Raw genomic sequence first — 114543 nt, 5'->3', positions numbered from 1 at the left:
CCGGGGTCAGACGGTCTCCGGCACCCGCAGGTGCGCCAGCACCAGCTCGTACTCGGCGACGTCGGTGATGGCCACGTTCGTCCGCGTGGCGAACTCGTCGCGCAGGGCGCGGGCCTGCTCGCGGGCGGCCTCCATCGCCGCGCGGCTCTCGAACGTCACCGCGGAGACACCCATCCCCTCGGCGCGGCTGACCAGGACGCTCATGCTGCAGAAGCCCCGGTACTCCTCCTCCATCCGGGGCACGTAGACCATCCGGTAGGCGTCGATGGTGCTGTCCATCTGATCCGGCTCCCCGCGGATCCAGGTGACCCGGGTCCAGGCACCCTCGGGTGCCTCGTGCGCCCGGTGCAGGACCGCGATCTCCCACTCGCGCACCTCGGGCTGCCCACCGAAGATCTGCCCGGCGCGTTCCCGCGAGGACCGGACGCCCTCGGCGCTGGCGTGCATCGCGTCGGCGTCCCGCCACGCGGTCGTCACGATGCAGCGGCCGGACGCCCGGTCGGCGAGCATCGACAGACCGATGCAGCCGTCCATCCCCCGGACCAGCGGCATCACCTCGTCCCGGACGTAGGAGATCCCCTCGTCCATGGCCTGGGGGTTGCCCTGGATGGTGGTCGAACGGGCGTACATGCCACCACTCCTCTCCGGGAACGGTCTCCGCCGGGACGGCGGTCCCGGCGGAGTCGGCGGTGCCCCTGCGGCATCGCCGCGCCGCCCAGCGTCCTCGCGGTCCGCGGGCGAGGGAAGGGCCCTCCGCCGCGCCGGCCGCCCACCGGCCGTTCCGACGCTCCCTCCGGCGGGCCGCGCCTCTCGTCCGAGGGGTGCGGCCGGCCGGCGCGTGCGGTCGCGGTGCGGATCCGAGCGCGGCGGGTCAGGAGCGAGGCGGGCGCTCCAGCTCGCTGCCCGGCCCCATCAGGTCCGCCGGGCACACCGCCACCGGCACCCCGGCCCCGGGGGGCCGCGGTGGCTGGGTCTCGAGCACGACCCCATCCTGACCTGCGGGTACGACGGTTCCCGGGCGTCCCGGGGGACACCTCACCCGCCGTCGCAGACCAGCCCCCGCCGCAGCGCCGTCAGGTTCTCCCGCATCAGGCCCAGGTAGTCCTGGTCCTCGGCGACCCGTTCCACCGGGTGCAGCACGTCGGTCGCCACCCCGAGGTCCCCGGCGAGTGCCGCCGCCGTCGCCGAGGAGGCGGCGGCGTCGAAGAAGACCGTCCGCACCCCGGTCTCCTGCACGGTCTCGGCCACGTCCCGCAGCCGGGCCGGGGTGGGCTCGACGGCCGGGTCGATGCCGGCGATCCCCACCTGCCGCACGGCGTGGCGCTCGGCCAGGTAGCCGTACGCCTCGTGCCCGGTCACCAGCGTGGCGCCCCGGCAGGGGGCCAGCGCGGTCGCGTACTCCTGGTCGAGGTCGGTCAGGGTCGCCTCGACCTCGGCGACGCGGGCCTCGACGTCGTCCGCTCCTGCGGCGTCGAGCTCGGCCAGCGCGGCACCGACGTCCCGCGCGACGGCGGCGAGCCGGAGCGGGTCGAGCCAGAAGTGCGGGTCGCCCGCGAGGTCCGCCACCGGGGTGGCGTCCACCAGTCGTCCGGGAGGCTGCTGGTCGAGCGCCGCGTCGACGCCCGGCTGCAGGCCGCCGGAGAGGTGGACGACGAGGTCGGCCTCCGTCAGTGCGACGACCTGGGCGGGCGTCGGCTCGAACCCGTGCGTGTCACCGCCGGGCGGGACGAGGCCGGTGACGGCCACCCCCGGTCCCGCGACCTGCTCGGCGACCCACCGCAGCGGGTAGGAGGTCGCGACGACGTCGACCGGACCGTCCGCGTCCCGCGCAGCCGGACCGGTGCAACCGGCCAGGGCGGCCGTGGCGAGCACGCAGACGACGGCGCGGGCGCGGCGCGCGGTCACTCGGCGTCGTCCCCCTCGTGCGCGGCCTCGTCGGAGCCCGCCCCCGCCTCGGCGTCGCCGGAGACGCCGCGGAGCTCGTTCGGCGTCACCTCCAGCGGCGCGCTCTTCCACACCGCGCCGCCCTCGACGTCCACGGCGTGGACCTGCTTGCTGGCGGGCTCGGTCACGTAGGCCATGCCGTCGACCACGACGACCTGGGGGTGCGGGTCCTGCCAGTCCTCGGACTCCTCCCAGGGGGCGGTGACCGGGATGGAGCGGGTGATCGCGCCGCTGACCGGGTCGACGACCTGCAGCCCGCCGTCGTGGGTCAGGACCAGGCCCTCACCGTCCGGGCCGCGGTCGAACGAGCGGTACCAGTAGGGCGACGGCAGGTCGACCAGGCTCATCTGCGCGGTCGTGGTGTCGATCAGCGCGATCGTCCGGGAGCGGTCCTCCGCACTCCGCTCGTAGTCGCCGAGCACGATCGGGGAGTCCTCGGTGCCGAACTGGTTGCCGATGCGCCCGTACGCGTCCGGGCTGTCGATCTTGGTGAGCTGGCCGTTCGCGTACAGGACCGCGCCGTCCTCGCAGCCGATGACGACGGCCTCGCCGGCGGCGACGGTCTCGCCGTGCACGTTCGGGCAGTCGTCGCGGGCGGCGACCTCCTGGCCGTCGGCGTCCAGGACCCGGACGCCGGAGCGCTCGTCCTCGGTGCCGTCGGAGACGAGCATGCGGCCGTCCTCCAGCTCGACGGCGACGCCGTGGTGCGCCGCGGGCGTGCTGAACTCGCGGAGCTCGCGGTCGGGGTCGGCGACCTCGGCGCTGTCGAACGCGGTGACGTCCCCGGTGCCGTCGTCGAAGAGCACCGTGCGGCCGGCGTGCGTCACGACGTGGCCGGGCTCCTCGGCCGGGAACACGAGGTCGGTGAGCTCCGGCCCGGCCGTGTAGTAGTGCGCGTGGTCGCCGTGCGGCTCGGCCCAGGCGCCGGCGTCGAGCACTCGGAAGCCCCCCTGGGTGGAGACCAGCAGGTGCCGGCCGTCCCCTGCCGGGTTGAGCCGGCTGAAGCCGGGCAGCGGCTCGTCGGCGAGCACCTCGAGGGTCGTCGCGTCGAGGACCTGGACGCCGCCGTCGTAGGTGATCGCCAGCCGGGGGGCGTTGGCGCCGACCTCGAGCGCGGAGGCGTCCTCGGCCTCGTGCCCGTCGCCGGTCGACGAGGGGCTCGTCGGGGCCGGGGCTGCGGACTCCGCGGTGTCCCCGGACGCGCACCCGGTCGCCACCGCCAGCGGGAGGACGGCGGCGACCAGGGACACGCGGCGGGGGACGGGGGAGGGGAGGCGGTTCACGGGAGCTCCTCGGTCGGGGACGGATCGCCCCGACGTTAGCAACAACGACAATCATTCTCAGTAAGCGGGCTGGTCGTCGTCCGCGAGGCCGGGGAACATGCACGGGTGACCAGCGCGACCGACCGACACGGGCACACCCACCGCCTCGACCTCGCCGACGCCACGGTGCGGGAGTGGGACGCCACCGTGGTCGCGGCCGACCCCGAGCAGGGGATCGTCCTCGACCGCAGCGCCTTCTACCCCGGCGGTGGCGGGCAACCGCCGGACGAGGGCGTGCTGCTGTGGGGCGGCGTCCGCACCCGGATCGCGGGCACCCGCAAGGGCGACGAGCTCTACCTCGTCCCGGTGGAGGGGGACCCGCTCCCGCCGCCCGGCACGGCGGTGCGCGGCGCGCTGGACGACGAGCGGCGCACCCAGCTGATGCGGACCCACTCCGGCCTGCACGTGCTCACCGGCGTGGTGTTCCGCGACTTCGGCGCGCTGGTGACCGGCGGCAACATGGAGCCGCTGACCGCGCGGATGGACTTCGACCTCGCCGAGGTGCCGCCGGACTTCAAGGACCGGGTCGCCGAGGCGGTCAACGCCGAGATCGCCGCCGACCGGCCCATCGAGGTGAGGACGCTGCCGCGCGAGGAGGCCTTCGCGATCCCGGACGTCATCCGCACGGCCACCAACCTGCTGCCCCCCGACATCGAGGTCGTGCGGATCGTCGACATCGTCGGGCTGGACACCCAGGCCGACGGCGGCACGCACGTGGCGAGCACGTCGATGGTCGGCCGGGTCGAGGTCACCAAGATGGAGAACAAGGGCCGCGGCTTCCGGCGGCTGCGCGTCCGGATCGTCTGACGCTCACGCGTCCAGGGCGGCCCACTCCGCCGTCTGCCGGCCCAGGGCGACGGCGTGGGTCAGCCGCAGGCTGCCGCTGAGCCACACCAGGACGTCGTGCAGCCGCAGCCGGCTCAGCGGGACACCGCCGGTGCCGACGAGCAGCCGGGACACCGTCGCCTCCAGGGCGGCGAAGGCGTCGGCCGCGCCGACCAGCTCGCGGTGCACGACCGCCTCGATCCCGCTGTCGCCCTCCTCGAGGTGGGGGAGCAGCTGGCGGCGGGTGGTCGCGTCGACCAGCGGGAAGAGCTCCGGACGGCGGTGGTGCAGGGCCGCGACCAGGTGGGCGCGCTGCGGCCCGGCCACCCGTTCCCCGATCGCGCGGAGGGCGGCGCCCACCGTGCCGGGCTCGCCCAGGACCGACAGCTCGTCGGTGGGCAGCTCCCAGAACGCCCGGCCGGCGGCGCGCTCGGTCGCCTCGTCGGCGAGCGGGGAGACGTCGTCCATCGCGGTGCGGACCGCGGCCCACCCCGCCGGGTCGAGCCGCCCGTGCAGGCCCTCGGCGGTCAGGACGTCGTCGTCCCCGAGCGGGCCCGTCCCCCGCGGCCGGCGGTCGAAGCGCTCGTAGGCGAACGCCGGGACGCTCACCCACCGGCCCTCGGGTCGGCCGATGGAGCGGAACCACAGCGGCCGGCGGCCGCGGGCGTAGCCGAGCACGGCCGCCACCGCGGTCTCGGCGGGGAGGGGGTCGGGGCCGGCGCTCGGCAGGCGGAGGGGAGGACTCCCGTCGGGCACCACCCCAGCCTGCTGGACGCGGACCGGTCGCACAGCGTGGCGCGCGGGCGGTCGGCGGGTTCCCTACCGTGGGGAGCGCGCCCGCTGTCGCTCCCCCGACGGAAGGAGCGTCCGTGCTCCCGTCCTCCGCCCGCCGGCGCGCCACCCTCGGCGCCGGGGTCCTCGTCCTCGCCGCCCTCCCGGCCGCCCGGGCGGTCGCCGCCGACTGCGCGGCCCAGCCGACCGCCGAGATCGGGGAGGTGCAGGGCGCGGGTGGGGCCACGCCGCTGGCCGGGCAGCAGGTCACCGTCCGCGGCGTCGTCGTCGCCGACCTGCCCGGCTTCTCCGGCTTCTCCGTGCAGGACCCGGACGGGGACGGGGACGAGGCCACCTCCGACGGGGTCTTCGTGTACAGCCCGGTGCCGGTGGCCCTGGGCGACACCGTCGCGGTCACCGGGGAGGCGCAGGAGTTCAACGGCCAGACGCAGGTGAACGCCCCGGCCGACGTCACCGTCTGCGCCTCCGGGACCGCCCTCCCCGCCCCCGCGGCCCTCGACCTGCCCGCCGACGACACGACCCGCGAGCGCCTCGAGGGGATGCTCGTCGAGCCGGCCGACGTGCTGACGGTGAGCGACGTGTTCGACCTGGTCGGCTTCGGCGAGCTGACCCTGTCCGAGGGCGGCGTGCTCGTGCAGCCCACCGAGGTGGCCCGGCCCGGCCCGGCCGCGCAGGCGGTGGCCCTCTACGACGCACGGCGCGCCGTCGTCCTGGACGACGGGACGAGCGCGCGGGTCGGCGTCACGACCCGCCCGTACCTCTCCCCGGCGACGCCGGTGCGGGTGGGCGACGAGGTCGCCTTCACCGAGCCGGTCGTCCTGGGCTGGGGCTTCGGCTCGTGGCGGCTGCAGCCCGCCGACGGCACCGCGGCCGGCGTCTTCGCCGCGCAGGACACCCGCCCGGGCGCGCCGGACGACGTCGGCGGCGACCTGCGCATCGGCGCGTTCAACGTGCTCAACTACTTCCTCACCCGCACCGGCCCCGACGCCCGCGGAGCGCGCACCGACGCGGAGTTCGAGGAGCAGGCGGCCAAGGTCGTCGCGGCCATCGACGGCCTCGGCGCCGACGTGGTGGCCCTGCTGGAGGTCGAGGACACCGACTCGACCGGCTTCAGCCCCGGCGACGCGGACCGCGCGCTGGCCGACCTCACCGGGCGGCTCACCGAGCACACCGGCGAGGAGTGGGCGTACGTGCCCCTGCCGGCCGAGCTGTACGGGGTCGAGCGGGATGCCATCCGCAACGCGATCGTCCACCGCACCGCCGCGGTCGTGCCGGTCGGCGACCCGGTCGGGCTGGTCGACGAGGCGGTGTGGGGCAACGCCCGCGAGCCGGTCGCGCAGGCGTTCGCGGCGGGCGGCGAGGTGGTCACCGTCGTCGCCAACCACTTCAAGTCCAAGGGTTCCGCGGAGGGGGCGACCGGTGACAACGCCGACACCGGCGACGGCCAGGGCGCGTGGAACGGCGACCGGGTGCGGCAGGCCCGCTCGCTGGCCGGTCTCGTCGAGGACCTCGCCGCGACCGACCCGGACGTCGTGGTCCTCGGCGACCTCAACGCGTACACCCAGGAGGACCCGGTCGAGGCGCTGCGCGCGGCCGGCCTCACCGAGCTCGGCGAGCGGTTCGACCCGGGGCGGTACAGCTACGTGTTCGACGGCCGGTCCGGCTCGCTGGACCACGCGCTGGCCACGCCGTCCCTCACCGCGCGGGTGACCGGGCTGGCGCACTGGAACGTCAACGCCGTCGAGTCGTCGGCCTACCAGTACGACGGCGACCCCGCCCTCTACGCGCCGGACCCGTACCGCTCCAGCGACCACGACCCGCTGGTGCTCGGCGTCGACCTCGGTGCCGGGGGCCTGGCGGCAGGTGGCGGACCGCCCGGCACCGCGCCGGACTGCTAGCCGAGCAGGACCTGCCGCATGACCTCGTGCAGGTGGGTGTTCGGGTAGCGCCCCGCGAGCTGCTCGCTGCCCGGTCCCTCGGCGGTCACCGGCGTCGGCGCCCCGGTGTGCCCGTCGGTGCTCCACCGCAGCACGAAGGTGTCCTGGCTCCCGGCCACGGGGAAGGGGCCGTCGTCCTCGTCGGGCCCGGCGGGGGCGGTGCCGCCGATCTCGACGCCGAGCCCGCCGGTCTCGTGGTCGCCGGTCACGACCAGCAGGGTGTCGGGGTGCGCGGCGACGTGGTCCCGGGCCACCTGCACCGCGTCGTCCAGCGCGCGCATCGCCGCGAGCAACCCGGCTCCGGCGTTCTCGTGGCTTGCGGAGTCCACGCCCTCCTCCTCGACGAGCAGGAAGAAGCCGTCCGGGTCGGCGGAGAGCCGGTCCAACGCGGTGGCGGTCATCTGCGCCAGGGACACGTCGGCCGGCTCGCCGTACAGCTCCTCGTCGGCGAACAGGCCGAGCAGCCGGTCGCCGTCCGCCGCCGCGAGCCCCGCCGCGTCGGTCACCGCGGTGTACCCCCGCTGCCCGGCCACGCCCAGCAGGTCGCGCGACCGCCAGTGGGCCGCCCCGCCGCCGAGGACCACCGAGGGCCCGGTGTCCTGCAGGTACTGCCGGGCGATGTCCTCCTGCGCGTCGCGGTCGGGGACGCTGCTGAAGAACGCCGCCGGGGTGGCGTCGGTGACCTGGGAGGTGGTCACCAGCCCGGTCGCCAGGCCGGCCGCTCCCGCCTCGGTCCCGAGCGGGGTGAGCGGGCGGCCGTCGCGGTCGACGCTGATCGCGCCGTTGCGGGTCGTCACGCCGGTGGCCCAGGCCGTGGCCGCCGCCGCGGAGTCGGTCACGTCGGTCTCGGCGGGGTCGGGGTCGGTCGTCTGCTCCCCGGCCACTGGCAGGGAGTCCATGGCCAGCCGGCCCCCGGCGCCCTCCTGGTCCAGGCGGCCCGCCTCGCGGTGGGCGGCGGCCATGCCGTCACCGACGACCAGGACCACGCTGCGCGGCGGAGCCCCGCCCTCCGGTGCCGTCGAGGCGGACGGGTCGGCCTCGGGCGGGGCGGCCTCCCGTGGGGCGCCGGTGCAGGCGGCCAGGACGAGCGCGGTCAGGACGACGGCGGCCCGGCCGCGCCGGGTGGTCACCGGTGGCCGATGCCGCCCGGTCCGTGGTCGGCGGGGACCGTCTCGTCCTCCGGCGGCGGCCCGGGCGGGGTGCCGTCGCCGAACGGGGACCCGCCCAGCTCCTCGCGGCCGTGGGGGGTCAGCCAGTTCGCGGTGTCCGGCCCCTGCGGGACGATCTGGGTCGGGTTGATGTCGGCGTGGACGACGTAGTAGTGCTCCTTGATCTGCGGGAAGTCGATCGTGTCGCCGAACCCCGGGGTCTGGAACAGGTCGCGCGCGTAGGCCCACAGCACCGGCATCTCCGACAGCTTCTGCCGGTTGCACTTGAAGTGGCCGTGGTAGACGGCGTCGAACCGGGCCAGCGTGGTGAACAGCCGGACGTCGGCCTCGGTGATCGTCCCGCCCATCAGGTAGCGGCGGCCCGACAGGCGCTCGGTCAGCCAGTCCAGCGCGGTGAACAGCCGGTCGTAGGCCTCGTCGTAGGCCTCCTGCGACCCGGCGAAGCCGCAGCGGTACACCCCGTTGTTGACCTCGGTGTAGACCCGCGTCATGACGTCGTCCATCTCGTCGCGCAGGTGCTCCGGGTAGAGGTCCGGGGCGCCGTCGCGGTGGTACGCCGTCCACTCGGTGGAGAGGTCGAGCGTCATCTGCGCGAAGTCGTTGGTGACGGCCTGCCCGGTGGGGACGTCGACGATGGTCGGCACCGTGATGCCGCGGTCGTAGTCGGGGAAGCGGGCGAGGAACGCCTCCTGCAGCCGCTCGTAGCCCAGCACCGGGTCGCGGCCGCCGGGGTCGAGGTCGAAGGTCCAGCTGCGCTCGTCGTGGGTCGGCCCGCACATGCCCATCGAGATGGCCTTCTCCAGGCCCAGCAGGCGGCGCACGATGACCGCCCGGTTGGCCCACGGGCAGGCGCGCGCCACCACCAGCCGGTAGCGGTCGGGTTCGACCGGCCAGCCGCCGGAGCCGTCGGCGGTGATCCGGTCGGGGATGTAGGTCGAGTCCCGGTTGTACTCGCCGCCGGTGACGTAGCCCGATCCGCTCTGCTCCTCGCTCACGGTGCCCAGCTTGATCGACGCGGCGGCCGTCCGCGCGTCAGAGGCGAGTGAGGGTCGCCTCGTCGGGCTGCCCGCCGAAGAACCGCTCGAGGACCTCGCCGAAGACGGCGGCCTCCGGCTCGGCACGGGCGAACAGGGTCATCGACGAGCGCAGCTTGAGCGCGTCCACCGGCCCGAGCACCCGGACGGCGTCGGTGGTGCCCAGGTCCAGCAGCGCCTGCGCGCACTCGACCAGCCGCGGGCCCAGCACCGGGTGGTCGAGGTAGGCCTGGGCCTCGGGCAGCCCGGAGATCGCGTAGTGCTGCGCGGCCGGGCTGCGGCCCAGGCCCGCGACCTGCGGGAAGACGAACCACATCCAGTGGCTGCGCTTGGCGCCCGCCCGCAGCTCGGCCAGCGCCTGCTCGTAGGTCCCGCCCGCCTGCGCCTGCACGAAACGGTCGAGGTCGAAGGGGTCGCTCACGCGAGCTGCGGTGTCCACCGCGGGGCCGGGTCAACCACCGCGGTGTCACCGCCGTGCCGGCCTGCCGATGAGGTGTCCGTGAGCATCGAGGGGAGCCGTGCCCGCCGCGCACGGGAACGGGGACGGCGTCGGCTCGGAGCGGCCCTGCTGGTCGGGGCGGTGCTGGGGACGACGGTCGCCTGCGGCGCGGACACACCCACGGAGGCGCGGGCCGCCACGGGCTCGCCCACCGCGACGACGCCCCCGCCGCCTCCGCCCGTGCTGTGGCCGCTGACCGGGCTGGACGGCGCGGGTGCCGACGTCGACCGGCCCGCGCTCGCGGTCAAGGTGGAGAACTCCGTCGACGCCCGACCGCAGACCGGCCTCAACGCCGCCGACATGGTGTGGGAGGAGGTCGTCGAGGGCGGCATCAGCCGCTACGTCGCCGTGTACCACTCCACCCTGCCGCCGGCGATCGGCCCCGTGCGCTCGGTGCGCCCGATGGACCCGGCCATCGCCGCGCCCCTCCACGGGCTGCTGGCCTTCTCCGGCGGCCAGGCGCCCTTCGTCGAGGCCACCCGCGCGGCCGGCCTGCAGGTGGTGGACCCCGGGACCGGTGCCGGGTTCTCCCGGGTGAGCGACCGCGTCGCGCCGCACAACACCTACGTCGACCCGACCGCGCTCCTCGGCCAGGCCGACGCCGCCCACCAGGTCCCGCCGCCGCCGCAGTTCGAGGTGGCCACGGGCCAGGAGCAGCCGACCGCGCTGACCGACGGCGCCCCGGCGGCCGCCCTGGACCTCACCCTGTCCCGGATCAGCACGCCGGGCTGGACCTGGAGCCAGCCGGACAACGCCTGGCTGCGCGACGAGGACGGCACGCCGGCGGTCGAGGCCGACGGCACCCCGCTGCGAGCGGTCAACGTCGTCGTCCTGCGGGTCGACGTCGTGGACACCCAGTACAAGGACAGCGCCCGCAACCCCGTGCCGGAGACGGTCATGGTCGGCGGGGGAGAGGCCCTGGTCGCCACCGGCGGGCGCACCGTGCCCGTCACCTGGTCGAAGGCATCCGCCGACGAGCCCGTGCGGCTCACCGGCCCCGGCGGCCAGCCGGTCCGGCTCGCGCCCGGCAGCACCTGGGTCGAGCTGGTGCCCAACGCGACGGGCTCGGTCACCCTCAGCTGACGGGCGCGCGAGCCGACCGGGGACGCCGGCGGCCGGTGGTTCCCCCGCGGGTGCTCGTGCACTGCATGCCTTCTGCACGCAGAGCACGAGCACCCGCGGGTACCCGGTCGGTCCCGTCGGGCCGTGCTCGGGCCATGCCGGCGGTGGGGGACTCCGGGGAAGCTCGTGCTCTGCGTCCTCCGCGCAGGCAGAGCACGAGCACGCGCGGGTACCCGGTCGGTCCCCGCCAGGCCCGTGCCCGGGGCGGCGCCGGGCGCTACGCCGCCGGTTCGGCGGGGACCTCGGCGGGCGGGCGGGGACGGGCGAGCGCGCCGGCCAGGAAGCCCAGCATCGTGCGGGTGAGCAGCTTGCGCGAGTCCGCGTGCCGGAAGACGTGCCCCTCGCCCTTCAGCTCCAGGTACTCCACCGGACGGTCCAGCGCGCGCAGCGCGGCCACGACCTGGTGCGCCTCGCCGATCGGCACGTTGGTGTCGTGCTCGCCGTGGACGACCAGCAGCGGGACGTCGATCCGGTGGGCCGAGGCCAGTGGCGAGATGTCCTCGAGCAGGGGGCGGTCGCGCTCGGGGTGGCCGTACTTGCTGACCGCCGCCGCGGCGATCCACGGCTCGCTGTCCCGGTAGAAGGAGAGCAGGTCGGACATGCCGCAGACGTCGACCCCCGCGGCGAACACCCCCGGCGAGAAGGCCAGCGAGGTGAGGGTGAGGTAACCGCCGTAGGAGCGGCCCGTCACCGCGATCCGCCCCGGGTCGGCGATGCCGGCCTCGACGAGGTGGTCGACCGCGGCGAGGACGTCGGCGAACGCGTCGTACCGGAGGTGCACGTCGTCGGCGTGCACGAACTCCCGGCCGAAGCCCGACGAGCCGCGGATGTTGGGCGCGAAGACGGTGATCCCGGCGGCGGCCAGCGCCTGGTGCTGCGGCGAGAAGGTGGGCCGCTCCTGGTCCTCGGGACCGCCGTGCAGGTACAGCGCGACCGGTCCGGAGGACTTCAGCCGGCTCGGCGCCCGGTACAGCCAGCCGGTCAGCGGCAGCCCGTCCCGGCCGGGAAAGGTCTCCAGCGTCGGGACGACCAGCCGCCGCCGGGGCAGGGGCGGAGCCGAGGTGACGCGGGTCCAGGCGTGCGTGGTCGTGTCCAGGTGCCACAGCTCCCGCGGGCGGGTGGGCCCCTGCACACCGAGGACCACGCTGGAGCCGTCGCGGCTGAGCACCGGGTCGGCGGCGACCAGGCCGGGCAGGCCGGTGATCGGGGTGCGCCCGCCCGTGGCGGTGTCCATCAGCTCGAGCTCGCTGCGGCCGGCGACGTTCCAGACCAGCAGGAGCAGCGTCCCGGCGTCGTCGGCGTCGATGTCCTCCAGCTCGGCGTCGTCGCGGGCCGCCAGCGTGCGCGGTTCCCCGCGCCAGCCGTTGGGCCCGAACGGCAGCCCGATCAGCTGGCGGCGCGGGAGACCGACGTCCGAGGCGAGGTAGACGTAGACCGGGCCGCGGTGGTCCTCCGGCGCGGGGCGGATGAGCGCCACCTCGGTGGACCCGGTCGCGCCGTGGGGCAGGGCGCTGAAGTCCTCGTCGGTCAGCCGGTCGACCACGGAGACGTACTGCTGCCCGCGCTGGCCGTCGCGGATGACGATGAACCGCTCCTCCAGCGAGACGTCCAGCACGTGGATCAGGTCGCCCTCGGCCAGGGGGTCCAGCCGGCCGGTCGCCGGGTCGGCCAGGTACGCCCGGGTCGGCGCCCCGGGCGTGGCGCCGGGGAAGGTGACGACGAAGCGGTGCCCGCTGCGGGTCCAGGGGCCCAGCTCCGCGTGGGTCTCGGAGTCCCCGGCCACGCGGCGGGCGTCGGTGCCGTCCGGGCGCACCACCCAGACCGCCGTCCGGACGCCGCCGTCGGTGGCCACCTCGCAGGTGAGCCAGCCGCTGTCGGCCGCCCACCGGACGGAGACGACCGGGTCGTCGGAGAGCCGGATGTGCCGCGCCGGCGGGATCGGGCCGTCGAGGACGACCTCCTGGATCCACACCTGCGGCGTCCCGGAGCGGTCGCTGATGAAGGCGACGCAGCGGCCGTCGGGGGTCATGTTGGGACCCCAGCTGCCCCACGCGTCGACGAGGTCGTCGGCGAGGGCGGCCGCGGTCTCGACGGTCGCCCGGTCCACGTCGCCCTGGGTCGTCGTCACCGTGCCTGGTCCTCCACGTTCTGCAGCCACATCCCTGGCAGCGCCCGCTGCTCCAGCGGACCGAGGCCGGGCGTCGTGCGGATGACGTCCGGCCCGCGCAGCATGCGCTCCACCCCGCCCGGCCGGAACCGGCCACGCCGATCGGTCACCGGGCCGGGGGCGCCGCGCGCCCGGCGTCCACGGTACGGGCTGCCGGGTGTCGGTCCCCCGGCACGGGGACCTGCTCCGTGCGCGGCGGCACCGGGCGTCCACGTCCCGGTGGGAAACCGCTGGTCGCGGCGTCGTCGTCCTGCCAGGCTGCCGCGGTGAGCAGGGGATGGGTGGCGTACGGACCGGCGGCCCCGGAGGGCCCCGCGCCGGTCGACGACCGGCCGCTGGAGCTGGCCGACCTGGGCAAGCTGGCGCGCCGCGGCGTCCGGGCGGTGACCCGGGCGGCGCGGGCCGACGACCGGGTCACCCTCGCCTCCCTGCTCGGCGACCACCTCGGTGACGCCGCCGGCGGGGACGTCGCCGAGGAGACCTGGCCCGCGTACGAGCACGTCAACGTGCAGGCGGGGCTGGACGCCTGGCTGGCCGCGAGCGGGCGCACCAGCGAGCTGGTCGGCATCGTCAACTTCCGGCACCGGCCCTTCGGCCTGGCCGAGCTGCTGGCCATGGCCGGCCAGCCGGCCGACCCGTTCGGTCCGCGGCCGGGCAACGCCGCCACGGTCAACCTGCCCTGCGGCCCGGACGGCGAGACCCGGCCGTGCCTGCGGTGCGCGGTGCACCTGGTCAGCGAGGACGGCGTCCGGACGGCGGTGCTCGTGCGCGCCGCCGAACCCGAGACCGGCATCGACCGGGTCTCGGTGCAGGCGCTGTCCACCGACCCGGACGCCGCGCGGGCCGCCGTCCGCGGCATCCGGGCGGCCGCCCAGCGGGAGAACGTCTTCCGCGGTCAGGTGCTCTCCTTCGACCAGGAGGTGTTCGGGCACGGTCAGACGCTGCTGCGGTTCTCCCGCCGGCCGCGGCTGGAGCCCGGGCAGCTGGTGCTCGGTGCGGACACCCTGGCCGGCATCGAGCGGCAGGTCGTCGACGTGGCCCGGCACAAGGAGCGGCTGCTCGGCGCGGGGCAGCACCTCAAGCGCGGGCTGCTGCTCTACGGCCCGCCCGGGGTCGGCAAGACCCACACCGTGCGGTACCTGATGGGCCGGCTCCCGGGCACGACCGTCGTCCAGCTGACCGGCAGCGCGATGCACCTGGTCGCCGAGGCGTGCTCGGTGGCCCGGTCGCTGCAGCCGGCGATGGTCGTGGTCGAGGACGTCGACCTGATCGCCGAGGACCGCGGCATGCACCCCGGCCAGCACCCGCTGCTGTTCCAGCTGCTCAACGAGATGGACGGCCTCGCCGAGGACGCCGACGTCGTCTTCCTGCTCACCACCAACCGCGCCGACCTCCTCGAGCCCGCCCTGGCCGCGCGCCCCGGCCGGGTCGACCAGGCCGTCGAGCTGACCCTGCCCGACCGCGACGCCCGCCGCGCGCTGTTCGACCTCTACCGCGGCGACCTCCCGATGGACGTCTCGGGCCTGGACGAGGTCCTCGACCGGACCGACGGCGTCACGGCGTCCTTCCTCAAGGAGCTGATCCGCCGGGCCGCGCTGTTCGCCGCCGAGCGGAGCGGGGACGGCGACCTCGCCGTCTCCGCCGCCGACCTGGCCGCGGCGCTGGACGAGCTGCTGGGCACCCGCAACGCGATGACCCGCACCCTGCTCGGCGCCGGCCGCGCCGTGTGACGGCGCCGCGGACCGGGACGCACGACCCTGTTGGCCCGGGCGTGTCGCGGGACGAGAATGTTCCGTCTCGGTTCCCCGGAGAGTGGGAGTGAGCCCGTGCCCGACTGGATCACCGGTGTCGCAGCGATCGCCGCCCTGCTGGTCAGCGCCATCACCGCGCTCACGCAGTACCGACTCGGACTCGAGCAGAAGGTGCTCGAGTCCCGTCAGATCGAGCTGGACGCGCACCGGGCGGCGGGTGCGGCTCCGTCGGGGGTCGATGCCGCGATCCGGTGGCGGGAGCAGGTCCTCGCGCTGCACGACCGGGGGCTCAGCCCGGAGGAGATCCGCTGGATCCTGTGCTGCGCGGACGGGGGTGCGAGCGACGAGGAGCGGAACGGGATCGTCGACGAGGTCGTCGGCAACGTGCCCCGCGTGCCGCCGGCGGGGATGGTGCCGGCCCCGACCTGCAGCGAGCACCGCCGGCTGCCGCGACCCGAGGGCCGGATGCGGGCTCTGGGGCACCAACCCCACCCGTTCGACGTCGGGCCCTCGCAGTGGCGGACGCCGGACGTCCACTCGGCGTAGGGGCCACCCCGCCGCCGGGTACCCGGAGGAGTCGTGCGCTGCGTGCGCCGGGCGTCGGCTGGGCGACGGCTCCCGGGCGGAGTGGTCCCCGGGGGAGTCGTGCTCTGCGTGCGTCGGGTACGCAGAGCACGAGCATCCGCGGAGCGACCTCAGCGGCGGCCCGCATAGAGCCGCACCGGTGCGGCCCAGCTGCGCGGCACCTCGGTCACCTCGGACAGCCCGGCGTCGCGGAGGAGGTCCAGCAGCTCGGCCGGCTGCCACGGGTGGCCGCCGCTGCGCACCGTGCGCAGGTCGGTGAGCAGCTGCCCGAGCCGGTCCGGCCCGCCGGCGAACGTGCCCGGCAGCAGCCAGCCGCCGGGGCGCAGCGCCCGGCAGGCCGCGCGCAGCACCTCGGGGACGGCGTCGCGCCGGAGGAACGGCATCGGCAGCCACACCACGTCGAAGGTGGCGTCCTCGTCGAGGGCCGCGGCGTCCTGCAGGCGCAGGTCGATCCGCTCGGTGAGCCCGGCGTCGGCGCGGTTGACCTTGGCCAGGTCCAGCGCCGGCTCAAAGACGTCGATGCCGGTGACCTGCAGGGCCGGGTACGCCTGGGCCAGCGCGATCGCCAGCCAGCCGGTGCCGGTGCCGACGTCGAGCAGCGTCGCGCCGGGGCGGGCGAGGGCTTCGGCGAGGCCGGGCAGCACCGGCTCGGCGGCGCGGACGGCGCCGGCGATGCCCATCGACAGCCGGCCGATGCTCTGCAGCAGCTGCTCGTCGACCCGGTCCCAGCCGCCGGCCCGCCCGGGGTCGTCGACCAGGTCGGCCGCCTGCCGCAGCCACGTGCGGGCCAGCCCCACCACCGGCAGCGCGGTCGCGGAGGTCACCCCGTTCCCGCCGAGGAGCTCGGCGGCGACGTCGGCGAGCACGGACCGCACCGCCGGGTCGGCCGGCAGGCCCTCGGTCTCGATGCGGACGTGGGCGGCGAGGGCGGCCAGCGCGTCGGTGGCCACGCCGAGCTCCACCGCCCGGGTCATCAGTGCGTCTGCAGCCATGGCCCGACCTCCGCGGTGGCCCCCGTTGACGGGGACGTGCCGGCCCAGCCTCCCGCCGTTCCCACGCAGGCACAACGTCCTTCGGCCCTGGTCGCGCCCCCCTCGGTGCCCGGACCCTGGGGACCTCTTCCCCCATCGAGGAGGCCGTCATGAGCCGCAGGGACATCGAGGCACTGAACGACGCGTTCGTGCAGGGCTGGGAGAAGGGCGACGCCGCGATGATCGCGTCGGTCTACGCGCCCGACGCCCGGCTCCTGCCACCGGGGGCGCCGGCGGTGTCCGGCACCGCCGCGATCGCCGACTTCTGGAAGTCGATGCTCGACCAGGGCGTCGACGGCGGGTCGCTGACCACGGTCCTGCTCGAGGAGCGCGACGACCTCGCCGTCGAGGAGGGCGAGTACCAGGTGAAGGCGGGCGGCTCGGTCGTCGACGCCGGCAAGTACGTCGTCGTCCACCGGCGGCAGCCCGACGGCTCCTGGCGTCTGTGGCGGGACATCTTCAACTCCGACCAGCCGCCGACCGGCTGACCCCGGCGGTCAGCGGGCGAGCACCGCGGGACGCCGGTCGGCCCACGGCAGCGCCTCCTCGAGCAGCGCGGCGAGCCCGAGCAGCGTCTCCTCGCCGGCGTACCGGCCGACCAGCTGGACCCCGACCGGCCACCCCTCGGGGGACGGCCGCCCGGGCACCGACACCGCGGGGGTCCCCGTGACGTTGGCCAGCGCGGTGAACGGCGCGAAGGCGAAGATCCGGTCGTACCAGCCGCGGGCGTCGAGTGTCGGGTCGTCCGCGTCCAGGTGGCCGATGGCCGTGTTCGGCGCGGCGGTCGTCGGGGTGAGCCAGGCGTCGTAGCCGGTGAGGAACCGTGCGAGCGTGCGCGTGGTCGCGTTGAAGACCCGGTCGACCGCGTACAGGTCCAGCGCGGTGAGGGTGGCGCCGTACTCGGCGCAGGCCAGCGTCGTGTGCTCGAGGACCTCGGTCGACAGCTCGACGCCCAGCGCCCCGGCCGCGCCGTACGCGCCGTCGGCCAGGAAGCTGCACCAGGCCTTGAGGTTGGCGTCGTCGAACGCGGCAACATCGACCTGCGGCGCGGCCTCCTCGACGGCGTGACCGGCGGCCTCCAGTGCCTCGGCCGCGGCCCGCACCGCGTCGACGCAGGCGGCGTCCACCGGCGCCCCGTTGGGTGCGGCGGTGCTCATCGCGATGCGCAGCGACCCGGCGGGCGGGCGTGCGGCGGCCAGGAAGGTGGTCGCCGGAGCGGGGAGCAGGTACCGGTCGCCGGGTTCGGACCCGGCGACGGCGTCGAGCAGCCCGGCCGCGTCGCGCACGGTGCGCGTGACCGCGAACTCGATGCCCAGGCCCAGCAGCGGGTCGGCGTAGTCGGGTGCGACGGAGACCCGCCCGCGGCTGGGCTTGAGGCCGACCAGCCCGGAGGCGGCGGCCGGGATGCGGATGGACCCGCCGCCGTCGTTGGCGTGCGCCACCGGCAGGGCCCGGGCGGCGACGAGCGCGGCCGACCCGCCGCTGGAGCCGCCGGGGGAGCGGGTGGTGTCCCACGGGTTGCGGGTCGGGCCGTTGGCGACCGACTCGGTGCTGGCGTTGAACCCGAACTCCGGCGTCGCGGTGAGGCCCACGGCGGCGAGGCCGGCGGCGCGGAACCGGCGCATCAGCGCGGTGTCGTACGGGTACGGGACGCCGGGTCCGAGCATCCGGCAGCCGGCCCGCTGGGGGATGCCCTCGGCGTGCAGCACGAGGTCCTTGATGGCGAACGGGACGCCGGCGAACGGGCCGTCCTCCGCTGCGTCGAGCGGCTTCTCGAACAGCTCCCCCACGAGGGCGTTGAGCTCGCCGTTCACCGACTCGACCGCGCGCTGCGCCGTCGCGTGCACCTCGGCGGCGGAGACCTGGCCGCTCCGGACCAGCTCCGCGAGCCCGGTGGCGTCGTGATCGGTGTACTCGGAGACCTCCACGGTCGCCCTCCTCGTATCGCGGCGGGCCCCTCTGCCCGCGCCCGGGCCGATGCTGGCACCGACGCGGCCGGCGGCACAGGTCCTCCGCCGTCGGTGGCCGGCCGCGCGACCGGGGCCGCGGCGGGAGGTGTTCTGCGGGGCTCCCGTCACGCCACCTCGCGGGCCAGCCGCTCGATGGGCTCGGACCAGGCCGCCGGCGCCGTCCAGACGAAGCTGTGCGCGCCGGGCACGGTCGCCAACCGGCCGTCGGGGGCGAGCTCGCTCAGCTCGCGGGCCCAGTCGACCGTGCAGATGCGGTCCTGGTCCCCGTGGAGCACCAGCACGGGGACCGGCACCTGCGGGACGACGTCCTCGAGGGCGTCGGCCAGGTGGACCCGGAGCGCGTGCCGCACCCGGCGCAGGCCGGCCCGCTGACGTTCGGGTGTGTGCTGCTCGTCGAGGCTCTTCGGCTCGAACGCGGAGTTGCGGCGCCAGGCCAGCAGGATCCGGCGGGTGCTGCGGAACCGCGGGTCCATCGTCGGGCTGGCCAGGACCAGTGCACCGACGGCCTGCGGACGGCGGACCGCGACCCGGGCCGCCACCTGGGTGCCGCTGGAGTGCCCGACCAGCACCACCCGGTCGAGGCCGCTGGCGTCCAGCCACTGCACGACGGTGTCGGCGAACTGCGGGACGTCCATCGGGTGCGGCGGCTCCCCGCTGCCGGAGAAGCCGGGGAGTTCGACCAGGTGCGCGCGGGTCCACCTGCCGAGCTCGCACAGGGCCGGCTGGAGGTAGTTGGCCACCGCCAGGCCCGGGACGACGACCACCTCGGGGACCCCCACGCGCGGCGTCCCCACGACCCGGCTGCGCACGACGCCCCAGGTCGTGGGCTGGGACGACAGGGTGACGTCGGGCGGCACGGAGGCCGGCATGGCCCGACGCTAGCAACGCGTGCCGGTGCGCGGGGGCGGCGTTGCTGGTTGACTGCGGCGCGAGCCCAGGCGTTGGGGTCGACCCGAGGGGGGATCGCCGTGGCGACGACCGTCGCGACCACGTCCAAGCAGTCGATGGCGAGGGCGCTCGGCGCCGCGGGCGCGGCCTTCGGGCTCGCGAGCGTCCTCGCGCCGCGGGCGGTGGCCCGGTCCTACGGCGTACCGGTCACGCCGGCCGGCCTGCAGCTGCAGCGGCTGTTCGGCAGCCGGGCGCTGGCCGTCGCCCTCCTGGCGCTGACGGCGCGCACCGACGAGGAGGTCGACCGCGGCCTGGCCGTGGTGGCCGCCACGAACGCGCTCGACGTGCTGACCGCGCTGGGTGCGGCCCGCGGGGCCGGGCGGGCCACCTCGGTGCGGGCGATCGGCAGCTCGCTGGCCTACGGCGCGGCCGCGCTGGCGATCCGCTCGATGCGGGACTGACCGCCCCTTCGGTCGGTCGCCGCGTCCGGCGTCCTCGGGCCCAGCGCCCGACACCGTCCCGGACCGGCGAACCGATCCGGGACGGTGCGTGGCGGAGGCCTACCGACGGGGGATGTCGGCGACGAGCTCCTCGGCGGCCTTGCACGCCGCGAGCTGGTGGTCCTCGACCTCCCGCCGTCCGTACATGTTCTGCACGAGGGGGAGGAACGGGTCCGCGATGGGCTCGACGCCGGCCAGTGCCGCGATCGTCACGGCTCCGCAGACGGCGACGTAGTGGATGCTGTAGCCGCCTTCCTGGACCATGACCAGCTTCCCGGAGCAGATCTCCTCGGCTGCTTCCTTGACCCGCTCGGTCAGCGTCCGGAAGCCCTCGGCCGAGACCATCGTGCGGGACAGCGGGTCCAGGATGCTGGGGTCGAAGCCGCAGGCCACGAGGATGAGGTCCGGCGCGAACGCACGCAGGGCCGGGACGACGACGGAGTCCATCGCCTGCACGTAGCCGCCGTCCCCCGTCCCGGGCGGGAGCGGGATGTTGAGGTTGGTGTTGACCCCGGCTCCGCCGCCCCGCTCGCTGGTGAACCCCTGGTCAGTGGGGTACACGCGGTCCTGGTGGAGCGAGATGGTGAGGACGCTCGGGTCCTCCCAGAAGATCGACTGGGTGCCGTTCCCGTGGTGCACGTCCCAGTCGACGATGGCGATGCGCTCCACGCCGAGCACCTCACGAGCGTGCGTGGCCGCGATCGCGATGTTGTTGAAGACGCAGAACCCCATCCCCCGCTCGGCGATCGCGTGGTGACCGCACGGGTTGACCAGTGCGAAGCCGTTGTCGACGGTGCCGTCCACGACGGCGTCGACCATGGCGATCGCGCCACCGGCAGCCAGCGCCGCGATCTCGTAGCCGCCCTTGCCGAACGGGGAGATGCCGTCGCCGGCGTCGCCGCCCTTGGGCAGCTGGCTCTCCGCGACGATCCGGTCGTGGTGCTCGGCCGTGTGCACCCGCAGGATCTCCTCGCGGGTGGCCGGGCGCGGCGGGACCCGCCGCAGGTGCTCGAGGAGGCCGCTGACCTCCACCAGCTCGTTCATCCGCCGCTTGTTGTCCGCGTGGGCGAAGTGGTGGCCGACCGGCTGCAGCCCGGCCGCCGGGTCGGCGGGGGCAAGTGACCCGCTGCCGGTGTCGTTCCAGCCGTACAGCGGATGCCACAGGTAACCCGTTGTCATGGTGTCCTCTCGTTCGTCGCGGGACGCGCTGCCTCGGGTGAGGACAGCGCGGTCCGCGGTACCGGTCCGGAGTGGGGCGGACCGGGGGTTCGGGGGGTGTGCGCGTGTGTGCAGCGCGGGCCGTCGGCCGGCCGCGGGTGTCCTCGTCAGCGCCGGAGCGCGGCGGCTCCGGCGAGGGCGAGCTGGGCGGTGACCAGCACCAGCCCGAGCCACATCAGCGGCCCGGCGGGATGGTGGTGTCCCGCCTCGGCGAGCATCTGCCCGTGCAGGGCGAGCATCGCGGCGTCCACCGCGGCGGTCAGGCCCCACACCGAACCGCTCGGTGACCGCCACAGGTGCCACGCGCAGGGCAGGCAGACCGCCGCCATGGCGACCATCGCCAGGGACCCCAGCGACGAGCCGTCGAGCAGCAGCAGGTGCACCACCAGCGAGGCCAGCGCGAGCCCCGCCGCTCCCCGTCCGAGCCCGGGAGCCCGGACGGGGGCGACGACGACCGTCGTCACGAGCAGGAGCCGGGCTCGGCGGCGCAGTGGGACGAGGCCGACTTCGGCGTCCCCAGGGCGGGGTTGCGGTCGAAGAAGCCGACCGGCTTGAGGGTGAAGCCGGAGTAGTCGGTCGGCATCACCGGCCAGTCCTCGGGGCGCGGGAAGTGGGTCAGCCCGAAGGTGTGCCACAGGACCACGTCGGTGTCCTCGATCGGGGCGTCGTCCGCGACGAACGCGGGCAGGCCCCCGTCTCCGGGGTGCTGGTTGACGAAGTCGCCGGCCGGGTACCGCTCGGCCGGGTCGTAGGCGGTGACCCACAGGCTCTTGGTCGAGAAGTTCGCCCGCTTGTTGATCGACGAGGAGTCGTCGGCCAGCAGGACGGGGGAGTTCTCCGGGTGGAGCGCGTAGCCCACCGGCTGGCCGAGCCGGTTGGTCTTGCCCGGGTTCACGACGTGCCAGGTCCGCCCGACGGTGGCGTCGGTGACCCGGGCCGCCTGGGCCTCGGTGGTCAGCGGCGTCATGGAGCGGGTGAACGCGTTGCCGTACGGGTTGCGCGCGCTCACCGGCTCCCGGACGGCGTCCACCTCGTAGACGGTGTTCGCCACGCCGTCCACCGCCATGTCCAGCCGCGCGGAGAACAGGTGCTGGTGGAACGGCGCGCCCAGGCCCGGGGCGATCTCGGTGGCGTAGGGGTGCTCGTCGCCGCGGTAGGAGGACGTGAAGACGATGCCGGTCGCCTTGGACTCCAGCTGGATGGTGCCGTCGAGGTAGAGGTACCAGTAGAAGCCGTAGTCGTAGTTGCCGATGGTGGTGAAGAAGCTGATCACCAGGCGCCGCGACCGCCGGGTCTCCACCATGCCGTTGAACATGTCGGTGTGCTTCCAGCCGACGCCGTAGTCCTCCTCGTGGAGGCAGATGGCGTTGCGGATGGTGCGCGGGGCGCCGTCCTCGTCGGCGATGGTGGCGTCGAAGTAGTGGATCTCGCCGAGGCAGTCGCAGCCCAGCTCCAGCGAGTTCGTGTACCGGGCGAAGAGGTACTCGCCGGTGTCGAAGTAGTTCTGCCAGAACCGCACCGGTGAGGGGTCGGCGTAGGGCACCACCATCTCGGCGATGGAGGCCCGGTGGACCACCGAGCGCCCGTCGATGGACAGCTGGTTGAGCACCAGTCCCTCACGGGCGTCGAACCCGACGCGGAACTCCCAGCCGGCCCAGCGCACGACGTCGTCCTCGACGGTGAAGCTCGGCCCCTCGGGCTGGGTGATCTCGATCGGCGTGAGGTCGCGCACCGGCGAGGGGTGCACGTCGGGGGTCAGGTCGGCCCGCTCGGCCGGGACGGGGAGGTCGTAGTGGTCCTGGACGTCGGTGGCCACGCCGCGGGTGACGTCGACGAACGCGACGACGCCGTCCACCGGGTGCGCCCACGGCAGGTCGGTCGGGTCGGCCTGGTGGAAGCCGAGCACGCGGACGATGCGGTGGCCGTACTCGTCCTCGAAGTAGGAGCCGGCCGACAGCGGCACCGACCGGACGTTCGCGACGTCCAGCCCTCGCTTGGCCATGGCGGCGACCCAGCGCTCGTCGGCGGCCAGGATCGGCTCGATCGCCTCGAACTCGGCGTCGAGGATCGGCACCTGTCCGTCGGCGAGCGCGTCGATGACCGCGACCCGGAGGACCTCGCCGCCGGTGAGGGAGACGGTCAGGTCGCTGCCGTTGCCGGTGGCGCGGTCGAGCAGCAGCACGCGGACGCGCCGCTCGACCGGGTCGCCGGGGGACCAGTCCAGGACGACGGACTTGTGCGGCTCCTCCAGCCCGACGTAGACGAACTTCGTCTGCTCGCCGACCAGGCCGGCCTCGCGGACGATCTCGCTCGCCGCGGTGATCTCCTCCGCGGTGAGCCGGGCCAGCGGGTGCGTGGCCGTGGTGACGGGGGCGGTGATGGTCACGGTTCTCCTCGGTTGGGTGGTGCGGTTCAGTCGGAGAGGGCGGCGGCGCCGGGGCGGGCCTTGGCGAGCACCGGCCCGGCGAGCAGGGCGGCGAGCAGCAGGACGCCGGCGCCGACGCCGAGCGCGGTGGAGCCGCCCATGAGCAGCGGCAGGTTCTGGACGAGGACGACGAGGACGGCGGCCAGCCCGAGGAAGCCCAGCGACGGGGCGATCAGCGTCTGCCAGGGCCGGGTGTCGACCTTGGTGCGGCGGAAGAAGACCAGCACCGCCGCGCAGGTGAGCAGCATCAGGCCGACGATGCCGACGGTCGCGATCCCCGAGAGCCAGGTGAAGACCTCGAGCACCGGGTCCAGCCCGGCGATCGCGCAGATCGCCATGAGGACGACGCTGACCACGGTCTGGGTGAGCGACGCCGAGCTCGGGGAGGCGTGCCGGGTGTGGGCGTTGCCGAGCCCGCTGTGCAGCACGCCGGTGTTGCCCAGGTTGAAGTAGTAGCGGGCCAGCACGTTGTGGAAGCTCAGCGCGCAGGCGAACAGGCTGGTGACGAGCAGGACGTTGAGGACGTCCGCCGCGATCGTGCCCAGGTGGAGCTCGGTGGTCTCGACCACCATCGAGCCCGGGTCGGCGGCGGCCCGCTCCAGGGCGGCGGTGTCGCCCCAGGCGCTGACCACCACCCAGCTGGAGACGGCGTAGAAGACGCCGATGATCGCCAGCGACAGGTAGGTGGCCCGCGGGATCGTCTTCTCGGGCTCGCGGGCCTCGTCGCGGAAGACCGCCGTCGCCTCGAAGCCGATGAACCCGGCGATGGCGAACATCAGGCCGAGCGCCGGCGAGCCGGAGGTGATCTGCGACAGGTCGACGATCCCGCTGGAGAGCCCCTCGTCGCCGCCGCCCCGGGCCACGACCGCGACGTCGAGGACGACGACGATCGCCACCTCGGCGACCAGCAGCAGGCCGAGCACCTTGCTGGACAGGTCGATGTGCCGGTAGCCCAGGACGCCGATCGCGGCGATGACGACCATCGTCCAGACCCACCAGGGCGGGGAGGCGATGCCGTAGCGGCCCAGCAGGTCGCCGATCGCCTGGCCGATGAAGCCGAAGACGGCGCCCTGGATGGTGACGTAGGTGAGCAGGGCGAGCATCGCCGCACCCAGGCCGGTGCCGCGGCCCAGCCCGCGGGAGACGTAGCTGTAGAAGGCGCCGGCCTGCGGCACGTGCGGGGTCATGGCCACGAAGCCGACGGCGAAGAACAGCAGGATCACCGCGCTGATCGCGTAGCTGGCGGGGTAGCCCGCGCCGTTGCCGGCGACGATGCCGATCGGCACCGAGCCGGCGATGACGGTGAGCGGGGCCGCGGCCGCCACGACCATGAAGATGATCGCGCCGACGCCCAGCGAGCCGGACAGGCTGCGGGCGACGGACTCGGGGACGCGCGGTTGGGCCTCGGCTGCCGGGGGCAGTCCCGAGGCGGGCGGGTCGGAGATGGCCATCGGTTCTCCAGGGGCGGGTGGCACCCGGTCGGCGCCGTTCGTCCGACGACCCTCGCCGCGCCGGTTTGCCCCCGCGTTCCTGCCACCTGACGTTTCGCGGCGTGCCGAGTGGCGGCCGCGACGGCGTCTTTCTCATTCGGGGTGCGGATCCGGGTGTCGCGGCCTGTAACACCCCTGCAACCGGTGGCTGCCTACGCTCCGGCGGTTTCCCCCCGTGCACCCCGGAGGCCGCGCCATGCCCCTCGCGATCCTGGCCCGGGTCTCGCCCGTCGCCGGGCTGCGCCGCCGGCGGCTGTCGTTCCTCGAGGTGCTGGCGCAGTCGGTGAGTGCGCTGGCCCCCTCGGCGGCGATGGTGACCGTGCCCTCGCTGGTGCTGGTGCAGAGCGGTGCGGCCACCCTGCCCGCCCTCGGCGCCGCCACCGCGCTGGTGCTGCTCGTCGGCTGGTGCGTGTCGCTGTTCGCCCAGCGGATGGCCGCCGTCGGCGGGGTCTACAGCTACACGGCCAAGGGGCTCGGGCCCTCGGGGGCGCTGCTCGGCGGGTGGTCGTTGGCCATCGGCTACGCGGCGGTGTCGATGTCGGCGCTGGTGGGCGCTGCGCTGTACCTGGCAGCGCTGCTCGGGCTGCCCGCGTCGTCGGTGGCGCCGCTCGTGCTGCTGCTCGGTGGGCTGGCCGGCTGGTGCACGGTGCGCGGCATCCAGCTCTCGGCGCGGCTGGCACTGGTGCTGGAGGTCGTGTCGATCGCCCTGGTGCTCGTCGTCCTCGGGGTGCTGCTGGCCGCGTCGCCGTCGTCCGGGCCCGGGTCCGCGGCCCCCGTCGTGGACGGCGCCGTCGGCTGGGGCGGGATCGCGATCGGCGTGGTCCTCGGGGTCACCGGTTTCATGGGCTTCGAGAGCGCCGGGACCCTCGGCGTCGAGGCGCAGCGGCCGCTGGTGTCGGTGCCGCGTGCGGTCCGCTGGACGCCGGCCGTGGCGGGTGCCCTGTTCCTGGTCGCGGCGGTCGCGCAGGTCGTGCTGCTCCGGCGCTCGCCACTCGACGTGCTGCTCGGCCCGGTGCCGGTGGCGGAGATGGCCGACCCGGTGGGCTGGGTCGTCCGCCTGCTGGACGTCGGCATCGCGGCGTCGTTCTTCGCCTGCGTGACGGGGTCGACCAACGCCCTGGCGCGGGTGCTGTTCTCCATGGGGCGGGAGGGCGTGCTGCCCCGTGCACTCGGCCGCACCCACGCCCGCTTCGGCACACCGCACGTCGCGCTGCTCGCCGTCCTGCCGGTGCTCGTGGCGGTGCCGGTGGTGCTGCTGCTGGCCGGTGCCGCGGGCCGGGACGTGCTCGCCGGCACCCTCACCGTCTCCGCCTTCGGCTACGTCCTGGCCTACGTGCTGGTGTCACTGGCCGCGCCGCTGTTCCTCTCGCGGATCGGCGAGCTGACCCGCGGACCGCTGGTGGGCGGACTGCTCGCGGCCGGCCTGTGGCTGGTCGTGCTGGTCGTGGCGCTGAGCGGGACGTCGCTGGCCGGCGGGCGTGCGCTGACCGTCGTGTACCTCGGGCTGCTGGCCGTCGGCGTGGCCTGGTGGCTGTGGCTGCGGGCCCGCCGGCCGGCACAGCTGGCGGCGGTCGGCGTCTACGACGAGCCGACGGTGGACAGCGTGCTCCCCGGGTCGCTGTGACCGCTGAGGGACTGTCCGGCCGCCAGCCGAAGGCGGTGCAGAACGCGCTGGCGGTGCTGGAGGCGGTGGCGTCGGCCGGGGCGGGGGTGACCGCCCAGGAGGTGGCGACCTCCCTCGGGATGCCGCCCGCGACGGTGTACCGGCTGCTCAACCTGCTGGTCGGCGAGGAGTACATCGTCCGGCTGCCCGACCTGCGCGGGTTCGCCCTGGGCCGGAAGGTGGCCGGGCTGGCCGGGGCGATCGCGCCGGTGCGGGTGCCGTCGGCGGCACGTGCGGTGGTGGCGGGGCTGCGCGACCGGGTGCGGGCCGGGGTGCACCTGGTGCTCTACACGGCGACGTCCCTGCGGGTGGCCGACGAGGACCCGGACCTCCCGCTCGCCTCGGTCCTCCTGGTGGAGCGGCACCTGCACGCCACGGCGGCCGGCCGGCTGCTGCTGGCCGAGCAGCCGGAGTGGCGCGAGCTGCTGGCGCCGTCCCGGCTGCTGCGGGTGACGCCGTCGACGGTGGCTGCTGCGGACGCGCTCGACGCCTGCCTGTCCGACGTCCGCCGCCAGGGCTGGGCCGGTCAGGCGGGGGAGCTGCACGAGGGGACGGCGTGCCTCGCCGCGCCCGTGCGGTCGGCCGACGGGGAGCTGGTCGCCGGAGTGGTGGTGACGTCGGTGCGTGGGACGGTTCCGGCGGAGCACCTGCCGGCCGCGGTCGCGTGTGCCGCGGAACTCGCGCCGCTGCTGGCGTGAGAGACCGGCCGGCCGGGCGTTGCCCGGGGCATCTCCGCCGGGTGGTCGGCGGGGGCACCTTCCTCCCCGGATCCTCGTGCTCTGCCTACCTCTCGCATGCAGTGCACGATCGTCCGCGGGGCACCGTCCCTCGCTGGACGCTCGTGCTCTGCCCACGCCTCGCATGCAGAGCACGAGCGTCCGCAGGGGCAGGGTCCCGCCCGGACCTTCGTGCTCTGCGTACCCGGGGCATGCAGAGCTCGAGCGTCGGAGGAGGACAGGTGCTGCCCCGGGCGACCGGGCCCGGTCAGACGGTCTCGGGCACCCGCAGGTGGGCGATGGCGAGGTCCATCTCGGCGACGTCGACGATCTTGGCGCCCATGGCCCGGGCGAACTGCTCGCGCAGCGACCGTGCGTGCCGGCGCACCAGACCCAGGGCCTCGCGGCTCTCGAAGCTGGTGACGCTCACCGTCCGGCCCTGCTTCCGGTCGACCAGCATGCTCAGGCTGCAGAAGCCGGGCAGCTCCTGGAGCTTGGGCATCAGGTTGCTCCGGTAGGCCTCGAGCAGGTCGTCCACGTGGTTGTTCGGGATGCGGGCCCAGGTGACCTGCGCGCCGGCGCCGTCTCCGGACGGGCGGTCGCGGTGGAGGATCGCGATCTCCCACTGGGCGACGTCGGCGTGGGAGCCGCCGAGCACCTGCAGGAGGCGCTCCTGGACGGTGCGGTCCTCGTCGGCGGTGGCGCGCATGGCCCGCTCGTCGGCCCACGCCGTCGCGACGACGCAGCGGCCGCCGTCGTGGTCGGCGAGCACGGAGAGGCCGACGCAGCCCTCGGTCTGAGAGACGCGGGGCAGCACCTCGTCGCGCAGGTAGGTGACGCCGTCGGAGATGGTGTCGGGGTTGCCTCGGATGCTGGTGGATCGCGCGTACAAGCGGTCGCTCCTCCCGGTGTGGCGGCGCCCCTGGGGCCCTGTGATGGCGCTCACCTTCCCGCCCACCGTTCGGAGCGGCAAGCCGTCAGGCGGTGCCCTCCGCGACGATCAGGTCCGCGACCGCCTGGGGACGGGTCGAGCAGTCGTCGTCCGAGGCCGGCTGGTCGGCGGCGAGGCCGGTCAGGCCGAGGTCCTCGACCGGCTTGAACCCGCGGGCCTCGATGTGCCGCGGCACCCGGTTCTGCGCGTTGATGACGTGCGAGCGGGACAGCCAGCCCAGCCCGTCCTCGACGTCGAAGTCCAGTCCGCCGCCGGGAGCGCGGCGGACGTGGCCGGGGGAGGGCAGCAGGCCGACGATCTGCACGGCCTGGGCGACCGGGAGCTCCTGCGGCGGGGTGTCGAAGTAGTACCAGCTGGCGGCGCAGACGCCGTAGAGGGCCGGCCCGAACTGGGCGTAGTTGACGTAGAGCTCGAGGATCCGGCGGGTGTCGAGCAGGTAGGCGACCTCCATGGACAGGCCCGCCTCGACCGCCTTGCGCCAGGCGCTCATCTCCTGGTTGAGGAACAGGTTCTTCGCGACCTGCTGAGGGATGGTCGAACCCGACGGGTCCTCCTCGCCGGCGAGGTGGGCCTGCGCGCGGGCCATCAGCTCGTCCCACTCGAAGGCGCCGGAGCGGTAGGGGAGCTGGGCGTCCTCGTGCGCGACGACCGCGGCGAGGAAGTTGCGCGAGACGTGCTCGATCGGGACCGACTGCTGGACCACGTCGCCGGGGTTGGCGGCCATGAAGGCGGTGGTCGGCGGGTCGATCCAGCGCAGCGACAGGATCAGCAGCGCCTGGACGACGGCGACGACGGCGAGCACGCGGGTGATGCGCCGGACGAGCCCCCGCCCTCGCCAGGGCCCCCGCCCGCGCCAGGGCGCCCGCCCCCGCCGGGGCTCACGATCGAGGCGCTCGGGCCGGCTGCTCGGCTCCGGCACGACGCGCTGCCACGGCCGGCGCCGCGGGCGCTCGGTCTCGGGCGCCGGGGCGTACGGGCCGGGGACCGCGGCGTCGTCCCCGGGGTACCGGGGGTCGGGCATCCACGGGTCGTCGGGGACCCAGCTCGGCTGCGAGCTGCGGATGCGGCGGAAACGTGCGGTGGGCCGGCGGTCCGGCGGGACGTGGGCCATGGGCCTGGAGAACTCCCTGGTCGACGAACCGTCATCGTACGACTACAGACGGTCGTGCCGGGGTGACACCGCTGACTTCCGGGCCGGCGTGCGGTCTGACCCTGCATGCGAATGACGCAGCTGGACCTCGGTCCGCAGGCGGAGGTCGTCAAGCGGGTGGTCGTCGGCATCCGCGACGACCAGCTCGGCGCGCCGACGCCCTGCGACATCCCGGTGGCCGCCGTCCTCGACCACCTGGCGGGCCTGACCCTGGCGTTCCGGATGGCGGCGGAGAAGACGCCGCTGCCGGGCGCTCCGGAGCCGTCCGCGGACGACCTGGCGCCGGACTGGCGCACGCGGATCCCCGCGCAGCTCGACGAGCTGGTGGCCGCGTGGCGCCGTCCGCAGGCCTGGGAGGGGACCGCCGAGGCGGGCGGGGTCACCATGCCGGCGCACGTCGCGGCGGCCGTGGCGCTCGACGAGGTGCTGGTGCACGGCTGGGACCTCGCCGTCGCCACCGGCCAGGACTACGCGGCCGACCCGTCGTCGGTGGAGGCGGCCACGGGCTTCGCCGAGCAGGTCGCGGCCGGTCCGGTGCAGCCGGGGTTGTTCGGCCCGCCGGTGCCCGTGCCGGACGACGCCTCTCCGCTGCACCGGCTGCTCGGCTTCACCGGCCGCGACTCGGACTGGCGCCCGACGGCCTAGGGCGGGACGTCGTCCTCTTCAGGTGTGCCCGCCCCGGTGGGAGCCTGCTCGCACCGTGACCACGGCAGGGTCGCGCGAGTGGCCCTCCCGGGACGGAGGAGGCACCCGATGGGCCAGATGTACGTGCAGCGCTTCGTCTACCGCGACGGCGTCAGCAAGGCAGAGATCGACGCGGCGTGGGCCGAGGGGTTCCGGTCGTTCGCGAAGTCCGGCAACTGGGGCGGGGTGGAGCGCGGAGTGACGCACCACAGGACCTGGGGCACCAGTTGGGGTGGCTACATCCTCGTCGAGGTGGACGACCCCGAGGCGTTCGTCGCGTACCAGACGCACCACCTGCAGAACTACGGGCACGCGGTCCACATCACGTTCGAGCCGGTGTACGACATGGACGAGGTGTTCGCGAGCACGGTCGCCGCCGCGCGGTGACCCGGCTCAGAACCCGAGGTCGGCGGCGAGGTGTGACTCGGGGACGTGGACGACGGCGTCGAACGCGTCGACCACCGGCGTGACGAGGTGGTCGGCGTCCAGGCGGATGCGGTCGGGGCCGGAGCCGTCGCCGCGGGCGGGGCGCAGGTCGGCGAGCGCGAGGCCGGCACCGGCGAGGGCCGCCTCGATGCTGCCGGGCTCGGGCGGGCCGAGGGCGGTGTCCTCGACCCGGAAGCCGTCGGGGCCGACGTCCGCGTCGGGGTACAACGCCGCCGTCCGCCCGCCGCCGCTGGTCAGCGCGACGGCGACGTAGTCCGCGCCGAGCGCCTGGTCCAGGTGCAGGCCCATCGGCAGCACCTGGAGCTCGCCGCCGTAGACGACCGGGGTGCGCTGGATGTGCGCGTTGTGCGCCATGAGGACGACGCGGTCGCCGGGGCCGAGACGGTCGAGCCACCAGCCGACGGTGGCGGCCATGTACCGCTCGCGCGAGGTCCCGGCCGCGGGCAGCCCGGTCCCGGCGACGGCGCCGGCGATCGCGCGCAGCTGGCAGTCGGCGGCGCGGGCACCCTCCAGCCGCCACCGGGCCACGTCGTACGCGGCTCGCCCGCCGACATCGACGTAGGTCGGGGTGAGGGCGTCGAGGCGGTCGGCCAGCCGGCTGACGGCGGCGGTCAGCGCGTCCTGCCGGGCCGGGGCCAGCTCGAGGTAGGCCGGAGCCGCCTGGGCCTGGGTCCGTCCGGCGATGCCGGTGGCGATCTCGACGGCGGGGTCGAGCAGCCGGCGGGCGTCGGGGTCCACCGCGTCGAGGTACTCGGCGAGCGGGTGCAGCGAGGGCAGCAGGGAGCCGGCCGCGGAGGGGACGTCGATCCCGGCGAACCGCGCCGCGGGAGCGTGCCTGCGGAGCCAGTGGAACATCGCGCGCACCTCGGCGGGCCGCGCCGTGCCGGCGGGGATGCACTCCTCGGCGAGTGCGGGCAGCTCGTCGTCCGGACGGTCGCCCTGCACCCAGTCTTCGAGGGCGAACCCCTCGCTGAACCCGGACTCGTAGGCCAGCATGGTGAACCCGCACCGCTCGACGAGGAAGCGGAGCACGCGGTGGCGCGCCTGAGCGAACTCGCTGGTGTAGTGGGCGTTCTCCCCGAGGGCGACCACGTGGGCCGCGCCGATCACCTCGCGCAGCGGCTCGAGGTCGTCGAGGGAGGCGTCCGGATCGAGGCCCGCGAGCTCGGAGGTGCGGAACGTCATGGCCCCGGACGCTAGGAACCCGACGGCCGGGCGCGCGCGCCGGTTTCCGACGACCGAGCCGGCCGGGGTCAGCGGATGGCGAAGTAGACCCGGTCCTCGTCGTCGAAGGACACCAGCGGCTCGATGAACAGCACGCCCCCGTCGATGGCCGACGGCGGCACGTCCATGCAGACCTGGTAGGACGCCGACCCGCCCGGGTTGAGCGTCGGTGCGTCGATGGCGTCGTTGGGCAGGATCGCTCCGCAGTCGCCGTCGGAGTACTGCCGCGCGTCGGTCCCGTTGAAGACGTACGACAGGTCCCAGAAGGTCTTGCCCTCGTCGTCGCCGACGTACTGAGCGTCCACCTCGACGACGACGTAGCGCCCGGACGGCGGGTCGTTGAACGCGTTGGCGTCCTCGACGACTGCGTCGCCGTCGAGGTCCACCGAGGTCACCGCGACGAGGTAGTCCCCGACGGCTGCGCGCTGCCCGAGCGGCACGGGCCCTCCCGCGGCGCCCGACTGGCCGGCGGGGCCCGAGGTCGAGGAGCGCGGTGCCTCGGACGTCGTCTGCGGGGCCGGAGCGGCGGCGGGCGGCAGCGACTCCGTGTCGACCGCGCGCGAGCCGCCCGACGTGACCAGGACGATGACGGCGGCCAGGACGGCGACCAGCGCGGTCAGCCCGCCGATCACGAGCGGCACCGACACCCGCGAGTCCGGCTGCGGCGCAGGCTGGGGGACACCCGGTCCGAGGAAGGGGTACTGCGGCTGGCCGGCGTACGGCTGATGGCCGGTCCAGGGCTGCGGCGGTCCGCCTCGCCAGGGGCCCGACTCGAACCCGGACTGATCCGACACTCTCCGCACCCCCGTTTGGTCTTCCTCGAGGGCGGACGCTAACGGCCGAGCCCGCGGTGACGGGGGAAGACGAGACTCCGCGTGCTCCGATGGAGGGAGCCGCCGCGGTCGAAGCGGGCCCCGCCTCAGCCGACGACGAAGGCGCTCACCTGTGGACCGTCGCCGTCGATGCAGGCGCCGGTCACGACCACCGCCCGGCCGTCGCCGGCGGGCGCCACGGCGCCGAGGACCGCGGTGCCGTCGCAGATCCGCATCGCGCCGACCCGCTCGCCGGAGTCGAGGTCCACCGTGACCAGCTCCGCCGGGTACTGCAGGTCGGCCAGCGGCACGGAGGCGGTGCGGCCGTCCGGGGAGACGGCGAGGTCGAGGGCGGAGTCGCCGGCGCCGTCGAGGTCGGTGGAGGTGCGCAGCTCGCCGTCCACCACGGTGACCAGCCGCCCGACGGCGCGGGCCACGCCGAGGTGCACGGTGGCGACGGCGGTGCCGTCCTCGGTGACCTGGAGCGCGGCGGGGGAACTGGGCCGCTCGGGGACGAGCTCGACCGGCGCGCCGTCGGGCCGCAGGTCGGCGCCGTAGAAGGCAAGCGCGGCACCGGTGCCACCGGCCGGGCGGTCGACGGTGAGCAGCGCGGCGAGCCGGCCGTCTGGTGTGGTCGCGAGCCGGGTGGCGGGCGCCGGCGCCGTCCGGACGCCGGCGCCGGTCGCGACGTCGACGGCTCGCAGCAGACCGTCCCCGGCCAGGTACAGCGTCGAGCCGTCGAGGACGGCGGCGTCGGGCGGTCCGCCGTCGAGGGGTGTGATGGCCGGCTGCCCGGTCGGTGGGACGGTCACCAGGTCCTCCCCGGCGACGACCGCCGTGCCGTCAGGACCGATCGCGAGGCGGGACTGCGGCGGGACGGCGGGGACGGGGATCGCCGTCGCGGTGGCCGGGCCGTCCTCGCCGGGGGTGATCCCCACCAGCCAGCTGGAGTCCGCGTCGCCGACGAGCGCGACCGGCACGCCGTCCGGTCCGGGCGCGAGGTCGTACAGGCGGACGTCAGCGCCCACAGCGGTGTCCAGGTCGAGCGTGGCCAGGACGGTGGGCGCGGGGACCGGGGGATCGGGGACCCCGCCCGTGCAGCCGGCCGCGAGCAGGGCGAACGCGAGCGCCGCGGCGGTGCGGCGGCAGGCGGGCATGTCGGCTCCGGGCGACGGGGAGCCCGAGCCTGCGCCGCGCGGATGGGCGGCGCAACCGCCGATCCGCCGGCCGACCGGCGGATCGTCACCCGCGCGGATGACCTCGTGGTCGCCGCTCGTCCGAGAGGCCCGGCCGGCCCCTAGCCTCGCGGGGTTCTCAGCGGGGCGAGTGACGAGGGACGGATGTGGCAGGAGGTCTGACGGGCGCAGGGCTGGGAAAGGTCCTGGCGGGAATCGCGGTGGGCGCGACGGTGGCGACCGGGATCGCCATCGCGTCCAGTGACGACGGCACGACCGCGACGGTCACCCACGTCGTCGACGGGGACACCATCGACGTCTCCTACGACGGGGCCGAGCACCGGGTCCGGCTGCTCAACGTCGACACCCCGGAGTCGGTCGACCCGGAGGAACCCGTCGAGTGCATGGGCCCCGAGGCGACCGCCTTCTTGCGGGACCGCCTGCCGGTCGGCACCGAGGTCCGGCTCGAGTACGACGAGGAGCGGCTGGACGGCTACGACCGCGAGCTCGCGGGCGTCTTCCTCGGCGACGCGCTGGTCAACGCCGAGATCGCCCGGGCCGGCCTCGGGGTCGCCATGTCCGTCGGGGACAACACCCGCTTCCACGCCGAGGTCCAGGCGGCCGAGGAGGAGGCCCGCTCCCTGGGACGGGGCCTCTTCTCCGAGGAGTTGACCTGCACCGTCCCGGCCCGGGTGGCGCAACTGGAGGCGACGGCGGCCACCGTGGCCGGTGCCGAGCCGGCGCAGGGCGCCGGGCTCGAGGCGATCGAGGCCCACGCCACGGAGCTCGCGGAGGTGGCCGCCGCCGCGACGACGCTCATCGGGTTCCTCGACGGCGACCGGCGGGTCTTCCCGCTCGCTGCGTTCGACGCGGTCGAGATCACCCGGCTGCGCGCCCGGGTGGACGACGTCGACCGTCGGGTCCGCGCCGCCCAGAGCCGGAACCAGGCCGCCCGCGCCGTCGAGGAGTCGCGCCTGGAGGCGGAGCGGCAGGCCGCTGAGGAGGCAGCGCGACAGGCGGCGGAGGCGGAAGCGCGCCGGGCCGCGGAGGAGGCGGCCCGGCAGGCCGCGGAGACCGAGCGCACACGGTCCTCGGGGGACTCCGGCTCGACGGGGTCGGGATCGGCCGGGTCGAGGTCGTCCTCCGGCGGGTCCGGTTCGTCGTCGTCCGGGAGTTCGTCGTCCGGGGGCTCGTCGTCGGGGGGCTCGTCGTCCGGGGGCTCGTCGTCCGGGGGGTCGGGGTCCGGCTCGTCCGGCGGCGGATCCGGGCCCTCCGGCAGCGGGTCCGGGCCCTCGGGCGGCGGGTCAGGGTCCGGGTCCTCCGGCGGTGGCTCCTCCGGCGGTGGCTCCCCCGGCGGGTACGACGGCTACACCGGCTGCCGGGCGTACGGCCCCGGAGGCACGTCGATCGACGAGAAGGGCCGTCCCTACACCAAGATCGACTGCACGACGAAGCAGCCCATCGGGTGACGCGCGCGGTCACCTCCCGCAGAGCTGGGGGAGCGGCGTGTCACCGTCAGCTCTCCGCCGGAGCCGCGCCAGGGCCCGGCTCGCCGTAACCACTGCACCAGGAGGACGCGTGACGGAGTCGCCGCGGTACCCGTCGGGCCACCCTGCCGGTCCCGAGGGGGCGGGCACCGGATCGCCGGGGCTGCGGTCGATCCCCCAGCGGCTGGCCGCAGGGGGCTGGTACTTCGCCGTTCCCGTCCTGACGGCCGGTCTCCTCGCCGCCGTCCCCTTCTGGCACGCCGCACGGCGGCTCGGACGCCCGGCGCTGGTCCGGCTGGCCCTGACCTACACGGCGGTCGACGCGTTCCTCGTGGTGCTCCTGGCCCTGACGCCGGACCCGAACCCGGACGGCTCGCCCGGCAACCCGACCATCAGCACGATCGGCGGCCTGACGGTCATCGCGGTCGTGGTGGTCGGCTGCCTGCAACTCAGGGGGCTCCGGCGTGAGGTCTACGGGACCCCGCTCCCGCGGACGACGGCCGCCGACCCGGCGGTGGCCCGGGCACTGGCCGCACGCCAGCGGCGCGTGGAGGCCCGCCAGCTCCACGCGAGCGACTCCGCCCTGGCGCGCGAGCTCGGCATCGGGCGGCCCGACCTCGGGCGGGGGTACGACGACGGCGGCCTGGTGGACCTCAACACCGCTCCCGCGGCGCTGATCGCGCAGGTGGCCGGCATCGACCTCGCGCACGCCGAGGCGATCACCGCGGCCCGGACCCAGCGGGGCGGGACGTACTTCAACCTGGGTGAGGTCCTCGTCGACGTGGGGCTCCCGCCGCACGTCCAGGAGCAGCTCCGGGAGCACGCCGTCGTCTGAGCGGTGAGCGCGTGACGCTGGTGTGGCGGGTGTGACGACGCCGTCCGCCCGGGGGGCGCGGCTGCCGATGAGCCCTGTGAGGCGACGGAAGATCCTCGACCCCCGTCGCCCGCGGAGGTGACGCCGGATGTCTCGACATCGGCGGTTCGGTGACGGCCTGGCGGTGCTGGGTGGCGCGCGTCCCGACGTCCTGGAGGCCGCGCCCGGTGCGCGGCCGCGGTTCGTGGCGCTGGGCGGAGTCCTGCTGAGCACGGGTGGGCTCGCCGTCCTGTCCGCGGCGTTCGCCGTGCACATGGCGCTGGGCGTGTGGTGGCCGTTCGCGCTGCTCGTCGGCCTGGGCTGGGGCACGGTCATCGTCAACCTCGACCGGATGCTGCTGGTCGGGATGGCGCACGACGCGTCGCTCAAGCGCAACCTGGTGATGGCGGTGCCGCGGGTCGGGCTGGCGCTGGTGCTCGGCGTCGTCGTCGCGACGCCGCTGACCCTGCAGGTCTTCCACAAGGAGATCGACACCGAGATCGTCACGATGCAGGCCGAGGCGGCCGACGCCTACCGGACCTCGCTCGAGACGGACGCGCGGTTCGCCGGCCTGCCGGAGCTGCAGCAGGAGATCGCCACCCAGGAGTCGATCGTCGCGACCGGGGGCGAGAGCGACCCGGCGCTCGCGGCCGTGCACGCCGACGTGACCGCGAAGCAGGCCGCCTACGACCAGGCCCTGGCCACGTCGCAGGAGCTGCAGGCCAAGGCGCAGTGCGAGCTCGACGGCACCTGCGGCACCGGCGACGCGGGCACGGGGACGGCGTACGAGCAGGCCCGCGCGGCCGCCGACACCCAGGCCGCCGTCGTGGCCTCGGCGAAGTCCGAGCTGGACGCCGCCATGGCAGCCGCGTCGGCCGCGGAGGGGCGCTCAGCCTCGCAGGCCGCGGCGTCCCTGGAATCGAACCGGGCCGAGTACGAGCGGCTGACCGCGGAGCAGACCCGGCTGCAGTCCTCGTTCGACGGGACCAACGAGGGATCGGGCGGGATCCTCGCGCGGCTGGAGGCGCTGGACCGGCTCAGCGACTCCAACGGCACGCTGTGGGCGGCCAAGACGATGCTGTCGCTGCTGTTCATGTGCATCGAGCTGCTGCCGGTCCTGATGAAGCTGCTGCTCAACTTCGGCCCGCCGTCGGCGTACGACAAGCTCGCGGCGCTCCGTGACTCCGGTGACCTCGAGGTCGCGGAGCTGGAGGAGGACTCGCGGCGGACGGTGGCCCGCGAGAAGGAGGAGCTGCTCCTCATGGCCGAGCGCGAGCGGATCGAGCGGCAGAAGGAGACGATCCGGGCGCGCCAGCGGGCGGCCGAGGCCGCGGCCCTGGCCGAGCGGATGGCGGCCCTCGCGCCGCCGGCCCCCGCCGTCCCGACCGCGGTGGCGCCCTCGCTGCCCGAGCCGCGGCAGCAGTGGGACACCGGGCCGATCCGCCTGGCCCGCGCCGCCGCCCGGACGATGAACTCCGTGCGCCGCCGGCCGTCCGACCGGATGCCCGCCGGGGTCTGACCTCGGTCCGCCCCTCCCGGCCCCTCCGTGGTCTGATGCCTCCGGGTGTCAGCCGGCGGAGGGGCCGGTTGCGTGCGGAGGGGGTTCTCGTGGCCGGTTCCGGCTCCGGTGAGGTGCTGCTCGACGTCGACGGTGCGGTCGCGGTGGTGACGCTGAACGCGCCCGACCGCCGCAACGCCCTGACGCCGGGGATGGCGCGCGAGCTGATCGGGTTGTTCGACGAGGTGGACGCGCGGCCGGAGATCGGCGCCCTCGTCGTCCGGGCGGTCGGGAAGTCGTTCTGCGCGGGCGGGGACATCGCCACGCTGACCGCCGCCGGCCGCGACCCGGCGGCGCCGGAGGCCTACGAGGGCATGTCGGCCATATACGACTCGTTCTACCGGCTGGGGCAGGTGAAGGTGCCGACGGTCGCCGCCGTCCGCGGCTCGGCGGTGGGCGCCGGGATGAACATGCTGCTGGCGGCGGACCTGCGGATCATCGCCCGCGACGCCCGGCTGATCGCCGGCTTCCTCAAGCGCGGGATGCACCCGGGCGGCGGGCACTTCGTGATCCTGTCCCGGCTGGTCGGCCGCGAGGCGGCGGCGGCGATGGCGCTGTTCGGCGAGGAGGTCTCCGGTGCCCGCGCCGCCGAGCTCGGGCTGGCGTGGGAGGCCGTGGACGACGGTCTCGTCGAGGACCGCGCGATGGAGCTGGCCGCGCGCGTGGCCGCCGACCCGGAGCTGGCGCGGGTCGCGGTGGGCAACTTCCGCCGCGAGGTCGTCAACGGCGCGGTGAGCTGGGAGGTCGCCACCCAGTTCGAGCGGCCGGCGCAGATGTGGTCGATGCGCCGGTCCGCTCGGGACTGAGCGGCCGCCGTCAGGCGCTCGTGCCGGCGTCCGCGGGGTCGGGGAGCACGAGCGTCTGACGCGTCGTGGCGGTGTGGCAGAGCTCCGCGGTGCAGTACTGGGCGTTGACGTTGACGTGCGTCTCCATCGGCAGGAACACCCGGAGCGCGCCGATCGTGGTCGCCGTCCAGGTGGTGGGCGTGCTGGAGCACTGCACGGGGATGCCGAAGAAGTCGCGCGCGATGTCGAGGCCCTGGACCTGGGCGACGTCCCCGAAGACCGCCGCCTCGACCGCGCTGTCGCAGGTCACCGTGCCGGTGAGGACGACGGTGCCGGGGGCGTCGCCGATCTCGGCCGAGTCGAGGGTCACCGTGACGGGCTCGACCTGCGCCGGGGGTGCGGCGAGTGCGGTCGGTGCGGCGAGCGTCGTGGCTGCTGCGACGGCGGCGCCCAGCACCAGGGCACGGCGGACGGTTCTCGTGGACATGGCTGCCTCCGGGCGGGACACGCGGGTGGGGGAGCGGCACGACGCCCGAGCCTGAGCCCGTCGTGCCCGCTCACCGCGTGCGCGGACGCGGTGTGCGGAGGGTCCCCGCGGACGGCTGACCACGTCAACCGGGGTTGCTGACCGTCCGTCAGGGCTCGGTTGCGCCGTGACCCACGGTCATGGGTGGCCGAGAACGAGTGACCTCTGTGGCTGAGGAAACGGAGGGGGTCACGGTCATCGCGGCAGTCCCAGATCCGTGTCGCGCAGTCCCCGATGGGAGGAGCGCAGGTGTGATGCAGGCATGACCGACAGCGCCATCTTCCTCGCGGTCGAGGGTTCGCTCACCGCCCTGCGCAGGGCGGACTACGACAGCGAGGACGTCCTCCAGCAGGCACTTGCACAGTTCCCGGAGCTGATCGCCGGCGTCGGCACGGCTGGGGAGAGCGCGAAGCTGCTCCTGGTGCGGCGGGAGATGCCGGTGATGGCCGCAGAGGGCATCGGTCTCTCGCTCGACCACCTGTTCATCGACCAGTCCGGCGTGCCGGTCCTGGTCGAGGTCAAGCGCGCCTCGGACACAAGAGCCCGCAGGGAGGTGGTCGCGCAGATGCTCGACTACGCGGCCAACGGTGTGGCGACGTGGCAGAACGACCTGCGCGACGCGGTTGCCCAGGCAGCTGGCGAGACCGATCCCGGCACTTACCTGCAGGAGCAGTTGGGGGTCGAGGACGTCGAGGCGTTCTGGGCGACGGTCGAGGACAACCTGCGGGTGGGCAAGATCCGCCTCGTCTTCCTGGCTGACCGGCTGGCTCCGGGCCTCGTGCGGATCATCGAGTTCCTCAACGAGCAGATGCGCGACGTGGAGGTGCTGGGCATCGAGCTGCCGCAGTACACCGCTCCTGGGGGGCAGGTCGTGTACGTGCCGCGTGTGGTCGGGCGGACGGCGGCCGCGGTGGAGACGAAGCAACGTCGGGCAAAGCGCGCGCCTTGGGCTGAGCAGACCCTGCTCGACGCGGCGGCGGAGGCTAGGACGCCCGAGGAGGTCGATCTGGTCCGGCGTCTAATTCAGGACGTCAAGACGCGGGGCGGCCGGTTCTCCTGGGGGAGCGGCAGCACGGCCGGGGTGACCGGCTGGTACGTCGTCGATGGTGCGGAAACACCCGTGTGGAACGTCAACGTTGGGGACGGAACGACGGCCGGCTGGCTCTACTACCTCCTCCCCGAGTACTCGACGAGGCACCCGGGCGACCGCGTGGAGGCCTTCGCGTCCGCAGTCGCACAGATCGGCGAGGCGACGGCCAAGGTCGAGCAGGTACGGGCGCGCGGGTGGAGCGGGTGGCCGTCCCTGGCGCTGGTACGCGCAGCAGCGATAGCGGAGGAGGCGCTCCTGCCGGTGAAGGTGGCGACCAGCTAGCCAAGGGACGAGCGTCAAGGCGCGGCGGTCCACTCCAGCCAGGCGGCCCCGGGGTGCGCCCGGTCGAGCACCGTGCTGCGCTGCTCGCCGTCCCGGACGCTCACCCGGCCGATTACGCCGAACACTCCGCCCTCCCGGTTGTCCCGCAGTCAGTCGGCCGGGACGTCGAGACCCTGCACCGTGCCGGTCGCGGCCGGCCCCAGCGGGACGAGGGGGTCGACCGAGAGCCACTCGACGTCGCGGCCCGCCGGATCCTGCATGACGGCCTGCCGCCAACAGTGCGCAGGGGGTCGGCTCGGCAGGGTCTCAGCGTGTGAGCCGCTCGGGCGCACCGGTCCGGCGCTCCGGCCGCCTCAACCGAGGCGGTCGGCCTCGAGGTCGACGACGACCGGGGCGTGGTCACTGCGACCTGAGGCGACCCAAGTCTCGAAGTCACCGATCTCGACCTTCGCGCCGTCCGCCCACTCCGTCGGCACCACGACGTGGTCGATGTGGAACTGCATCTCGTGCCGACGCCAGTGGTAGTAGGTGCCTTCAGTCGGTGACTCCCCGTCCTGGATGCCTCGCGTCACTCGGTAGGCGTCGACCAGGCCCATCTGCGTGAGTCGGCGCATGACCTCGTCGTACCGCCTCTGACTCGTCGTGATGGGGGCGTTGAAGTCACCGGCGAGGACGATCGGTCCGTCGACAGGTGTCTTCTCGATCCAGTCGACGGCCTGGTCCAACTGCTCGACGCAGCTCGGAGTCCCGGCGAACTCAATAGACCACAGCCCCACGAGAGTGAAAGGGGTGGGGCCGCTGACGCGTACGGGCAGGAGCCAGTCCGGGGCTGACTCAGCTGCCTCGTGAGGCGCAACCGTCTAGGGTCCGCAGGCGACGACGGCAAGTTCTCTCGGACTCTCGCCCCACACCCGCTGACCGACGCCCGTCACCACCCGGCCGTCGGGTGCGACCGGCCAGTCCAGGGGCGTCCTGGCCTCGCAGACGACGGCCACGTCGATACCGAGGTCGAGCAGGTGCGGGAGGTTGGTGTCGAACTTCCCGCAGCAGTTCCAGGTGGCGATCCTCACGCAGGCATCAGAACAGGCAGGCCCGGAGTTGCCCGGCAGTAACCACTCCGGAGAGTGAGGGCGTGTCGAGCACACAAGCGCGGGAACCCCCGGTGCTTGCTGCCAGGCGACGGCACGGTCCTGGCCGTCCTCACGTCAGGTCGGGGTCACGACGCTGTCGTAGCCAGGCAGCCATCGCCGGACCTCGGCGTCGACGGCGACGGTGGCGCCGAGGGAGCACAGGACGCCGACCAGCTCGGCGGCGACCCGCTGCAGCAACAGGTAGTGCGGCGGGATGGTCAGCCGGCGCTGGGTGCGGGCGGCGGTGCTGAGGGGGTCGGAGGCGCGGCGGGTCTGTTCCTGCATCCAGCGGCGGGTGAACCGGTACTGCTCGCTGCGGAGTGGATGGAAGTAGGGGTCGAGCAGGTCGAGCAGGGCGGTCGGCGTCACACTGCCGGGCTCGAGGAGGTGTCCGGAGGCGATGCGGTGCAGGGTGGCGGCGTCGCCGTCGCGGCCGGCGGCGAGCAGCGGGCCGAGCCGGTTGGGCCATCCGTGCGGCATGGCCTGGGTCGAGCCGAAGTCGAGGACGGCGAGCCGGCCGTCGGGCAGCAGCCGGAAGTTGCCGGGGTGCGGGTCCCCGTGCACCCGGTGGGCGCGGACCGGGCCGGAGGCGAGCAGGCGGACGAGGAGCTGACCGGCGCGGTCGCGGTCGTCCTGGCCGCCGTCGGCGATGACCCGGGACAGGGGAGCGCCGCCGACCCACTCGGTGACGAGCACCCGGTGCTGGACGGCGAGGACGTCGGGGACGCAGATGTCGGGGTCGCCACGGTAGGCGTCGGCGAAGGCGCGCTGCGCCTCGGCCTCGTGCGCGTAGTCGGACTCCTCGACGAGGCGCTCGCGCAGCTCCGCGAACAGCTCGCGGGCGTCGAGGCCGGGCACGGCCGCCTTCATGACCGGGGTCAGGACCTGCAGGTTCCCCAGGTCGGCGACGAGGGCTTCGGCGGCGCCGGGGTACTGGACCTTCACCGCGACCGGGGTGCCGTCGCCCCAGGTGGCGCGGTGGACCTGTCCGATGCTGGCCGCGGCGACGGGCCGGTCTTCGAAGTCGTGGAGGGTGTGGCGCCAGTCGGGCCCGAGTGAGGTGGCGAGCTGCTCGTGGACCCGTGCGGTCGGCATGGCCGGCGCCGCCTCCTGCAGCCGGACCAGCGTCTCCCGGTAGGGGCCCGCGAGCTGCTCGGGCAACGCGGACTCCATGGCCGACAGCGCCTGGCCGACCTTCATCGCGCCGCCCTTGAGGTGGCCGAGCGTGGCGAACAGCTGCTCGGCGGTGCGCTGCTGCACCTGCGCGGCGACGGCCTCGGCGGGGCGGCCGCCGATCCGCTTGCCGACCCCCAGCGCGGTACGTCCGGCGTACGCGGCTGGCAGCGCGGCGAGCCGGGCGGTCCGCGCCAGGCGGCCCCCTGTCGGTCGGCCTTCGTCCGCGGAACCCACCATCGGACGGTAGCCCCGCGTGGCCGAGTCACGACACCTCGCCGTCCACCCGGCCAGGTGTCGTCCGGGTCGCAGGTGCCCCCACGCCGGCTGCGCCAGCCGTTTGGCTGGACATCACGCTCATGCGGCCGAAGAAGGAACTGCAACAAATCTTCCGCCGAAGGGCCCGAGGTCTACATGAACCTGCCCGTGTCCACTCGTTCGATCGTCGTGCTGCTAACGGCCGGCGCGGGTCTCCTCGGCTGCACGGCGTCGCCCACGGTCGCGGCTGGGGTCGATGCGCCACCATCGATGGACCAGGACCCCACCTTCGCCTCTCCCGAGGCCACCCTTGAGGCCTTCTTCCGCAGCGTGGCCTCGGCCGACTGGCCCGTCGCGTGTAGCCACCTCGACACCACGTGGAAGTCCTATCTGGCACAAGCGGGTGAAGCCTGCGAGGTGTACCTGTCAGAGGAGTTCGACGAGGGCGACCGGGCGCGACTCGACGGGTTCACCGTGAACACCGACGCCATCGAGGTCACCGGCACGGTGGCGGAGCTCCACTCGAACACGTCTCCCATGCTCGAGGACGGCGGCATCAGCCCCATCGAGTCACCCACCCGAGGGGCGTATGGCCACGCCTTCCTGCGGAGTGCGGCTCTCACCCAGCAGGGCACAGACTGGTTCTTGACTCGCGGCTGAACTGTAGGCGCCTCCGCTGCCGACGGACCGCTCGCCGGTGCTGTGGGGAGACGGCCGGAGCGGTGGCTCGCGCCGACACGCTGCTGCGGCTGGGGGAGGACGAGTACCGCGCGCTGCCGTGGAGCGGGTTGGTGCTCGATGAGGCGCAGTTCGTGAAGAACCACCAGGCCAAGACCTACGCCGCCGCGCGACGGCTGCCCGCGCGGTTCAAGCTGGCGATCACCGGGACGCCGGTGGAGAACAACCTGATGGACCTGTGGTCCATGCTCGCGATCGTCGCGCCCGGGCTGTTCCCCAGCCCGAAGCGGTTCACCGAGCACTACCGGACGCCGATCGAGCGGGGCGGCGACGCCGAGGTGCTGGCCGCGCTGCGCCGGCGGATCCGGCCGCTGATGCGCCGCCGCACCAAGGAGCAGGTGGCCGCCGAGCTGCCGCCCGAGCAGGAGCAGGTGCTCGAGGTGGCCCTCACCCCGAAGCAACGCAAGGTCTACGACACCCACCTGCAGCGGGGAGCGCCGCAAGGTGCTGGGTCTGGTCGACGACCTGCAGCACAACCGGTTCACCATCTTCCGGTCGCTGACGTTGCTGCGGCAGCTCGCGCTCGACCCGGCGCTGGTGGACGACACCTACGCGGGCATCGGGCCGAGCAAGGCCGACGCGTTCCTCGAGCACCTGCAGGAGGTGGTCGCCGAGGGGCACCGCGCGCTGGTGTTCAGCTCGTTCACCGGCTTCCTGGGCACGGTCCGCGGGCGGCTGTACGCGACAGGGTTGCCGTATGCCTACCTCGACGGGCAGACCCGGGACCGGCAGCGGGTGATCGACTCGTTCCGTTCCGGCCAGGCCCCGGTGTTCCTGATCAGCCTCAAGGCCGGCGGGTTCGGGCTGAACCTGACCGAGGCCGACTACGTCTTCGTGCTCGACCCGTGGTGGAACCCGGCGGCGGAGGCGCAGGCGGTCGACCGCACGCACCGGATCGGCCAGGACGAGACGGTGATGGTCTACCGGCTGGTCGCCGCGGACACCATCGAGCAGAAGGTCCTCGCGCTGCAGAAGCGCAAACGGGACCTGTTCGCCCGGGTGCTGGACGACGACGGCGGTGCGCTGTCGGGTGCACTGACGGCCGAGGACATCCGCGGACTGTTCACGTGACTGCCGGCCGGCCGACCCCGTCCCGGGACCCGCGACGGGGTGTTCGTCAGACGTGGATTACGCGGGGTCCGCCGAGGTCGGCCAGGACGTCGAAGTCGGCGTCCTGGCTCACGACCGGGACATCGTGGGCGAGCGCAGTGGCAGCGATCCAGGTGTCGTTGACGTTCATCCGCCTGCCCGATCCGGCGAGGCGCAGACGGAGCTCGGCCCAGGCGTCGGCGACCGGCGCGTCGATCGGTAACGGGTTCAGGTCGGCGACGGTCTGCAGGGTGGTGAGCCGCCGGGATCGCACGGACAGGTCGGAAGCGGCGAGGACGCCGGCCCGCAGCTCCGCGTAGGTGATCACCGAGACGGCGACCTCGTCGGGCATGCGTGCGACGTCGAGTCCACGACCCTCGCGGGCGATGAACACGCTGGTGTCCAGCAGGCCGCGGGTCACTCGATCGGCCCGAGCTCGTCCGTTCCGCCGGAGAGGGCCCGCAGCTCGTCGCCGAGAGCGGGATCGGCCTGGGTGTTCGCGAGTCGCTCGACCAGAAGCGAACTGGCGGTCCAGTGCGACCGGTGGGTGCGGAGCGGCCCGAGCTCGGCGACCGGCTCGCCGTTGACGGTGATCTGCACGGACTCGCCCGCGGCGGCGCGGCGCAGCACGCCGGCGGTGTCGTTACGCAACTCGCGCGAGGCGACCTTCATGGCTACGACCGTAGCACTTCTGTAGCACACGGTGCGCTGCTGCTGAGCGGGCGATGCCACGAGCCCGCGGGCGGTGACATCGGGTGCTGTCGCCGCGCTGCGTCACCCGACCACGAAGGCGGTGGTCCGGCGGCCGGCCGTGCCGAGACAGGCGCCCGCGACGGTGAGGCCGCCGTCGGCGGACGGGGCGATCGCGCCGAAGACGCCCGCGCCTGCGCACAGCGAGACGACCCCCGTGCGTTCGCCGGTGTCCAGGTCGACTGCGGTCAGCTCGGCTGGGAAGCAGCTGGCCGACAGCACGACGTAGGCAACGCGGCCGCCGGGGTCGACGGCGAGGTCGAGCGAGGTGTCGTCGGTGCCCTCCAGGCCGACCGCGGTGCGCACCCGGCCGTCGACGACGGTGACCAACCGTCCGTCCTCGAGCGCCTCGCCGACGTGGACGGCGACCACGGCGGTGCCGCCGGCGGTGACCTGGAGCCCCGTGGGGGTGCTGACCCGCTCGGGAACGAGTTGGACCGGGGCGCCGTCCGGGCGGAGGTCGGGGGTGAGGCGGGCGAGGGTGGCTCCGGTGCCACCGCCGTCCCTCGGCCGGACGACGAGCGCGATGAGGCCGCCGTCCCGGCGCCGTGGGGAGGTGGGTGACGGACGCCGCGGTGACAGCGGTCGTCCGGACGGCCCCGGTGGTGGCGTCGACGGCGGCCAGCCGGGTGTCGCGGGCGACGTAGAGGGTGTCGCCGTCGAGGGTGACCGCGGTGGGCGGGCCGCTGAGGGGGAGCGGGACGGCGGTGGCGGTGTCGGTGACCCTGGTCAGCTCCGTGCCCACGATGAGGGCCGCGCCGTCGTCGTCGATCACGAGCCGGCTGTCCGGGGCCATCGCGGGGACGGCGTCGACCGTGGGGGCGGCGGTGCCGGCCAGCCGGACCAGCCAGCTCTGGTCAGCGCCCTCGGCGCCGACCAGGGCAACCGGCGGCCCGTCGGGGCTGGGAGCGAGGTCGTCGTAGACGACGTCGGTGCCGACCGCGTCGTCGAGGTCGACCGTGGCGAGCACGGTCCGGGGAAGGGGAGGGGCGTCGCCCGGCCGCACGTCGTCTCCGGCAGTGCGGGCGGCCGTGAGGAGGATGGCGAGCACCGCCGCCGGGGTGCGGGACATGGGAGCTCCGGGTGCGAGCTACGGGGAGGCGGACGACTCCGGCCGAGAGCTCGCGGTCGCCGCGATCTCCCGGCGGTGCCCCTGCACGGGCGGTGTCCGGCGGGCGACCGGTAGGGAGGATCGCCGGGACCGGCTGCCCGCCGCATCAATCGGGCTTGAGGGCGGGGACCCGCGGCGGGACGCTCCCGGGTGCTCCGCGCCGTCGCCCGGGGCCCCGGCCGGCACCAGTGGCCGGGTCTCGAGTGGATCGGCAGGAGCCCTGTCCACCGAGGGAGGCTCGCGATGAAGTACCTGTTGGAGTGGAAGAGCCGCAGTGGCGCGTCCGCGCAGGAGAACCTGGTGTCGCTCAAGCGCTCGCTCGAGGTGTTCAGCAAGTGGACGCCCGCCACGACCGTCCACCAGTTCCTCAGCCGGGTCGACGGGTCGGGCGGCTTCGCCGTACTTGAGTCCGACGACCCGACCGCGGTCGGGAAGGACTGCGCGATCTTCTCGCCGTACCTGGAGTTCACCCTGCACCCGGTCGTCGACGTCCAGGAGGGGGCCGCGCTGCTCCAGCAGGCGGTCGACTTCAACGAAACCGTCTGAGACACCCGGCTGAGGGGTCCGGCGCCGGCTGGACCCCTCAGCGCGCGGGTGCGACGCGCTCAGACGGTCTTGGGCACCCGCAGGTGGGCGAAGACCAGCTCCATCTCCGCGACGTCGAGGATGTCGACGCCCATGACGTTGACGCTCTCCTCCCGCAGCATGCGGGCCTGCTCCCGGGACCCCTCGAGGGCGGCGCGGCTTTCGAACACCGTCGTGCCGACGGCGCGGCCGCTGTCGCGGTCGACCAGCATGCTGAGGCTGCAGAAGCCACGCATCTCCTGGAGACGCGGCATCAGCCTGGTGCGGTACACGTCGAGCAGCTGGTCGGCCCGGCTCGGGTCGGTGCGGACCCAGGTGATCCGGCACCAGGCGCCGTCGGGGGCCTGGTGGTCGCGGTGCAGGACGGCGATCTCCCACTCGCGGACCTCCGGCTCGGCGACGCCGGCCCCGAAGCGGTCGACCATCGCCTCGCGCATGGGGTGGACGTGCTCGTCGCTGGCCTGCATGGCCTGCCTGTCCTCCCAGGCCGAGGTGGCGATGTACTTGCCGCTCTCGCGGTCGCACATCATGGACAGCCCGATGCAGCCGTCCATGTCGCGCATCGCCGGCCAGACCTCGTCGCCCATGTAGGCGATCGCCTCGTCCATCGACGCGGGGAAGATCATCAGGGTGGTGGAACGGGCGTACATGTCCCGGCTCCTCTCGTGCCGTGCGGCCGTGGTGTCGCCGCACGGGCCGAGCGTCCTCGCCCAGGACGGCGGACGACGGTGCCGAACGTCCCGCGCTACGTGCCCGGGCTGTCGTAGCCGGGCAGCCAGCGCCAGACCTCGGCGTCCACAGCGACGGTGGCGCCCAGCGAGCACAGGACGCCGACCAGCTCGGCCGCGACCCGCTGCAGCAGCAGGTAGTGCGGCGGGATGGTCAGCCGGCGCTGGGTGCGGGCGGCGGTGTTGAGGGGGTCGGGAGGCGCGGCGGGTCTGCTCCTGCATCCAGCGGCGGGTGAACCGGTATTGCTTGGTGTGGAGCGGCTGCAGGTAAGGGTCGAGCAGGGCCTGCGGCGTCACGCTGCCGGGCTCGAGGAGGTGCCCGAGGTGACGCGGTGCTGGGTCGCGGCGTCGCCGTTCCGCCCGGCCTCTTCGGCCGCGTCTTCTTAGCGTCACCCACCCTGAGCCGAACCGCGACCTCATAGCATCGAGTGCATGTCAGGCGACCTCTCGCTGTTCGGCGACGACCAACCGCAGAAGCCGGCTCAGCCCGTCTCCGCCGACGCCCCGATCGCCGACTGGCTGGTCGATTCCCTCAGAGAAGCCCTGACCGCGCGCGGCCTGGCAACCATGGCCGAGCGCCAGCGAGCAATTGAGGCCACCACCGGGCGGCCGGTTGACTCCTTGCGATCGCTGACGCGTGCGGAGGCGCTGCGCGCTTTCGCAGCTGACACCTACGACGGCGCAGACGCGCTCGACATCGACGTGGGACGACCGCGATGAGGACACCTGGATCGATCGACTCTGACAGGGCCACGGGCACGTTGACACCCGTGACGGTGCGGGGGGATGCGGCGGCCGGCGTGGTGCGAAGCGCGGTGGGGGAGGCACGCAGGCGCTTCGGCGACGACCTGGTCGATGTCGAGCCGACCGTGTCGGACGACGCGCTGAAGCAGCTCAAGTTCGCCGACCTGCTTCCGCCTGACCTCGCCGGCTCGACGCTCGAGCTGCGTGCGGCCGACCATGCCGGGGCTGCATCCGTCCTCAGACGCCCCGTCGCTTGAACCACTTGCGCCCTATCTGTCACGAACGGGCGTGGGCGAAACGAAGCTGAGCGATCCGCTATTACTTTCCTGCGAAGTCCTGCTGCGTCTCGGAGGTTCTAGCGGTGGTCCTTCCCCTCATCCCTCTCGCCCTCATCGGCCTCGGCGCGAGCACAGGCGTCGGTGGACTTGTTACCGGCGTCATGGGCGGCCTGAAGATGAAGGACGCCCAGTCGATCGCGGAAGCCGCCCGGAAGCGCTATGACGAGTCGACGTCCCTCACCGAGGTCCGCGTCGGCGAGAGCAATGAGCGCATCCAGGAGTACGGCCGTCAGCAGGAGCAGGCCCGGCGTTTGGTGATCGAGCGGATGGCGGCGTTTATCGAGCGCCACCGCCAGCAGGTCAAGCAGAGCGCTGCGCAGCTGCTCGACGGCATCGACGCGGAACAGCGGGACGTCGAGGCTTTCACCGGAGCGCTGACCGCGGACGTCAACTGGGTCAAGGGCGTCGGCATGGCCGCCCTGACAGGAGTGGGTGCCTACGCCGGTATCCCGAGTGCGGTGACCGCCTTGGGTGCTGCCAGCACGGGGACGGCCATCAGTTCGCTCTCCGGCGCCGCAGCGCAGAGCGCCACCATGGCGTGGTTGGGCGGTGGATCACTGGCTGCAGGCGGGGGAGGCGTCGCCCTCGGGACGGCCGCACTCGGGGTGGTGACCATCGGTCCGACGATGCTCATCGGCGGCCTCACGCTGAACGTCCAGGGTGAGAAAGCCATGGCCGAGGCCAAGGAATACCAGGCGAAGGTCGCCGTGGCGGTGGAGGAGCAAGCGGCCTTCCGATCGTTCCTCGACGCACTCGACACGAGGGTCTCCGAGGTGGGCGAGGTGCTCGCCGGGCTGGTGACGCGAGCGCAAGAGGCTCTCTCGATCCTCGAGCAGCTCGACTTCGACCCGAAGCAGCACGCGGCCGAATTCCAGCGCGCGTTGTCTCTGACGTTCGCAGTGCGAGACGTCTGCAAGGTGCCTTTGATTGGTGATGACGGGCAGATGAACTCCGATACGAGCCAGCTGATCATCAAGTACAAGGAGATGCAGTGACGGCAGCCAAGAAGCCGGTGGAGGGCACTGTGCTGCCGCCTGCACCGAAGTCCGCGCTGCCCGGTGTGGACGCGCTGAGTGCCCTCAACAACGTCGTCGACGGAACGCTCGAGTTCCTGCGGGTGCGCGAGGAGGAGCGGACCAAGCGCGCCACGATCGACGCGTACGCGACGGTCGAGGTCACTCGTATCAGGGAAGCCGGCTCGGTGCTCAAGCAGTACTTCGAGCACGTCTTCGCGGAGCGCTCCCGGACCATCGACGGGCTCTTCGAGCACCTCGACGACGCGATGATGCGAGGTGATGGCACGGCGGCCATGGCGGCGCTGCAGGGCATCGTCGACCTGGCCAAGTCCTCACCGCTGGCCGACATCGGTGACCTGACCCAGGTGCGGAAGGCGCTCGACGACCCCGACCACGTCTGGGAGCTGTAGCTCACGGGTCACACGTGACGAGTCTTCGACAGGGTCGAGGTGCCCGGGTCGGGACCAGTCGGTTGTGGCCGGCGCACCGATCCTCAGCTCGCAGCGAGAAACTCCTCGTACCTGTGCTCGAGTCGTTCGGGGTCGGGGCGCGCTGCACGGTGGTGTGGGACCGTCAACTGGACGCCGTGCATCGCCTGGATACCGTGCTTGAGCATCGGCCCGTCGATCTCGACCAGGACGTCCCGGCGCACTTGGACAACGAAGTCCGGACGCACGCCGATGAGGTTCCGGTCGTAGGCGGCATGGTGGATCTTGCAGAGGCTCAGCCCGTTGGGCACGACGGGTAGCCCACCCTCATCGGAGTCCCTGACGATGTGCGCGGCGTCGAGCAGGTCCGTGTGCTGCAGCCGGCACATGGCGCACCGCTTCTCGTAAGCCTGCAGGACACGAGCCCGGAACACCGGCTGATGGAGGCGCGCCCGCACCAGCCGCTCTAGATATGACCTGCGGTCTGCCGGCAGCGACTCCACCGACTCTGGGTCGACGAGACGCTGAGCCTGGTCGACGGCGATGAGGAAGGCGTGCTCCTCCGGGTGCTCGGCCACCACATAGACGGGGAACTGCGCCTGGTAGACGCTTCTCGCCACGCCGATGAAGTAGGCGAGCGGTAGCTGCTGCTGCATCGCGGTGCGGAGGGCCCGGTTGTCGGAGTGGTTCGGGTCTGTGCCGCGGTAGGCGTACTTCACCAGACCGCCGGGCGAGATGGCGTCCTCGTACGGGGGTAACTGGTTCGGCGCGGTGTAGGTAGTACGGATCGTGAGTGCGGCGTCTAGGGCCGCGGGCTTCCAGATGCCCGGCTGGACGACGAGTTTCAGCGGTTGGCCGCCCACACTGAACTGGTTGATCTCCGCTGATGTGACGCCCTCTGGGTGCAGCGTCGTCAGCCGCTCCAGGTGGGCGAACATCGCCGTCCGCACCTGCTCGTCGAGCACGGCGCCCCCCTCTACCGTCGTGGCCGCGGGGGCGGCCGTGAAGGATCGCCGTGACCGCACGTCTCGGGCGGCAGAGTAGCCAGCCGTTCAGCCGACGGAGATTCCAGGGCGCTTACGCCTCGTTGTCCGCGGCGGGAGCGAACTCGAGGATGGACGCAGGCAGCTCGTGCTCCATCCGCCAGAGGATCCGCATGGGGCGCTCACCGGTGTGCGACTCGTAGGTCATCGGGCCGGCGTAGAGGAACGGCGGTGTCCCGCCCGTCTCCGTCGTCTTGGTCTCGCGGAGGAACAGGTGCACCGTGGAGCCCTCCTTCCGGTGGCGGATGTACCGCTGGCCGGTCGGCGAGGACTCCGCCGTCGTGCTCTGCGACTCCCACTGGAAGAGCGTTGGTGACAACGGCCGGTCGGCGTACATCGTGGTGGCTGAGAACTGTTCCTCCGTCTTGTGCAGCGTCACGAAGAAGATGTCGGCCTGGTCGCCCGGCACCCAGCGCACGCCTTGCCCGAACGTCCCGGCGAGATTGCGCATGCCGAACGCCGCGAATGCCTCGTCGCGGCTGTAGTGCGCATGCAGGTGGAGAGGACAGGGCTCGGATGGGTCGAGCGTGGGCGTCGCGTGGCGGATGCGCTCCCGCAGCACGGTGCTGAGCTCGAACAGCTCCTCGGCACGCCCCGGGTTCGCGAGCAGCAGCTCCAGCGAGTCCTCCATGCTCGTGAACGGGACCCGCCATCCCCACAGCGAGAAGTGCAGCATCGCTGCCAGGCGCTGGACGCGCTCGCTGACGTCGAGATCGCCGCGTCGCGTGGCCACGCTCGCGAACGACCGGATGAACTCCAGTCGCTCGACGTCGTCGATGTGCAGCAGCCGCCCGAAGGCCCCGCCGAGTGCCCTGTCGTCGGGTCCCGGCGTGGTGACATCCCAACCGACCGATCGACGCAGGTCCAACCAGCTGCTCTTGGGGCCGCGGTAGAGATCCTCGACCTCTACGTCGTTGTCCTCCAGGAACTGCGCCAGGCTCGGGCTGCTCTGCCCGGTGGCCTCCACGAGGAGGCCGTTCCACGAGACGCTGAGCGACCGCTTGACGTTGTCCAGGACGACGTCCTGCGCCACGCGGTCCATCTCGATCCGGCAGCCGGCCGGCAGGTTCGGGAAGCCCCGCTCGACCTCCTGGCGGAGCTCGCCCCGCGACGCGCCGGTCAGCGCCCGGAACCGCTTGTCGAAACGGAAGTCCCGGTGCTGGGCGCCGATGAAGTCCAGCACCGTGAGATGGGTCTTGTCCTCGGACAGGCGCAGACCCCGGCCGAGCTGCTGCAGGAAGACGGTCGCGCTCTCCGTCGGGCGGAGGAAGAGCACGGTGTCGATCGCCGGCAGGTCGAGGCCCTCGTTGAACAGGTCCACGGTGAACAGCACGTTGACCGACCGGTCGGCCAGTGCGGCGAGGGCAGCCGAGCGATCCGCGGGGCTCGTCTCGCTGGTGACCGCGCGGCTGGGAATGCCGGCAGCGCTGAAGGCCTCAGCCATGAACTCGGCGTGCTGAACGCTGACGCAGAAACCCAAGGCGCGCATCTGGAGCGGGTCGGCGACCTTGTCCCTCACCGCCTGCAGGATGACCTCCACGCGCTCCTGCGACCGCGTGTAGAGGTCCGTCAGCTCGGCGACGTCGTAACCGCGGCCCCGCTTCCACTGCAGCCGGTCCAGCGCCACGCCGTCGTGGACGCCGTAGTACTCGAACGGCGCCAGGAGCCCCTGCTCGAGCGCCTCCCAGAGTCGCAACTCCACCGCCGTGCGCCCGTCGAACCAGCGGCGCACATCGGACCCGTCGGCCCGTTCCGGCGTTGCCGTCAGGCCGAGCAGGACCTTGGGTTGGAAGTGTTCGAGCACCCGCCGGTAGGTCGCGGCCTCGGCGTGGTGGAACTCGTCGACGATCACGAGGTCGAAGTGGCGTGGACTCAGGTCCGCCAGGTCCACGTGGGCGAGCGACTGCACGGAAGCGAACACGTGCTGCCACGCGCGGGGACGCTCCCCGCCGACGAACAGCTCGCCGAAGCCGTCGTCCCCCAGCACGCGACGGAAGGTGTCCCGGCTCTGCGCCAGTAGCTCCTTGCGGTGGGCGACGAAGAGGAGGCTCTCAACAGTTCCGGCCGCCCGGAGGCGCTGGTAGTCGAGGGCAGAGACCACGGTCTTGCCGGTCCCCGTGGCCATCACGACGAGGTTGCGCCAGTGCCCGTGGACGATCCGCTCGGCCGCGAGGTCCTCGAGGATCTCCTGCTGGTACGGGAAGGGCCGGACGACCGGGGGAGCCAATGCACCCGCAGCCTCGGCCGGTGCCGGGGTCTCGAAGCTCGGGGGCACCGCACGGACCGGGGGAGTACTGGCCGGCTCCTCAGGCTCCCAACCCTCGCCGATGAGGAAGCGCAGCAGCGCATCGCGGTCGCCGGGCAGGTCGAACTCAGCTGAGCGACGGCTGTGGGGGAGCACCGACGCAAGTGGGTTGTCGGCATGCAGCGTCGGGTCCTCGAAGGTGCCCCGGGCGTACAGGACCACCAGGCGGGCAGCCCGCCCGTCGCTCTTGAGGCGCAGGACCCGGCCGAGGCGTTGGACCAGCTGCCGCCGGCTGCGGTTGGCAGCGACGATGACGGCGAGGTCCGCCTCGGGGACGTCGACCCCCTCGTCGAGGACCCGCGGGGCGGCGAGCAGGTGGGCCGCGCGGTCGCGGAAGGCGGCCATGCGGTCCCGGCGCTCGTCCCGGTCGAGGCCCGAGAAGAGGGTCGACGCCGGGATGCCGGCGTCCTCGAAGACGTCCGCGGCGCTCGCGGCGCTCTCCTTGGTCTGGGTGAAGACGAGCGCGCCGTGGGCACGCCGAACCGCCGGCTCGAGCTGCGCCAGGGCCGTCAGCTTGGCCTGGGACGCCGCCAGAAGCCCTCGCCGGGCGCTCATCGGGCCCAGGTACATGCGCGCGTACGCGGAGGCGCCGTCCTGCCGCTCGCCGCGGGCCAGCCGGTTCAGCGTGAGCATGAACTCGCTGTAGGAGTCCCGCGAGACGCCGAAGCGGTTCTCCAGGGTGCGCGCGGCGACGTCCATCCGCTCCGAGCACTGGTCGTACTGCCGCTGCTCGTCCTCGCTGAGGTCGACGGCGACCAGGGCGATGTCGAACGGCGCGATGATGCCCTCGGCGAGGGCGCGGTCGTACCACAGCGTGAAGACGACGTCGCGGAAGTACGGGCGCAGGTAGGTCTCGACGCCGTCGTCTTCGCGCTCGAACGTCGCGGTCAGGCCGAGGCGCTGCTCGAAGCCCTCCTCCAGCGCCCGCGCGAAGGCAGGTGCGCCGTAGCGGTGGCACTCGTCGGCGATGAGGAGGTCGCCGGGCCGTGGGTGGAACGTTCGCCGCGCCGCCGAGTTGACGATCGCGACAAGGACGTCGCATGTGTCCAGGTCGTCCTGTCGGCCACCGCCGAGGCGACCGATCCGCACGCCAGGGAGCCGCTCGGTGAGGCCGGCGTGCCACTGGTCCTGCAGCTCCGTCGTCGTTACCACCACGACGACGCAGCCGCCGGCTGCGAGCGTGTCCCGGGCGGCCGCCATCCCCACGAAGGTCTTGCCAGCTCCGGTCACCGCCTCCACCACGCCGCGGTGCTCGGCGGTACGCCACGCGGCCAGGGCCTCGCTCTGCCACGGGCGCAGCAGGGGCGCCATGTCGGGCAGCTCCAGATAGGCCCGACGCGCCCTCGACGGACGAGGAGGGCTCGGGCTGACCACCACAGCAGGCGCGTAGTCCGGCTCGCTGGCCGAACCGCCGTCGTCGGACGTGACGGGCGGATGGAGGGCGGGGCCGGCGTCCTCGACCACGACCTCGGTCGTGGGCTGTTGCAGGAGCTCGAGCTCGTCGATCCGGGACCGGAGCTCGTCTCGTTCCGTTCGCAACGCCCGGTTCTCTGCCATGAGCCGACGCAGGACAACCCATGGGTCGACGACAGCGCCATCCTGCGTGGACATGGATCCCCCGAGATCGGAACGGCTGAGGATGCACGACGCTAAGTCACCGGCCCGACGAATCCTGTGATCCCCGTGGGAGCCGTCACCCTCGCGTGTGGCAGCCGTGACGGGCGGGGCGGACTCGCACAATCCGGACCTGGTTCGTGTCGTAGGTCCCACATAGCGTGACCGCGCGAGCGCGATCCGGCTCGTACTGAGCTCCATGTACGACAGGGGAAGAGCTTGACCACGGCGCCCGCTGCCACCCGCGCGACCGACCCGGCCCTCAAGGACAAGGTCAACCGCCTCATCCAGTTCCTCAAGGACCTCGTCACTGCCCGCGCCGTACCGGTGCGGCAGGTCAAGGACCACCTCGACCACCTCTGGCTCGACGAGGTCCGCGAGCTGGCGGCTCTCGACGGGGAGGCCGCGACCGGAGCCGTCCTCCTCAGGCTGCCACGCGTGGTGCTCGAACCCGCCCCGGCTCTCCCGCCACTCTTGCAGGGCTGGGTGTCCGTGTCGGAGCGGGACAACAGTGCCCTTGAGGCGCCGCAGCTGCGGGCGGAGGGGCCGGCGACGGACGGCGCTGGGCGGGTGGCGCTCGACGAGCGACCGGAGGTCGAGCTGTCGTACGACGCCTGGCTGCCGGAGTGGCAGCGCTGGGCGGCGCGCGACCGTCCTCAGCGCCGGCTGCACCGGACGTACGACCAGTTGCGCACCATGCGGCAACAGACGCTGGAGAACCCCGAGAGCGTCGAGGTCGTCGTCGCCGGCGGCCTGCTGAACCTGCCGACTCACGGCGTCCGCACGCACGTGCTCGTCCACCGTGTGAGCGTCGACATCGAGATCGAGACCGGCGACGTCGTCGTCAAGCTCGACCCGTCAGCCGCCACCTCGCTGGAGGACGGTCGGGTGCTGACCGGCCTCGACTGCTTCGACGACGGCGGGACGGCGGCCCTGCGGGCGCGCATCATCGAGCTGGACGTCCGACCCGCCAGCGACAACGCCTTGACCTTCCTCAAGGAGTGGGCGACCCGGGCGGTCCTCGTGCCGGTCGACGTCACCGAGGGGTGGTCCGCGCCGTCGGGGACAAAGGCGTCACTGACGCCGTCCCCGGCGATCGTCCTGCGGCGGCGGGGCGCCTACGCGCTGCAGGAGTACTACAACGACATCGAGCGGACCCTCGCCGACGGCGAGGCCGTGCCGCTGGGTCTCGCGCAGCTCGTCGAGTCCATCGAAGCCGGCGACCGCGTGGCCTGGCTCGAGGCCACCGGAGCGACCGCCGGCGTCGACGTCGCAGACGACCCGCTGTTCCCGCTCCCGGCCAACGAGGAGCAGGGGCAGATCATCCACCGGCTGCGCGACGACACCGGCGTGGTGGTCGAGGGCCCGCCCGGGACGGGCAAGACGCACACCATCGCCAACCTCATGTCGGCGCTGCTCGCCCGTGGCCAGCGGGTGCTGGTCACCAGTGAGAAGGCGCAGGCGCTCAAGGTCCTCCGCGACAAGCTGCCGGCTGAGATGCAGGAGCTCTGCGTCTCCATCACCGACGCCGGTCGCGGTGGCTCGCTGGAACTGAGCAAGAGCGTCAGCCGGCTGGCTGCCGAGCACTCGTCGTACAACGCGGCCAGGGCGCAGCGGGTCATCGACGACCTGACCGGCAAGCTGCACCAGGCGCGGACGCGACGGGCCGGCATCCTCGAGGAGATCCGCGCCCTCCGTGAGGCCGAGACCTACCAGCACCCGGAGATCGCTCCCGGATACGCCGGGACCCTCGCCCGGGTCGCCGAGCGTGTCGCCGCGACCCAGGGCGAGTGCGGCTGGATGCCCGTCCCGGCGACCGGGGTGCTGCCGCTCACGACTCCGGAGTTCGAGGAGCTGCGCAGGGAGCTCCCCGGCGACACCGACGTTCGCCGGCGACGCCGCGACCAGACGCTCCCGCCCGTCGAGGCCATCCCCGACGTGCAGGTCGTGCGACGCCTGGCCAAGGACGTCGCGCGCGGGGCGGCCGCTCGTGCCGGCCAGTCCGGCCCGCTCGCCGACGTGCTCGGGCAGCTCGACGCCGGGACGCTGGCCGAGCTGATCCGCGTGTGCGGCGAGATCCGCGACGGGCTCGCCGGCCTGTCGGCCGGGGTCGACGCATCGTGGGCGATGCCCGTCCTCGACGGCGTCCTCCGCCGGGACAACGAGCTGCTGTGGCAGCAGGTCGGGCAGGCGCGGCAGCTCGTGGACGACGCCCAGGCAATGAACGCCGAGGTCGGCTTCCGCGACATCCAGGTCGCCACCGACGCCCCACCGGCACCGGTGGCCCAGGTCTTCACCGACCTCGCGCGCTACCTCCAGGACGGCGGCGCGCTGAAGAAGCTCTTCAAGAGCGACCAGCAGAAGGCGGCGGAGCCGTACCTGCCGGGTGCGTTCGTTGACGGTCAGCCCGTGACGACTGCGGAGCAGGCTCACCTGGTCGCGATCCACCTCCTCACGCTCGCCCGGCTGCACGCCTTCGCCTCGGCGACCGCGATGGTGCAGATCCCCGGCGGGGTGCCCGGACCGCGGGCACTCCAGGTCTCCCACGCCCACCGCGTCGTCCAGACCATCGAGGCGATCGAGGCGCTCCGGGCCGCGCGTGACCGGCTGGCCAGCGCCCTGGCCCGCATCCCGGCGATGCCCCAGGTCGACCTCGTCACGACCCTGGGAGTCCGCACCTTCGTCGACGTCGCGACGGTCTTCGCCGACGTGGAGATCGCCCGCCGGGCCTCCGACGAGCTGGAGCGACTGGCCACCGCCTTCGAGTCGACGGTCGAGCGGGCCCAGCGGCCTCCGGAGCTGGAGGCCGCGGTGGAGGCGCTCCGCCGGGCGGACGCCGACACCTTCGAGGCGGCGCTGTTCGACCTGGACGTCGCCGGCCGCGAGCGGCGAGCGCAGCTGCGCTGCGACGAGCTGTCGCAGCGCCTGGGCGCGACGGCGCCGGCCCTGCTGGCGCTGCTGCGCGAGACGATGCGCGAGGACGTCTGGGTCGAGCGGATCGCGCACCTCGAGGAGGCGTGGAGCTGGGCCCGAGCCGCGACGTTCGTCCGCGAGCGCACCGCGCCCGGCCGCGAGGACGCCCTCGACCGTGACCTCGCCGCCGTCGACCGGGACATCGCCAAGCAGACCGCCGAGCTCGCCGCCCAGCAGGCGTGGAAGGCCTGCCTGGAGCGCATGAACGCCACCCAGGTCACCGCCCTGCAGGCCTACCGAGACAGCATGGCCAACGTCGGCAAGGGGAGCGGCAAGTACGCCCAGCGCTACCGGCTGGCCGCGCGGGAAGCGATGACGGCCGCACAGGAGGCCGTGCCCGCCTGGGTCATGCCTCTGCAGGAGGTTCTGGCCTCCATCCCGCCGCGCCAAAGCGCCTTCGACGTCGTGATCGTCGACGAGGCCAGCCAGGTCGGCATCGAGAACCTGTTCCTGCTGTGGCTGGCACCGCGGGTGATCGTCGTCGGCGACGACAAGCAGTGCACACCGTCCGAGGTGAAGCACGGGGCACTGGACAAGGTCTTCGACCGGCTCGACACGCTGCTGCCGGACATCCCGAACTACCTGCGCTCCGGGTTCACCCCGCGGTCGAGCGTCTTCTCGCTCCTGCGCACGAGGTTCGGTCAGGTCATCCGGCTGCGCGAGCACTTCCGGTGCATGCCGGAGATCATCACGTGGTCGTCTCAGATGTTCTACCGCGATGCGCCGCTGATCCCGGTCCGGCAGCACGGCGCCGACCGGCTGCCTCCGCTGAAGACGACGTTCGTGCCTGGTGCCTACATCGAGGGCGCCAACTCGACGCTGCGCAACGAGGTCGAGGCCGAGGCGATCGTCGAGGCGCTCGTGGGCTGCCTGCAGGACCCGGCCTACGACGGGAAGACCTTCGGTGTCGTCGTCCTGCAGGGCCAGGCGCAGGTGGACGTCATCCGGGAGGCGCTGCTCAGCCGGGTCGAGCCGGAGGAGTGGGAGCGCCGCAACATCCGGATCGGCACCCCGCCGGACTTCCAGGGCGACGAGCGCGACGTCGTCCTGCTCAGCCTGGTCACCGCGCCGGACCACAAGCGGGCCTCGCAGACCCGGCTGGACGCGCAGCGCTCCTACAACGTGGCGGCGTCGCGCGCCCGGGACCAGCTGTGGCTGTTCCACTCCGTCATGGCCGACCAGCTGCGCAAGGACGACCTGCGGTCGCAGCTGCTCTCGTACATGACGTCGATGCCGGTCGCCGCAGCCGCGCCGATGCCGGACGACGTGCCGGAGAACGAGCGGCACGACGACTTCGACAGCCTCTTCGAGCAGCGCGTCTTCCGACGCATCCAGCAGCGGGGCTACCACGTCACGCCGCAGGTCGAGGTCAACGGACGGCGCATCGACCTGGTCATCACCGGCGCGCAGGGGAAGCTGGCGGTCGAGTGCGACGGCGACGCCTGGCACAGCTCGCCGGAGCAGGTGGCCAGCGACTTCGCCCGCGAACTGGAGCTGCGACGCTGCGGCTGGCACTTCTGGCGGATCCGCGAGTCGCGGTACTACCTCGATCCCGAGGGCGCGCTCGCCGACCTGTGGGTCACGCTCGACAGGCGGGGGATCGGGCCCGCTCGCATCACCGCAGACGGCGTGACCGTCGCCGACTGGACGCCGCTCGACCTCCCCGCCACCGATGACGCGGTGGAGGCCGAGCCCGACGAGGTCAGCGATGCTCTGCCAGGCGGCGTTCGGGACATTTCGTCGCCGCGGCCGCCGGCGATCGATCCGGAGCCCTCGGCTCACGTGCCGCCAGCGCCTCCGGCTCCTGCGGCCGTCGAGGTCGTCGCGACGGCCGGCCCGGCGGGCCCTGCGGACGCTCCTCCCGCTGTGGCGGAGCCTGGTCCAACAACGCGCACGTTCTCCGTTCCGGCGGCTGGCCAGGGAACTGCCCCGAACGGCCGGGCCGGCTCAGTCGTGGACGAGGAGACGCGGGCGCTGGTGCTGGAGCTGGCCACGGACGGTGCGCTGACCAACGAGGTCGTCCGCCAGTTCCTCGGGGTCAGCGCTGACGAGGCTCGACGCGTCCTGGTCGCCCTCACCGATGATGGGCTCCTGGAAAAGCGAGGTGCCACGAAGGGCACGCACTACGTGCTGCCGGATTCCGGCGACGTGTCCAGGACGTCCGTCACCGGTGATGTTCGAGAGGGCATCCATGAGCCCGCCCGGAGCGTCAGTGACGTCACCGAGGACGGCATGACCAAGCAGGTGCTCGAACTCGCGGCACGCGGCCCGTTGACCAACGAGATGGTCAGGCAGCTCCTGGACGTCGATCGGACGGTCGCGCGGCGTCTCCTCGGCCGGCTCGCGGACGATGGCCTCCTGGAGCTACGCGGAGCAGGACGTGGTGCCCACTACGTCCTCGCCGGGACGTCCGAGCCGGTGAGGTCCGACACTGATGGAGCCGCGCGACAAGCTCGCTGGATCCAGGGCTTCAACCGGCAGCCGCGCGCCGAGTCCGGCGATCACCCGATGCCATCCAGCGGCGACGAGCCGGGGAGCCCGACCGAAGCCGTGGGCGCCGGCACGGGGCCGCTGTCGGAGAAGGCCATAGCGGCACTCAAACTGCGGTTCGGACAGCGGCTGAGGCGGGATCTCCAGGAGGTGGCTCGCCGGTGCAACTACCGTCCGACGTACTACCAGCGGATGCTCACCCAGCAAGGAGGGTGGGCCACTGCGCGGCAGCTCCTCGCGGAGCCCAAGGTGCACGACGGGCTGGCCCGACTGTGGGAGCTCAGGATGTTGCAGCACAGCCTGGAGGCCGCCGTCCTCGATCCGACGTATCGCGAGCTGTTCACCGATCGGGAGATCGTCACGGCACGGCGGCGCCTGGCGGAGCTCGGGTTCTCGGTCGACGGGTAACCACAACAGCAGCACGTATCTGTCTGAAGACGCGGGGTTGAGGAAGCCGTGGCAGGCTCCGCGAACGACAGGGTCGTCTTCGAAGGGGGCTCCGTGGACGACAGGGTGCTGGGTCAAGCTGGACGTCCCGTACCGGATGCAGGTCGGGCCGTTCTCGACGCCGGCCTTGGTAGAGGGGAGTCGGCCTTTGTGCCCGGACGTCACATCTGGACACCGGCTGTGGCGAGCGAGCTGGATCGGTGTTACACGCAGCGCCCCAACCTGACGTCTGGCGCGGACTTCCTCACGAAATTGCGGGCGCAGCTCGCCGACGCCGAGCCGGAGGCCAAACTCCTCTTTGCGGAGCTTCTCTACCTCAACCTCCTGCCGCTGGCGAACGTGGGTGGCAGTAGGAAGCGGCAGGTCGTCAACACAGTGCTGTCATGGCTGCCCGAGCCGATCTCGATCCCACCACACCTGGATGCGCCACTCGACAAGGGCGTCTTCAACGGCGGAGTGGGAGGCAACACTTACCGCTGGGCCGCTCTGGTCTACCTCATCAACATCGTGCGGGAGTGGTGGACGAAATCTGACGCCGACCGACAGCACGCATTGTCGGACCCGTGGGCCTTCAAGGGGTTCTTGGAGTCAGTGAAGGCCAAGGCAGCGGCCAACCAGAGGCACGCGCTCAAGTACCTGGCGTTCCCAGAAGTCTTTCAACCGATCGTCAGCACCAACGACCGCGCCAAGATCCGCGACGCGTACAAGTACATCCTCGGACGGCCACCCGGGGACATCGATCGTGACCTGCTGGAGATCCGGGACAAGCTGCAGAAGCAGTCGCCCGATGTGGTCGTCGACTTCTACCTGCCGCCCTGGTCTGCGGCGTGGGTGACTACAACCGCGGTGTCTGCCGGCGCCCACGCCTGGCTCGTCCGTCCTCCCGCGTCCGCCGACCGGGATGCGGTCGTTGAACAGTGGCTCGTGAAGGGAGACATTAGCCTGCCTGCCGCTGGGCTCGAGGATGTGTCACCTGGGGCCTCCATCAGTGCAATCAGAGAAGCGGTGAGTGCCACCTACAGCGGCATGGAGTACGTCAGTCAGCTCCAGCTGTCCAATGACGTGCACGCGATCCTGTCGCGGATGCGAAGCGGCGACATCGTCGCTGCGCTGTCGAGCGAAGGACTGCGGCTCGGCAGGCTGGGAAAAAGTGGTCCTGGCTTCAACGAGGATGACCCGTCCCGTGAGCTCCGCAGGGCGGTGCAGTGGTTCACGTCGCTGGAGCCGATCCCCATCGCAGATCTCCCTGACCCGCTCTCTGCGCACCTCGACACACCGGGCGCGGTTGTGGACCTGTCCGAAGACTACGCAGTCCTCGCGGAACTGATCGGCGAAGGGAGCGCTGCGGACGACGGATCCGCAGAGATCGACACCCCGTCAGCAAGAGTGACGGTCGCGGATGAGATGCCGCGCCTACAGGAGGCCTCCAAGGACCTCGCTGACCGACTTCTCATCGACGTCGAGCACCTACAGGAGTGGATCAACCTGCTCCAAGACCGACAGCAGGTCATCTTTTACGGTCCTCCTGGAACTGGAAAGACCTACCTCGCGGAGCGGTTGGCGCGATATCTGGCCGACGCGGAGCGTGGAGAGAGCGAGCGGGTGCGGCTCGTCCAGTTCCACCCGAGTACGTCCTACGAGGACTTCGTCGAGGGATTCCGGCCGGCGGGTGGGAACGGTGGACAGATCAGCTTCCAGCTCACTCCGGGTCCGCTCAGCCGTGTGGCAGCTGCCGCACGTACGGATCCAGGTCATCCGTACTTCCTCATCATCGACGAGATCAATCGGGGCAATCTCGCCAAGATCTTCGGCGAGCTGTACTACCTCCTGGAATACCGGGACCGCGGCATCAACCTGCTCTACCGGCCCGACAAGCCGTTCACCCTGCCTCGCAACCTCTTCCTCATCGGCACGATGAACACCGCCGATCGCTCGATCGCGCTCGTTGACGCGGCCATGCGGCGCAGGTTCGCCTTTGTGGAACTGCATCCCGATGGCGAGCCAGTGCGGAGCCTGTTGCCACGCTGGCTCGAACGCGAGGGGTGGCCGGCTGAGCGGGCGGACTTGCTCAGGGCCCTCAACGAGCGCCTCGACGAGCGGGACTTCAAGGTCGGGCCGTCTTACCTCATGAAGGCGGACGCCGACCGCCCAGAGGGCCTCCAGCGGGTCTGGCGGTACTCCATCCTCCCGCTCCTGGTGGAGCAGTACTACGGCCGGCTCTCCCCGGACGAGATCGAGAAGCAGTTTGGGCTGGAGGCTCTGCGCCGAGCCGTGCGGGTCGTCCCGGCCGAGGTCGCGGTTCCTGATAACACGGCTACCGGCACGGAAGCGCGGGTGGACGGCTCCGGCTCTCAGTGATGTCGATGTGCCAACGGATCGCGCTGGCGGAGAACGGACCTCCGCAGGACGTGGTCCTGGACGGCGCCGTGGCTGCCGCCCTCGCGGCCAGTGAGCTGGTGCGTGTCGAGCCACGTCCGGGTGGGGCCTTCCTGCTCCTTCCCGGGGCCCGAGTCGGTGCCGTACGTGTGCGGCACGAGGACGCCGAGGTCGATCTGAGCGTTGCCCCGAAGGTCGGAATCGCCCGCTTGCTCTTCATGCTCGCGTACACCAGCGACCCTGGATGGCGGGACGACATGGCGTCGTTGGCTCGGGCTCCCGACCTGCTGTCGGCCGTGGTGGAGGCGCTCGGGCGGGCGGCGAATTCCGCCGTGGAGGGAGGTGTACTGCAGGGCTATCGCACCCTTGACAAAGCGTTGCCTGTTGTCCGGGGTCGCATCCTCGCGGCCTCACAGATGACCCGGCGGCTGGCGTTCCCGCTGCCGATCGAGGTGCGTCACGACGAGTACGACACCGACATCGCGGAGAACCAGATCCTGCGTGCTGCCTGCCGCGTAGGGCTGCGTGTCGCACGCATCACGCCCGCGACACGGTCGCGCCTCATGCGCGTCGTGGCTCGCCTCGACGGCGTCAGCCCGCTTCGGGACGGCGCACCGCGTCCCCTCTGGCGCCGGACCCGGTTGAACGCGCGGTACGTGCCCGCGCTGCGACTGGCCGAGCTCGTCCTCGACCGGGTCACCATCGAGAGCTCCCCGGTTCGCGGCGTGGAGGCGCACGGGTTCGTCGTCACGATGTGGAAGGTGTTCGAGGACTTCGTCACCGTGGCCCTCGCCGAGGCGTTGCGGCACCACTCCGGCACGACTCGGCGGCAGTACCCGATCAACCTGGACGCGCAGGGACTGGTACCCATGCGCCCGGACCTCGTCCATCTGCGCGGCGCGGAACCGGTGGCCGTTGTCGACGCGAAGTACAAGGCAGAGCGGATCGACGGCTTCCCCAATGCCGACGCGTACCAGGTGCTGGCCTACTGCACGGCGTTGCGGTTGACGCGAGGTCACCTCATCTACGCAAAGGGGCTGGAAGAGAAGCGGCGATACGACATCCCGGCCAACGGCATCTCGATCGACGCCCATGCACTCGACCTCGGCGGAACGCCCGCACAACTGCTCGAGCGGATCGAGCGCCTGGCCGAGATCCTCCTCGAGGGCGACTGACCGCGGCGTTTCCCCCGATACAGCCGCGACCCCAGCGCGGGCTGTCTGCCACCTCGGAGTGATCCGCTCGACGCTCGGCTGAGAAGTGCCCGGGTCCCTGCCGAAGACGCATGGGCAGACAATCAGCCCCAGCCGTGAGGGAACGATGACCGCAACAGCTCAGCCGGGAGCGACCGGCAAGTTCGGCTTTCTCAAGGAGGGCATGTCCGCCGCGGGCAAGCTCGTCGCCGACATGAAGCTGGACGAGAAGCTCACGCCCCTCGTCGACGCGAGCAAGCAGGCGGCACAAACCGGTCTCAAGACAGCAGCGCACGTCGGCAACCAGGCGCGCGAGGTCGTGTCGCAGGAGAAGCTCTGGGACGAGCAGCGGGCGCTCGTCGACTCGCTCGTCGAGGTCCTCTCGCTGCAGCAGTCGCTGATCGAGGACCTGCGGGGCCGGGTCTCGGCCCTTGAATCTCGGTGAACCCGAGCTGCGGGGAGGCCATCGACGATCTGCGGGACCGGGCGGCCCGACCCGGGTTGGGGCCCATCCCGTGGCCGGCGATCACCCAACGACTCGCGGCGTTGAAGTCCCGGGTAGGGCAGGACCTCACCACTCTCGCGCTCGCTGCCGATGGCCTGCAGGCCGCCGCTGAGGACGAGTGGCCGGCCGAGGTCACCTCAGCGCTGCAGCGTCTCGGTTGGCCGGACCACTGGGACCCGCGTTCCCTCGGCCAGCTCTGGCACCCGGTGGACCCCGGCGAGGCACGCGGCTTCGTGAGCGGGGTCAAGGGGACCGTCTTCGAGGAGGAGGTCGCCCAGCGTGTTGAGTCGGGGGAGCTGTCGCTTCCCGATGGGGGAGACCGGCTCCGGCTGGCTGAGGACGTCCAGCAGCCGGGCTGGGACGCCGAGGTGCTGGACGGCGAGGAAGTCATCGGTGTCGTCCAGATGAAGGCCACCGACTCCGTCGGCTACCTGCAGGAGCACCTGGAGCGATACCCCGGGATCGACGGCGTCATCACCACGTCGGAGGTCGCGCAGACCGCCGCCGAGCGCGGCGTCGACGTCGTCGACAGCGGCATCGCGAACGACGACCTGGAAGAAGCCGTCCAGGGTGCAGTCGACTCGCTCGACGCGGCGAGCCTCGCGCACGAGTACCTACCGGTGTACGGGCTGGGCTCGGTGGCCGTCCGCGCGGTGGTGGCGGCCCGAAGGGGTGCGTCACGAGACGAGGTCTCAGCCCTGCTGAAGGAGGAGGGCATCTCTCTCTTGGCTGTCAACGCCGCGGGCCTGCTCGTCGAGACCGCCACCGGCACCGTGTTCCTGCGTCCGGTCACCACGACTGCCATCCGCCTCGGCACGCACCGCGCCAGGGTCGCGCGCCGCTCCGCCGAGGACCTGGCTGAGCAGCAGGCGGCGCTCGCGGGCCTCACCACCCGCGCCCGCCAACTCGTCACCGCCGCGGGGAAGGGCTGATCCGTGGCCGCGTGGCGCAACCGCCGGAGGAGCCGGGCGCGGCTGAGCCACCCAGGCGAGGATCGCCCCATGACCGGCCACGTCTTCGTCGTCCCAGGGACCCTCCAGTCGCTGACCTACGACGACGTCCTCATCTCGACGGACTTCGGCGGAGGCGTAGGACGCAAGTGGTGGCCGGTGTTCGGCTGGTCTGACGAGGAGGGTGCCGCAAAGCACCGGTCCCTCCCGCAGCTGTCCCCACAGCGGCGGGTCGCGAAGGTCCCACCGCTGACCAAGGAGCCCGACGAACCGAACCGCTGGCTGGTCGCGGTCGGAGCGACCTCGTCCACGCCGGTCTCCTGGCTCTTCGAGGGCGTACGCACCGCACTGGCCGAGGTGGTCGCAGCGGGCCGGATGGGACTGCCCGAGGGGCGTCCGCGGAGAGTGGCGATGCCGGTCATGGGTGTGGGCCGCGGCGGCTTCGATGGCCATCGCGGAGACGTCATTCACGGCTTGCTGGACGAGGCGCAGAAGGCCGCCGAGGAGCGCGACGTGGACGTCGTCATCGTCGCGGCGAACCCCTCCGACTACTCCGCCCTGCAGGCTCTGCGGACGGCGCGGCACTCCCGGCCTCTGCCGGGCGACCGGGAGGAGCACGCGCAGCGGCTGGCCACCCTGGCTCGGTCGCAGAACCTGGCGCTGTTCATGGGCGCCGGCACCGGCGTGGCCGCGGGCCTGCCCTCCTGGTCCGGCCTCCTGGAGCACCTGGCTGACCGAGTCGGCCTGGGCTCGGCCGCCGGCCTCTCCGATGCCCTGGGCCCACTCGACGCCGCGGAGCTCCTCCGGCGCTACGCCGACCGCAAGGAGCGGGAGGAGAACCCGGGAAACCCGCGACCGAACCCGCTCGGCGCCCACGTCGCGGAGGCGATCGGTGACCGGAAGCGCTACGCGCTCAGCCACGCCTTCCTCGCGGCGCTGGACGTCGACCAGGCGATCACCACGAACTTCGACAAGCTCTACGAGACCGCGGTCCGGGAGATCCGCAGCGCCGAGCCGTTCGTCGTCCTGCCGGAGACCACGTCGGAGGAGGTCGGCGTCACGGACGGGCGGCGACCGTGGTTGCTCAAGCTCCACGGCGACGTCGATCAGCCCGCGGACATCGTCCTCGATCGCCGCTCCTTCGTCCGCTACGACGCCCGTCGCCGGCCGCTCGGCGGGGTTCTGCAGACGACGCTGCTCACGAAACACCTGCTCGTCGTCGGTGCGTCCATGACTGACGACAACGTCATCCGGCTCATCCACGAGGTCGCGGAGCTCAACGAGCGCCCGGGGCAGCAGCGCAGCTTCGGCACCGTGCTCAGTCTCCGCGCCGACCCGGTGCGCGCCCAGCTCTGGGAACCGGAGCTCGAGTACCTCGACCTCGGCAACGCCGACGGCAACCTCGTCACGGCAGGACGGGAGCTCGAGGTCTTCCTCGACCGGGTCGCGATGCTCGCCGCGCCCCGCACCGCTCACCTCCTCGACCCGCGGTACCGGGAGCTGCTCGGGAGCGGGGAGGAGCAGCGGCTCGCCGCCGAGTTGGCCGGGCTCGCGGCGGCGGTGGCGAGCCTGTCGGAAGGCGTCCGGGAGCGGGCCGGCTGGGACGACGTGGTCACGGCCTTGGAGCGGCTGGGCGCGCCGAGGCGCTGAGGAGCCTGCCGGTTCCCTCGGTGGGGGAGTCAAGGCCGCGCGACGGGACGCCGATAACGATCCCGAAGCGTCTCAGTTCCGAACGGGTCTGGGGCCTCCCTGACCTCAGCCCCGAGCCGGAACGGTGCAACCGATGTACGAACTCGCCGCCGTGGCCTGCCGCGCCTCGACCCATCGCCAACCCGGCGTGCTCGCGTCCCTGAGGCTCCGGGGCGCGCTCGTCCGCGGTCGCTGGCTCACCTGGTGATGCAGCGGGCAGTGTCAGGGCTGCACCTCCACCGGTCCGAGAGCGCCCAGGCGCTGGTCGACGCGCTCGTCCACCAGCTCGCCGACCCGCCGGAGGACCCCTTCGAGCGGGATGTCATCGCCGTTCCCGCCCGGGGGATCGAGCGCTGGATCACACAGCAGCTGGCATCGCACCTCGGCGCCACCGGCAAGCGAGACGGGATCTGCGCCCGCGTCGAGTTCCCGCGGCCGGGCGACCTGCTGCTCCGCGCGGTCGCGGCGGCAAGCCCTGACCACGCCGCCGCGGTCGACGCCTGGCAGCCCGCTCGAGTGGTCTGGTCGATGCTCGACGTCCTCGACGAGGTCCTGAGCGAGGCCCCGCTCGAAGGAACCGACTGGTGCGCCGCCTTGCGCCGCCACCTCACCACGGCCGACGGCTCGCCCAGCGACCGGCGCTACGGCGTCGCACACCGGCTCACCGACACGTTCGCCCGCTACGCCGCGGCCCGTCCCCACCTGATCCGCGCATGGCAGGCGGGCGACTCCACCGCGCCGGCCGACCTGAGCTGGCAGCCCGAGCTCTGGCGCCGGCTGCGGCGGCGCGTCGCGCACCCCTCACCGGCCGAGCTCCTCGACGACGCGTGCCGCGAACTCCGCAGGAGCCCCGCCGCCGTCGACCTGCCCGCGCGATTGAGCGTCTTCGGCGCCAGCCGGATCGACGCCGCAAACCTCCAGGTGCTCGCCGCGCTCGCCGACTCCCGCGACGTCCACCTCTGGATCAACTCCGCGAGCCCAGCGCTTTGGGACGCCGTCACGCAGGCGGCGCCCACCGGCCAAAGGCGGGCCGACCTCCGCGTGCCGATCCGCAACCCCTTGTTGGCTTCGCTCTCGCGTGACGTCCGGGAGCTGCAGGCGCGGCTGCTCGCGCTGGCCCCGGCCAGCGACGTCCACCACCCGCCGGCCCGGCCGGCCGCGCCGCTGACCCTGCTCCAGCACCTGCAGGCCGGCCTGTCCTCCGACCACCGTCCCGCACGGCGACACCAGCTTGCACAGGACGACCGGTCCGTCCAAGTCCACGCCTGCCACGGCCGCGCCCGCCAGGTCGAGGTCCTGCGGGAGGTCGTCGTCGGCCTGCTCCAGGACGACCCGACGCTGGAGCCGCGGGACGTCCTGGTCATGTGCCCGGACGTGGAGACCTACGCGCCGCTGATCGAGGCTGTCTTCGGCGCCGACGACCACCCCGGCAGCCAGCTGCGGGTGTCGATGGCCGACCGGTCGCCGCGGATGGTCAACCCACTCCTCGGCGTCGCTGCCGACCTGCTCGACCTCGCCGGCAGCCGCGTGCCCGCAACGAGCGTCCTCGACCTGGCCGGTGCCGACCCGGTGCGGCGACGCTTCGGCTTCGACGACGACGACCTCGAGCGGCTGCGGGACTGGACGGTCGCCGCAGGTGTCCGGTGGGGCCTTCACGCTGCCCATCGGGACCGCTGGCAGCTCGGGGACCTCGAGGACGGCACCTGGCGGGCGGGCGTCGACCGGCTGCTGGCCGGGGTCGCGCTGGACGAGGACGGCGGTCCGTGCGGCACCGCCCTCCCCGTGGACGGCGTCGACTCGGCCGCCATCGACCTGGCCGGCCGCTTCGCGGAGTTCATCGACCGGCTCGACGACGCGGTCATGCGGATGAACGGCCGGCACACCGCCTCGGCGTGGGTCGACCTCCTGGAGGAGGCGGTCGGGTTCCTCACCGACGTCCCCGCGGACGAGGCGTGGCAGCCGGCGGGGCTGCGGCGGGTGCTCGACGAGGTCCGGGACAGTGCCGACGGATGCGAGGCCGAGGTCTGCCTCGCCGAGGTCACGGCGCTCGTCGCCGGACGCATCGAGGCCCGACCCACGTCCGCCGGCTTCCGCAACGGCGGCTTGACCGTCTGCACGCTGACCCCGATGCGGTCGGTGCCTCACCGCGTCGTCTGCCTGTTGGGCATGGACGACGGCGCCTTCCCGCGGCAGGCCTCCATCGACGGGGACGACCTCCTCCGGCGCGATCCGTGCCTGGGCGAGCGAGACCCGCGGAGCGAGGACCGGCAACTCCTGCTCGACGCTCTGTGCGCGGCGGGCGAGCGGCTGGTGGTCACGTACTGCGGCGCCGACGTCAGGACCGGCGCGGAGCTCCCGCCAGCCGTCCCGCTCGGGGAGCTCTTCGAGGCGCTCGACGCCATCGCCGTGACGGCCGACGGCCGGCCGGCGCGCGAGGCCGTCGTGGTGCGCCACCCGCTCCAGCCGTTCGACCGGCGCAACTTCGTCCCGGGCCTGCTGGGCCGGCCGGGACCGTTCTCCTTCGACACCACCGCCCTGGCCGGAGCGCAGTCGGCACGCCAGGATCGGGCCGGAGTCCCCCCGTTCCTGGACGAGCCGCTGCCGCGGACGGGGGAGCAGGTGGTGGAGCTCGACCGACTCGTCTCGTTCTGGCAGCACCCGGCCAAGGAGTTCCTCCGGCAGCGCCTGGAGGTCGTGCTCCCTGCCTCCGGCGAGTTCCCGGCCGCCACCCTCCCGCTGGACCCGGACAACCTCGCGCTCTGGGGCGTGGGGGACCGGGTGCTGCAGGACTGCCTGCGCGGGCTGGACTCGGCGGCCGCCCGAGCGGTCGAAGAGGCCCGGGGGCACCTCCCGCCGTCCCCGCTGGGCGACGGCCTGCTGGCCGACGTCTGCGCCGAGGTGGACGGCCTTCTCGCGCAGAGCGCGGACATCCGCACCGGTCCTGCCGACACGGTCGACGTGGACGTGGCGCTGCCTGGCGGGCCGCGGCTGACGGGCGTGGTCCAAGGCGTCCACGGGGACGCGCTGGTCACCGTAACCTACTCCAAGATCCGCGCGAAGCAGCGGCTCCGCGCGTGGATCGAGTTCCTCGCGGTCACGGTTGCGCGTCCGGACCGCGCCTGCCGCGCCGTCCTCGTCGGTCGCGGCGACGACAACCGGGTCGCCGTGGTCACCCTCCCGCCGCTCGATCGCCAGGCCGCGCTGGAGGCGCTGTGCGAGCTCGTGCGGTTGCGGGCCGTCGGCTGCTCCACGCCGCTCCCGTTGCCCGTCGGCACGGGGGAGGCCTACGCGCGCGTACCCCGCGCCAACCCGGACGGCGCGTGGGCGGCAGCGGCACGGTGTTGGGTCTCCGGCCACTTCCCCAAGGAGGACGCCGACGAGGCCCATGTCCTGGTCTGGGGGGAAGGCGCGCCCTTGGACACGCTGCGTACCTGGACTGCCCCGCCCGGGACCTTCCCGACCGGCGCCCCCGGGGACAGCGACTTCGACCGCCTTGCCCGCACGGTGTGGGAGCCGGTGCTGCAGCACGAGAAGCAGGAGCTCCGATGACCGCCGTCCCTCCGACCGTGGCGCCGGTCGACCTGCGCGGGCCGCTGCCCACGGGCACATCCGTCCTGGAGGCCAGCGCCGGCACGGGCAAGACGTACACGATCGCCGCCCTCGTCACGCGGTACCTCGCCGAGGGGGAGGCCCGCCTCGGCGAGCTGCTCGTCGTCACCTTCGGACGCCTGGCCACCAGCGAGCTGAGAACCCGCATCCGGGAACGGCTCGCCGTCACGCGCGACGCCCTGGCCGATCCCGCGAGCGCCCGGAGCTCGGCGGACGCGATTGTCGCGCTGCTGGCCGAGGGGACGGAGGCGGAGGTCGCCGAGCGCCGGCGCCGGCTCACCGAGGCCCTGGCCGACTACGACGCGGCCACCATCGCCACGATCCACCAGTTCTGCCAGGAGGCCCTCCGCGGGCTCGGTGTCGTGGCCGACGTAGACCCCGGCACCACGCTGAGCGAGGACCTGCGGGACCTCGTCGACGAGGTCTGCGACGACGTCTACCTCCGGCTGTTCCGCGACCGCTCCCGTCGCGACCTGGCGGCACCGGACTTCTCCCACGAGGACGCGCGTGCCGTCGCGCGAGCCGCCGCGCTGGACGACCCGCAGGCGCTGCTCGCCCCCGCGGACGAGCCGATCGACTCGCTCGCGGGCTTCCGCGTGCACTTCGCGGCCGAAGTCCGCGCGGAGGGCGAGCGGCGCAAGCGGGCGCTGCGCGTGCAGGGGTTCGACGACCTGCTGGTCCGGACCCGGGACGCGCTGGCCGACCCGGTGACCGGGCCGTCCGCCCAGGCCCGGCTCCGGGACCGCTTCCAGGTGGTCCTCGTCGACGAGTTCCAGGACACCGACCCCGTGCAGTGGGAGGTCTTCCGGCTCGCCTTCCACGAGGCGCGCACCCTGGTGCTGATCGGGGACCCGAAGCAGGCGATCTACGGGTTCCGGGGCGGGGACATCCGCACCTATCTGGCTGCCAAGGGCCTCGCGACCGCCCACGCCAGCCTCGACACCAACTGGCGCAGCGACCGCCGGCTCCTCGACGGCCTACACACGCTCTTCCGCGGCGCCGCTCTCGGGGACCCCTCGATCGTCGTCCGCCCGGTGCAGGCCGGGCACGCGGGAACGGCGGTCGGCCCCCGCGCCGACGCCCCCGTGGCCGTCCGGCAGCTCCTGCGGGTCGGGCTGCCCGCCGGTCAGGGCAACCGCATCAAGGTCGACGCCGCCCGGCAGGCGGTCGCCGGCGACGTCGCCGTCCAGGTGCGCGCTCTGCTCGACGCCGGTCACACCGTCACCCCGCGCTCTGGCACCGGGTCGAGCCGTGAGCTGACCTGTGGCGACGTCGCCGTCCTCGTGCGCACCGGCGCCCAGGCCCTCCTGGTCCGCGACGCGCTGCTGGCGTGCGGTGTGCCCTCTGTGCTGACCGGCGTCTTCAGCGTCTTCGCCACGGACGCGGCCGAGGACTGGGTGCTCCTCCTCGAGGCCCTCGGCGCGCCGCACCGCCGTGGCCTGGTGCGACGACTCGCGCTCACCGCCTGGTTCGGCTGGACGGCCGCCGAGATCGACGAGCGGGGCAGTGAGGCCACCGACGAGCTGGCTGACGTCCTCCGGGCCTGGGAGGAGGTGCTGGCTCGCCGCGGCGTGGCGGCCCTCTTCGCCGCGATCTCCGCGGACCGCGAACTGCCCGTGCGCCTGCTCCGTCGGCCCGACGGGGAACGCGAGCTGACCGACCGGCGGCACATCGCAGAGGCCCTGCACGCCGAGGCGACGCGGTCGCGGCTCGGCCTGAGCGGGCTGCAGGCGTGGCTGCGGGCCCGGATCCAGGAGGCCCGGCAGGACCAGGACCAGGAACGGGCGCGTCGGTTGTCCACCGACGACGCCGCGGTGCAGATCGTGACCGTCCACGCCAGCAAGGGCTTGGAGTTCCCTGTCGTCTTCGTCCCGTTCGCCTGGGACTCAGCCGGTGGTGGACCGCGGGAGCAACTGCCTCGGCTGCACGACGGTGCTGGCCGTCGGGTGCGGCACGTCGGCGGCAAGACCGCCGCCAACTACCAGGCGGCCTGCCAGGCGGAGAAGGACGACAGCGCCGGCGAGGAGCTGCGCCTGCTCTACGTGGCCATGACCCGCGCCGTCTCCCGGCTGGTGCTCTGGTGGGCGCCGGGGAGCTCGACGATGACGAGTCCGCTGCACCGGCTGCTGTTCGCGCCGACCCCCTCGGTCGAGGTGCCGGCGAAGGTGGCGGTGCCGAGCGACGACGACGCCCTCGCCCGATTCCAGGCCCTGGCCGCTGCGGCCCCCGGTGGAGTGGAGGTCGTCGCGTTCACCGCGCCGGAGGAGGCCGGCCCGTCGGCCTCCCCAGCGGCGACCGGGGCGGACGAGGAGCTGGCGGCCGCGCAGCTCACCCAGACCATCGACACCGACTGGCGGCGGACCTCCTACACGGGCCTCACCCGGCGGGTTCACGAGCAGCACGCCGCCGTCGTCGTCGAGCCAGAGGTCATGGGCAAGGAGGACGAGACCGACGACGTCCCGGTGGACGACGTCCCGGGCGGGCCCGCCGCGGAGGAGCGGCTGCGGGACGTGCCATCACCCATGGCCGACCTGGCCGGTGGGGCGGCGTTCGGCACCCTCGTGCACGCGGTCCTGGAGGAGGCGCTGCGCGCCGACGGGGACCCGGTGGACCGGCTGCGCGCGGCCGCGCACCGCACGCTCGCTGGTCGCATGGGCGGACCGGCGCCGAACGAGCTCGCCGCTGCCTTGACGCCGGCGCTGTCGACCCCCCTCGGCGCGCTCGCCGGCGGCCGGCGACTGCGGGACGTCCCGCCCAGCGACGTCCTGACCGAGCTGGACTTCGAGCTGGCACTCGCCGGCGGCGACCGGCCTGCGGCGGATGTGCGGCTCGGGGACGTGGCCGAGCTCCTGCGGGACCTGCTCCCGGCGGGCGACCGCATGGCGGCCTATCCGGACGCACTGGACAGCCCTGAACTGGCCGGCCAGCGGCTGCGGGGCTTCCTCACCGGCTCCGTGGACGCCGTCCTGCGGGTCCACGACGGCGGGCAGCCGCGGTACCTGGTGGTCGACCACAAGACCAACCGGCTGGCCGACCCGGCGGTCGCGCTGACCGCCTGGCACTACCGCCCGGCCGCGCTGGACGCCGCGATGATCGCCGCGCACTACCCGCTGCAGGCACTGCTGTACCAGGTGGCGCTGCACCGCTTCCTGCGCTGGCGTCAGCCGGACTACGTGGCGGACGAGCACCTCGGCGGTGTGCTCTACCTCTTCCTGCGCGGCATGTGCGGCGACGCGGCCGGCCGCGCGCCTGAGGGAGACGCCCCGGGCGTGTGGTCGTGGCGCCCACCGGCCGGCGTGGTCGTCGCACTGTCGGACCTGCTCGCGGAGGGGACTCGATGACGATCGCGCCGGAGCCGACAGTCGCGGTGAACGCCACCGGCCTGCTGGCTGAGTTCAACCGGGCCGGGGTGCTGCACGCCGCCGACGTCCACGTGGCCCAGCGGCTGGGCCGGCTCCGCGGCGAGCGCGACGAGCAGGTGCTGCTTGCTGCGGCGCTCGTCGTCCGGAGCACCCGGCAGGGGTCGGTGATGCTCCCGCTGGCCGATGCCCGGCGGACGGCGGTGCTCGCGGACACACCGGAGGCAACCGCTGTGGCTGCGGCACTGCCGTGGCCGGAGCCGACCGGCTGGCTGGCCGCGGTTGGAAGCAGCCCGCTGGTCGGTGCGGATGGCCGCCCGCCGCTGCGCCTGGAGGGCGGTGCGCTCTGGCTGGATCGCTACTGGCGGCAGGAGGTCGCCGTGGCCGAGGACCTGCTGCGGCGGGCCTCCGACGCGCCGGAGGTCGACCTGGACCGGCTCGGCACGGTGCTCTCGCGCCTGTGGCCGGACACCGCCCCGGACGACCAGCGGCTCGCGGCCGCGGTCTGCACGCTGTCCCGCGTGTCCGTGCTCGCCGGCGGACCAGGAACGGGAAAGACGACGACCGTGGCCCGGCTCGTGGCAGCGTTCCGCGAGCTGGCAGAGGTGGGAGTGCCGCCGCGGCTGGCGCTGGCCGCGCCCACGGGCAAGGCGGCCGCGCGGATGAAGGAGGCGATGCACGAGGCGGCGGAGCGCGATCAGACCCTCGTAGAGGCCGACCGGGACCTGCTGCGGCAGGTGCCCGCCTCGACCCTGCACCGGCTGCTGCGGCTCGGCTATCGGTCCCCGCGGTACGCGTACGGGCCGGACAACCCGCTCCCGCTGGACGTGCTGGTGGTCGACGAGGCATCGATGATCTCGCTGACGCTCTTCGCCAAGCTGCTGGCGGCGCTGCCGTCGAGGGCCCAGCTGGTCATCGTGGGCGACCCCGACCAGCTGACCGCCGTGGAGGCCGGCGCCGTTCTGGCCGACCTGACGGCCGGGGCGGAGGAGGACAGCCGGCGCACCGCCACGCGAGCCGCGGAGTTGCAGGTGGCAGTGCCGCACGACGTCTGCGCCGATGCCCCGGTGGCGCCCGAGTCGGCCGCGGCGCTGGTGCGGAACGGCATCGCCTTCCTGCGGAAGGTGCACCGCTACGCCGACGGTGGTCCGATCGCCGGCCTCGCCGCCCGGATCCGGACGGGGGGCGGGACCTCCGCACTCGAGCTGCTCGGCAGCGGCGTCAAGGAACTGCGCTTCCACGAGGTGGCCGACGACGGACCGCTGACCGGGCCTCCGCTGGCCGCGCTGCGGGCAGAGGTGGTCGCCCACGCCCGGACGGTGATCGAGGCGGCTCGGGACGGCGATGCGGCCCGGGCTCTCGTCGCGTTGGAGCGGCACCGCCTCATGTGCGCGCACCGGCGCGGGCCGCGAGGGGTCGGCTACTGGGACCGGCTCGTGGAGCGCTGGGTCGCAGAGGACGTCGGCGTGACGGCTCGGCGCGACGGCCGGTATGCCGGACTGCCGCTGCTCGTGCTGGAGAACGACTACGACAACGACCTGTTCAACGGGGACACTGGCGTCGTTGTCGACCGCGGCGGAGACCTGGTCGGGGTCTTCGGCTCGCCAGAGGACCCCGTGGAGGTCGCGCTGGGCCGACTCGGGGCGGTGGTGCCGATGCGCGCCCTGACGGTGCACCGCAGCCAGGGGTCGCAGTTCGACCGGGTGACCGTGGTGCTGCCCTCTCCGACGTCCCCGCTGGCGACCCGGGAGATGCTGTACACGGCCGTGACGCGGGCGCGGTCTGCCGTGACCGTGATCGGTTCGACGGCGGCGGTGCTCGCCGCGGTGGCGCAGCCGGTGGCTCGGGCAACCGGCCTCCGCGGGAGGCTCGCCGCTTCGGAGCCTCCGGGGAGCGACCAACACCTGTGACGGCGAATCCTCGAGCGCCTGGTGAGCGCGAGTATTCGGCAACCCGAGCCTGCTCGTCGCAGCTCAGGTCACGAACAGCGGCAGGTGCCGTAGATGCTCAGGCGAACACCGCAGGACTGGCACAGGGGTGTCTCGTGCACCGTTCGGCTCGTCTGAGCGGCCGCGGTCACCTTGATCACCATGGCCGGCTTCTTGCTCTGCGTGGAGCGGCCATTGTGGGAGGCCGACAGCCGGCGGCGAGTCAGGACCTCGGCGACCTGTGCCTTGGTGACGTCGGTGCCGCGTGCCCGCAGCAGGGCGGCGAGCCTCTTGTGGCCGATCTGCGGGTGAGCGTGCGCGGCACGGCGGATCTCTGAGGCGATCTTCCGCGGGACGCGCTGTGGGTCTGTCGCGCGCCCAGCGATGCCGGCTGCAGGGAGTGGCCTACCGAGGACAGCAGCGACCTGGGCCGGGCTGACCGGAGTGCCGGCCTTCGTGAGAGAAGCCGCCAAGCGCGGGGCGTCAGCCCGTGTGTCGACGTTGGCGGCGGCCCGGATCTTCCTGCGCACCGACTTCGAGACAGAGCCGGCGGCGGCTCGAGCCCGACGCCGAGTCGGACCTGCCGTTCGGGGTCCCAGGCGCGGCGTTGCGGCCGCCAGCCCGGAACCTCGACGTCCAGGCTGTCTTGGCGCTCAGCCCCGCATCACGGCGATCCGACCGGGTGGTCGACAGCCGTGACGCCTGCAGGTCCCAGGGGGCCTGCCGCTCGACGACCTCGTCGTCCGGTGCGTCGTCCGCCAAGTCCCGTGCGTGGTCCGCGAACCAATTCCCGATCGACCTGGCCACCTGACCTCCTCCGAGCGCTGAGAGGTCGAAGGTGATCACACTCCTGTGACAGGAACGACAGCTCAGGCGGCCGGCCGTCGGTGATCACCCGAAAGGGTGGCGGCAGATCGGAGTCGCCCGCCCCTCAGGGCATTCCTCCGGGACGGGAGACCGCTCGGTGTCGGCGGCCGCGAGGAGCTCGTCCACGGCGCGGTGCAGGGCATCGGCGATCGAGGAGCCCAGCAGCCGCTCGGCGACCGCCCGTTCGACGCTCGTGTAGTACCAGAGCAGCTCGTCGCGGCTCGCGTTGAACGTCGACCAGAACCCCTGCCCGTACCGGCGGACGTCGGCAACGATGCAGAGACCGTTGTGCGTCTTGTCGGCCGCGGTCACCAGCAGCGCGTCGAGCGGCTTGTCGGCGAGGCCGGCCACGTACGGACGCTTCCGCTCGGCCCACGTCCCGCTGCGGTTGCCGTCGGCGTCCAAGCCGTCCGAGCACGCGCGCACGATGTCGGCGACGGCGTCGCCGAACGTCGACCGGATCTCGGCCAGTACCGCGCCGCCGGTACCGGCCGGCGCGTCCTCCACCGCGTCGTGCAGCAGCGCGGCGATCGCCTGGTCCTCGCTGCCGCCGTGCTCGAGCACCAGCGCGCTGACGCTCATCAGGTGCGACACGTACGGCACCTCCGAGCCCTTGCGCCGCTGGTCCCGGTGGTGCCGCGCCGCGAACAGCAGCGCGTCGTCGAACCGCTCGCTCAGCGGGCCGGCCCCCATCGACCGGCGGTCCTCCAGCGTTGCAGTCACGTCTTCTCCTTCCCTTTCTGGACGGCGGCGACGATCGAGTCGACGTCCGCCGGCACGGTTGTCGTCCGGGACGCCGCCCGGATGGCGGCGTCCTGCGTGTACGGGTCGTCGCCCTGGGCGGCCCAGTTGAGTGCCGGCGCCCAGTAGCGGACGACCTCCACCTCGTTCGACCCCGTCGCGCGGGTCACGGTCGCGGAGTCCTCACCACCCAGCCGCAGCTCGAGCACCTCGTTGCCGGCCGTACGGGTCAGCGAGCTGCCCGAGACGCTGGGGACCGCACCGAGCACCCCCAGCAGGACGGCGTAGGACCCCACCCGGTCACCGCTCGCGCCCATCCAGCGCAGCCGCACGTGCGTCGTCTCGCCGCACTGCTCCTGCGACAGCACCCGGTACCGGCCGCCGGTGACGAGCTCCTGCTCGAACGCCTTGACGCCCGAGGCCACCCACGCGGGCACGGCGGGAAAGGGCCCGACCAGCTCGAACAGGAAGCGGGTTCCGAAGCTGTCGGCCACCGCCCGATCGAGCGAGACCCCCCAGAGCGGCATCTCGATCTGACCGGTCCGCAGCTGCCGCTCGATCTGCGGGTCCTCGTCCGGCTTGGACTTGATGCCTCGTCCGGCGAACCCGAGGAACGGCAGTGCGACCTGCGCGTTCCAACCGTTGGCGTCCATGTGCGGTGCCGCGTTGACTGCCCTCAGCAGGTGGACGCCGGCCTCGAGGAGCTCGCGGGACGCCCGAGCCTTCTCCTCGTACCCGGTGATGAACTCGGCGCGGAAGTAGTGGCGGACGCCGGTGAGCACTCGGGCCGCTCCGCGGATCGGCGAGGACCCCACGTTCTGCCCGCCCTGCCAGAGGGCGCATGCCGCGGCCAGGTCCTCGGCCGAGACGGGAGGTTGCCAGGCCGGACGGGCCCACTCCGCCGCCCGTGTCTGGTCCTCGCGCAGAACGGCCACCGCCCGCTCGACCTCGCGGACGACGAGGTCCACCGCCTCGTCCGCAGTCGTCGCCGTCCCGACGGTCGTGCGCTTGGCGGTGGGGGAGGTGAAGCCGTCGTCAGGTGCGCGGAGCACGACGCTCCCGTCCGGATGGAGGGCGACGCCCTGTGTGTAGTAGGTGAGCGGGTCCCGGCTGCTGACGGTCACGTGGAGGGCGCCGTTCCCGCCGACCTTCATCCAGACGGCGACGTCCTCGTCGTCCCACCTGCTGACCCGCGCCGCGACGCGGTCGCGTGCACCAGCGACGTCCGGGGCGCTCACCAGCAGCTCCCGCAGGCGCCGCTGGGCAAGAGCTCCATCCGGCAGGTCGGACAGACGTCCCGTGCCTGCTCACCCTTCTTGGCAGAGCCCGTGCCGACGCTCGACCGCGGCCCGTGCACGCGCCAGTCCATCGCCTCCTTCGCGATGGCCAGGACGACGTCGTAGCGGTCAGCCAGGAGATCGGCGTCGACGTGGAGGTACGTGGTCGCAGGCGTCTTCTCGTCGAGCGTGGCACCAGGGACGTCGCCGACGACCTCGGGTGCGCGCTCGGGCGGCAGGGCGATCGACACCCAGGTCTTGTGCGCGTAGAGGGCGACCGCACTGTCCGTGGAGGGGCGCAGGCTGACGTACTGCGCCTGCCGGTCGGACTCGACTGTCGTCCAGGCGGCGAGGTCGGAGGCGAGTGCCCGGACCGCCGGCGAGGGGGCCAGGTCGTCGAGGTGGTCGTGCAGCGTGCTCATGTGGGCTCCCCGTGGTCTCCGGTCAGCGGTTCTGCTCGAGGCGGTGCAGCGCGGCGGTGAAGCTGTCGTTCCACAGCCCCAGGTGCTCCCACCGCTGGCGGACGAAGTCGGTCGCCTCGGCGACGGACATCCCCTGCTGGCGCACCAGCCAGCCGCGCAGCACCAGGCCGGTGCGCGAGGCGCCGCCGTGGCAGTGCACGAGCAGCCGGTGCCCCTCGGCGCGCAGCGCGGCCATGTCGTCGAGGACGTCGGCCAGGACGGCGTCCAGGTCGTGGTTGTGGTCGTTGTCGGCGATGTAGGCCATCCGGTGCGTCCGGTGCGGGAACGGCTCGCCCAGCCGGCACAGCGAGAGGACGGCGAAGTCCTGCTCGCTGTACCGGGCACCGTCGAGGTTGCCGGCCCAGATGCCGGGGCCCTCCTCGTCGGCCGGGATCACCTCGCGCGGGCCGATCCGCGGGATGACGCCGGGGTCGTACGGCTCGCCGTCCTTGCCGTCGAGCGCGGCCGCCAACTCCTGCAGATCCGCGAGCCGCCAGACCCTGTCCCCGTGGCCGGGCACCCGGCCGTGCACCACCGACGCCCACCGCGCCGGGATCCTGCCCATGCCGTACACCGCCCCGGCCAGCCCGCCGGCGACCGCGGCCACCGTGTCGGTGTCCCCGCCCAGGTCGATGACCAGCCGCATCACCTCGGCGAAGTCCCGCCCGTGCCGCAGCGCCCACACCGCCTGGCCCAGCGTCGGCCACACCGCACCGTTGGACTCGGTGGCGTCCTCAGGGGTCCAGTCCGGCGCGAGCACGGTGGCCCACCGGTCGCGGTGCTCGTCGGCCACCGCCTCCAGCGCGGAGGGGATCGCGGCCAGCGGGTCGCCACCGTCGAGTGCCACGCGCACCAGCTCGTGGAAAATCGCGCAGCCCTCCCCGGCCGACGGGTCGCCGTGGGTGAGCGCCGAGATCCGGCGGGCGGCGTCCATCGTCGCCTCGCGGCCCTCGCGGGCGAACCGGATCGCCGCGGGCGTCGTCCGCATCAGCGACCCGTTGCCGGCGGCCCGCCCGGTGCGGCGGAAGTGCTCGGCCGCGGCGACGTCCCACGGCTCCCCGGAGCCGAGCACCTCGCGCGTCTGGATGCCGACGTCCTTCGGGTCGGCTGCCGCCCAGGCGCGGAACCGGTCGAACAGGTCGGCCTCGTCGAGGCCGCCGCGCTCGACGAGGGACGTCGCGACGAGCAGCGCCATCTGCGTGTCGTCGGTGAACTCGCCCGGCTCCCACGGGCCGCCACCGCACATCTCGGTCTGCGCGCCGCGGGCCGGCTCCGGGAAGCGGGCGGTGAACCGGCCGGGCGGGCCAAACTCGAAAGGGGCACCGAGTGCGTCGCCGATGGCAGAGCCGACCAGCGCGCCGGCGACGCGGGAGGAGCGGTGGAGCGTCATGGGTCAGGCCTCCTGCAGGGGGTGGGTCAGGTCGACGGCGGTCAGGTGGACGGTGCGGTCGTGCCAGGCGACGGCGTCCAGCCGCACCTGGCCGCCACCGCGGAACCGGCGGCCGAGGCCGGCCGGTCCGTCGAGGGTGAGCCGGGTCTTCTCCACCCGCTCGGCGAAGCCGCGGGCGAGGGCTGCCGGCGTGCGGAGCTCCGGACGACCGAGGGCGTCCAGCGTGGCGGCCTGCAGCAGGCCCGACCAGTGCGCCTTGAGCGTTCGTGCGGAGTCGAACAGCTCCAGCCAGGCGGGGCGCCCGGCGGCGCCGACGAGGAGTCCGCGCTGCCCTGCCAGCGGACGCAGTCCGCGGGTGAGGTCCCGGGCCCGCGGCGCCGCCCGGTCGAGGCGCTCGGCCAGCGAGTCGGTGGCAGACGGGCCGGCGACGGCCTCGTAGCGGCTCACCCGCCGCCACACCTCGGCCTGGGAGTCGAGCCGGGGGAGGACGGCGAGCGGCACGCGCCGGGCCTGCCGCCGGTGGACGGCGTCCCCGTGCCAGCGGCCCTGCTCGACGCAGACGACCGGCAGCACGGTGGGCCGGTTCGGCGGGAGCAGGGTCGTCGCGGTGAGCGCACGGTGCTGCCAGCCGCCCTCGAGCAGCTCGCCGGCCAGCAGGAGCACCGGCCGGTCGGCGCGGTTGGTGACGACCAGCTGGTCGACGGCGGGGGAACCGGCCCGCTCCTCGACGTCGACCGGTGCGGCGGCCCCGGTCAGGTAGTCGGGCGCCGCCGAGGGTCCGTCGGTCCAGACGGGGAAAACCGTGAGTGCTCCGCGGTGCGTGCCCTGTCCGACGTGGAGCCGGACGCCGATGTCCGCCAGGGTCATCACCCTCTCCGGGGTTAGCTCGTCCTTGCGCTAACTCTAGATTAGGCGATATCTGCGCTAATGTCCACAGGGTGTACCGCGACAGCTCGGGCAAGCGCCTCATCGACTACCCGCGGCCGTCGGTCGCTGTCGACACCGCGGTCCTCACCGTTACCGCAGACGTCCCTCAGCTCGTCGTCCTCCTCGTCCACCGGGAGGAGGGCGAGGATGAGGGGTGGGCGCTGCCCGGCACCTTCCTGCACGAGGGGGAGACGCTCGCGGTCGCGGTGCAGCGGTCGCTGCGGGACAAGGCTGGGCTGACGCCCGAGGTCGCTCCCCGTCAACTGCACGTGTTCGACGACCCGGGTCGCGACAAGCGCGGTTGGGTCCTCTCCGTCGCCCACGTGGCCGCCCTGTCCTGGCGGTCCGTCGAGCCGGTGCTCGCGGCACGGCCGGAGGAGGTCGTCCTGCGGTCGGTCGACGAGGCCCGCGGACTGCTGTTCGACCACGACGAGATCGTGCAGCGCGCCGTCGAAGACATGAAGAACGCCTACCGGGAGCGGCCGGACCCCGACGGGCTGCTCGACGAGCCGTTCACCATCCGGCAGCTCTACCGCCTGCACGAGGCCGTGGCTGGACCCCTCCGGTCGGTGGACACCTTCCGTCGAGCGATGTTGTCCAAGCTCAAGGACACCGGGCAGATGTCCGAGGGGACGGTCGGCAAGCCGGCACAGCTCTACGTCCGTCGTCGACCATTGGCTGGGACTACTTCCTGACCCGGATCCGCTCCGATACCCAATCCGGCGTCGCCATGCGCAGGCCCAAGCCCTCCACGAAGTGCGGGTGTTGCTTGTAGAGCCTCGTGTAGACGTCCCACACATCGTCGTCGTCCAACAGTGCGGGCAACAGGGTGAAGTCGAAGGCAGCGGACTCAGCCCAGCTCACCTGTCGGGTGTAGCCGACGATCGCCTTCACGCCGGTGCGCTCGACGAACTTCTTGAGTTGGCTGTCCGTCGCTCCGAGAGTCTCACAGGCGCCGAAGTAGATGATGCGGTTCTTCAGCTGCCGAGACGAGAAGTCGGCGATGTTGGCCAGGGAGAGGAAGTCGCCGCCGAGGTTCAACCACCCACGGCTGCCGTGGGATGCGAGGTAGGCGAGCGGGAAGGCGTCGTACCGATGTGACGCCCATCGAGAGAAGTAGAACTTGAACTCCTCCGCTGTCGCGGCGTTCCGGTGGATCAATTGGTCGTCTCTCATGGCCATCAACATGTCGAGACCAGGTCTCACGCTCTTCCTGTCGGTGAGCCTGTCCTCTTCCCACTCGCCTTCCAGACAGAAGATCCCGCGCTTCGCCATGACCCAAGAGTGCGCAGGGAATCGCCTCGAGTCGTGGAGGCGTGGCCCGGGTGGGGCGACTGAGTCTCGTGAGGGCGACGCGGCGATCGTGACGGTTTCCGGTTCTGTCGGTAGCGCCTGACACCATCCGCGCCCGGCCGTCACGGGGACGGTCAGTGACACGGGGAGTGGCATGGCGGAACCGGTCGGCGTCCAGGTGGGGCGGGTCTGCCCGCAGTGCGGGCGAGAGGCCTCGGTCCCGCTGCGATGGGGCCTGCCCGCGGTCGGGGACATGCGGCTCGCCGAGCGCGGTGTGGTCGCCCTCGGCGGCTGCATCCTGCCCGGGGAGGAGCCTGCCTTCACGTGCCGATCGTGCGGACTCCACTGGGGCCGCGAGGGGGATCCGACCTCCGACGAGCAGGCGCTGGCCGACCGGCTGGGCGTCCGGTACGCCGACGTCGTCCGGGCACTCGGCACGGGTTGGCGACGGGAGGGCGCCGACGAGGACCCGGTGCAGTGGTTCGTCAGCGGCGAGCCGGCACAGGTCGCGGTCGGCGTCGAGGGCCCGTGGTTGGTGCTGGCCCGTCCGCTGACCCGCTGGGGTGAGCGGACGGAGCTGCAGCCGGCCGACCGGCGCGAGTTCAGCCGCGACGACCTGCTCTGGACTCCGGAGGTCGTCGCTGAGGCGGCTGAGGCCATCGCCGCGCGGCGGCGCCGCTCGTTCCGCTGGTGTCGCTCCTGCCGCCGTGCCCATGCGCCCGAGTGGTTCGTCGGTGCGTCAGCGACCTGCCGACGGTGCGCGTCGGTGTTCGGCGACGCGAGCGTCCTGGGGTGATGGCTGCGCCGTCCCGCCGTGGCCACGTGCCAGACCGGGGCGAGCGTGCCGATACAGAGGAGGCACCACCCCGCTGACCCAGGAGTGCCGCCGTGCCCAGGTCCACCGCGGCCCGGCCGCGCTCCGGGTCGACGAGGAGTGTCCGCACGACGACGGGCAGCCGCTCACCGAGGAGTGCGCGCTCCCCGAAGCGCACGCCGGCGAAGCGGACCCGGGGGAAGGGTCGCCGCCGCGCGGGACCGAGGCGGGTCCTCCGCGCAGCCGTGCTCGTCGTGCTGGTGGCGGCCGGCGTCGTCGCCTGGCCGACGCTGCGGCAGCACCTGTCGGCGGTGCCGTTCCTCGACTCGGTCGTCTCCGCGCTCGCGCCGCCGTCCGGGCCCGCCTGGCCGCTGACCGGAATCCCGGCCGACGCGGTCCCCGACCGGCCGGCGCTCGCCGTGAAGATCGAGAACTCCGTCGACGCCCGCCCGCAGACCGGGCTGGACGCCGCTGACGTGGTGTGGGAGCAGGTGGTCGAGGGCGGGATCACCCGGTTCGTCGCCGTCTACCACTCCACTCTGCCGCCCGAGGTCGGCCCCGTGCGCTCGATCCGGCCGATGGACCCCGCCATCGCCGCACCGCTCGGCGGACTGCTCGCGTTCTCCGGGGGCGTGCAGACCTACGTCACCGCGGCTCAGGACGCGGGACTGCAGGTGCTCAGCCAGGACACGGGCGCCGACGGCTTCTCCCGAACCTCGACCCGCGCGGCGCCGCACAACGTCTACGCGGTGCCGCAGACCCTCGCCGACCAGGCCGACGCCGCCCACCGCGCCGCACCCGGCGTCCAGTTCGACCACGCCGCGACCGTTGGAGAAGCCACCGCCGTCGCCGCCGGGCAGCCGGCGGCCGGTCTGGATCTCACGCTGTCCGGGGTCAGCCACCCCCGGTGGGAGTGGAGCGCGGCGGACGGCCGCTGGCTGCGCAGCGAGGGGAGCACCCTGGCCGTCGAGGCGGACGGTCGGCGGATCGGTGCCATCAACGTCGTCGTGCTGCGCGTCGACGTCGTCACGACCCAGGCCCGGGACCCGGCGGGCAACGCCGTCCCGGAGACCATCCTGACCGGCACCGGCCGAGCCCTCGTCGCCTCCGGCGGGCACACGGTCGAGGCCACCTGGTCCAAGCCCGGGATCGGTGACCGGGTGAGCCTGACGGGAGCGGGCGGCGACCCGGTGGCGCTGGCGCCCGGGAGCACGTGGATCGAGCTGGTCCCCAACGGCGGTGGCGCGGTCGCCACCGGCTGACCACGCGGACGGCGACGCTGACGGGCCCGTCGGGCGCTCTGTCGACGGCAACTCCGCCGCGGGCGTGCGGCTCGACGGCTCCGTCCGGTCGACGTGGCCGACGGCGTGGCACCGGTGGCCCTGGGGCGGGTGGGATGGATGCGGACGCCATGCGTCCGAAACGCCGGGGTTCCGGCCGGCCCCGTGTCATCGTCCGTCGGACGCCGCACCGGAAGGGCCGCCGCGCTGCGCGGCCGAGAGCGCAGAGGAGTCGTCGTGACCGTTGACGCGGAGACGAGCCCGTGACGGCGCGCGTCTTCCCCGACGAGCCGCAGTTCGTCTCGGCGTCCGAGCAGCTCTTCGTCCAGACGCTGCGGGAGCAGTTGCCCGACGACGCCGTCCTCTTCTGCAACGTGCGCTTCAGCGACCGTGCCGAGGACCGCGAGGCCGACCTGATCGTCGCCTGGCCCGGTGTGGGCGTCGCCGTCGTCGAGGTCAAGGGCGGGAGCGTGTCGCTGCAGGGCGGGGTGTGGCGCCAGGTCGGGGACGGCGTCGACCGCGAGATCCACCCGGTCGACCAGGCCACCGCCTGCAAGTACCTGCTGTGCGACTACCTCGCCGAGCACCCCCGCTGGACCGCCGGCCGCCCGCGCCTGGCCCACCTCGTCGCCCTGCCTGCCACCACGCTGCCGGCCGCCTTCCTCGCCCCGGGGCTCGCCCGGTGGATGGCGATCGACAAGACCGACGTGCCGCACGCGGCCGCCCGCGTCCGCGCGGCGCTGGAGCAGGTGCGCGACGAGCCGGATCCCCCCACCGCCGAGGACGTCGCGGACCTCGTCGACTGCCTCGCCGGGACGGCGATCCCGCAGCAGCACCTGGTGGCCTGGCTCGCCGAGCGGGAGGCCGCCTGCGACCTGCTCACCCGGGACCAGGCCAGGGTCCTGGACATGCTGGCCGCGTTCTCGCGGGTCGAGATCCGGGGTGGGGCCGGTTCCGGCAAGACCTGGCTCGCCGTCGAGAAGGCCCGCCGGCTCGCCGCCGAGGGCAGGCGGGTGGCGCTCATGTGCTACTCGCGGGGGCTGGCCGAGTTCCTGAAGCGCCGGGTCGAGGGCCTGCCGAAGCGGCAGCGGCCGGACTACGTCGGCACCTTCCACAACCTCGGCATCGGGTGGGGCGTCCCGCCCGGCTCGGACGACGACAGCGGGTACTGGGAGGAGTTCCTGCCGGCGCGCATGGTGTCGCTGGCCGCCGACCTCGCGCCGGAGCGGCGCTACGACGCGATCGTCATCGACGAGGGGCAGGACTTCGCCGACAGCTGGTGGGACGCCGTGCTCGCGGCCTTGCGCGACCCGGAGGCGGGGTCGCTCTACGTCTTCGCCGACGAGGGGCAGCGCGTGTTCGCGCGGCAGGGCCGGCCCTCGGTCGACCTGGTGCCGATCCCGCTCACCGAGAACCTGCGCAACACCAAGCAGATCGCCGGCACCTTCTCCAGCCTGGCGCCCGAGCAGATGCGGATCCGTGGCCTGCCCGGCGTGCCGGTGCGCTTCGTCCAGTGCTCCCCCGAGGACGCGGTCGACGTGGCCGACGGCGTGGCCAGCGCGCTGCTCGAGGAGGAGGACTGGCCTCCGGAGGCGGTCGCGCTGCTGACCACCCACCGGCGGCACCCGGTGCAGGTGGAGCGGCAGGCCGGCGGCCAGGACGCCTACTGGGCCACCTACTGGGAGGACGACGACCTCTTCTACGGGCACGTCCTCGGCTTCAAGGGGCTCGAGCGGCCGGCCGTCGTCCTGGCGGTCAACGGCTTCCGCGACGAGGCCCGTGCCCGGGAGATGTTGTACGTCGGGCTGTCCCGGGCGCGCGACCTGCTCGTCGTCTGCGGCGACCTGGAGCTGATCCGCCGGGTCGGTGGCGAGGCCGTCGCCCGTCGGCTCACCAGTGGGGACGTCGTCGCGTGACCGAGACGATCTGGGATCTCGTGCGCCGCGGCGCCGACACGCTGCCCGAGCCGTTCAGCAGCAAGCGCCTGGTGGACTGGGTGATCCGGCAGCGCCCGGACGTCCAGGAGTCGTCGGTGCGCACGCACATCCAGTACGCGACCGCCAACGCCGGCAACGCGCGCAACCCCTTCGGCCACCGGCGGCCGCTGCTCGACCGCGTCGGCCACGGGGAGTACCGCAGGCACCGTCCCTCGGTCGGCGCTCCGGCGTCTCCGCCGCGACCGACGGTTCAGCCGCCGGTCGCGGGACGTGCCGACGTCGTCCTGGTCGGCTGCTCGAACTCGAAGGCAACCAGCGCGCGACCGGCGGCGGAACTGTTCACCGGCGCCGCGTTCACCAAGGCCCGCGGGCACGCGCTGGCCACTGGCCAGCCGTGGTACGTGCTCAGCGCCAAGTGGGGACTGCTGGCTCCGGACGAGGTCGTCGCGCCCTACGACGTCTACCTCGCCGACCGGCCGGCGCGGTACCGGACGACGTGGGGCGCCTGGGTGGTCGCCCAGCTTGCCGAGCGGCACGAGCTGCGCGGTGCGGTGGTCGACGTGCACGCGGGCGAGGCGTACTGCCTGCCGCTCGCAGGTCCCCTGGCCGCGGCCGGCGGCACGCTGCACCAGCCGCTGGCCGGGCTGCGTCAGGGTGAACGGCTCGCCTGGTACGGCGAGGCGCGTGGTCCGGTTCCGGTCTCGCGGGAGGCGGCGGGGGGCGACGCGCCACTCGCGGTGGACGTCTCGCCGCTGCTGGACGAGCGCAACGCCGTCCCGCCCGCCGACTTCCTCGCCGCCGGGCGCCGGGCCGCCGACCGTCCCGGGCTCTACAGCTGGTGGGTCGACGCGGTGGGAGCCCACGAGATCTCCGCCGGGCTGGGCCACCGGGTCGCTCCGGGGCTGATCTACGCCGGTCGCGCCGGCGGCTTGCGCGGGAACGGGTCGGCGTCCACCAACACCCTGTGGGCCCGGGTCGCCGAGATGCACCTCGGCGGCAACCGGGCCTTCTCCACGTTCCGGCTGACCCTCACCGCCTGCCTGTCGGCTTCGGTGGGACGGGTCGTACTGGAGACGGAGCTCAACGACTGGATGCGCGCCCACCTGCGCGTCGGCGTCCTCCCTCTGGCGTCCGACGACGTGACGGCGGGCGAGGAGGAGCTGCTGCTGCGGGCAGATCCACCGCTGAACCTCAGTGGCGTGGAGCGCACGCCGGTGCGACAGACCCTCAGCCGGCTGCGGTCAGCCCTCAAGGGGACGGCATGACCACGGACGACCTGGCCTTCGTGCGCTCCGACAACCGCGTCACCCGGCGGGAGCGACAGCGGCAGTCCGACTACCGGCAGCACGTACTCCGGTTGCCGGCCGGAACCGACCGGCGCGGACGGCTCCTCGGCAACTACCTGCCTCCCGATCACTGGCGGTCCAACTTCCTCAGCCGGGAAGCCGCCGAGTACGCGAAGGCGCGGGCCGGCGACGTGGTGCACCGCGAGGGCGGCCAGCTGGACAAGGACCGCCTGTTCACCAACATGCTGAGCTCGATGCCGCTGGCGTTCAGCGTCTTCGGTCACCTGCGAGCCCACCGCGACGCCGCCGTCCATGTCCTGAGCGACCTGCTGGACGTCGACATCGCCGAGCTGGTACCGGTACGGGTCGGCACGCGGACGATAGACGGCATCGAGTGCGAGTGGGCGCCGGACCGGCGCGAGCACCTCGACGACCGCTCCGCCTTCGACGCCGTCGTCTCCGCCCGTCTGGCGGACGGTCGCAGCCTGCTGGTCGCCGTGGAGACCAAGTACGTCGACAGCTTCAGCCGCGACCCCCGGAACCCTCGAGCGGACGAGGAGTACGACCGCTTCTGCCGTGACTTCGGCATGGCGGACGGCGCCTTCCAGCGGCTGAGCGGACACGCGACCCGGCAGCTGCTGCGCAACGTGCTGCTGACCGAGAGCATCCGCCGTGGCGGGACGACCGGGGCTCCGGTCTTCGACGCGGCCGTCACCGTCGTCCTGGCGCGCGACGACGACCAGTCGGCGCGCGGTGCCGTCACCGCGCTGGACCGCGATCGAGGTGCCATGCGCACGACGGTCCGCTTCACCGGCCACGAGGAACTCGCATCGGCGGCCGACCGCGTCCCGGAGGTGTCGCGCTGGAGTCAGGCGTTTCGAGAGCGCTACCTCGGCGGCTGACGCTGCGCGCTGAGCGTGGAGTCGCCGTCGCATCCCCGCGTCACCCAGCCCGGCACCGCAGCGACCCGCGGGCGACCACTCCTGGCCATGGGTGTGACGGCTGTGGCCGGAGCGCGAACCGAAGCCGCGCGCCGTCCGTGATGGCGCAACAGCCCTCGGTAGCGTCCGCGCCGTCCGAGGGGGACCGGCTCGACTGACGTCGGTCGCCACCTCCGGGTCCGGGCGTCCTCGCCGCAGCAGCAGGCTGCGAGCACCGGACTCGATCACTCGACACAGGGACTCAGATGACGACGAAGCGCGTACGTGCAGCACTCCTGGCCGCCGGCCTGACCGCGGGGGTCGTGGCCCTCGGTGGTGTGGTGTCCCCGGCCGGAGCCGCCGAGCCGACGACGGTCTGCGCCACTGGCTGCGACCACACCACGATCCAGGCTGCGGTGAACGCGGCGAAGGCCGGCGACTCCATCACGGTGAGCGGCGACCTCACGGTCACCGGCCAGACCACGATCAACAAGGACGTGACCGTCACCGGCGTGGACGGCGCCACGGTCACCCAGACCTCCGCCCACGTCACGTTCCTCATCACCGGTGGGGGGGCCACGCTGTCCGACCTCACGATCACCAGTGACAAGCCCTACGCCCGCGAGTTCGTCTACATCGGCGCCAACGACGTCACGCTCGACGGCAACACCATCTACGGTCCGGAACAGACGACGCCGATGGACAAGTGGGTGAGCAACCGGGGCTTCGTCACGCAGGGCTCGATCACCGGCTTCTCCGCGACCGGCAACACGATCCACTCGATGCGCTCGGGTGCCTACCTGAACCCCCGGAGCGGCGGCACGATCAGCGACAACACGCTGTACGACACCAAGGGCGACTTCCTGATCGACAACGCCCGCTTCACCTTCAGCGGCAACCGCGCCGGCGACCCGTCGCAGCGCAGCGAGTGGGGCTTCGTCGTGTTCGCGAACACCGACCCCGCGCTCTACACCGACCTCGAAGCCCTCAGCGTGGCGAACAACCGCATGACCGCCTGGGACCAGCGCCCCGGCGGCGAGGAGTTCGTCGCGCCCCTCATCGCGGACGACTGCAAGGACGGCGGCTGGAAGGACCTCGACCCCGGTTTCAAGAACCAGGGTCAGTGCGTCAAGTTCGTCAACACGCGGAAGTAGTCGCCGCCCGCTGACCGAACGAGAGGGGCCCCGTGCGATCCGCCGGGGCCCCTCTCCCGTCTCGCGACACGCGAGCCGCCACGGGATGACGCATCGGAGGCGCCAGCCCCCTCCGACGTCCGCCACGGCCTGGACGAACTCCCGACCGCCGCAGCCAGACAGAACACCGAGGCCGTCGGGCGTCGGAGCGGCGGCCCCCACCGCAGCGCCGGCGAGGTGGACGGCGCCCACGGTGGCGAGGCCGACGTCCCCACCGAAGGCGCGCGTGGCGGCACTCCGCGCACCGATCCGCGAGGTCAGCTCCTGCCCGTCGTCGGCTCAGGGTGGGTCGCGGCCGGGTTCGGGGGAGCCGGTGGTGCGACCCACTGTGCCGCGGCGGCCCTCTCGGCTTCCCGTCCGATCGGCCGGTCCTGCGGCCGGTGGATCCGGCGACCGGCGGCCAGGAGGGCGGTGAGCAGCGCGAGGGCGGTCACCATCTGCCACGACCAGTCGCCGCCCTGCACCGCCTCGATCTTCTGGGCGGCGTTCCAGGAGGCGTGCTGGATGCCGACCGCGAGGATGCTGCCGCCGGTGTCCAGCAGGTGCATGCCGACCAGGTACCGGGCGACGAGCGCGGTCAGGAACAGCAACCCGGTGCTGGCGAGCAGCCGGAAGGCGCTGGGGTTCCCTGCGAACTGGAGCGGCAGGTGGATGGCCGCGAAGAAGACCGCGGTGATCAGGGAGGCGGTCAGGAGGCCGTGCCGGGCCATCCACCGGGACTGGGCGAAGCCGGCCCAGGCGGTCTCCTCCCACAGGTTGAGGCTGAGCGCGCCGAAGACCAGCGTGTTGAACAGGTACCAGCCGATCTCGGCGGCCCAGCCGCGTTCGGGACTGGTCAGCGTCCCGGAGACGGCGGCCAGCGCCACGGTCAGTACCGGCACCCCGAAGAGGATGATCGCCCAGCGCCAGGCGCTGAACCGCCACTGCACCACCCGGGACAGCAGCTTCCTCACGCCGGCCGGGCCGTCGGCGAGCCAGGTGACCAGGAGTGCACCGCCGAGCAGGGCGACGAAGACCAGCAGCAGCAGGAACGGCGCCTGCGGGATGCCGACCAGGAGCGGGACGACCAGTCCCGGCACACCGATGGCGAACGCCAGCAGCAGGAAGGCGGTGAGCGGGTGACGTCGGGCGAGGTCCCCCCGGTGCTCGGCACCCTCCGGGAACGGAGCGGCACGGGTCATGACTGCTCCTTGGTGCCAGGCTCCGTGGGAACGCGACTTCTGCCTCGTCGGTGAGCGTGGACCGGTGGTGCTGAGCGGACAAGGGGTTCGGGAACTGCGCCGTCCACGTGACCGCATCGGGGACGGGCACCACCTGGCGCGGGACACCCTGGGCGGCCGCCCTCGGACCGTCCGGTTGCCCTCTGCTGCTCGGCACCCGAGCCATCGGAACGCGGGTGGTCCCCGCTCAGGCGCTGACGTCCTCGTGGGTGTTGACCCCGGGGATGCGCCGCACCGACCCCCAGCCGAACCGCGCCCACACGACCAGCAACCCGGCGCCGACGAGCGAGCCGAGCGTGTCGCGCAAGAGGTCGCCGTTGGTGTCGTCGTTGTCCTCGGACAGGTCCGTCCCGAACCAGACGTCCGACCGCCACTCGAACAGCTCCCACAGCGCTCCCACGGCGATCCCCAAGGCCGCGGTCACCACGCCGATGCCGATGTAGTGCTGCAGGTGTGTCTCGTCGCGGGGGTCCGGGACGACGTCCACCCGGGCGAGGGCGACGTAGATGACCGGCGCGGTGAGCATGGGCAGCGTGAAGTGCACCAGATCGTCGAAGCGGACGAACTCGTCGTACAGGCCGAGCGTCTCGCCGAACCCCTGCAGTGCCATGCCGAGGGTCAGGGACAGGTCGTAGAGCCGCGGCAGGTTCACCAGCCGCGCGATGAGCGTGATGCCGCCGAGCGCGGCCAGCAGCGCCGCCGACCCCCAGTCCCCGTCCACGGCGTAGACCACGGCCCCGCCCAGGACGACCAGCCGGAGAACGTCGATGCCGTCCCTGACGAGAGGCGTCCAGTCGCCCAGCAGCAGGGTCCGCGCGTCCATGCCCGCTCCGTACCCGTCGACGAGGCGGCGCCGCACACTCCCCGGCGGGAACCAGGTCCGGCGAGGTGGCGGGCCGGCGCCCCGGCCCTGCGGGACGGGGGCGCACCCGGGGCTCTCAGGGCCGGCGGCTGCACCACCCGGCGGCAGCGACGCCGAGGCCGACCACGGGGGTGCCCGGGACGGCGAACTGCACGCCTCCGGCGGTCAGGGCCAGCCCGCGGAGGGCGAGCGGCGGGCGGGGGTGCAGGACGGCGGTGGCCGGGGACTGCGGAGCGGGCAGGGCGGTGGCGGTCATGGCGTGTCCTCGCGGTGCGTCGGAGTCCGGGGAACCCGGTCGGCGACCACCGCGGCCGGGCGCTGACCGCTCGCTTGCAGGCGCGCTGCAAGGAGCCGGTAAGCGGACCGCGCGACCGTCCTCGGCAACGGCCCACCGACCCGAGGAGAACCGCGATGGCCACCACCGACCCGATCCGCGTCCAGCCCCGCACCGACGGCGACCCGGTGCCCGACGTCATGGGCATGCGCCTGGCGCACCGCGCGATGCTGCGCGACGCGAACCGGCTGACCGACCTCGCCGAGCGGCTCGCTCCCGCGCCGACGACGGACGGGAAGCGCGCCGACGCCGTCGCCCGCTACGTCCGCGACTTCGCCGACTCGGTGCACCACCACCACAGCGTCGAGGACGAGGTCCTCTGGCCCGTGCTCGCCGCCTCCGCCGGCCCGCACGTCGACCTCACCGAGCTGTCCGACGACCACGCCGCCCTCGACCCCGCACTGCACCGGCTGCGCGCCGCCGCCGACGCCTACCGCGCCCGCCCCGGCGAGGACACCGCCACGGCGATCGCCGTCGAGCTCGCCGAGCTGCGCGACACCCTCACCGAGCACATCGGCGAGGAGGAGGCCGCGCTCTTCCCGGTGATCGAGCGGTACATGTCGGTCGCCGACTGGGCCGCGGTCGAGGCCCGCATCCGCAAGCGGGCCAAGCTCTCCTTCGAGGCCCCGCGAGTGCTCGCCGTCGCCACCGACGCCGAGCGCGCCACCATCGCGGCCGACGGCGGCCTGGCGCTCAGGGTGGTCCTCGCGGTGATCGTCCCGCCGTTCCGCCGCCGCGAGCGAGCCGTCTTCGGGAGCTGATCAGAGAGCCAGCTGCGCGGCCAGCTCCGCGCGCACCCGCTCGGCACCCCGCCGGGCGACGGCCGCGGCGGCGGCGTCCCCCAGGACGTCGGCGACCGCGGCCAGCGCGTCGTCCACGGGCCCGACGACGAGCGTGCCGGAGTCCAGCCCGGCGATCCGCCCGGCCCACGGCAGCAGCTCGTCGCGCGCCTGCCGCGCCGCCGCGAGGTCACCGAGCCGCGCGGCGGCGTGCGCCCGCAGCGTCGTGGTGGCCAGCCAGTAGTAGTCGCGGCTGATCGTCCGGCGCGCCGCCCAGGCCGCGCGCGCGTCGTCCTCCCGCCCCGCGTCGAGCAGCCCGAGGACGACGGCGTCGGTGAGCGCCCCGGGCAGCGCGGCGTGCAACCAGGCCAGCTCGTCGGCCAACGGCGCGCAGCTGCCGCGGGCGAAGCCGGCGGAGAACCGGCCGACCAGCGCCATCAGCGCGCCGTTGACCTGGCCGGTCTCGACCAGGTGCGCCGCCACCTGCTCGTAGCGGGCCTGCCCCTCGTCGTACCGGCCGGCCAGCACCAGCAGCGCGCCGTCGAAGATCTGCAGGGCCCCGAGCACGTGTCCGAGCTGGCCGGCGTCGGCCAGGGCGACCGCGGTGTCGACGTGCCGGCGGGCCGCCCCCAGGTCGGTGCGCGCCGCGGCGGCCAGGAACAGCAGCCAGTGCGCCACGGCCTGGTGGTCGGTCAACCCCGCGGCGGCCGCGACCGCGCGCAGCTCCTGGGCCAGCGGCTCCCGCTCGGCGGCCAGGTCCGGGCCCAGCGCCGCGAAGGCCCGCACGTTGAGCGCCGCACACAGCAGCCGGGCGGCGTCCGGACCGGTGGCCCCGCGGGCCAGCTCGAGTGCCTGCGCGCTGGCGGCGGCGGTCCGCGCGTCGTCGACACCCTCCACCTCGCGCACCAGCGCGACCAGCAGCCGGCAGCGCACGTCGCCGGGCAGGTCGTCCCCGGTCGGCGTCTCCAGCAGCTCGAGCAGCGGGTCGAGCAGCTCGGGGTCCTGCGCGCCGTTGTCGCGGACGGTCCACACCAGCGGCGCGTCCCACGCGGCCAGCGCGGCGACCAGCAGGTCGCGCCGGCCCAGCCGCCGGGCGGCCCGGACGGCGTCCCGCTGCTGGGCCCGGGCGGTCAGCGCGTCGCCCGCGCGGGCGTGCGCGGGGATCGACGGCAGCAGCACGGCCAGCTCGTCGGCGGTCCCGCGCCGGCCGGCCAGCTCCAGCAGTCCCCGCGCCGCGGCCCACTGCCGCGCCTCCTCCGCCGCCGCTCCCATCCGCCCGGCCTCCCGCGCCGCCGCGGCGACGTACGGGACGGCGTCGGCGGCGGTGCGCGGCCCGGCCGCGGCGACCGCGTGGTGCGCCAGCGTCGCGGCGTCCACCCCGTCGGAATCCCGGAGCACGGCCAGCGCGGCGGCGTGCACCCGGCCGCGGCGCAGCAGCGGAGTGTCCTCGTAGAGCACGTCGCGCACCAGGGCGTGGGTGAACCGCACCCGCCCGGGCGCCGGCTCGTCGAGCAGCCCGGCGAGCACCGCGGCCTCCAGGCCGTCGAGCAGCTCGTCGACGTCGCGCCCGGCCACCGCCGCCAGCACGTCGACGTCGGCCTCCCGGCCCAGCACCGCCGCCTGGCGCAGCGCGGTCACCGCCGGCCCCGGCAGCCGCTCCACCCGGCGGCGCAGCACGTCGCGCAGGCCGGCCGGCACGGCGGTGCGCGCCGCGCCCCGGCCCTCGGCCACCAGCAACCGGGTCAGCTCGCGGACGTAGAGCGGGTTGCCGTCGGTGCGCTCGCGCAGCAGCGCGAGCTCCGCGGGCCCGGCGTCCTCGAGCCCGGACTGCCGCGCCAGGACGGCGACGCCCGCGTCGTCCAGCCCGCGCAGCTCCAGGTGCCGCGCCCCCGCCGTGGCGAGCGCCGCGCGGGTGACCGACAGCGCCTCCCCGGCCTCGGCGTCCCGGTAGGTCGCCAGCACCAGCAGCGGCTCCCCGGCGAGGGAGTCGACGACCTGGCGCAGCAGCTGCAGGGTGAGCTCGTCGGCGCGGTGCACGTCGTCGAGCACGACCAGCAGCGGCTGCTCCCGGGCGGCGGCGCGCAACCGGTCGGCGACCGCGCGGGCCAGCCAGAAGGCGGTGCCCTCCTCCAGCGGGGCGGCGCCGAGCGCGCGGGCGACCTCCGTCCACGGCCAGGCCGGCGGAGCGCCGTCCACCTCGGGGCAGCGGCCCTCGGCCACCCGCCAGCCGGCCTCGCGCAGCCGCGCCGCGGCGGCCTCCACCAGCGTGGTCTTGCCGGCGCCCGCCTCGCCGGCGACCCACACCAGCCGCGCGCCCTGGTCGGCCAGGTCGAGCAGCTGCCGCAGCTCGGCGGCCCGCGCCGGCGCCGGCGGCGGGGGCGGGGGAGCGGGGGTGGGGGTCGCCGGCAGCGGGACGGGCGGGGCAGGCAGGTCCAGCGCCGGCTCCTGCCCGAGCACGGCCGCCTCCAGCGCGCGCAGCCCGCGGCCGGGGTCGATGCCGAGCTCCTCGGCCAGGTGCTCGCGGGCGCGGCGCAGCACGGTGAGCGCGTCGCCCTGCCGGCCGCTGCGGTAGAGCGCCAGGGCGAGCAGCCGCACGGCCTCCTCGCGAGAAGGGTGGTCGTGCAGGTGGCGCTCGAGCTCCGGGACGACGGTCGCCGCCCGCCCGAGCGCCAGGTCGGCGTCGGCGCGCAGCTCGACGGCGACCAGCCGCAGCTCCTCCAGCCGCGCGACCTCGGGCGCGGCCCAGGAGGCGTCGGCCGAGCCGGCGTAGGCGGGGCCGGACCAGCAGGCCAGCGCCTGCTCCAGCAGCGCCCGCCGGGTGGCGACGTCGTCGATGGCGTGCGCGCGGGCGACGAGGTCCTCGAACCGCCAGGCGTCGACGGCGTCCCGGGGGAGCTGCAGCCGGTAGCCCGGCGCCGCGCTGACCAGGACCGTCGCGCCCGACCGCCGGCCGTCGCCGGGTTCGAGGACCCGGCGGAGCCGGGAGACGTGCACCTGCAGGGAGGCCAGTGCCTTGGGCGGCGGCTCGCCCTCCCAGAGGTCCTCGACCAGCCGGTCGGCGGAGACCACGTGCCCGCCCGCGAGCACCAGCCGGGCCAGCACCGACCGCTGGCGCGGGCCGCCCAGCGGCGCCGGCTGCCCGGCGACCGTGGCCCGCACCGGTCCGAGGACCGACACCGTGACCGTCGCGACGTCGGCGGGCGGGACCTCGGGGGCGGGAGCAGCCATGGCGCGCAGAACCTAGCCGATCCGGGCCGGGATCCCCGGCACGCCGGCCGGTGGGAAGGGCTCCTGGGGTGACGAGAGCAGCAGAGTGCTGCTCTCGCTGCTAGTCTGCATTCATGCCGGTGTCGATGACCATCCGCGACGTCCCCGACGAGACGCGCGACGAGCTGGCCGCCCGCGCCTCCCGCGCAGGTCAGTCGCTGCAGGAGTACGTCCGCGCCCAGCTGACCGAGCTGGCGAGGCGGCCCAGCCCCGACGTCCTGTGGGACCGAGTGGAGCACCGCGTCCGCGCCACGGGCACCCGGCTGCCGGCGGCGGAGATCCTCGAGCTGCGCGACTCCGACCGCGCGTGACCATCGTCGTCGACTCCTCCGCGGTGGTCGCCGCGCTCGTGGACGACGGCTCGGACGGCGCGTGGGCGCGAGCAGGGCTGCGTGGCAACGTCCTGGCCGCGCCCGCTCATCTCCACGTCGAGGTGTCCAACGTGCTCCGGCGCGCGGTCCTCGCTCAGCGTCTCGGGCGTGACGCGGCGGCTCTGGCTCACCGCGACCTCGTGGACCTGCCTGTGACGGTCTTCCCGTTCGAACCGCTCGGCGACCGTGTCTGGGAGCTGCACCCCACGGTCACCGCCTACGACGCCGCCTTCGTCGCACTCGCCGAGGAGTTGGACGCGCCGCTGTGGACCCTCGACCGCAGGCTCGCGGGAGCGTCGGGTCCACGGTGCGCGTTCCTCACGCCTGACCGCTGAGCCGCGTCCGCGCGGCTCCATCGCTGCGTGCGCGTCGTCGAGGCGACGAGGCCGCCCTCCGGTCACCCCCTCGGGTCATGCGAGGTGTCGACCGGCTGAACGGCTGCCGAAGCGCCGTCGCACGCCTTGCGCCGCCGCGGCGCGGTCGGAGAACCTCCTCGTCCGGAGCGTCCGAGGGGGAGATGGCATGCGGTACGTCGTCACGTGGCAGGACCGGCCGACGGGCTCGATCGCGGAGTACGAGGCCGCGCACGAGCGCATCCTCGACGTCCTCACCCGCGAGATGCCGGAGAGCCTCCGGCTCCGGGAGGCCGTGGTGCGGCTCGGCGACTTCGGCGGTCACGCCGTGATCGAGGCCGACGAGCCGAGCGACCTGCACGCCCTCACCGCCGTCTACGCGCCGTTCAACGTCACGGTTGCGCCGGTGGTGGACGCCGTCGCCGCCGGGCAGCGCGACCCCGAACCGCAGGACGCACTGCAGCGCACAGGGTCCTAGGTACCTGGTGGCCCGGATGCGCCCGCTCCTACGGTTCGCGGCGTGTCCGGCAACCTCACCGCGCCGGCCGGTACGAGCGCGCCCCTGCTCGTCGCCGTCGACGACGACCCCGGCCTCCTCGCCGACGTCGAACGCGAGCTGCGCAACCGGTACGCGTCCGACTACCGCGTCTGCTGCCTGAGCTCGCCGGAGGAGGCGCGACGCGCGCTCGGGGAGTTCGCGGCGGCCGGGGCGGAGGTCGCCCTGGTGCTCGCCGCCGAGGAGCTCGCGGGGGCACCCGGCACGGAGTTCTTGGCGGAGGTGCCGAGCCTGTTCCCGCACGCCCAGCGCGCCCTGCTCCTCCCGTGGGCCCACGTCGGGGACCCGGGCGCCGGGGACGCCGTCTTCGAGGCCATCGCGCGCGGGCGCATCGACCAGTACCTCGTGCGGCCGGCACCCCCACCCGACGAGCAGTTCCACCAGGCGGTCTCCACCTTCCTGCTCCGCTGGGCCGAGGCCCAGCGCCGCGCGCCGCACACGATCGACGTGGTCGGCGAGACCTGGTCCGGCCGCGCGTACGAGCTGCGCGAGACGCTGGGGCGCTGCGCGATGCCGCACCGGTTCTGCCTGGCCGACTCCGCGGAGGGGCGCGCAATCCTCGCCGACGCGGGACTGGACAAGAAGTTGCCCCTCCTGCGCATGCCCGACGGGCGCGTCATGGAGGACCCCACCGACCTCGACATCGCCCGCTCGGCGGGGACGACGCTCGAGCCGTCCGGGGACCACTACGACCTGGTCATCGTCGGCTGCGGCCCGGCCGGCCTGTCCGCGGGCGTCTACGGCGCCTCCGAGGGGCTGCGCACCATCGTCATCGACTCGGGCAGCATCGGCGGGCAGGCCACGGCGAGCTCCTCGATCCGCAACTACCTCGGCTTCCCGCGGGGCCTCAGCGGCGCGGACCTCGCCCGGCGCGCCTACGAGCAGGCATGGGTCTTCGGCGCCCGCTTCGCCTTCATGCAGCAGGTCACGGACCTGACGCGGGAGGACGACGGCATCGTGCTGACCCTCGACACCGGTGGGGTCGTCACGGCGCGGGCCGTCGTCCTCGCGATGGGCGCGAGCTACCGACGGCTCGGCGTCGAGCCGCTCGAGGAGCTGCGCGGCGCCGGCGTCTACTACGGCGCCGCCGCCTCGGAGGCGCCGCTGGTGACGGGGGAGGAGGTCTACATCGTCGGGGGCGCGAACTCCGCCGGGCAGGCCGCGCTGCACCTGGCGCACTACGCCAAGCGCGTCACGCTGGTGGTGCGGGCCGACTCGCTCGCCGCCGGGATGTCTCACTACCTGGTCCGTCAGGTCGAGGAGAACCCCGACATCGAGGTCCGGACGGCGACCGAGGTCGTCGACGGCGGTGGCGACGGCCGGCTGGAGCACCTGGTTCTCCGCAACCGCACGACCGGGGCGCGGGAGACGGTCGACGCCTTCGCGCTGTTCCTCATGATCGGCGCCCGGCCGCACACCGACTGGCTGCCCCCGACGGTCGAGCGGGACGACGCCGGCTTCGTCCTGACCGGAGCGGACCTCGGTGCCGCGGCGCTGCGGGCGTCGGGGCGTCCGCCGGTGCCCTTCGAGACCAGCGTGCCGGGGGTCCTCGCGGCCGGGGACGTCCGGCACGGGTCGGTCAAGCGCGTGGCCTCGGCCGTCGGCGAGGGGTCGATCGCCATCCAGTTCGTCCATCGTCTGCTCGCCGTGTGACCCGGTCGCCTCGCGGTTCCCGGACGTCGAGCAGATCGCCGAACGGCTCCGGGTCGTGCCTCGCTGAGCCGACGTCAGGACGGCGGCTGCGCGCCGACCACCCCGGCGACGACCGCGGCCGCCGCGTGCCCGGTGCGGACGGCGTCGACCACGTCCGCCCCGGCCCGCCAGCCGGCCAGCACGCCGGCGGCGAAGGCGTCCCCGCAGCCCGTGGTGTCCCGCAGCACCGGCACGGGCTCGACCGGCACCTCGTCGACGCCGGCCCCGGTGACCACCCGCGTCGGCCGGGCGCCCGCGTGCACCAGCACCAGCTCCGGTGCCCACCCCGGCAGGTCGCCGTCCAGCCCCAGCACCGAGGCCTCGTCCGCGTTGCAGAACAGCACGTCGGTCGAAAGCCCGGCGAGCAGCTCGACGTACCGGTCGGTCCCGAACCGCCGCACCCGCGCGGCCGCCGCCACGTCGGCGCTGACCGGCACGCCGGCCTCGTGCGCCAGCGACGCCGCGGCCCGCAGCGCGTCCGGGAAGCGCAGCAGGTCGTAGCCGTCCAGATGGACGACGGCGGCATCGCCCAGCCAGGTGAGCGGCACGTCGGTCGGCTCGAGCCCGCCCTCCCCGCGGTCGGCGAGCAGCGTGCGCTCGCCGTCCGGGTGCACCAGCACGGTCGTCAGCGGCGTCCGGCCGCGGCGCACCACCGCCGTCTCGACCCTGCGCCCGTCCAGCGCGGCCAGCAGCCCGCCGGCGACCGGGTCGGCACCCGCCCAACCGGCCAGCCGCGCGGGCACGCCCAGCCGGGCCAGGTTCGCGGTGACGTTGGCCGGCGCGCCGCCCGCGGTCGTCGTCCGTACGACCCGCTGCTGGCCGCCGACCACCAGCGGCTCGGACAGCTCCAGCACCTGGTCGGCCACCAGTTTGCCCACCGCCACCACCGGGCCCGTGCCTGCCGGGCGGGGCCAGAGCGGGGCGCTCACGAGAAGGCCACGACCCGGCAGCGGACACCGGGCGCGCGAGCCAGTCGGGCGTCGGCCGTCAGCAGGGACGCACCGAGCAGTTCGGCCAGCGCGACGTAGACGGCGTCGTGGGCGCTGACGGTGTCCCGGAGGTCCAGGGCGCGGTCGAGGAGCGGGTCGTGTGCGTGGCGTGCGACGGCCAGGTCCCGGAGGTCGCGGAGAGAGGAGCGTGCGGCATCCACCGTCAGCCGGCCGGCGAGGACCCACCGGCAGATGGCCGACGTCGCCTCCACGTCGAGCAGGTGGGGAGCGTGGGCCTCCTCCGACCGCAGCGCGTCCCGGGCGGCGTCCCCGGCCGGCCCGCTCACCAGGAGAGCCGCCACGACGGCCGACGCATCGGCGACGATCACCGGTCCGGGCGGTCGGCGTGGATCGTCGCCACCAGTTCCGACACCGACAGGTCGATCCGTCGGGAGGCGGAACGGGCGAGGACCTCCTCGACGGGCGGGCGTGCGGCCACGCGTTCGAGCTCCCGCAGGACGTACTCGGAGAGCGACACCCCGGCCGCCGCCGCCCGCCGGGACAGCTCCGCGTGCACGTCGTCCGGTACGTGGCGGACCTGCAGCATCCTGCTCACGCGGGAAACGCTACATGCGATCTGCATGCGCGTCGTTGATCAGGTCCGTCGGGGGACCGCCGGCCGAGACGCGCCCACGACGGCCGCGGAGTGGGACGCTGGGAACCCCGCCCACCGCGGCCGAGGTGATCGCCCGATGTCCCTGTCGTGCACCGAGGAGCGACGGTGGCGGACGGCCCTGGGCTGCCTGGCGGCCTGCCTGCTCGCCGGGTGCGCCGCCGCGGACGGCAGCGCGGCCGCGCCGAGCCCGGCGACAGCGCCCGATCCGCGCAACGCCACCTACACCGTGACCTGCGACGAGATCGTCCCCGACGGCTTCCCGGCCGAGCTCGTGGACGGCGCCGCGCGGGTGCCCGCCGACGCGAGCCGGCCCCCGTACTACGACCACTACGACGTCCGGTTCGTCGCCGAGGCGAGGGGCGACGTCGACGGGGACGGCGGGCCGGACACCGTCGTCCTGCTGCAGTGCTCGCCGCAGCCGTCCAACGGGGTCCTCGAGGAGGTGCAGGTCCTCGACGCCTCCGGCCGACTGCTCGGCTCGCTGCCCAGCCCGCGCACGCTGCGCGAGGCGACGATCCTGGCGCCGCTCTACGACCCGGCCGGGCTGTCGGTGCAGGACGGCGACGTCGTCGCGGGGATGCGGGCCTACGCGCCGGAGGACTCCCGCGCCACCGGCCCGTCGATCCCGCTCACCGTGCGCTGGCACTGGGACGGGCGCGCCTTCGTCCGCGTCGCCTAGCGGCGCCTCACAGCCACGCCTCGACCTCGTCGAGCTGGTCGTGGGTGAGCCCGCGCCACAGGTCCGGCGCGACCACCAGCACGTGCGGGTGGGCGGCCAGCCACTCCCCGGTCTCGTCGGCCTGCTGGGCGAGGTCGTCGTCGACCCAGACGATCCGCCGGTCCGGCTCCGCCTCGGCGACCGCGCGGGCGGCGTCGAGCTTCCACCAGCCCGACGCGCCGCCGAGCGGCCCGAGGAAGCCGGTCGGTGCGGCGTCCTCCCGGGCGTGGACCCGCAGCCCGCGCGGCAACCCCATCGGCTCGGCCAGCAGCTCGTCGGCGTTCGCGGCCCAGGTGGTCAGCCACTGGATCTCCACCCGGCCCGACTCGTGCAGGTCCCGCAGCCGCGCGGTGATCGTCGGGTCCCACGACAGCACGAACCCGTTGAAGGTCCCGCGCTGCCACCCCTCGGGCAGGTCGACGCACGCCGCGTTGAGCACGCCGTCGACGTCGAGCAGCAGGATCGGGACGTCGTCGGTCGCGGCCATGGTCGTTCCTCCAGACGATCCTGGTGGTGCGGTCCAGGGGCCTGTACCCGCCACGTGCGGTGGCCTCGGGCCCCGCGGCGGCTGCGCGGTCACTCGTTCGCATGACATGTGTCGCGGGGGTCTGTGACGTCCGTATAGACGGACCTCATGACGGCTCCCGGACGGACTCGAGGATGACCCGTTGCGACATCTGCGGACTCGACCACGACCGATCGACCCACATCGGACGAGCGCTGCCGCGGATGCCGGAGGCGCAGATCGCGGCTGACCACGAGCGGCGACGCCTGAGCCGCGTCGCCAAGGAGAAGGCGGCCGCGGACCGATACCGGTCGATCTCGACGGGACAGCCGCGCGCACGTGCGCGGCGACCGGCGCCACCCCAGGTGAGCGGCAGGGGAACGGCGGAGCGGCCCCCGTGTGCGCGGTGCGGCGTCGGCATGCGAGTCGAGGACCTCGACCTGTGCACCACGTGCGCGCGGTCTCGCGGGCATCAGCTCTGCTCTCGGTGTGGGCGACCCACGGTGCTCACGGCGGCCGGAGAGGACCGGCGCTGTCGACGCTGCCACCCCAACGGCGGCAAGAGGAAGCGCGCGAAGAGGACCTGCGACGACTGCGGGCGCGACGGGGTCGTTGTGGGCATCCGGTGGTGCGCGCCGTGTGCCCGAGCGCGCGGGTGGAAGCAGTGCTCGACCTGCTCCCGGGCGTTCCAGCCGCCACGCAGACATCCTGGTCGTCGTCGCTGTCAGAGGTGCATCGACGACAGCCACGTCGCTGGACGCTGGGGAGTGGGCTGAGCGTTCGCGCTGCCTCGGCAGGACTCCCCGGGTTGGGGCGCCGTGCCTAGTCCTCGTCGCGACAGTCGTGCGTTTCACTCCCCGGGGACGACGACGGCGCGGCCGCGCACCGCCCCCTCGTGCAGCTTCCGGTAGGCCGCGGGGGCCTCGTCCAGGGAGTAGCGCTCCACCTCGACGTGCACCGCGCCGGCCCGCGCGAGGTCGAGCACCTCCATGAGCTCCGGCCGGGTGCCCCAGTACGGCGCCCGCACCGACGCACCCATCGGCGTGGAGAAGAAGCCGGTCGGCAGCACCCCGCCGCCGATGCCGACGACCTGGACGACGCCGTCCATGGCCACCGACTTCCGCGCGATCTCCACGGTCGGCGCGGCGCCCACGAAGTCGAACACCGCCTGCGCGCCCACCCCGCCGGTCAGCTCGCGGATGGCCCCGACGGCCGAGGCGTCCGACGGCAGGACACGGTGGGCGCCGACCTCCGAGGCCAGCGCCAGCTTCTCCTCGGAGATGTCGAGCGCGACGACGGTGGCCCCGGTGACCGCCCGCAGGATCTGGATGCCGATGTGCCCGAGCCCGCCGGCGCCGATCACCACGGCGGTGCTCCCCGCGCGCAGGGCCCCGAGGCTGGAGACGATCGCGTGGTACGGCGTCAGCCCGGCGTCGGTGAGCGACACGGTGGCCACCGGGTCCAGGTCACCGAGCGGGACCAGGTGCCGGACGTCGTCCACGATCAGGTACTCGGCCAGCGCGCCGGGCGCACCCAGCCCGGGCGGCCGGATCCCCAGCGCGGCGGCCCTCGGGCAGTAGTTCTCGGCCCCGCGCGCGCACTCGTGGCAGACCCCGCAGCCCCACGGTCCGTAGACGGCGACGGACTCGCCCACGGCCACACCGGTGACGCCCTCGCCGAGCGCGTCCACGACCCCGGCGCCCTCGTGCCCGAGCGTCAGCGGCAGCCCGTAGACGTACTGCTCGGCGGGCAGGCCCATGACGAAGGAGTCGGAGTGGCACAGCCCGGCCGCGGTCACCCGCAGCCGGACCTGCCCGGGCCCAGGTTCCGGTGTCGGGACCTCCACCACCTCGGGCTCACTGCCGATGGTCCGGTACTGCACGGCGCGCATGCGGACACCTCCGTACTCGCGGTCGCCGTCCCGGTACCCAGCGGATGCCGTCAGGACCCCTGCTCGGACACCTGCCCCCGTCCGGCACGGGCGAGCAGGCGGCGGGCCCGCGTCGCCATCGGCGTGTCCACCATCCGGCCGTCCACCGACACCGCCGCCGTCCCCGCGCGCTCGCCCTCGGCGAGCGCGTCGAGCACCCGCTGGGCGTGCGCGACCTCCTCGGGGGCGGGGGAGAAGGCCTCGGTGAGCACCGGGACCTGCGCCGGGTGGACGCACAGGGCGCCGACGTAGCCGAAGGACCGCGCCGCCCGGGCGTCGCGGGCGAGCGCCGGCAGGTCGCGGAAGTTGGCCAGGCTGCGCATCAGCCCGTACGGGGCCAGGCCGTGCGCCCGGGCGGCGCAGACCACCAGGCCGTGGGCCCAGCGCAGGTCGAACTGCTCGTCGGAGGGGTCGACCTCGAGCTCGGCGGCGAGGTCCTCGGTGCCCGGCATGAGCGCGGTCGTCCGCGCGCTCGCGCCGGCGACCTCGTCGATGCGCAGCAGCCCCCGCGGCGTCTCCACCAGCAGCTGCACCTCGACCGAGCCCTCGGCCCGGCCGCAGGCGCGCTCGGCCGCGGTGACCAGCGCGTCGACCAGCCGCACCCGCACGGGGTCCTCCGCCTTGGGGACGAGCACGCCGGACGCACCTGCGGTCACGGCCGCCTCGACGTCCCGGGCCAGGTCGGCGTCGGAGTTGACCCGCACCAGCACGTGCCCGCCGGGCAGGGACCGCACCGCGTCGGCCAGGCCGGCGCGGGCGTCGGCGCGCGCGCCCGCCGGGACGCTGTCCTCCAGGTCGAGGATGACCGCGTCCGCACCCGACGCCGCCGCCTTGGGCAGGAACGCCGGCTTGTTCGCGGGCACGAACAGCTGCGTGCGCCGGCGCAGCGCCGCCTCGCGGTCCGGCCGGGTCACACCGCGTCCTTCTGGTGGCTCGCCGGCACGGTGACCGGCCCGGTCGTGACTCCGGCCGCGCGCAGGGCCGCGAGCTGGTCGGGATCGAGGCCCAGGTCGGCGGCGAGGACGTCGTCGGTGTCGGCCCCCACGGAGGCGGGCCCGGGGCGGCCGACGCGGGTGCCGCCGTCCTGGAAGGCGGGGTAGACGCCGGTCATGGCCAGCGGCCCGAGGTCGGGGTCGTCGACGGTGACGATCGACCCGCGGTGCCGGACCTGCGGGTTGTCCAGCATCGTGGCGACGCTCTCCAGCGGCCCCACGGCGCAGCCGCCCGCGGTGAGCTCGGCGATGGCGTCGTCCCGGTCCCGGGTGCGGCACCACCCGGCGATCAGCTCGTCGAGCTCCTGCACGTGCTGCACCCGGTCGGCGTTCGTGCGGAACCGCGGGTCCTCGACCAGCTCCTCGCCGCCGATGGTGCGCAGCACGTGCTGGGCCATCGGCTGGGTGCTGCCCGACAGCGCGATCCACAGCCCGTCCCGGCACTGGTAGCTGCCGCGCGGGGCGGCCGGCCCGTACCGGTTGCCGGTCCGGCCGTGCTCGTGCCCGGTCTGCTGGTACTCCAGCACGTTGATCTCGACCAGCTTCAGCGCGGCCTCGTAGATCGCCAGGTCGATGGTGTCGCCGGTCCCGGTGGCGTTGCGCCGCATCAGCGCGGCGAGCACGGCGGTGGCCCCGAGGTTGCCGGCCATGATGTCGGCGAGCGGGTAGGCCGGCAGCAGCGGCGGGCGGTCCTCGTACCCCGACACCGAGGCCAGGCCGGCCAGCGCCTCGGCGAGGGTGCCGAAGCCGGGCCGGTCGCGGTAGGGCCCGTCCTGGCCGTACGCCGTCACCCGCAGCACCACCAGCCGCGGGTTGGCCGCGCGCAGGTCGGCCGGGTCGAGGCCCCAGCGCTCCAGGGTGCCCGGTCGGAAGTTCTCGACGAGCACGTCGAACTGGGAGATCCACCGCAGCACCAGGTCGCGGCCCTCGGGCCGGCGCAGGTCGAGGGCCACGGAGCGCTTGCCGCGCGACAGCGCCTTCCAGTACAGGCCCTGACCCTCCACCTGCCGGCCGAAGCGGCGGACGAAGTCCCCGGTGCCGGGCATCTCGACCTTGACCACGTCGGCGCCGTAGTCGCCGAGGATCGTCGCGGCGGTGGGGGCGGCGATCATCGTGGACAGGTCGAGGACCCGGGTCCCCGCGAGCAGCGGCGTGCCGGTGCCGGGTGTGGTGCTGTGCGTCATGCGGTGTCGTCCAGTCCCATCTGGTGCGGCGGTGCGGAGGCGGTTCGGATGCCGGGCCAGGCGTCGCGGGCGGCCAGGTCCCTGACCGCGTCGACGACGGCGTCACGCACGGCGACGACCGCGGCCCGGGGTTCGTAGAGGTCGGTCGAGAGGCAGACCGACACCCAGCGGCGCAGCTCGGGGTCGACGACGGGGCGCATCCGCAGCGGCGGGCCCGGGACCCCCTCGACGCTGGAGCGGGGCAGGATCGCGCACGCCGTCCCGGACTGCGCGATGCGCACCATCGCCGGCAGCGAGCCGACGTCCGCGACGACGTCGGGCACCAGGCCGTGGACGGCGAAGGCGCGCTCGACGAGGTCGCGCAGGTTGCTGCGGGCGCCGGGCGCGACGAGCGGGACGCCGGTGAGGTCGGGCACCCGCACGGGGCCGGGGTCCTCGTCCGGGTCGTCGGGGCGCGCGGCGCGGATCAGGAACAGCTCCTCGCGGTAGAGCACGACCTCGCCGGGCCGCGGACCGGCGTCCTCTCGGAACAACACGGCGAGGTCGAGCCGGTGCCGGCCGAGGAGCTCGGCGACGTACCCGCTCATCGACTCGAAGACGTCCAGCCGGATGCCGGGGTGGCGCCGGCGGACCAGCGCGAACAGCTCGGGGGTGAGCAGCCCCGCGACGGTCGCGGGCAGGCCGACCACCACGGTGCCGCGCAGCTCCTCGCCGCCCGCCGCCAGGGCGCTGGTCAGCTGGTCGTGCCGGCGCACGAGCTCCTGGGCGCCGCGGTAGAACACCAGGCCCACCGCGGTGGGCTCGATCCCGCGCGGGCCACGCTCCAGCAGCCGGGTGCCGACCGCGGCCTCCAGCTGGGCCATCCGCTGGCTGACCGCCGGCTGGGAGATGCCCAGGACCGTCGCGGCGCGGGTGAAGCTGCCCGCGTCCACGACCGCGATGAAGTCGCGCATCTGGGTCATCTCCACGGCCGGCTCCCGCACCTCAGGCCGGGACGAGGAAGCCGAGGACGATGATGATCGGCATCGCCACGACCGAGGCCAGCGCCGTCACGAAGGTCAGCGCCTTGAGCGCGCCCGAGGTGGAGATCCCCAGCAGGCTCTGGAACATCCAGAAGAAGTTGCTGTTCACCTGCAGCGCGAACAGCGCGCCGGCGCCGATGGCGAGGCCCACCACGACGGGCGCCACGTCCAGCGTGCCGAGCACCGGCGCGAGGATGCCCGACGCCGCGATGGCGGCCACCGAGATCGACCCGATGGCGAAGTGCAGCAGCGCGGCCACCAGCCAGGCCAGCAGGAGGGTCAGGACCACCGAGGTGCCGGTGCCGGCCGAGAACAGCGCGCCGAGGCGCTGGTCGAGTTCGGTCTCGCCGATGACCGCGCCGAGCGAGCCGCCGACGCCGGTGATCAGCAGGATCTGGCCCGTGGTGGCCAGGCCCTTGCCGACGGCGTCGTCGGTGCGGTCGCGGCCGAGGGTCCGGCGCGCGAGGACGTAGGCGCCGGTCATGCCGAGGAACAGGGCGAAGACCGGGTTGCTGAGGAACGCGATGACCGAGTTCTCCACGCCGGCGGCGTTCGTGATCGCCCCGGTGGCGATGAGCAGCAGCGGCACGATGACCGCCATCAGCGAGATCCCCAGCGGCGGCATGGCGGCCTCGTGCTCGTCGTCCCGCTCGCCGGCCGCCTGCTCCTCGTCCCGCAGGGCCTGGGTCTCGTGCTCGTCGCTCTCCGGCTTCCAGAAGCCGCGCTTGAGGACGAGGTTGAACAGGTAGGTCGTGACGACGGCGGTCACCGGCCCGACGACCAGGCCGTAGATCAGCATCGTCCCGAGCGGGATGTCCAGCAGGCCGGCGATGGAGATCGTCCCGAGGCCCGGCAGCACGAAGACGTAGCCCACGAGGATGCCCGCGGTCAGCGACCCGGCCATCAGCGGCAGCCCCCTGCGCCCGACGTGCGGGGCGGCCGAGCGGGCCAGTGGCGAGGCCAGCACCAACTGGACGTCGACGTAGATCGAGGGGAACAGCGTCGTGAGCGCCGCGCTCATCGCGTAGGGCAGCCGCCGGGCACCGAGCGCCCGCAGCAGCAGGGCGACGAACTTCTGCAACGCGCCGAGTGCGTAGAGCAGGGCACCGAGCAGGACGCCGAAACCGATCAGCAGGCCGACCTCGGCCATGATCTCGCCGAACCCGGTGGCGATCGTCTCCACCGTCCCGACCAGGCCCACCCCGCCCGCGATCCCCAGGTACAGCGAGCCCACGACCAGGGCGATGACCGGCTCGACCTTGAGCCAGATGATCAGCAGCAGGACGGCGAGGATGGCGATGCTCGCGTGCAGGATGATCACGGCGGTCCCCATTCCGCAGCCGCACCCCTGTGTGGCGGCCGCCACTCGGGCTCCTGATGTGACCACGGTGTGCGAGGCCTGCGGTAGAGGGCCACCTCGGATCGCGCCATAAGGACGACTTATGGCTCAGGGGGGCGGCGACGCGGCCGCCCGCACGGGCTGGCCCGCACCGCACGCGGCTTGACGTCAGAGCGTCTCGGTGACCTTGTGCAGGCCGCGGGGCTGGTCGGGGTCGCTGCCGCGCAGCAGTGCCGAGTGCAACGCCAGCTGCTGGAACGGCAGGATCTCCAGCAGTGGGCTCACCACCTCGGGGATGCCGTGGGGGAGCACCAGCCCGGCCGTGGACGCGATCGCGGCGTCCTCCGACCCGACGGTCAGCAGGTCGGCACCGGTCTCCCGCAGCCGGGGCAGCACCGGCGCGAGCGCGTCGCCGGCCGTCCCCGCCGGGGCCACGGCCAGCACGGGGACGTTGACGTCGAGCATCGCCAACGGCCCGTGCAGCAGGTCGGCCGCCGAGAAGGCGTGCGCCGACACGTAGCAGGTCTCCATCAGCTTCAGCGCGGCCTCGCGTGCGGTCGGGTACGCGTAGCCGCGCCCGGTCACCACCACCCGCTGGGCGTAGCGCAGCCGCAGCGCGGCGCGTTCCACCACCGGCTCCAGGGCGAGCACCTCCCGCCCCCAGTCGCAGAGCCGGTCCAGCGACGGCTCCGCGCCCCGCAGTCCCTCCACCAGCAGGAGGAGCGCCAGCAGTTGGGCGGTGTAGCTCTTCGTCGCCGCGACCGAGCGCTCCGGCCCGGCCATCACGTCCACGCCGAACTCGGCGGCCGTCGCCAGCGGTGAGCCGGGCGCGTTCGTCACCGCCACCGTCGTCGCGCCCTGCTCCCGGCTGACCTCCAGGGAGCGCACCAGGTCGGGCGACTCACCGGACTGGCTCACCGCGACCACCAGCACGTCGGCCAGGGCCGGACGGGCGCCGTAGGTGGTCGTCGTCGACGGCGACGCGAGCCCCGTCGGCAGCTCCAGCCGCACCTCGACCAGGTACTTGGCGTACAGGGCGGCGTGGTCCGACGTCCCCCGTGCCAGGAACAGGACGAACCGCGGACGTCGGGCGCGCAACTCCGCGGCCACCTGAGCGATCGGGTCCCGGCCGGTGGACAGCAGCCGCTCCCAGACCTCCGGCTGCTCGCGGATCTCGCTCGCCATCAGCGCTCCGGGCGCACGTCCCTGACCCCGGGTCCCGTCCACGCCTCGACGGTAGGCGCGCCCGGAGCGCCGCCCGACGGGCACCGGGATCGACCGGCCGTCACGATGCCCGCATGGGAGGGGCCGGAGGCCCGGGGGGCTCGCTGCTGCTCACCGGCGGGGACGTCGTCACGCCCGAGCGCGTGCTCGCCGGCGGCTGGGTGCACGTGGCGGGGGACCGGCTGGCCGCCGTCGGCACCGGTCCGACCCCGGCGGCCGGGCGGGTCGTCGACTGCGCCGGGCGCACCCTCGTCCCCGGCTTCGTCGACGTCCACCAGCACGGCAGCGGCGGCGCCTCGTACGACGGCGGTCCCGCGGCCGCGCGTCGTGCGCTGGCCGCGTCCCGCGCGGCGGGGACGACAACCGTCGTCGCCTCCCTGGTGTCGCTGCGGCCGCCGGACCTGGACCGGGCGCTGGACGGCCTCGCCGGGCTGGTCGAGGAGGGCGAGCTCGCCGGCGTGCACCTGGAGGGGCCGTGGCTGGCGCCGACCCGGCGGGGTGCCCACGACCAGGCCGCGCTGCGCCCGCCGTCCGCGGAGGAGCTGGTGCGGGTGCTGTCCCGCGGGATCGTGCGGATGGGAACGCTCGCGCCCGAGCTGCCGGGGGCGCTGGACGCGATCGCGGCGCTGGCCGACGCCGGGGTGGTGGCCGCCGTCGGGCACACCGAGGCGCCGTACGACGTCGTCCGGGCGGCGGTGGACGCCGGGGCGCGGATGGCCACCCACCTGCTCAACGCGATGCCGGCGCCCGCGGGCCGCGACCCCGGCGCGGTCATGGCCCTGCTCGAGGACCCGCGGGTGACGGTGGAGCTGATCGCCGACGGCGTGCACCTGCACCCCGCCTGGGAGCGGCACGTCCTCGGCACGGCCGGGCCGGGGCGGGTCGCGCTGGTCACCGACGCGACGGCCGCGGCCGGGATGCCCGACGGCCGCTACGACCTGGGCGGGCTGGCCGTGACGGTGTCCGGCGGCGCCGCGCGCCTGGTCGACGGCGGCGCGCTGGCCGGTGGGACGGCGACCTCGGCCGCGCTGTTCCGGCGGGCGGTCACCGACCTCGGCCTGTCCCTGGTCGACGCCGCGCGGGTGACCGCGACGACGCCGGCGGCGGCGCTGGGCCTGCCCGAGGTCGGGGCGCTGGGAGCGGGGCGGCGCGCCGACGTGGTCCTGCTCGACCGGGGCCTGCAGGTGCGAGGCGTGCTGCGGGCGGGGGAGTGGGTGGTGTCGCCGTCCTGACGCCCGACCGGCGTTCACCGTGCGTGACCGGCCTCCGGCGTCACCCACGCCGGCGGGGGACTTCGGCGTCCACGGCGTTTGGTGCGGGATGGGGGAAGGACACCTGGGTGCTGCACTGGACAGCCGGCCAGCTGACCGACCGCGCACTGAGCAAGGGGGAGCACATGTCCGACCACCTCGAGCCGCACCCGGGGCCGAGCCGGGTCGGGCAGCCTCCGCGGTGTTCGCGGCACGCCCGCGGCCACGCGCCGCACCCGGCGCAGGTCCAGTTCTGCCAGAACGACGCCGCCGAGCACTGGCAGCCGGTGGTCGTCATGGGCGCCGTCGGCGACGTGGTCACCCTGGCCGCCGGGGACGAGCTGCGGCGCTACCGCAACCACGATGCCGGCCAGCTGACCGCCCGGGTGGGCAGCGCCGGCGCGGAGGCCTTCCTCAACACCCGCGTCGGGCTGCTCTTCCTGCACTCCTGGCCGCGCGACACCGGCGCGGTCTTCTCGCTGCAGCCGGCCGAGCAGACCCCCGAGCCCTGCCGGGAGTGATCGAGGGCCGCCCCGCTCACCCCATGGGATGAGGCCCCCGGTCGACGCCCACCGGAACAAGATCGACCTCAATAGCATCCAGACGTCTCCCGTACCCGGTGCTCACGCTCCTGCGCGGTGCCCGTCGGGGGACCGGGGGACCACCGCGTCGTCGCGCCTCCGTGATGGATCTGGCTGATCATCGGGCGCTGTGCCCGTGACGGGGGAGTGGTCGTGGCCTCGACGGGTGCCCAGCACCTCGACCGCCGCTACCGCCTGGTTCGCATCCCACTGCGGACCCGGTGGCGGCTCCAGTGGTACGCGCGATCAGACCGGCGCGCCGGTCTCCCGGTCGGTCTGAGCGCGGACTCGACGCCCCTCCTCTCCGAGCTGGTCGCCGAGTACCGCGAGGTCTGCGAGCGCGAGTGGACGGGGTGCCTGCGCGACAACCAGTCGCGTGAGGTGAGCATCGATCGGATCGACGCCGAACTCGACCACCTGAGGGCTGCGTTGCAGCGCGAGGCGAACGACGTGAGTCGGCTGTCAGAACCGCTGTCGGAAGACTGGTTGTCGCTCCGGTACCCCGGTGAGGAGCAGCTGACCGAGTCCGCGGTCCGCCGGCGGCGCATCGTCGCCCATCAGCGGGCTGTCGAACGGGCTCGTTCGGTCGTCCAGGAGACCCAGGAGAGCATCGACGCTCGGCTCTCCGAGCGGGCTGAGCTGAAGGCGCAGTGCGACACCCGCACGGACGTCGCTCGCTCGCACGTCGTCCACCACCAGGCAGTCGCGAGCCGCAAGGCCGCCATCTACCGGCGGGCTCTCGTCCGCCGTCATCCGGAGCGTGACGAGCTCATCCGGGGCTGGACGACGGAGCTCTGTCCTCTGCCCGCGTGGGCCGATCCCACCATGGCTGCCGCACCGTCTGGAGTCGCCGCGTGAACCACTCGAGCCTGCCTGAGCAGGAGCCCTCCTCGGCTCGGCCCACCTCGGTCGTGGAGGCCGAGCTCCGCGGGGCGCGCGACCAGGTGGTTGCACAGGTGGGGCAGCTCGCCCAGGCGGGTTCCCTGGACGCCGGCAACGGCGACGTGATGGACGCGTGGCTCGAGGGTCTGCGCCGGGAGATGCACGCCCGCCGTGCCAGCGAGCGGACCAACTCGGTCGCTGCGGCACAAGGGCGAGTCGCCGAGCTCGAGGCGGAGGTCCTGAAGACACGAAAGCTCGCCGACGCGGCCACCACCGCCGTCGAGGACGCGGAGCGCGAGCTCACCGCGGCCAAGCGGCGGGTGCTCGACCCCGCGGAGAACCAGGCGATCGACCAGCGGGAGCGCAGGCGCAGGCCCCGCGCCACGTCGGATCCCCTGGAGGGACTCGTCCGGCCGCGGTTCCACCGGTTCCTCGTGATCGCGTTCCTGGTCGTCGCGGCACTGGGTGACGTGGCCACGTTCCGCCTCGTCATCGCCACGACGTTCACGGACGGCGAGGAGTACGTCGTCTGGATGCTCACCCTCGCCTTCGCCGCCGCCTCAGTGGGCCTGATGCACTTCGTCGGGCGGGCCTGGAAGGAGCTGCGCCAGGCTCGGGGGGGCCTGGGGCGACCGTCGATCTTCCTCATGCTGGGTGGCTGGCTGCTCCTCGGAGCGGTCGCCTTCGTCTTCCGCGTGCAGAGCCAGGACTCGGCCTCCGCCGCGTCGGACGTCTTCGGGTCGGCCGGGGCTGCTCAGGCGCAGCACGACCCTCTGCTGTCCGCACTCCTGCTCGCTGGACTGTACGTGGCCTCGGGGCTCCTGGCCTTCTACTCGGGGTTCACCGAGC

Annotated in this window: 100 protein-coding genes and 1 pseudogene (1 of these 101 cut by a window edge); 50 read left to right on the top strand and 51 right to left on the bottom strand. The window is 73.8% G+C overall.

Annotated elements, in window-relative coordinates; all coding sequences use genetic code 11:
- Window positions 1-6: 6 nt before the first annotated feature.
- The 3 genes from ACI79I_RS09855 to aztD all read right to left on the bottom strand — a co-directional run bounded on the left by ACI79I_RS09855 (window position 7) and on the right by aztD (window position 3227).
- On the bottom strand, window positions 7-630 hold the full coding sequence (locus ACI79I_RS09855; RefSeq protein WP_456992148.1) for an antibiotic biosynthesis monooxygenase: 624 nt from the start codon (window positions 628-630) through the stop codon (window positions 7-9).
- 405 nt (window positions 631-1035) lie between these two features.
- Window positions 1036-1905: a metal ABC transporter substrate-binding protein gene (locus tag ACI79I_RS09850; protein ID WP_456992147.1), complete on the bottom strand. Its 870-nt coding sequence runs from the start codon at window positions 1903-1905 to the stop codon at window positions 1036-1038.
- Complete coding sequence (aztD, locus tag ACI79I_RS09845; RefSeq protein ID WP_456992146.1) at window positions 1902-3227, bottom strand: zinc metallochaperone AztD; 1326 nt, start codon at window positions 3225-3227, stop codon at window positions 1902-1904. Before aztD ends, ACI79I_RS09850 begins: the two co-directional genes overlap by 4 nt.
- Before the next feature lie 105 nt (window positions 3228-3332).
- On the opposite strand from aztD, the gene ACI79I_RS09840 reads away from it, so the two are divergent.
- On the top strand, window positions 3333-4073 hold the full coding sequence (locus tag ACI79I_RS09840) for an alanyl-tRNA editing protein (protein ID WP_456992144.1): 741 nt from the start codon (window positions 3333-3335) through the stop codon (window positions 4071-4073).
- Window positions 4074-4076: 3 nt separating this feature from the next.
- On the opposite strand, the gene ACI79I_RS09835 is transcribed toward ACI79I_RS09840, so the two are convergent.
- The gene (locus ACI79I_RS09835) at window positions 4077-4847 is read right to left on the bottom strand and encodes a DUF6308 family protein (protein ID WP_456992143.1); all 771 of its coding nucleotides are present in this window, start codon (window positions 4845-4847) and stop codon (window positions 4077-4079) included.
- A gap of 113 nt (window positions 4848-4960) precedes the next feature.
- Between ACI79I_RS09835 and ACI79I_RS09830 the strand changes: the two genes are divergently transcribed.
- Window positions 4961-6781, top strand: coding sequence for an ExeM/NucH family extracellular endonuclease (locus ACI79I_RS09830; RefSeq protein WP_456992142.1), 1821 nt, complete (start codon window positions 4961-4963; stop codon window positions 6779-6781).
- Here ACI79I_RS09830 and ACI79I_RS09825 read toward each other — a convergent pair.
- Genes ACI79I_RS09825 through ACI79I_RS09815 form a run of 3 tightly spaced genes read right to left on the bottom strand, consistent with a single transcriptional unit; the run spans window position 6778 to window position 9444 of the window.
- The gene (locus tag ACI79I_RS09825; protein WP_456992141.1) at window positions 6778-7950 is read right to left on the bottom strand and encodes an alkaline phosphatase; all 1173 of its coding nucleotides are present in this window, start codon (window positions 7948-7950) and stop codon (window positions 6778-6780) included. The two genes, ACI79I_RS09830 and ACI79I_RS09825, sit on opposite strands and share 4 nt — an antisense overlap.
- Window positions 7947-8984 (bottom strand): glutathione S-transferase family protein, encoded by a 1038-nt coding sequence (locus tag ACI79I_RS09820; protein ID WP_456992140.1) that lies wholly within the window; start codon window positions 8982-8984, stop codon window positions 7947-7949. Before ACI79I_RS09820 ends, ACI79I_RS09825 begins: the two co-directional genes overlap by 4 nt.
- A 37-nt stretch (window positions 8985-9021) precedes the next feature.
- Window positions 9022-9444 (bottom strand): DUF1810 domain-containing protein, encoded by a 423-nt coding sequence (locus tag ACI79I_RS09815; RefSeq protein ID WP_456992139.1) that lies wholly within the window; start codon window positions 9442-9444, stop codon window positions 9022-9024.
- Between the two features lie 78 nt (window positions 9445-9522).
- Here ACI79I_RS09815 and ACI79I_RS09810 point away from each other — a divergent pair, with 78 nt between their 5' ends.
- Complete coding sequence (locus ACI79I_RS09810; protein ID WP_456992138.1) at window positions 9523-10605, top strand: DUF3048 domain-containing protein; 1083 nt, start codon at window positions 9523-9525, stop codon at window positions 10603-10605.
- Between the two features lie 256 nt (window positions 10606-10861).
- On the opposite strand, the gene ACI79I_RS09805 is transcribed toward ACI79I_RS09810, so the two are convergent.
- On the bottom strand, window positions 10862-12772 hold the full coding sequence (locus ACI79I_RS09805; RefSeq protein WP_456992137.1) for a S9 family peptidase: 1911 nt from the start codon (window positions 12770-12772) through the stop codon (window positions 10862-10864).
- Between the two features lie 305 nt (window positions 12773-13077).
- Between ACI79I_RS09805 and ACI79I_RS09800 the strand changes: the two genes are divergently transcribed.
- Window positions 13078-14541 carry an AAA family ATPase gene (locus ACI79I_RS09800; RefSeq protein WP_456992136.1) on the top strand — a complete coding sequence of 488 codons (1464 nt, stop codon included), beginning with the start codon at window positions 13078-13080 and terminating at the stop codon, window positions 14539-14541.
- A gap of 96 nt (window positions 14542-14637) precedes the next feature.
- Window positions 14638-15108, top strand: coding sequence for a hypothetical protein (locus tag ACI79I_RS09795; RefSeq protein ID WP_456992135.1), 471 nt, complete (start codon window positions 14638-14640; stop codon window positions 15106-15108).
- Between the two features lie 149 nt (window positions 15109-15257).
- Here ACI79I_RS09795 and ACI79I_RS09790 read toward each other — a convergent pair whose 3' ends face one another.
- Window positions 15258-16139 carry an SAM-dependent methyltransferase gene (locus ACI79I_RS09790; protein ID WP_456992134.1) on the bottom strand — a complete coding sequence of 294 codons (882 nt, stop codon included), beginning with the start codon at window positions 16137-16139 and terminating at the stop codon, window positions 15258-15260.
- Window positions 16140-16288: 149 nt separating this feature from the next.
- On the opposite strand from ACI79I_RS09790, the gene ACI79I_RS09785 reads away from it, so the two are divergent.
- Complete coding sequence (locus ACI79I_RS09785) at window positions 16289-16666, top strand: YybH family protein (RefSeq protein WP_456992133.1); 378 nt, start codon at window positions 16289-16291, stop codon at window positions 16664-16666.
- A gap of 9 nt (window positions 16667-16675) precedes the next feature.
- Here the strand turns inward: ACI79I_RS09785 and ACI79I_RS09780 are convergent, their stop codons facing one another.
- Window positions 16676-18106 carry an amidase gene (locus ACI79I_RS09780; RefSeq protein WP_456992132.1) on the bottom strand — a complete coding sequence of 477 codons (1431 nt, stop codon included), beginning with the start codon at window positions 18104-18106 and terminating at the stop codon, window positions 16676-16678.
- A 146-nt stretch (window positions 18107-18252) separates the two neighbouring features.
- Window positions 18253-19017 (bottom strand): alpha/beta fold hydrolase, encoded by a 765-nt coding sequence (locus ACI79I_RS09775; protein WP_456992131.1) that lies wholly within the window; start codon window positions 19015-19017, stop codon window positions 18253-18255.
- Between the two features lie 99 nt (window positions 19018-19116).
- Between ACI79I_RS09775 and ACI79I_RS09770 the strand changes: the two genes are divergently transcribed.
- Entirely contained in the window at window positions 19117-19497 is a 381-nt protein-coding gene (locus tag ACI79I_RS09770) for a hypothetical protein (protein ID WP_456944195.1), read from the top strand.
- Between the two features lie 99 nt (window positions 19498-19596).
- Here ACI79I_RS09770 and ACI79I_RS09765 read toward each other — a convergent pair whose 3' ends face one another.
- The 4 genes from ACI79I_RS09765 to ACI79I_RS09750 all read right to left on the bottom strand — a co-directional run bounded on the left by ACI79I_RS09765 (window position 19597) and on the right by ACI79I_RS09750 (window position 24630).
- On the bottom strand, window positions 19597-20715 hold the full coding sequence (locus ACI79I_RS09765; RefSeq protein ID WP_456992130.1) for a class II histone deacetylase: 1119 nt from the start codon (window positions 20713-20715) through the stop codon (window positions 19597-19599).
- Between the two features lie 146 nt (window positions 20716-20861).
- A complete protein-coding gene (locus ACI79I_RS09760; RefSeq protein WP_456992129.1) occupies window positions 20862-21218 on the bottom strand; it encodes a hypothetical protein in 357 nt (118 codons plus the stop codon).
- On the bottom strand, window positions 21215-23140 hold the full coding sequence (locus ACI79I_RS09755; RefSeq protein ID WP_456992128.1) for a primary-amine oxidase: 1926 nt from the start codon (window positions 23138-23140) through the stop codon (window positions 21215-21217). Before ACI79I_RS09755 ends, ACI79I_RS09760 begins: the two co-directional genes overlap by 4 nt.
- Before the next feature lie 26 nt (window positions 23141-23166).
- Window positions 23167-24630 (bottom strand): APC family permease, encoded by a 1464-nt coding sequence (locus tag ACI79I_RS09750; protein WP_456992127.1) that lies wholly within the window; start codon window positions 24628-24630, stop codon window positions 23167-23169.
- Between the two features lie 235 nt (window positions 24631-24865).
- Between ACI79I_RS09750 and ACI79I_RS09745 the strand changes: the two genes are divergently transcribed.
- Both ACI79I_RS09745 and ACI79I_RS09740 read left to right on the top strand, forming a co-directional pair.
- Window positions 24866-26293, top strand: coding sequence for an APC family permease (locus ACI79I_RS09745; RefSeq protein WP_456992126.1), 1428 nt, complete (start codon window positions 24866-24868; stop codon window positions 26291-26293).
- Window positions 26290-27030 (top strand): IclR family transcriptional regulator, encoded by a 741-nt coding sequence (locus tag ACI79I_RS09740; protein WP_456992125.1) that lies wholly within the window; start codon window positions 26290-26292, stop codon window positions 27028-27030. Before ACI79I_RS09745 ends, ACI79I_RS09740 begins: the two co-directional genes overlap by 4 nt.
- A gap of 286 nt (window positions 27031-27316) precedes the next feature.
- Here the strand turns inward: ACI79I_RS09740 and ACI79I_RS09735 are convergent, their stop codons facing one another.
- Window positions 27317-27940 (bottom strand): hypothetical protein, encoded by a 624-nt coding sequence (locus ACI79I_RS09735; RefSeq protein WP_456992124.1) that lies wholly within the window; start codon window positions 27938-27940, stop codon window positions 27317-27319.
- Between the two features lie 85 nt (window positions 27941-28025).
- The gene (locus ACI79I_RS09730; RefSeq protein WP_456992123.1) at window positions 28026-29111 is read right to left on the bottom strand and encodes a transglycosylase domain-containing protein; all 1086 of its coding nucleotides are present in this window, start codon (window positions 29109-29111) and stop codon (window positions 28026-28028) included.
- Between the two features lie 111 nt (window positions 29112-29222).
- Here ACI79I_RS09730 and ACI79I_RS09725 point away from each other — a divergent pair, with 111 nt between their 5' ends.
- Window positions 29223-29795, top strand: coding sequence for a TIGR03086 family metal-binding protein (locus tag ACI79I_RS09725; RefSeq protein WP_456992122.1), 573 nt, complete (start codon window positions 29223-29225; stop codon window positions 29793-29795).
- A 108-nt stretch (window positions 29796-29903) separates the two neighbouring features.
- Window positions 29904-30221, top strand: a complete 318-nt coding sequence (locus ACI79I_RS09720) for a DUF3303 domain-containing protein (RefSeq protein ID WP_456992121.1) — start codon at window positions 29904-29906, stop codon at window positions 30219-30221.
- Window positions 30222-30227: 6 nt separating this feature from the next.
- On the opposite strand, the gene ACI79I_RS09715 is transcribed toward ACI79I_RS09720, so the two are convergent.
- The 3 genes from ACI79I_RS09715 to ACI79I_RS09705 form a co-directional block, all read right to left on the bottom strand.
- Window positions 30228-31466 carry an erythromycin esterase family protein gene (locus tag ACI79I_RS09715; RefSeq protein WP_456992120.1) on the bottom strand — a complete coding sequence of 413 codons (1239 nt, stop codon included), beginning with the start codon at window positions 31464-31466 and terminating at the stop codon, window positions 30228-30230.
- Window positions 31467-31534: 68 nt separating this feature from the next.
- Entirely contained in the window at window positions 31535-32152 is a 618-nt protein-coding gene (locus ACI79I_RS09710) for a hypothetical protein (protein WP_456992119.1), read from the bottom strand.
- Window positions 32153-32424: 272 nt separating this feature from the next.
- Window positions 32425-33474 carry a hypothetical protein gene (locus tag ACI79I_RS09705; RefSeq protein ID WP_456992118.1) on the bottom strand — a complete coding sequence of 350 codons (1050 nt, stop codon included), beginning with the start codon at window positions 33472-33474 and terminating at the stop codon, window positions 32425-32427.
- A 239-nt stretch (window positions 33475-33713) separates the two neighbouring features.
- Between ACI79I_RS09705 and ACI79I_RS09700 the strand changes: the two genes are divergently transcribed.
- The 4 genes from ACI79I_RS09700 (at window position 33714) to ACI79I_RS09685 (ending at window position 38196) form a co-directional block, all read left to right on the top strand.
- Window positions 33714-34961 carry a thermonuclease family protein gene (locus tag ACI79I_RS09700; RefSeq protein WP_456992117.1) on the top strand — a complete coding sequence of 416 codons (1248 nt, stop codon included), beginning with the start codon at window positions 33714-33716 and terminating at the stop codon, window positions 34959-34961.
- 109 nt (window positions 34962-35070) lie between these two features.
- On the top strand, window positions 35071-35814 hold the full coding sequence (locus ACI79I_RS09695; protein ID WP_456992116.1) for a helix-hairpin-helix domain-containing protein: 744 nt from the start codon (window positions 35071-35073) through the stop codon (window positions 35812-35814).
- Window positions 35815-35941: 127 nt separating this feature from the next.
- Entirely contained in the window at window positions 35942-37351 is a 1410-nt protein-coding gene (locus ACI79I_RS09690) for a DUF4407 domain-containing protein (protein WP_456992115.1), read from the top strand.
- Between the two features lie 89 nt (window positions 37352-37440).
- Window positions 37441-38196: an enoyl-CoA hydratase/isomerase family protein gene (locus ACI79I_RS09685; RefSeq protein ID WP_456992114.1), complete on the top strand. Its 756-nt coding sequence runs from the start codon at window positions 37441-37443 to the stop codon at window positions 38194-38196.
- A 10-nt stretch (window positions 38197-38206) separates the two neighbouring features.
- On the opposite strand, the gene ACI79I_RS09680 is transcribed toward ACI79I_RS09685, so the two are convergent.
- Window positions 38207-38662: a hypothetical protein gene (locus tag ACI79I_RS09680; protein ID WP_456992113.1), complete on the bottom strand. Its 456-nt coding sequence runs from the start codon at window positions 38660-38662 to the stop codon at window positions 38207-38209.
- A 301-nt stretch (window positions 38663-38963) separates the two neighbouring features.
- Here ACI79I_RS09680 and ACI79I_RS09675 point away from each other — a divergent pair, with 301 nt between their 5' ends.
- On the top strand, window positions 38964-40073 hold the full coding sequence (locus ACI79I_RS09675; RefSeq protein WP_456992112.1) for a hypothetical protein: 1110 nt from the start codon (window positions 38964-38966) through the stop codon (window positions 40071-40073).
- 353 nt (window positions 40074-40426) lie between these two features.
- Here the strand turns inward: ACI79I_RS09675 and ACI79I_RS09670 are convergent, their stop codons facing one another.
- From ACI79I_RS09670 to ACI79I_RS09660, 3 genes are all read right to left on the bottom strand, one after another.
- Window positions 40427-40798, bottom strand: coding sequence for an endonuclease/exonuclease/phosphatase family protein (locus tag ACI79I_RS09670; RefSeq protein ID WP_456992111.1), 372 nt, complete (start codon window positions 40796-40798; stop codon window positions 40427-40429).
- Between the two features lie 135 nt (window positions 40799-40933).
- The gene (locus ACI79I_RS09665; RefSeq protein WP_456992109.1) at window positions 40934-41143 is read right to left on the bottom strand and encodes a hypothetical protein; all 210 of its coding nucleotides are present in this window, start codon (window positions 41141-41143) and stop codon (window positions 40934-40936) included.
- Between the two features lie 135 nt (window positions 41144-41278).
- Entirely contained in the window at window positions 41279-42613 is a 1335-nt protein-coding gene (locus ACI79I_RS09660) for an ABC1 kinase family protein (RefSeq protein ID WP_456992107.1), read from the bottom strand.
- A gap of 177 nt (window positions 42614-42790) precedes the next feature.
- Between ACI79I_RS09660 and ACI79I_RS09655 the strand changes: the two genes are divergently transcribed.
- The 3 genes and pseudogenes from ACI79I_RS09655 (at window position 42791) to ACI79I_RS09645 (ending at window position 44443) form a co-directional block, all read left to right on the top strand.
- The gene (locus ACI79I_RS09655; protein ID WP_456992106.1) at window positions 42791-43294 is read left to right on the top strand and encodes a hypothetical protein; all 504 of its coding nucleotides are present in this window, start codon (window positions 42791-42793) and stop codon (window positions 43292-43294) included.
- A gap of 62 nt (window positions 43295-43356) precedes the next feature.
- Window positions 43357-43743: pseudogene (locus ACI79I_RS09650) on the top strand (SNF2-related protein); the annotation flags it as partial.
- 73 nt (window positions 43744-43816) lie between these two features.
- A complete protein-coding gene (locus tag ACI79I_RS09645; RefSeq protein ID WP_456992105.1) occupies window positions 43817-44443 on the top strand; it encodes a DEAD/DEAH box helicase in 627 nt (208 codons plus the stop codon).
- A gap of 46 nt (window positions 44444-44489) precedes the next feature.
- On the opposite strand, the gene ACI79I_RS09640 is transcribed toward ACI79I_RS09645, so the two are convergent.
- The 3 genes from ACI79I_RS09640 to ACI79I_RS09630 form a co-directional block, all read right to left on the bottom strand.
- The gene (locus ACI79I_RS09640) at window positions 44490-44882 is read right to left on the bottom strand and encodes a PIN domain-containing protein (protein WP_456992104.1); all 393 of its coding nucleotides are present in this window, start codon (window positions 44880-44882) and stop codon (window positions 44490-44492) included.
- A complete protein-coding gene (locus ACI79I_RS09635) occupies window positions 44879-45133 on the bottom strand; it encodes a type II toxin-antitoxin system Phd/YefM family antitoxin (protein ID WP_456992102.1) in 255 nt (84 codons plus the stop codon). Before ACI79I_RS09635 ends, ACI79I_RS09640 begins: the two co-directional genes overlap by 4 nt.
- Window positions 45134-45235: 102 nt before the next feature.
- Window positions 45236-45583 carry a hypothetical protein gene (locus ACI79I_RS09630; RefSeq protein ID WP_456992101.1) on the bottom strand — a complete coding sequence of 116 codons (348 nt, stop codon included), beginning with the start codon at window positions 45581-45583 and terminating at the stop codon, window positions 45236-45238.
- A 982-nt stretch (window positions 45584-46565) separates the two neighbouring features.
- On the opposite strand from ACI79I_RS09630, the gene ACI79I_RS09625 reads away from it, so the two are divergent.
- Window positions 46566-46868: a DUF3303 domain-containing protein gene (locus tag ACI79I_RS09625; RefSeq protein WP_456992100.1), complete on the top strand. Its 303-nt coding sequence runs from the start codon at window positions 46566-46568 to the stop codon at window positions 46866-46868.
- Between the two features lie 59 nt (window positions 46869-46927).
- Here the strand turns inward: ACI79I_RS09625 and ACI79I_RS09620 are convergent, their stop codons facing one another.
- Entirely contained in the window at window positions 46928-47557 is a 630-nt protein-coding gene (locus tag ACI79I_RS09620) for an antibiotic biosynthesis monooxygenase (RefSeq protein ID WP_456992099.1), read from the bottom strand.
- Window positions 47558-48067: 510 nt separating this feature from the next.
- Here ACI79I_RS09620 and ACI79I_RS09615 point away from each other — a divergent pair.
- The 4 genes from ACI79I_RS09615 (at window position 48068) to ACI79I_RS09600 (ending at window position 50143) form a co-directional block, all read left to right on the top strand.
- The gene (locus ACI79I_RS09615) at window positions 48068-48355 is read left to right on the top strand and encodes a hypothetical protein (RefSeq protein ID WP_456992098.1); all 288 of its coding nucleotides are present in this window, start codon (window positions 48068-48070) and stop codon (window positions 48353-48355) included.
- A gap of 50 nt (window positions 48356-48405) precedes the next feature.
- Window positions 48406-48636 (top strand): hypothetical protein, encoded by a 231-nt coding sequence (locus ACI79I_RS09610; protein ID WP_456992097.1) that lies wholly within the window; start codon window positions 48406-48408, stop codon window positions 48634-48636.
- A gap of 104 nt (window positions 48637-48740) precedes the next feature.
- On the top strand, window positions 48741-49712 hold the full coding sequence (locus ACI79I_RS09605) for a hypothetical protein (RefSeq protein ID WP_456992095.1): 972 nt from the start codon (window positions 48741-48743) through the stop codon (window positions 49710-49712).
- Window positions 49709-50143 (top strand): hypothetical protein, encoded by a 435-nt coding sequence (locus ACI79I_RS09600; protein ID WP_456992094.1) that lies wholly within the window; start codon window positions 49709-49711, stop codon window positions 50141-50143. Before ACI79I_RS09605 ends, ACI79I_RS09600 begins: the two co-directional genes overlap by 4 nt.
- Window positions 50144-50226: 83 nt before the next feature.
- Here ACI79I_RS09600 and ACI79I_RS09595 read toward each other — a convergent pair whose 3' ends face one another.
- Window positions 50227-51126 (bottom strand): HNH endonuclease, encoded by a 900-nt coding sequence (locus ACI79I_RS09595; protein ID WP_456992093.1) that lies wholly within the window; start codon window positions 51124-51126, stop codon window positions 50227-50229.
- A gap of 112 nt (window positions 51127-51238) precedes the next feature.
- Window positions 51239-54820: a DUF3427 domain-containing protein gene (locus ACI79I_RS09590; RefSeq protein ID WP_456992092.1), complete on the bottom strand. Its 3582-nt coding sequence runs from the start codon at window positions 54818-54820 to the stop codon at window positions 51239-51241.
- Window positions 54821-55342: 522 nt separating this feature from the next.
- Between ACI79I_RS09590 and ACI79I_RS09585 the strand changes: the two genes are divergently transcribed.
- The 9 genes from ACI79I_RS09585 to recD all read left to right on the top strand — a co-directional run bounded on the left by ACI79I_RS09585 (window position 55343) and on the right by recD (window position 76624).
- Window positions 55343-60994, top strand: coding sequence for an AAA domain-containing protein (locus tag ACI79I_RS09585; RefSeq protein ID WP_456992091.1), 5652 nt, complete (start codon window positions 55343-55345; stop codon window positions 60992-60994).
- Between the two features lie 219 nt (window positions 60995-61213).
- Window positions 61214-63391: an McrB family protein gene (locus tag ACI79I_RS09580; protein WP_456992090.1), complete on the top strand. Its 2178-nt coding sequence runs from the start codon at window positions 61214-61216 to the stop codon at window positions 63389-63391.
- A gap of 5 nt (window positions 63392-63396) precedes the next feature.
- A complete protein-coding gene (locus tag ACI79I_RS09575) occupies window positions 63397-64584 on the top strand; it encodes an McrC family protein (RefSeq protein WP_456992089.1) in 1188 nt (395 codons plus the stop codon).
- 145 nt (window positions 64585-64729) lie between these two features.
- Window positions 64730-65047, top strand: coding sequence for a hypothetical protein (locus tag ACI79I_RS09570; RefSeq protein ID WP_456992088.1), 318 nt, complete (start codon window positions 64730-64732; stop codon window positions 65045-65047).
- On the top strand, window positions 65044-66039 hold the full coding sequence (locus ACI79I_RS09565) for a hypothetical protein (RefSeq protein WP_456992087.1): 996 nt from the start codon (window positions 65044-65046) through the stop codon (window positions 66037-66039). Before ACI79I_RS09570 ends, ACI79I_RS09565 begins: the two co-directional genes overlap by 4 nt.
- A 69-nt stretch (window positions 66040-66108) precedes the next feature.
- Window positions 66109-67707, top strand: a complete 1599-nt coding sequence (locus ACI79I_RS09560; protein WP_456992086.1) for an SIR2 family protein — start codon at window positions 66109-66111, stop codon at window positions 67705-67707.
- 258 nt (window positions 67708-67965) lie between these two features.
- Window positions 67966-71295, top strand: a complete 3330-nt coding sequence (gene recC / locus ACI79I_RS09555; RefSeq protein ID WP_456992085.1) for an exodeoxyribonuclease V subunit gamma — start codon at window positions 67966-67968, stop codon at window positions 71293-71295.
- Window positions 71292-74696, top strand: a complete 3405-nt coding sequence (locus ACI79I_RS09550) for a UvrD-helicase domain-containing protein (RefSeq protein ID WP_456992084.1) — start codon at window positions 71292-71294, stop codon at window positions 74694-74696. The genes recC and ACI79I_RS09550 overlap by 4 nt, the downstream gene beginning before the upstream one ends.
- Complete coding sequence (gene recD, locus ACI79I_RS09545; protein WP_456992083.1) at window positions 74693-76624, top strand: exodeoxyribonuclease V subunit alpha; 1932 nt, start codon at window positions 74693-74695, stop codon at window positions 76622-76624. The genes ACI79I_RS09550 and recD overlap by 4 nt, the downstream gene beginning before the upstream one ends.
- A 68-nt stretch (window positions 76625-76692) precedes the next feature.
- Here recD and ACI79I_RS09540 read toward each other — a convergent pair whose 3' ends face one another.
- From ACI79I_RS09540 to ACI79I_RS09515, 6 genes are all read right to left on the bottom strand, one after another.
- Window positions 76693-77172, bottom strand: coding sequence for a hypothetical protein (locus ACI79I_RS09540; protein WP_456992082.1), 480 nt, complete (start codon window positions 77170-77172; stop codon window positions 76693-76695).
- Between the two features lie 361 nt (window positions 77173-77533).
- On the bottom strand, window positions 77534-78232 hold the full coding sequence (locus ACI79I_RS09535) for an HD domain-containing protein (protein WP_456992081.1): 699 nt from the start codon (window positions 78230-78232) through the stop codon (window positions 77534-77536).
- The gene (locus tag ACI79I_RS09530) at window positions 78229-79488 is read right to left on the bottom strand and encodes a hypothetical protein (RefSeq protein ID WP_456992080.1); all 1260 of its coding nucleotides are present in this window, start codon (window positions 79486-79488) and stop codon (window positions 78229-78231) included. The genes ACI79I_RS09535 and ACI79I_RS09530 overlap by 4 nt, the downstream gene beginning before the upstream one ends.
- Window positions 79485-79949: a hypothetical protein gene (locus ACI79I_RS09525; protein WP_456992079.1), complete on the bottom strand. Its 465-nt coding sequence runs from the start codon at window positions 79947-79949 to the stop codon at window positions 79485-79487. Before ACI79I_RS09525 ends, ACI79I_RS09530 begins: the two co-directional genes overlap by 4 nt.
- Before the next feature lie 22 nt (window positions 79950-79971).
- Window positions 79972-81378: an ADP-ribosylglycohydrolase family protein gene (locus ACI79I_RS09520; protein WP_456992078.1), complete on the bottom strand. Its 1407-nt coding sequence runs from the start codon at window positions 81376-81378 to the stop codon at window positions 79972-79974.
- Window positions 81379-81381: 3 nt separating this feature from the next.
- Window positions 81382-82245: an ARPP-1 family domain-containing protein gene (locus ACI79I_RS09515; protein WP_456992077.1), complete on the bottom strand. Its 864-nt coding sequence runs from the start codon at window positions 82243-82245 to the stop codon at window positions 81382-81384.
- Window positions 82246-82316: 71 nt separating this feature from the next.
- On the opposite strand from ACI79I_RS09515, the gene ACI79I_RS09510 reads away from it, so the two are divergent.
- Window positions 82317-83000 (top strand): NUDIX hydrolase, encoded by a 684-nt coding sequence (locus tag ACI79I_RS09510; RefSeq protein WP_456992076.1) that lies wholly within the window; start codon window positions 82317-82319, stop codon window positions 82998-83000.
- Here the strand turns inward: ACI79I_RS09510 and ACI79I_RS09505 are convergent.
- A complete protein-coding gene (locus ACI79I_RS09505; RefSeq protein WP_456992075.1) occupies window positions 82990-83580 on the bottom strand; it encodes a DUF6642 family protein in 591 nt (196 codons plus the stop codon). The genes ACI79I_RS09510 and ACI79I_RS09505 overlap by 11 nt on opposite strands.
- A 172-nt stretch (window positions 83581-83752) precedes the next feature.
- Between ACI79I_RS09505 and ACI79I_RS09500 the strand changes: the two genes are divergently transcribed.
- The 6 genes from ACI79I_RS09500 to ACI79I_RS09475 all read left to right on the top strand — a co-directional run bounded on the left by ACI79I_RS09500 (window position 83753) and on the right by ACI79I_RS09475 (window position 90989).
- Window positions 83753-84394 carry a hypothetical protein gene (locus ACI79I_RS09500; protein WP_456992074.1) on the top strand — a complete coding sequence of 214 codons (642 nt, stop codon included), beginning with the start codon at window positions 83753-83755 and terminating at the stop codon, window positions 84392-84394.
- A gap of 263 nt (window positions 84395-84657) precedes the next feature.
- The gene (locus tag ACI79I_RS09495) at window positions 84658-85674 is read left to right on the top strand and encodes a DUF3048 domain-containing protein (protein WP_456992072.1); all 1017 of its coding nucleotides are present in this window, start codon (window positions 84658-84660) and stop codon (window positions 85672-85674) included.
- A 281-nt stretch (window positions 85675-85955) separates the two neighbouring features.
- A complete protein-coding gene (locus tag ACI79I_RS09490; protein ID WP_456992071.1) occupies window positions 85956-87608 on the top strand; it encodes an NERD domain-containing protein in 1653 nt (550 codons plus the stop codon).
- Window positions 87605-88894, top strand: coding sequence for a DUF6884 domain-containing protein (locus ACI79I_RS09485; RefSeq protein ID WP_456992070.1), 1290 nt, complete (start codon window positions 87605-87607; stop codon window positions 88892-88894). Before ACI79I_RS09490 ends, ACI79I_RS09485 begins: the two co-directional genes overlap by 4 nt.
- Window positions 88891-89817: a PGN_0703 family putative restriction endonuclease gene (locus tag ACI79I_RS09480; protein ID WP_456992069.1), complete on the top strand. Its 927-nt coding sequence runs from the start codon at window positions 88891-88893 to the stop codon at window positions 89815-89817. Before ACI79I_RS09485 ends, ACI79I_RS09480 begins: the two co-directional genes overlap by 4 nt.
- 284 nt (window positions 89818-90101) lie before the next feature.
- Window positions 90102-90989, top strand: a complete 888-nt coding sequence (locus ACI79I_RS09475) for a right-handed parallel beta-helix repeat-containing protein (RefSeq protein WP_456992068.1) — start codon at window positions 90102-90104, stop codon at window positions 90987-90989.
- Between the two features lie 296 nt (window positions 90990-91285).
- Here the strand turns inward: ACI79I_RS09475 and ACI79I_RS09470 are convergent, their stop codons facing one another.
- The 3 genes from ACI79I_RS09470 to ACI79I_RS09460 form a co-directional block, all read right to left on the bottom strand.
- The gene (locus ACI79I_RS09470; protein ID WP_456992067.1) at window positions 91286-92209 is read right to left on the bottom strand and encodes a CPBP family intramembrane glutamic endopeptidase; all 924 of its coding nucleotides are present in this window, start codon (window positions 92207-92209) and stop codon (window positions 91286-91288) included.
- Between the two features lie 226 nt (window positions 92210-92435).
- Window positions 92436-93071 (bottom strand): hypothetical protein, encoded by a 636-nt coding sequence (locus ACI79I_RS09465; RefSeq protein WP_456992066.1) that lies wholly within the window; start codon window positions 93069-93071, stop codon window positions 92436-92438.
- 115 nt (window positions 93072-93186) lie between these two features.
- A complete protein-coding gene (locus ACI79I_RS09460; RefSeq protein ID WP_456992065.1) occupies window positions 93187-93366 on the bottom strand; it encodes a hypothetical protein in 180 nt (59 codons plus the stop codon).
- A 155-nt stretch (window positions 93367-93521) separates the two neighbouring features.
- On the opposite strand from ACI79I_RS09460, the gene ACI79I_RS09455 reads away from it, so the two are divergent.
- Window positions 93522-94205, top strand: coding sequence for a hemerythrin domain-containing protein (locus ACI79I_RS09455; protein ID WP_456992064.1), 684 nt, complete (start codon window positions 93522-93524; stop codon window positions 94203-94205).
- Here the strand turns inward: ACI79I_RS09455 and ACI79I_RS09450 are convergent, their stop codons facing one another.
- Entirely contained in the window at window positions 94206-97451 is a 3246-nt protein-coding gene (locus ACI79I_RS09450) for a BTAD domain-containing putative transcriptional regulator (protein ID WP_456992063.1), read from the bottom strand.
- A gap of 113 nt (window positions 97452-97564) precedes the next feature.
- Between ACI79I_RS09450 and ACI79I_RS09445 the strand changes: the two genes are divergently transcribed.
- The 4 genes from ACI79I_RS09445 to ACI79I_RS09430 all read left to right on the top strand — a co-directional run bounded on the left by ACI79I_RS09445 (window position 97565) and on the right by ACI79I_RS09430 (window position 100423).
- On the top strand, window positions 97565-97801 hold the full coding sequence (locus ACI79I_RS09445) for a FitA-like ribbon-helix-helix domain-containing protein (RefSeq protein ID WP_456992062.1): 237 nt from the start codon (window positions 97565-97567) through the stop codon (window positions 97799-97801).
- Complete coding sequence (locus tag ACI79I_RS09440; protein WP_456992061.1) at window positions 97798-98196, top strand: type II toxin-antitoxin system VapC family toxin; 399 nt, start codon at window positions 97798-97800, stop codon at window positions 98194-98196. Before ACI79I_RS09445 ends, ACI79I_RS09440 begins: the two co-directional genes overlap by 4 nt.
- A gap of 187 nt (window positions 98197-98383) precedes the next feature.
- Window positions 98384-98692 (top strand): DUF3303 domain-containing protein, encoded by a 309-nt coding sequence (locus ACI79I_RS09435; protein WP_456992060.1) that lies wholly within the window; start codon window positions 98384-98386, stop codon window positions 98690-98692.
- A gap of 42 nt (window positions 98693-98734) precedes the next feature.
- Window positions 98735-100423: an FAD-dependent oxidoreductase gene (locus tag ACI79I_RS09430; protein WP_456992059.1), complete on the top strand. Its 1689-nt coding sequence runs from the start codon at window positions 98735-98737 to the stop codon at window positions 100421-100423.
- A 74-nt stretch (window positions 100424-100497) separates the two neighbouring features.
- Here the strand turns inward: ACI79I_RS09430 and ACI79I_RS09425 are convergent, their stop codons facing one another.
- The 3 genes from ACI79I_RS09425 to ACI79I_RS09415 are packed head-to-tail and all read right to left on the bottom strand — an operon-like array spanning window position 100498 to window position 101998.
- A complete protein-coding gene (locus ACI79I_RS09425) occupies window positions 100498-101340 on the bottom strand; it encodes a carbohydrate kinase family protein (protein ID WP_456992058.1) in 843 nt (280 codons plus the stop codon).
- Between the two features lie 47 nt (window positions 101341-101387).
- A complete protein-coding gene (locus tag ACI79I_RS09420; RefSeq protein ID WP_456992057.1) occupies window positions 101388-101780 on the bottom strand; it encodes a type II toxin-antitoxin system VapC family toxin in 393 nt (130 codons plus the stop codon).
- Window positions 101777-101998 carry a FitA-like ribbon-helix-helix domain-containing protein gene (locus ACI79I_RS09415; RefSeq protein WP_456992205.1) on the bottom strand — a complete coding sequence of 74 codons (222 nt, stop codon included), beginning with the start codon at window positions 101996-101998 and terminating at the stop codon, window positions 101777-101779. The genes ACI79I_RS09420 and ACI79I_RS09415 overlap by 4 nt, the downstream gene beginning before the upstream one ends.
- Before the next feature lie 145 nt (window positions 101999-102143).
- On the opposite strand from ACI79I_RS09415, the gene ACI79I_RS09410 reads away from it, so the two are divergent.
- On the top strand, window positions 102144-102746 hold the full coding sequence (locus tag ACI79I_RS09410; protein ID WP_456992056.1) for a hypothetical protein: 603 nt from the start codon (window positions 102144-102146) through the stop codon (window positions 102744-102746).
- Between the two features lie 7 nt (window positions 102747-102753).
- Here the strand turns inward: ACI79I_RS09410 and ACI79I_RS09405 are convergent, their stop codons facing one another.
- From ACI79I_RS09405 to ACI79I_RS09375, 7 genes are all read right to left on the bottom strand, one after another.
- Window positions 102754-103272: an HAD domain-containing protein gene (locus ACI79I_RS09405; RefSeq protein WP_456992055.1), complete on the bottom strand. Its 519-nt coding sequence runs from the start codon at window positions 103270-103272 to the stop codon at window positions 102754-102756.
- A gap of 868 nt (window positions 103273-104140) precedes the next feature.
- Window positions 104141-105181 (bottom strand): NAD(P)-dependent alcohol dehydrogenase, encoded by a 1041-nt coding sequence (locus ACI79I_RS09400; protein ID WP_456992054.1) that lies wholly within the window; start codon window positions 105179-105181, stop codon window positions 104141-104143.
- A gap of 50 nt (window positions 105182-105231) precedes the next feature.
- A complete protein-coding gene (locus tag ACI79I_RS09395; protein WP_456992053.1) occupies window positions 105232-106134 on the bottom strand; it encodes an HpcH/HpaI aldolase/citrate lyase family protein in 903 nt (300 codons plus the stop codon).
- Window positions 106131-107396: a CaiB/BaiF CoA transferase family protein gene (locus tag ACI79I_RS09390; protein ID WP_456992052.1), complete on the bottom strand. Its 1266-nt coding sequence runs from the start codon at window positions 107394-107396 to the stop codon at window positions 106131-106133. Before ACI79I_RS09390 ends, ACI79I_RS09395 begins: the two co-directional genes overlap by 4 nt.
- Complete coding sequence (locus tag ACI79I_RS09385) at window positions 107393-108358, bottom strand: LysR substrate-binding domain-containing protein (protein ID WP_456992204.1); 966 nt, start codon at window positions 108356-108358, stop codon at window positions 107393-107395. The genes ACI79I_RS09390 and ACI79I_RS09385 overlap by 4 nt, the downstream gene beginning before the upstream one ends.
- A 22-nt stretch (window positions 108359-108380) precedes the next feature.
- Complete coding sequence (locus tag ACI79I_RS09380) at window positions 108381-109739, bottom strand: GntP family permease (protein WP_456992051.1); 1359 nt, start codon at window positions 109737-109739, stop codon at window positions 108381-108383.
- A 186-nt stretch (window positions 109740-109925) separates the two neighbouring features.
- Window positions 109926-110942: an SIS domain-containing protein gene (locus ACI79I_RS09375; protein WP_456992050.1), complete on the bottom strand. Its 1017-nt coding sequence runs from the start codon at window positions 110940-110942 to the stop codon at window positions 109926-109928.
- Window positions 110943-111055: 113 nt separating this feature from the next.
- Here ACI79I_RS09375 and ACI79I_RS09370 point away from each other — a divergent pair, with 113 nt between their 5' ends.
- The 4 genes from ACI79I_RS09370 to ACI79I_RS09355 form a co-directional block, all read left to right on the top strand.
- Window positions 111056-112213 (top strand): N-acetylglucosamine-6-phosphate deacetylase, encoded by a 1158-nt coding sequence (locus tag ACI79I_RS09370; protein ID WP_456992049.1) that lies wholly within the window; start codon window positions 111056-111058, stop codon window positions 112211-112213.
- 107 nt (window positions 112214-112320) lie between these two features.
- Window positions 112321-112752, top strand: a complete 432-nt coding sequence (locus tag ACI79I_RS09365; protein ID WP_456992047.1) for a hypothetical protein — start codon at window positions 112321-112323, stop codon at window positions 112750-112752.
- Between the two features lie 213 nt (window positions 112753-112965).
- On the top strand, window positions 112966-113670 hold the full coding sequence (locus ACI79I_RS09360; RefSeq protein ID WP_456992045.1) for a hypothetical protein: 705 nt from the start codon (window positions 112966-112968) through the stop codon (window positions 113668-113670).
- Window positions 113667-114543 carry the 5' portion of a hypothetical protein gene (locus ACI79I_RS09355; RefSeq protein WP_456992044.1) on the top strand. The gene runs 383 nt beyond the window's last position, so the window shows 877 of its 1260 coding nt (coding positions 1-877); it begins with the start codon at window positions 113667-113669; the stop codon falls past the right edge of the window. The genes ACI79I_RS09360 and ACI79I_RS09355 overlap by 4 nt, the downstream gene beginning before the upstream one ends.

This window comes from Geodermatophilus sp. SYSU D01105, from assembly GCF_054050095.1.
The sequence above is the reverse complement of the archived record's forward strand: the minus strand, read 5'-3'. Positions and strand labels throughout refer to the sequence as shown.

Excerpts from the sequence above, each read along its gene's own strand:
- ACI79I_RS09575 (WP_456992089.1), top strand. The coding sequence starts at position 63,397 with ATGTGCCAACGGATCGCGCTGGCGGAGAACGGACCTCCGCAGGACGTG.
- ACI79I_RS09460 (WP_456992065.1), bottom strand. The coding sequence starts at position 93,366 with ATGACCGCCACCGCCCTGCCCGCTCCGCAGTCCCCGGCCACCGCCGTC.
- ACI79I_RS09765 (WP_456992130.1), bottom strand. The coding sequence starts at position 20,715 with ATGACAACGGGTTACCTGTGGCATCCGCTGTACGGCTGGAACGACACC.
- ACI79I_RS09525 (WP_456992079.1), bottom strand. The coding sequence starts at position 79,949 with ATGAGCACGCTGCACGACCACCTCGACGACCTGGCCCCCTCGCCGGCG.
- ACI79I_RS09590 (WP_456992092.1), bottom strand. The coding sequence starts at position 54,820 with ATGGCGCCCCTGCTGCGCCCGTGGCAGAGCGAGGCCCTGGCCGCGTGG.
- ACI79I_RS09790 (WP_456992134.1), bottom strand. The coding sequence starts at position 16,139 with ATGGCTGCAGACGCACTGATGACCCGGGCGGTGGAGCTCGGCGTGGCC.
- ACI79I_RS09550 (WP_456992084.1), top strand. The coding sequence starts at position 71,292 with ATGACCGCCGTCCCTCCGACCGTGGCGCCGGTCGACCTGCGCGGGCCG.
- ACI79I_RS09720 (WP_456992121.1), top strand. The coding sequence starts at position 29,904 with ATGGGCCAGATGTACGTGCAGCGCTTCGTCTACCGCGACGGCGTCAGC.
- ACI79I_RS09745 (WP_456992126.1), top strand. The coding sequence starts at position 24,866 with ATGCCCCTCGCGATCCTGGCCCGGGTCTCGCCCGTCGCCGGGCTGCGC.
- ACI79I_RS09465 (WP_456992066.1), bottom strand. The coding sequence starts at position 93,071 with ATGGACGCGCGGACCCTGCTGCTGGGCGACTGGACGCCTCTCGTCAGG.
- ACI79I_RS09475 (WP_456992068.1), top strand. The coding sequence starts at position 90,102 with ATGACGACGAAGCGCGTACGTGCAGCACTCCTGGCCGCCGGCCTGACC.
- ACI79I_RS09480 (WP_456992069.1), top strand. The coding sequence starts at position 88,891 with ATGACCACGGACGACCTGGCCTTCGTGCGCTCCGACAACCGCGTCACC.
- ACI79I_RS09415 (WP_456992205.1), bottom strand. The coding sequence starts at position 101,998 with ATGCTGCAGGTCCGCCACGTACCGGACGACGTGCACGCGGAGCTGTCC.
- ACI79I_RS09405 (WP_456992055.1), bottom strand. The coding sequence starts at position 103,272 with ATGGCCGCGACCGACGACGTCCCGATCCTGCTGCTCGACGTCGACGGC.
- ACI79I_RS09385 (WP_456992204.1), bottom strand. The coding sequence starts at position 108,358 with ATGACCCAGATGCGCGACTTCATCGCGGTCGTGGACGCGGGCAGCTTC.
- ACI79I_RS09505 (WP_456992075.1), bottom strand. The coding sequence starts at position 83,580 with ATGGCGAAGCGCGGGATCTTCTGTCTGGAAGGCGAGTGGGAAGAGGAC.
- ACI79I_RS09370 (WP_456992049.1), top strand. The coding sequence starts at position 111,056 with ATGGGAGGGGCCGGAGGCCCGGGGGGCTCGCTGCTGCTCACCGGCGGG.
- recD (WP_456992083.1), top strand. The coding sequence starts at position 74,693 with ATGACGATCGCGCCGGAGCCGACAGTCGCGGTGAACGCCACCGGCCTG.
- ACI79I_RS09625 (WP_456992100.1), top strand. The coding sequence starts at position 46,566 with ATGAAGTACCTGTTGGAGTGGAAGAGCCGCAGTGGCGCGTCCGCGCAG.
- ACI79I_RS09655 (WP_456992106.1), top strand. The coding sequence starts at position 42,791 with ATGAACCTGCCCGTGTCCACTCGTTCGATCGTCGTGCTGCTAACGGCC.
- ACI79I_RS09680 (WP_456992113.1), bottom strand. The coding sequence starts at position 38,662 with ATGTCCACGAGAACCGTCCGCCGTGCCCTGGTGCTGGGCGCCGCCGTC.
- ACI79I_RS09855 (WP_456992148.1), bottom strand. The coding sequence starts at position 630 with ATGTACGCCCGTTCGACCACCATCCAGGGCAACCCCCAGGCCATGGAC.
- ACI79I_RS09785 (WP_456992133.1), top strand. The coding sequence starts at position 16,289 with ATGAGCCGCAGGGACATCGAGGCACTGAACGACGCGTTCGTGCAGGGC.
- ACI79I_RS09725 (WP_456992122.1), top strand. The coding sequence starts at position 29,223 with ATGACGCAGCTGGACCTCGGTCCGCAGGCGGAGGTCGTCAAGCGGGTG.
- ACI79I_RS09690 (WP_456992115.1), top strand. The coding sequence starts at position 35,942 with ATGTCTCGACATCGGCGGTTCGGTGACGGCCTGGCGGTGCTGGGTGGC.
- ACI79I_RS09470 (WP_456992067.1), bottom strand. The coding sequence starts at position 92,209 with ATGACCCGTGCCGCTCCGTTCCCGGAGGGTGCCGAGCACCGGGGGGAC.
- ACI79I_RS09390 (WP_456992052.1), bottom strand. The coding sequence starts at position 107,396 with ATGACGCACAGCACCACACCCGGCACCGGCACGCCGCTGCTCGCGGGG.
- ACI79I_RS09675 (WP_456992112.1), top strand. The coding sequence starts at position 38,964 with ATGACCGACAGCGCCATCTTCCTCGCGGTCGAGGGTTCGCTCACCGCC.
- ACI79I_RS09775 (WP_456992131.1), bottom strand. The coding sequence starts at position 19,017 with ATGCCGGCCTCCGTGCCGCCCGACGTCACCCTGTCGTCCCAGCCCACG.
- ACI79I_RS09615 (WP_456992098.1), top strand. The coding sequence starts at position 48,068 with ATGTCAGGCGACCTCTCGCTGTTCGGCGACGACCAACCGCAGAAGCCG.
- ACI79I_RS09455 (WP_456992064.1), top strand. The coding sequence starts at position 93,522 with ATGGCCACCACCGACCCGATCCGCGTCCAGCCCCGCACCGACGGCGAC.
- ACI79I_RS09450 (WP_456992063.1), bottom strand. The coding sequence starts at position 97,451 with ATGGCTGCTCCCGCCCCCGAGGTCCCGCCCGCCGACGTCGCGACGGTC.
- ACI79I_RS09570 (WP_456992088.1), top strand. The coding sequence starts at position 64,730 with ATGACCGCAACAGCTCAGCCGGGAGCGACCGGCAAGTTCGGCTTTCTC.
- ACI79I_RS09750 (WP_456992127.1), bottom strand. The coding sequence starts at position 24,630 with ATGGCCATCTCCGACCCGCCCGCCTCGGGACTGCCCCCGGCAGCCGAG.
- ACI79I_RS09635 (WP_456992102.1), bottom strand. The coding sequence starts at position 45,133 with ATGAAGGTCGCCTCGCGCGAGTTGCGTAACGACACCGCCGGCGTGCTG.
- ACI79I_RS09520 (WP_456992078.1), bottom strand. The coding sequence starts at position 81,378 with ATGACGCTCCACCGCTCCTCCCGCGTCGCCGGCGCGCTGGTCGGCTCT.
- ACI79I_RS09730 (WP_456992123.1), bottom strand. The coding sequence starts at position 29,111 with ATGGCCCACGTCCCGCCGGACCGCCGGCCCACCGCACGTTTCCGCCGC.
- ACI79I_RS09515 (WP_456992077.1), bottom strand. The coding sequence starts at position 82,245 with ATGACCCTGGCGGACATCGGCGTCCGGCTCCACGTCGGACAGGGCACG.
- ACI79I_RS09375 (WP_456992050.1), bottom strand. The coding sequence starts at position 110,942 with ATGGCGAGCGAGATCCGCGAGCAGCCGGAGGTCTGGGAGCGGCTGCTG.
- ACI79I_RS09705 (WP_456992118.1), bottom strand. The coding sequence starts at position 33,474 with ATGCCCGCCTGCCGCCGCACCGCCGCGGCGCTCGCGTTCGCCCTGCTC.
- ACI79I_RS09500 (WP_456992074.1), top strand. The coding sequence starts at position 83,753 with ATGGCGGAACCGGTCGGCGTCCAGGTGGGGCGGGTCTGCCCGCAGTGC.
- ACI79I_RS09715 (WP_456992120.1), bottom strand. The coding sequence starts at position 31,466 with ATGACGTTCCGCACCTCCGAGCTCGCGGGCCTCGATCCGGACGCCTCC.
- ACI79I_RS09400 (WP_456992054.1), bottom strand. The coding sequence starts at position 105,181 with ATGCGCGCCGTGCAGTACCGGACCATCGGCAGTGAGCCCGAGGTGGTG.
- ACI79I_RS09410 (WP_456992056.1), top strand. The coding sequence starts at position 102,144 with ATGTCCCTGTCGTGCACCGAGGAGCGACGGTGGCGGACGGCCCTGGGC.
- ACI79I_RS09435 (WP_456992060.1), top strand. The coding sequence starts at position 98,384 with ATGCGGTACGTCGTCACGTGGCAGGACCGGCCGACGGGCTCGATCGCG.
- ACI79I_RS09560 (WP_456992086.1), top strand. The coding sequence starts at position 66,109 with ATGACCGGCCACGTCTTCGTCGTCCCAGGGACCCTCCAGTCGCTGACC.
- ACI79I_RS09445 (WP_456992062.1), top strand. The coding sequence starts at position 97,565 with ATGCCGGTGTCGATGACCATCCGCGACGTCCCCGACGAGACGCGCGAC.
- ACI79I_RS09620 (WP_456992099.1), bottom strand. The coding sequence starts at position 47,557 with ATGTACGCCCGTTCCACCACCCTGATGATCTTCCCCGCGTCGATGGAC.